90 protein-coding genes, 1 pseudogene and 2 riboswitches (1 of these 93 running past the window's edge) are annotated in these 115343 nt (G+C 43.5%); of the genes and pseudogenes, 36 read left to right on the top strand and 55 right to left on the bottom strand.

What is annotated here, in order from left to right:
• The 6 genes from ABFV72_RS11700 to ABFV72_RS11675 form a co-directional block, all read right to left on the bottom strand.
• A protein-coding gene (locus ABFV72_RS11700; RefSeq protein ID WP_347163849.1) for a hypothetical protein crosses the window boundary here: on the bottom strand, positions 1–95 show its beginning. It extends 1099 nt beyond the left edge of the window; the window shows 95 of its 1194 coding nt (coding positions 1–95); its start codon is at positions 93–95; its stop codon lies beyond the left edge, outside the window.
• 74 nt (positions 96–169) lie between these two features.
• On the bottom strand, positions 170–1510 hold the full coding sequence (locus tag ABFV72_RS11695) for a lipopolysaccharide biosynthesis protein (protein WP_347163847.1): 1341 nt from the start codon (positions 1508–1510) through the stop codon (positions 170–172).
• A 125-nt stretch (positions 1511–1635) separates the two neighbouring features.
• Positions 1636–3714, bottom strand: coding sequence for a polysaccharide biosynthesis protein (locus tag ABFV72_RS11690; protein WP_347163846.1), 2079 nt, complete (start codon positions 3712–3714; stop codon positions 1636–1638).
• Between the two features lie 103 nt (positions 3715–3817).
• Positions 3818–6121, bottom strand: coding sequence for a polysaccharide biosynthesis tyrosine autokinase (locus tag ABFV72_RS11685; RefSeq protein ID WP_347163844.1), 2304 nt, complete (start codon positions 6119–6121; stop codon positions 3818–3820).
• A gap of 77 nt (positions 6122–6198) precedes the next feature.
• Entirely contained in the window at positions 6199–6630 is a 432-nt protein-coding gene (locus ABFV72_RS11680) for a low molecular weight protein-tyrosine-phosphatase (RefSeq protein WP_347163843.1), read from the bottom strand.
• 24 nt (positions 6631–6654) lie between these two features.
• Complete coding sequence (locus tag ABFV72_RS11675) at positions 6655–7761, bottom strand: polysaccharide biosynthesis/export family protein (protein WP_347163842.1); 1107 nt, start codon at positions 7759–7761, stop codon at positions 6655–6657.
• A gap of 384 nt (positions 7762–8145) precedes the next feature.
• On the opposite strand from ABFV72_RS11675, the gene ABFV72_RS11670 reads away from it, so the two are divergent.
• Complete coding sequence (locus ABFV72_RS11670) at positions 8146–8301, top strand: alpha/beta fold hydrolase (protein ID WP_347163840.1); 156 nt, start codon at positions 8146–8148, stop codon at positions 8299–8301.
• Between the two features lie 115 nt (positions 8302–8416).
• On the opposite strand, the gene ABFV72_RS11665 is transcribed toward ABFV72_RS11670, so the two are convergent.
• The 5 genes from ABFV72_RS11665 to ABFV72_RS11645 all read right to left on the bottom strand — a co-directional run bounded on the left by ABFV72_RS11665 (position 8417) and on the right by ABFV72_RS11645 (position 15241).
• Positions 8417–9121: a hypothetical protein gene (locus tag ABFV72_RS11665; RefSeq protein ID WP_347163839.1), complete on the bottom strand. Its 705-nt coding sequence runs from the start codon at positions 9119–9121 to the stop codon at positions 8417–8419.
• A gap of 303 nt (positions 9122–9424) precedes the next feature.
• Complete coding sequence (locus ABFV72_RS11660; protein WP_347163837.1) at positions 9425–10564, bottom strand: CaiB/BaiF CoA transferase family protein; 1140 nt, start codon at positions 10562–10564, stop codon at positions 9425–9427.
• Positions 10557–12746 carry a 3-hydroxyacyl-CoA dehydrogenase NAD-binding domain-containing protein gene (locus tag ABFV72_RS11655; protein WP_347163836.1) on the bottom strand — a complete coding sequence of 730 codons (2190 nt, stop codon included), beginning with the start codon at positions 12744–12746 and terminating at the stop codon, positions 10557–10559. Before ABFV72_RS11655 ends, ABFV72_RS11660 begins: the two co-directional genes overlap by 8 nt.
• Before the next feature lie 72 nt (positions 12747–12818).
• A complete protein-coding gene (locus tag ABFV72_RS11650; protein WP_347163835.1) occupies positions 12819–14027 on the bottom strand; it encodes an acetyl-CoA C-acetyltransferase in 1209 nt (402 codons plus the stop codon).
• 62 nt (positions 14028–14089) lie between these two features.
• Positions 14090–15241, bottom strand: a complete 1152-nt coding sequence (locus tag ABFV72_RS11645; RefSeq protein ID WP_347163833.1) for an acyl-CoA dehydrogenase family protein — start codon at positions 15239–15241, stop codon at positions 14090–14092.
• Positions 15242–15514: 273 nt separating this feature from the next.
• On the opposite strand from ABFV72_RS11645, the gene ABFV72_RS11640 reads away from it, so the two are divergent.
• Positions 15515–16153: a TetR/AcrR family transcriptional regulator gene (locus ABFV72_RS11640; RefSeq protein WP_179799292.1), complete on the top strand. Its 639-nt coding sequence runs from the start codon at positions 15515–15517 to the stop codon at positions 16151–16153.
• A 172-nt stretch (positions 16154–16325) separates the two neighbouring features.
• Here ABFV72_RS11640 and ABFV72_RS11635 read toward each other — a convergent pair whose 3' ends face one another.
• The 5 genes from ABFV72_RS11635 to ABFV72_RS11615 form a co-directional block, all read right to left on the bottom strand.
• Positions 16326–16961, bottom strand: coding sequence for a hypothetical protein (locus ABFV72_RS11635; RefSeq protein WP_347163831.1), 636 nt, complete (start codon positions 16959–16961; stop codon positions 16326–16328).
• Positions 16962–17364: 403 nt separating this feature from the next.
• Complete coding sequence (locus ABFV72_RS11630) at positions 17365–18348, bottom strand: MDR family oxidoreductase (RefSeq protein WP_347163830.1); 984 nt, start codon at positions 18346–18348, stop codon at positions 17365–17367.
• 81 nt (positions 18349–18429) lie between these two features.
• Positions 18430–19062: a TetR/AcrR family transcriptional regulator gene (locus tag ABFV72_RS11625; protein ID WP_347163829.1), complete on the bottom strand. Its 633-nt coding sequence runs from the start codon at positions 19060–19062 to the stop codon at positions 18430–18432.
• A gap of 97 nt (positions 19063–19159) precedes the next feature.
• Entirely contained in the window at positions 19160–19744 is a 585-nt protein-coding gene (locus tag ABFV72_RS11620) for an alpha/beta hydrolase (protein WP_347163827.1), read from the bottom strand.
• 171 nt (positions 19745–19915) lie between these two features.
• Positions 19916–20830, bottom strand: coding sequence for a hypothetical protein (locus ABFV72_RS11615; protein WP_347163826.1), 915 nt, complete (start codon positions 20828–20830; stop codon positions 19916–19918).
• Positions 20831–21578: 748 nt separating this feature from the next.
• Here ABFV72_RS11615 and ABFV72_RS11610 point away from each other — a divergent pair.
• From ABFV72_RS11610 to ABFV72_RS11600, 3 genes are all read left to right on the top strand, one after another.
• Positions 21579–22778: a sugar transporter gene (locus ABFV72_RS11610; protein ID WP_347163824.1), complete on the top strand. Its 1200-nt coding sequence runs from the start codon at positions 21579–21581 to the stop codon at positions 22776–22778.
• Positions 22779–23131: 353 nt separating this feature from the next.
• Positions 23132–24409, top strand: a complete 1278-nt coding sequence (locus ABFV72_RS11605) for an MFS transporter (protein ID WP_347163823.1) — start codon at positions 23132–23134, stop codon at positions 24407–24409.
• A gap of 397 nt (positions 24410–24806) precedes the next feature.
• Positions 24807–26660 carry an autotransporter domain-containing protein gene (locus ABFV72_RS11600; RefSeq protein WP_347163822.1) on the top strand — a complete coding sequence of 618 codons (1854 nt, stop codon included), beginning with the start codon at positions 24807–24809 and terminating at the stop codon, positions 26658–26660.
• A 153-nt stretch (positions 26661–26813) separates the two neighbouring features.
• Here ABFV72_RS11600 and arfB read toward each other — a convergent pair whose 3' ends face one another.
• The 6 genes from arfB to ABFV72_RS11570 all read right to left on the bottom strand — a co-directional run bounded on the left by arfB (position 26814) and on the right by ABFV72_RS11570 (position 33051).
• The gene (arfB, locus tag ABFV72_RS11595) at positions 26814–27227 is read right to left on the bottom strand and encodes an alternative ribosome rescue aminoacyl-tRNA hydrolase ArfB (protein WP_347163820.1); all 414 of its coding nucleotides are present in this window, start codon (positions 27225–27227) and stop codon (positions 26814–26816) included.
• Between the two features lie 185 nt (positions 27228–27412).
• Positions 27413–28255 carry an HpcH/HpaI aldolase/citrate lyase family protein gene (locus ABFV72_RS11590; RefSeq protein ID WP_347163819.1) on the bottom strand — a complete coding sequence of 281 codons (843 nt, stop codon included), beginning with the start codon at positions 28253–28255 and terminating at the stop codon, positions 27413–27415.
• Between the two features lie 238 nt (positions 28256–28493).
• Complete coding sequence (locus ABFV72_RS11585; protein WP_101205627.1) at positions 28494–29255, bottom strand: SDR family oxidoreductase; 762 nt, start codon at positions 29253–29255, stop codon at positions 28494–28496.
• Positions 29256–29429: 174 nt separating this feature from the next.
• Positions 29430–30212 carry an SDR family NAD(P)-dependent oxidoreductase gene (locus ABFV72_RS11580; RefSeq protein WP_347163818.1) on the bottom strand — a complete coding sequence of 261 codons (783 nt, stop codon included), beginning with the start codon at positions 30210–30212 and terminating at the stop codon, positions 29430–29432.
• Between the two features lie 3 nt (positions 30213–30215).
• Complete coding sequence (locus ABFV72_RS11575) at positions 30216–31223, bottom strand: NADP-dependent oxidoreductase (RefSeq protein ID WP_102091185.1); 1008 nt, start codon at positions 31221–31223, stop codon at positions 30216–30218.
• Between the two features lie 22 nt (positions 31224–31245).
• Positions 31246–33051, bottom strand: a complete 1806-nt coding sequence (locus tag ABFV72_RS11570; protein WP_347163816.1) for an acyl-CoA dehydrogenase — start codon at positions 33049–33051, stop codon at positions 31246–31248.
• 181 nt (positions 33052–33232) lie between these two features.
• Here ABFV72_RS11570 and ABFV72_RS11565 point away from each other — a divergent pair, with 181 nt between their 5' ends.
• Positions 33233–34255, top strand: a complete 1023-nt coding sequence (locus ABFV72_RS11565; RefSeq protein ID WP_114700239.1) for a GlxA family transcriptional regulator — start codon at positions 33233–33235, stop codon at positions 34253–34255.
• Positions 34256–34274: 19 nt separating this feature from the next.
• Here the strand turns inward: ABFV72_RS11565 and ABFV72_RS11560 are convergent, their stop codons facing one another.
• Entirely contained in the window at positions 34275–35552 is a 1278-nt protein-coding gene (locus ABFV72_RS11560) for an LD-carboxypeptidase (protein ID WP_347163815.1), read from the bottom strand.
• Between the two features lie 203 nt (positions 35553–35755).
• Here ABFV72_RS11560 and ABFV72_RS11555 point away from each other — a divergent pair, with 203 nt between their 5' ends.
• Complete coding sequence (locus ABFV72_RS11555; RefSeq protein ID WP_179799277.1) at positions 35756–36235, top strand: YkvA family protein; 480 nt, start codon at positions 35756–35758, stop codon at positions 36233–36235.
• A gap of 122 nt (positions 36236–36357) precedes the next feature.
• Here the strand turns inward: ABFV72_RS11555 and ABFV72_RS11550 are convergent, their stop codons facing one another.
• Both ABFV72_RS11550 and ABFV72_RS11545 read right to left on the bottom strand, forming a co-directional pair.
• Entirely contained in the window at positions 36358–36663 is a 306-nt protein-coding gene (locus ABFV72_RS11550; RefSeq protein ID WP_347163813.1) for a hypothetical protein, read from the bottom strand.
• A 116-nt stretch (positions 36664–36779) separates the two neighbouring features.
• Entirely contained in the window at positions 36780–37325 is a 546-nt protein-coding gene (locus tag ABFV72_RS11545) for a hypothetical protein (protein ID WP_347163812.1), read from the bottom strand.
• A 350-nt stretch (positions 37326–37675) separates the two neighbouring features.
• On the opposite strand from ABFV72_RS11545, the gene dnaQ reads away from it, so the two are divergent.
• From dnaQ to ABFV72_RS11505, 8 genes are all read left to right on the top strand, one after another.
• Positions 37676–39322 (top strand): DNA polymerase III subunit epsilon, encoded by a 1647-nt coding sequence (dnaQ, locus tag ABFV72_RS11540; protein ID WP_347163810.1) that lies wholly within the window; start codon positions 37676–37678, stop codon positions 39320–39322.
• A gap of 147 nt (positions 39323–39469) precedes the next feature.
• Positions 39470–41152 (top strand): hypothetical protein, encoded by a 1683-nt coding sequence (locus ABFV72_RS11535; protein WP_347163809.1) that lies wholly within the window; start codon positions 39470–39472, stop codon positions 41150–41152.
• Between the two features lie 267 nt (positions 41153–41419).
• Positions 41420–42364 carry an NAD(+) diphosphatase gene (gene nudC / locus ABFV72_RS11530; protein ID WP_347163808.1) on the top strand — a complete coding sequence of 315 codons (945 nt, stop codon included), beginning with the start codon at positions 41420–41422 and terminating at the stop codon, positions 42362–42364.
• Between the two features lie 257 nt (positions 42365–42621).
• Positions 42622–43467, top strand: a complete 846-nt coding sequence (locus ABFV72_RS11525) for an RnfABCDGE type electron transport complex subunit B (protein WP_347163807.1) — start codon at positions 42622–42624, stop codon at positions 43465–43467.
• Between the two features lie 120 nt (positions 43468–43587).
• Positions 43588–44283: an endonuclease III gene (gene nth, locus ABFV72_RS11520; protein ID WP_347163805.1), complete on the top strand. Its 696-nt coding sequence runs from the start codon at positions 43588–43590 to the stop codon at positions 44281–44283.
• A gap of 491 nt (positions 44284–44774) precedes the next feature.
• Positions 44775–45941, top strand: a complete 1167-nt coding sequence (gene metK, locus ABFV72_RS11515) for a methionine adenosyltransferase (RefSeq protein WP_057760687.1) — start codon at positions 44775–44777, stop codon at positions 45939–45941.
• Between the two features lie 76 nt (positions 45942–46017).
• On the top strand, positions 46018–46374 hold the full coding sequence (locus tag ABFV72_RS11510; RefSeq protein ID WP_102078350.1) for a DUF3144 domain-containing protein: 357 nt from the start codon (positions 46018–46020) through the stop codon (positions 46372–46374).
• Between the two features lie 341 nt (positions 46375–46715).
• Positions 46716–46967, top strand: a complete 252-nt coding sequence (locus ABFV72_RS11505; protein WP_347163804.1) for a hypothetical protein — start codon at positions 46716–46718, stop codon at positions 46965–46967.
• 128 nt (positions 46968–47095) lie between these two features.
• Here ABFV72_RS11505 and ABFV72_RS11500 read toward each other — a convergent pair whose 3' ends face one another.
• The 13 genes from ABFV72_RS11500 to ABFV72_RS11440 all read right to left on the bottom strand — a co-directional run bounded on the left by ABFV72_RS11500 (position 47096) and on the right by ABFV72_RS11440 (position 65013).
• The gene (locus ABFV72_RS11500) at positions 47096–48748 is read right to left on the bottom strand and encodes a BCCT family transporter (protein WP_057760694.1); all 1653 of its coding nucleotides are present in this window, start codon (positions 48746–48748) and stop codon (positions 47096–47098) included.
• 243 nt (positions 48749–48991) lie between these two features.
• The gene (locus tag ABFV72_RS11495) at positions 48992–50644 is read right to left on the bottom strand and encodes a BCCT family transporter (protein ID WP_347163802.1); all 1653 of its coding nucleotides are present in this window, start codon (positions 50642–50644) and stop codon (positions 48992–48994) included.
• Between the two features lie 244 nt (positions 50645–50888).
• Entirely contained in the window at positions 50889–52532 is a 1644-nt protein-coding gene (locus tag ABFV72_RS11490; RefSeq protein ID WP_191113839.1) for a BCCT family transporter, read from the bottom strand.
• A gap of 200 nt (positions 52533–52732) precedes the next feature.
• Positions 52733–54010 carry a PQQ-dependent sugar dehydrogenase gene (locus ABFV72_RS11485; RefSeq protein ID WP_347163800.1) on the bottom strand — a complete coding sequence of 426 codons (1278 nt, stop codon included), beginning with the start codon at positions 54008–54010 and terminating at the stop codon, positions 52733–52735.
• A 207-nt stretch (positions 54011–54217) separates the two neighbouring features.
• The gene (gene clpB / locus ABFV72_RS11480; RefSeq protein WP_347163799.1) at positions 54218–56815 is read right to left on the bottom strand and encodes an ATP-dependent chaperone ClpB; all 2598 of its coding nucleotides are present in this window, start codon (positions 56813–56815) and stop codon (positions 54218–54220) included.
• A 309-nt stretch (positions 56816–57124) separates the two neighbouring features.
• Positions 57125–57706 carry a L,D-transpeptidase family protein gene (locus tag ABFV72_RS11475; RefSeq protein ID WP_347163798.1) on the bottom strand — a complete coding sequence of 194 codons (582 nt, stop codon included), beginning with the start codon at positions 57704–57706 and terminating at the stop codon, positions 57125–57127.
• A 111-nt stretch (positions 57707–57817) separates the two neighbouring features.
• Positions 57818–58609 (bottom strand): SDR family NAD(P)-dependent oxidoreductase, encoded by a 792-nt coding sequence (locus tag ABFV72_RS11470; protein WP_347163797.1) that lies wholly within the window; start codon positions 58607–58609, stop codon positions 57818–57820.
• 72 nt (positions 58610–58681) lie between these two features.
• On the bottom strand, positions 58682–60403 hold the full coding sequence (locus ABFV72_RS11465) for an AMP-binding protein (protein ID WP_347163795.1): 1722 nt from the start codon (positions 60401–60403) through the stop codon (positions 58682–58684).
• Between the two features lie 307 nt (positions 60404–60710).
• Positions 60711–61841, bottom strand: a complete 1131-nt coding sequence (locus tag ABFV72_RS11460) for a DNA topoisomerase IB (protein WP_347163794.1) — start codon at positions 61839–61841, stop codon at positions 60711–60713.
• A 210-nt stretch (positions 61842–62051) separates the two neighbouring features.
• Positions 62052–62336 (bottom strand): pyrimidine/purine nucleoside phosphorylase, encoded by a 285-nt coding sequence (locus ABFV72_RS11455; protein WP_057760713.1) that lies wholly within the window; start codon positions 62334–62336, stop codon positions 62052–62054.
• 61 nt (positions 62337–62397) lie between these two features.
• Positions 62398–63493, bottom strand: a protein-coding gene (prfB, locus tag ABFV72_RS11450; RefSeq protein WP_102078362.1) for a peptide chain release factor 2 whose coding sequence is annotated in 2 segments (ribosomal slippage) — positions 62398–63420 and positions 63422–63493 — 1095 coding nt in all. Because the reading frame shifts where the segments join, the coding sequence is not laid out codon by codon here.
• A gap of 124 nt (positions 63494–63617) precedes the next feature.
• On the bottom strand, positions 63618–64319 hold the full coding sequence (locus ABFV72_RS11445; protein ID WP_347163792.1) for an HAD family hydrolase: 702 nt from the start codon (positions 64317–64319) through the stop codon (positions 63618–63620).
• A 157-nt stretch (positions 64320–64476) separates the two neighbouring features.
• A complete protein-coding gene (locus ABFV72_RS11440; protein WP_347163790.1) occupies positions 64477–65013 on the bottom strand; it encodes a gamma carbonic anhydrase family protein in 537 nt (178 codons plus the stop codon).
• Between the two features lie 503 nt (positions 65014–65516).
• Here ABFV72_RS11440 and carA point away from each other — a divergent pair.
• From carA to ABFV72_RS11420, 4 genes are all read left to right on the top strand, one after another.
• Positions 65517–66758, top strand: a complete 1242-nt coding sequence (gene carA / locus ABFV72_RS11435) for a glutamine-hydrolyzing carbamoyl-phosphate synthase small subunit (protein ID WP_347163789.1) — start codon at positions 65517–65519, stop codon at positions 66756–66758.
• A 153-nt stretch (positions 66759–66911) separates the two neighbouring features.
• Positions 66912–70175 carry a carbamoyl-phosphate synthase large subunit gene (gene carB / locus ABFV72_RS11430; RefSeq protein WP_102091162.1) on the top strand — a complete coding sequence of 1088 codons (3264 nt, stop codon included), beginning with the start codon at positions 66912–66914 and terminating at the stop codon, positions 70173–70175.
• Positions 70176–70505: 330 nt separating this feature from the next.
• Positions 70506–70982, top strand: a complete 477-nt coding sequence (gene greA / locus ABFV72_RS11425; RefSeq protein ID WP_057760725.1) for a transcription elongation factor GreA — start codon at positions 70506–70508, stop codon at positions 70980–70982.
• Between the two features lie 471 nt (positions 70983–71453).
• A complete protein-coding gene (locus tag ABFV72_RS11420; protein ID WP_347163787.1) occupies positions 71454–72347 on the top strand; it encodes a hypothetical protein in 894 nt (297 codons plus the stop codon).
• A 191-nt stretch (positions 72348–72538) separates the two neighbouring features.
• On the opposite strand, the gene ABFV72_RS11415 is transcribed toward ABFV72_RS11420, so the two are convergent.
• A complete protein-coding gene (locus ABFV72_RS11415; RefSeq protein ID WP_347163786.1) occupies positions 72539–73090 on the bottom strand; it encodes a hypothetical protein in 552 nt (183 codons plus the stop codon).
• A gap of 245 nt (positions 73091–73335) precedes the next feature.
• Between ABFV72_RS11415 and ABFV72_RS11410 the strand changes: the two genes are divergently transcribed.
• The 5 genes and pseudogenes from ABFV72_RS11410 (at position 73336) to ABFV72_RS11390 (ending at position 78748) form a co-directional block, all read left to right on the top strand.
• Positions 73336–74604: a putative DNA modification/repair radical SAM protein gene (locus tag ABFV72_RS11410; protein WP_347163785.1), complete on the top strand. Its 1269-nt coding sequence runs from the start codon at positions 73336–73338 to the stop codon at positions 74602–74604.
• Between the two features lie 76 nt (positions 74605–74680).
• Entirely contained in the window at positions 74681–75553 is an 873-nt protein-coding gene (locus ABFV72_RS11405; protein WP_347163783.1) for a TIGR03915 family putative DNA repair protein, read from the top strand.
• A 150-nt stretch (positions 75554–75703) separates the two neighbouring features.
• Positions 75704–77035, top strand: coding sequence for a glycosyltransferase (locus ABFV72_RS11400; RefSeq protein WP_347163781.1), 1332 nt, complete (start codon positions 75704–75706; stop codon positions 77033–77035).
• Between the two features lie 20 nt (positions 77036–77055).
• A pseudogene (locus ABFV72_RS11395) lies at positions 77056–77277 on the top strand (agmatine deiminase family protein); the annotation flags it as partial.
• A 97-nt stretch (positions 77278–77374) separates the two neighbouring features.
• On the top strand, positions 77375–78748 hold the full coding sequence (locus ABFV72_RS11390; protein WP_347163779.1) for an NAD-dependent succinate-semialdehyde dehydrogenase: 1374 nt from the start codon (positions 77375–77377) through the stop codon (positions 78746–78748).
• A gap of 958 nt (positions 78749–79706) precedes the next feature.
• Here the strand turns inward: ABFV72_RS11390 and ABFV72_RS11385 are convergent.
• From ABFV72_RS11385 to ABFV72_RS11375, 3 genes are all read right to left on the bottom strand, one after another.
• Positions 79707–81149, bottom strand: a complete 1443-nt coding sequence (locus tag ABFV72_RS11385) for an APC family permease (RefSeq protein WP_347163778.1) — start codon at positions 81147–81149, stop codon at positions 79707–79709.
• Between the two features lie 302 nt (positions 81150–81451).
• Entirely contained in the window at positions 81452–82714 is a 1263-nt protein-coding gene (gene gabT, locus ABFV72_RS11380) for a 4-aminobutyrate--2-oxoglutarate transaminase (RefSeq protein WP_347163776.1), read from the bottom strand.
• A gap of 201 nt (positions 82715–82915) precedes the next feature.
• On the bottom strand, positions 82916–84379 hold the full coding sequence (locus ABFV72_RS11375; RefSeq protein WP_347163775.1) for an NAD-dependent succinate-semialdehyde dehydrogenase: 1464 nt from the start codon (positions 84377–84379) through the stop codon (positions 82916–82918).
• Positions 84380–84602: 223 nt separating this feature from the next.
• Between ABFV72_RS11375 and ABFV72_RS11370 the strand changes: the two genes are divergently transcribed.
• Positions 84603–85373: an IclR family transcriptional regulator gene (locus ABFV72_RS11370; RefSeq protein WP_347163774.1), complete on the top strand. Its 771-nt coding sequence runs from the start codon at positions 84603–84605 to the stop codon at positions 85371–85373.
• A 53-nt stretch (positions 85374–85426) separates the two neighbouring features.
• Here ABFV72_RS11370 and ABFV72_RS11365 read toward each other — a convergent pair whose 3' ends face one another.
• Complete coding sequence (locus ABFV72_RS11365; protein WP_347163897.1) at positions 85427–86635, bottom strand: CaiB/BaiF CoA transferase family protein; 1209 nt, start codon at positions 86633–86635, stop codon at positions 85427–85429.
• 205 nt (positions 86636–86840) lie between these two features.
• Positions 86841–88025, bottom strand: a complete 1185-nt coding sequence (locus tag ABFV72_RS11360; RefSeq protein WP_347163772.1) for an acyl-CoA dehydrogenase — start codon at positions 88023–88025, stop codon at positions 86841–86843.
• A 176-nt stretch (positions 88026–88201) separates the two neighbouring features.
• Here ABFV72_RS11360 and ABFV72_RS11355 point away from each other — a divergent pair, with 176 nt between their 5' ends.
• The 3 genes from ABFV72_RS11355 (at position 88202) to ABFV72_RS11345 (ending at position 91925) form a co-directional block, all read left to right on the top strand.
• The gene (locus tag ABFV72_RS11355) at positions 88202–89029 is read left to right on the top strand and encodes an IclR family transcriptional regulator (RefSeq protein WP_347163771.1); all 828 of its coding nucleotides are present in this window, start codon (positions 88202–88204) and stop codon (positions 89027–89029) included.
• 163 nt (positions 89030–89192) lie between these two features.
• On the top strand, positions 89193–91007 hold the full coding sequence (locus ABFV72_RS11350; RefSeq protein WP_347163770.1) for an FMN-binding glutamate synthase family protein: 1815 nt from the start codon (positions 89193–89195) through the stop codon (positions 91005–91007).
• A gap of 105 nt (positions 91008–91112) precedes the next feature.
• Positions 91113–91925: a phosphodiester glycosidase family protein gene (locus tag ABFV72_RS11345; RefSeq protein ID WP_347163769.1), complete on the top strand. Its 813-nt coding sequence runs from the start codon at positions 91113–91115 to the stop codon at positions 91923–91925.
• Between the two features lie 134 nt (positions 91926–92059).
• Here ABFV72_RS11345 and ABFV72_RS11340 read toward each other — a convergent pair whose 3' ends face one another.
• The 4 genes from ABFV72_RS11340 to ABFV72_RS11325 all read right to left on the bottom strand — a co-directional run bounded on the left by ABFV72_RS11340 (position 92060) and on the right by ABFV72_RS11325 (position 95780).
• The gene (locus ABFV72_RS11340; protein WP_101205694.1) at positions 92060–93283 is read right to left on the bottom strand and encodes a vWA domain-containing protein; all 1224 of its coding nucleotides are present in this window, start codon (positions 93281–93283) and stop codon (positions 92060–92062) included.
• A gap of 153 nt (positions 93284–93436) precedes the next feature.
• A complete protein-coding gene (locus ABFV72_RS11335; protein WP_101205695.1) occupies positions 93437–94300 on the bottom strand; it encodes an AAA family ATPase in 864 nt (287 codons plus the stop codon).
• 299 nt (positions 94301–94599) lie between these two features.
• Positions 94600–95196, bottom strand: coding sequence for a hypothetical protein (locus ABFV72_RS11330; protein ID WP_201579572.1), 597 nt, complete (start codon positions 95194–95196; stop codon positions 94600–94602).
• 263 nt (positions 95197–95459) lie between these two features.
• Positions 95460–95780 (bottom strand): YcgL domain-containing protein, encoded by a 321-nt coding sequence (locus tag ABFV72_RS11325; RefSeq protein WP_057760762.1) that lies wholly within the window; start codon positions 95778–95780, stop codon positions 95460–95462.
• Positions 95781–96029: 249 nt separating this feature from the next.
• Positions 96030–96169, top strand: a riboswitch (glycine riboswitch).
• 69 nt (positions 96170–96238) lie between these two features.
• Positions 96239–96387, top strand: a riboswitch (glycine riboswitch).
• Positions 96388–96555: 168 nt separating this feature from the next.
• Here ABFV72_RS11325 and gcvT point away from each other — a divergent pair.
• The 5 genes from gcvT to ABFV72_RS11300 all read left to right on the top strand — a co-directional run bounded on the left by gcvT (position 96556) and on the right by ABFV72_RS11300 (position 103219).
• Positions 96556–97737: a glycine cleavage system aminomethyltransferase GcvT gene (gcvT, locus tag ABFV72_RS11320; protein ID WP_347163767.1), complete on the top strand. Its 1182-nt coding sequence runs from the start codon at positions 96556–96558 to the stop codon at positions 97735–97737.
• Between the two features lie 117 nt (positions 97738–97854).
• A complete protein-coding gene (gcvH, locus tag ABFV72_RS11315) occupies positions 97855–98235 on the top strand; it encodes a glycine cleavage system protein GcvH (RefSeq protein WP_057760766.1) in 381 nt (126 codons plus the stop codon).
• A 366-nt stretch (positions 98236–98601) separates the two neighbouring features.
• A complete protein-coding gene (locus tag ABFV72_RS11310) occupies positions 98602–99360 on the top strand; it encodes a nitroreductase family protein (protein WP_347163765.1) in 759 nt (252 codons plus the stop codon).
• A 64-nt stretch (positions 99361–99424) separates the two neighbouring features.
• Positions 99425–102322: an aminomethyl-transferring glycine dehydrogenase gene (gcvP, locus tag ABFV72_RS11305; protein ID WP_347163764.1), complete on the top strand. Its 2898-nt coding sequence runs from the start codon at positions 99425–99427 to the stop codon at positions 102320–102322.
• 207 nt (positions 102323–102529) lie between these two features.
• The gene (locus ABFV72_RS11300; RefSeq protein WP_347163763.1) at positions 102530–103219 is read left to right on the top strand and encodes an esterase/lipase family protein; all 690 of its coding nucleotides are present in this window, start codon (positions 102530–102532) and stop codon (positions 103217–103219) included.
• Positions 103220–103314: 95 nt separating this feature from the next.
• Here ABFV72_RS11300 and ABFV72_RS11295 read toward each other — a convergent pair whose 3' ends face one another.
• From ABFV72_RS11295 to ABFV72_RS11280, 4 genes are all read right to left on the bottom strand, one after another.
• On the bottom strand, positions 103315–104655 hold the full coding sequence (locus ABFV72_RS11295; protein ID WP_347163762.1) for a ribonuclease D: 1341 nt from the start codon (positions 104653–104655) through the stop codon (positions 103315–103317).
• Positions 104656–104790: 135 nt separating this feature from the next.
• The gene (recR, locus tag ABFV72_RS11290) at positions 104791–105384 is read right to left on the bottom strand and encodes a recombination mediator RecR (RefSeq protein ID WP_347163761.1); all 594 of its coding nucleotides are present in this window, start codon (positions 105382–105384) and stop codon (positions 104791–104793) included.
• Positions 105385–105501: 117 nt separating this feature from the next.
• Positions 105502–105831, bottom strand: coding sequence for a YbaB/EbfC family nucleoid-associated protein (locus ABFV72_RS11285; RefSeq protein WP_045445429.1), 330 nt, complete (start codon positions 105829–105831; stop codon positions 105502–105504).
• Between the two features lie 111 nt (positions 105832–105942).
• Entirely contained in the window at positions 105943–107217 is a 1275-nt protein-coding gene (locus ABFV72_RS11280; protein WP_347163759.1) for an O-succinylhomoserine sulfhydrylase, read from the bottom strand.
• Between the two features lie 446 nt (positions 107218–107663).
• Here ABFV72_RS11280 and ABFV72_RS11275 point away from each other — a divergent pair, with 446 nt between their 5' ends.
• The 3 genes from ABFV72_RS11275 (at position 107664) to dusA (ending at position 111948) form a co-directional block, all read left to right on the top strand.
• The gene (locus ABFV72_RS11275; RefSeq protein ID WP_347163757.1) at positions 107664–109298 is read left to right on the top strand and encodes a phospholipase D family protein; all 1635 of its coding nucleotides are present in this window, start codon (positions 107664–107666) and stop codon (positions 109296–109298) included.
• A 230-nt stretch (positions 109299–109528) separates the two neighbouring features.
• The gene (locus ABFV72_RS11270) at positions 109529–110833 is read left to right on the top strand and encodes an MFS transporter (protein ID WP_347163756.1); all 1305 of its coding nucleotides are present in this window, start codon (positions 109529–109531) and stop codon (positions 110831–110833) included.
• A gap of 131 nt (positions 110834–110964) precedes the next feature.
• Positions 110965–111948 carry a tRNA dihydrouridine(20/20a) synthase DusA gene (gene dusA / locus ABFV72_RS11265; RefSeq protein WP_347163754.1) on the top strand — a complete coding sequence of 328 codons (984 nt, stop codon included), beginning with the start codon at positions 110965–110967 and terminating at the stop codon, positions 111946–111948.
• Between the two features lie 81 nt (positions 111949–112029).
• On the opposite strand, the gene ABFV72_RS11260 is transcribed toward dusA, so the two are convergent.
• The 3 genes from ABFV72_RS11260 to sppA form a co-directional block, all read right to left on the bottom strand.
• Positions 112030–112818: a CPBP family intramembrane glutamic endopeptidase gene (locus tag ABFV72_RS11260; protein ID WP_347163752.1), complete on the bottom strand. Its 789-nt coding sequence runs from the start codon at positions 112816–112818 to the stop codon at positions 112030–112032.
• A gap of 68 nt (positions 112819–112886) precedes the next feature.
• The gene (locus ABFV72_RS11255; RefSeq protein WP_347163751.1) at positions 112887–113777 is read right to left on the bottom strand and encodes an alpha/beta fold hydrolase; all 891 of its coding nucleotides are present in this window, start codon (positions 113775–113777) and stop codon (positions 112887–112889) included.
• 280 nt (positions 113778–114057) lie between these two features.
• Complete coding sequence (sppA, locus tag ABFV72_RS11250; RefSeq protein WP_290175450.1) at positions 114058–115110, bottom strand: signal peptide peptidase SppA; 1053 nt, start codon at positions 115108–115110, stop codon at positions 114058–114060.
• Between the last annotated feature and the right edge of the window lie 233 nt (positions 115111–115343).

The following is a 115343-nucleotide window of genomic DNA, read 5'->3' as shown; positions in this document are numbered from 1 at the left end:
CCACTTACATTAATCTCTTTGATCAAACAAGAGCGACGCTGTCCATCTACCGTTGTCTCTAATACTAGAGGAAATAACTCAAAAGAAGCTTGCATAATAATTCCCTACAACATGGTTTTTACTAAATCAAAAAAATTTAATAGAATAAATAATGAACTGAGTTAGCAGATTAAATACTTTCGTTATCGTAAATGAGCTTCCAATCTTTACTGTTTTTAAAAAGGTGTCTAAAAGCAACATATACAATGGATAAGCTCAGTAAAAATCCAACAATTGAAAATAATGCGATTGCTATAACATCGGACTCAAAAAACTTGAAACCTACATAAAGAGCAGTGGCACGTAATATTACTGAGAAAACTTCTCTAATAAGTAAAAATCTTTGTAAGCCTAATGCAGGTAAGGTAGCGACACTTGCACCAGTTACTAAGTTTGATAGAAGCCAAATAGAGAGCCACTGTGAATAGTTGCCTGCTACCACCCATTCTTGTCCAAATATTATAGAAAAAAGATATTCTCCAAAAATCATCATAGTGCCAAAAGGAATCAATCCTACTGCAAAAAGAATAGCAGAAACTTTGAATAAGAGCTTATAAGCACTAGGCGACTTTGCCGTAATTGCACGAGTAATCTTTGGATAGAAAACTTCACCAACAGAGCTTCCCAACAACATAACTGGAGCGCCAAGAACAAGGACAGCCACTGAATATTGTCCAGCCGAAGATGCACTAAATAAAGACGTTAATAATATAGTTGGTAAACCTAATGAAGCTGCATTAAGCACACTCTGTGGCATGCGATATATAGCAAAGTCACGTTGCTCTATGGCTGCATTACGAACACCATCTGTACCAAACCAGTTACTTATCTTTAAAACACCTGTTCTAGGTACTCTTAGCATCTGCATCAAAAAATTTGTAAACTGCCCTATTATCGTAAGTAAGATAAGCAATAGCTCTGAAGGAGCAATTATCCCTCCAATAAGTTTGCTAGTATCTGTAAACAGCTTGCTTTCTACATAGGCTCGAGCTTTAGCTTTAAAAAGACTTGCTCGAATAGCGGATTGATTTGTAACAGATAGAAATGCGCCTATCACTAACGTTAATGGTATTAGATATAGCATCTGAGGTGCTTTCTCCATACCTGTCCATACTGCCAACCAAGGTTTTCCTACGTGAACTAAGATTAGTGAAAGAGGTGCAATGATCAGGCCACATAATATGGATAATCTTGCTACTGCTGCTGCATCCCTATCACTCTCAGGCATGACGATAGCATTTGCATAACCCATAGTAGAGATTGGGGTAATGATATTAACGATTGCTGCAAACGCAGCGGCAATGCCAAAGGATTCAGGGCCATATAAACGTGTGAGAAACGGCATAAAGGCCAAAGCTATAGCTTGTCCAGCAGCGATACCACCACCTACCATAGCTACATTACGCACAAAATTACTGGTTTTAAGTCTCTTAGTTATACTCTGTAACGATGAAAATACTTTATAGGGCATTTATTACTATCCAAATTGATACTTCATAGAACTATGAGGACTTCATAAATCTCATTAGTAAATTATTTTTTATACTCAGTATTATTTTTTCAAAGTACTCACAAACCAAGGCATTACTATTTATTTTATTGCCGATTTAAATTTTTAACGGTATTGTTGGTAGGTTTATGATTGCTATTGGGTGACTCTGTCACAGGCGTTCCTTCCTGATAGCCTTCGACATAGACTTTAAACTGTTGTTTGAGCCATACCACATCATGTTCTTTTGCTTTATCAATGAGTTGATATAAAGTATTCTCAATATCTACCAATGGAAAACAATGCTCCATCGCCTGCATGATAAGCGGATGAGAGGTTTTTTGCACATTGTCTTCACCAATGATCAGCTCTTCATACAGTTTTTCACCTGGTCTAAGCCCTGTGAATACGACCTCTATATCTCCATCTGGATTGCTACTATCTTTAGGCTCATAGCCACTTAGGCGTATCATTCGATGGGCTAGATCCACTATTTTTACTGGTGCACCCATATTTAGGACAAACACTTCACCACCCGTTGCCATTGCTCCAGCCTGAATCACCAAGTTTGCCGCTTCTGGTATTGTCATAAAGTAGCGTGTGACGTCTGGATGAGTCACGGTAATAGCATTACCTTGCTCTATTTGTTTGGTAAATAGCGGTACAACCGAGCCAGATGAACCAAGCACGTTACCAAAGCGCACCATACTTATACACGTCTTACGACCCGTTATTTGGGCAGTTTTCTGCTCAGTATTCTGTCCTATCGATTGGCTCAGACCTTGACATACCAGCTCTGCTAAGCGTTTAGATGCACCCATCACGTTGGTTGGTCTTACCGCTTTGTCAGTAGAAATCAGTACAAAGGTCTCAACCTGCGCTTCGATAGCTGCCCGAGCGCAGTGATAAGTGCCTTTAGTATTATTGATAACACCCTCAAATGGATTGTGCTCAACGATAGGTACATGCTTATACGCCGCAGCATGATAAACCGTTTGGATACTATGATCCTTGAGTACTCGTATCAAGTTGGCTTCATTGGTTACGTTACCGATAATAGCAATGACCTTGATACCTGCATAACGCTCTTTGCTCGCCACTTTGGCAATCAGCTCTTGATGAATGCTATATAAGGCAAATTCTGATAACTCGTATAGTACTAGGCAGCTTGGTTTGTTTTTGATGATTTGGCGACACAGCTCACTACCGATAGAACCACCAGCACCAGTTACCAATACACATTTGCCAGTTATATTCTGCTGTAATAAGTGCTGGTTTGGCTCAACTGTCTGTCGGTTTAGTACATCAAGAATATCTACCGGACGCATGGTACTAACCGTCACCTTTTCATCAGCAATCTCATGCAAGCTTGGTAGCTGCTTGATTTTCACTGGCACATTGGCCAGTTTGTTAATAATCATGCGATGCTTCGTGAAACCAGCAGACGGTAGTGCCAAAAATACCTGCGCCACATCTAAGTTTTCTACTACGTCGATCAGCTCATTGGCGTGGTATATTCTTTTACCACCAAAATAAGCGCCACTAAGCTGGGCGTTATCGTCAACAAAACCTACGATGCAATACTTATGCGAATGCTGTAGTGCCTCAAATAACTCTTTACCAGCAGAACCTGCACCATAGATAATGACATTCTCATAAGTACCATAGCGCTTGTCACGACTGCGGAGCTTACCCTGCCAGCTTGCCAAAAGCTCTTTGATAGTAAGCCGGCTACTCCACAACCAAATAAACAGTAAGAATAGATAAATAATAGGCGTTGAGCGTGGTATTGCTGGCAACCAATCAGAGAAGATAATGAGCTGATAGGCCAAAATAATGAACACAAACAACTGCAATACATGGCGCATCACCGTATCAAAGAAGACTCGTGATACCCCCTTATAAAAACCTATTGCGTACAAGCCTACAACAGGAATCATTGCGTATAAGAGTAGCGCTATAGGGCTAATATGATTGGCGATATAACCGTATCGTAATGCCACTGCTAGAAATAAACACAGCATAGAGATTAGTAAATCAGCACTGATCAATATACTACGCTTGATACCGCGTGGCAGAGACAATAGCCATTGCGCATGACTACGCAACCAACGATTTCTAGCCTTAATATATTTCTTACTAGAAAAAGGATGAGTGCTATCATTCAAGTCTGATTGTATCGACATAATTTCCAACTATTTAACTATGAACATAATCAAAGATAAGCTTTGATTGAATGTTTACCATTCATTGATACCTACCTATAGATTACCTACTAGATGCTACTAGCTACTTAGTGTCGCCATACGCGTAATTGTAATGATAACTATATTTGTCCATCAGACCTCTTTGTACATCATTGAGAATAATGCCATCTACCTGCATATTGGCTTTATGCATCTGTTTGACAGCATATGTGACCTGCCCTTCTATCGATTTATCATAACGCGCCACCATCAGCACTTTGTCTGCACTCTGCGCCAATATAACTGCATCTGAGGCTGCAAGTACTGGTGGTGAATCGATAACGATATAATCATAGTGAGTTTTTAGCGTTGTCATCAGTTGAGTGAACTTGTCACTCATTAGTAGTGAGGCTGGATTGTGAGGGTGACGGCCACGCGGTATAAAATCGATGTCATCCACACCTGTTGGGTGAATGAAGTTTTTGATATTTAATTCGCTAGCAGACTGCGCTATTGAGGCAGTATCAACTTTTCCTAGGCGACCACGGCCTTCGACCAGATAGTCAGCCAACCCATTATCTTGGCTTAAATTGAACATCTTATGTAGCTCGCCCAGACGCATATCTCCATCTATCACCAGTACTTTTTTATTTAGCTGCGCAAAAACCTCTGATAAATTGGCACTGATAAACGACTTACCAACACCTGGACTTTCACCAGTAATCAAGATGACCTTGCCTGCCGGGCGAGTAGACTCACTATTACTACCACCCATTACCTCAAATACAGTTGAATTTTTCGGTTGATTTGGCATCGAAAATATCAGACTGGTTCTAAGGCTTTTGATAGCTTCATAGCTCAAACTGCTGTGATCTACGTGTGCCAACAAACGCATAGTTCCTTGCTTACTTTTACCAATTCTCGATAGCAAAGGAGAGCGCGGTATTGTGGCAATCACTGGCACACCTGTCTTCGTCTCTATACGTTCAGGGTCTTTGACCACATTGCGTAATAGATTTTTTAGCAGTACAAGCATTGTTCCCAACATAGCGCCTAATAATAAAGCCAACACGATGATTTGTAACTTTTTGGGCGCGATGGCTTTATAGGTACTAATAGGCAAATCAATAATACGTGCAAAACCAATCTGACCTGCTTTTACGATTTTAAGCTGTTCATAGTTTTTGAGGAGTGTAAGATAAATCTCTCTGTTGATGGCTGTATCTTCAGATAGCTTCAAGAAATCTCGTTGGATTTCAGGTAGGCCAGCAATTGTATTATCAATCTCTCGTTTTCGACGATTGAGCACTGCCAATTGCTCGTTGATTTGTACTACCAATGGATGCTCACTGGTATAGTACGTGGTCAGGTCTGCTTTTTTTAGCTTCAGCTCATTAAGCTGCGTATCGATTTGCGAGTTTTCTGTCAATAACAGCTCCGCTTCTTTCGCCACATCGATAGTGCCATATTCTTTACGGAACTCATTAAAAGTTGCCTCAGAGCTCTCTAAAGTAGCTTTGAGCGCTGGAATCTGAGTCTCCATAAAGTTAATCGTTCTGGTGGTCTCCTCTGAGCCCCGCGACTGATTCTGATCAATATAAGAAAGCACTATTTGATTAAGGACATTGGTGACTTGCTCTTGACTATCACCCGTCATAGACAACTGAATAATTCCTGTTTGCTGCCCTTGCTCAACGACTGATAGTGCACTATTGATACTATCTGTCGTCGCTTTTAGCGATTGCTTATGGATAGTAACTGGATAACCATCGTCAGGCAGCTCATTGACCGTAATATGAACCTGACCATTGCTACCACGAAATTTATGCGCTTGACCGAGCTGACCTTTAAAGTCATCCAAACCATCTGTTAATACAAAGCCCGTTTTGGTCTTAGTCAAAGTAAATTCATGATTTAAATAAGCGCGTGATACATTGAACTGACTGACCTGGGCACGACCTTTACCACTCTCTAAAAAAACCCCTTCTGAAGTATTGACTTGAGTATCAATACGGTCGGTTTTGATTTTGTCAAATGCACCAATATTGGGGTTAGCAAGTTTAATCCGTAGGTGTAATAGCGTCACAACTGGCTCTAAAATCATACGCGATCTAATAAGCTCAGTTTCTGTTTGCGCTTTACTTGCTTCAGAGCCCACCAATTCAGATATGCTCTCACCTAAGGCAGCAATACCTTGACTGTTTTCTTCAATCTGTATCAGTGCATCAGATTTAAAGGTAGGGTTGACATAACGGCTATACAAAACCCCGATAACTAGTCCCAGTAATGCAAAAAACAGAACGAGCTTCCAGCCGCGTAACAGCACCAAAAGCAGCGCCATGAGATCAATCTCGTCATCGTCTTTTTCAATCTTTGCTTTGGAAGTGTTCTGTGAGTCTATAGTCATAACGGTTTATTCATCATGTTAAGTTATTAGTGGTCTACTATCTAAAAGTTCGTTGTCAAACAATTAGTCGTAAACGCTTAGCTAATCTGTCCAGTCCATAAGTCAAGACTAGAAACAATACCTTGTTGAGCAGTCTCAAATGCTGCTTTTTCTTGCTTATAAGGGTCTGCAATATCTTCATCAATCCAGTGGCCAATCCTAAAAGTTTTACCTCGGCAATGCGGCCAGCGCTCGGTTATCCACTTCGTTTGATTTGCCGACATTGTCAAAATCAAATCTGCACGCATGACTAATGTTTCATCAATTTGTTTGGCGACGTGTCCAGACATATCTATACCTAGCTCCGACATGACAGTTATGGCAATGGGATCAGCTCCATTACCAACCACAGCAGACACTCCAGCAGAATCAATAGTTTTCTGTGGATATTGTTGCTTTAGTATTGCTTCGGCAATGGGGCTACGGCAAATATTGCCTACACAAACCACCAAAATATTGTCAAAGGCCATAACCTTAAATTCCTATATTGACCTTTACAGTGTGGAGATGGTTCGGATAGCAGAAGTTGAAGGTAATAGCGAACTGATAACACGATTCCAGCGTGTCAGACCTGTAGGATCGACATAAAGGATGTCATTTGGCTGCATCTCGAAACGATTAGCAATGGCTAGATTGGTAATCGTCTGCATATCAACATAGTAGATATTGGTACGTTGATAATTTGGGTTATCACGTACGATGTATACTTTTGCTGCATTGGCTGTAGCCGAGTTCAAACCTCTAGAGCTACCCAAAACTTGTGCTAAGTTAAGGCCTTCTTCTAATATAGGTACAGGTTCGATCTGACCGAATTCCCCCAATACATAGACTCTATTGCGGCTCTGACTATTAACATGAATAGAGTCGCCATCCTGAATATAAATTTGATTGCCTGATGAACCTATTTGACGAAGCATCTGTAAGCCAATCGTGTAATTACGACCATTGCGATTTAAAACAATACTATTTGAATCTCCAGCTTCTGTGGCCCCACCTGCTCTTGAAATTGCGCTATATAGCGATACAGGCGCATCATCAATAGTGAACTCACCTGGCTGCTTGACCTCACCATCAATGAAAAACTTATTGCCACGATAGTTAATAATTTTGACTTGTGGGTCTGAATATTTTAGATAGCGCTGCAGCTTGCCCTGTAGAGAGGCGGTAAACTGAGGGACACTCAAACCAGCCGCCTTTACTCTACCAACCAAAGGAAACTGTACAAACCCTTGTTGATCTACTGGATAACCTGACGCATAAGGGTTATTACCACTTTGGGCTACGGTAGGCGTCATGTCTGGGTAGCCAACCAAATTAATACTAAGTATGTCACCCTGAGAAATACGATATTCGGCCTTCTTGGAGCTAGCAATAAGATGATAAATATCGTTGTTAGGTTGAGTTACTTGTGGTGGTGGCAAAGTCGTCAGGTTAAGCGGTTGAATATTGAATTTGAGACCATTTTCAGCGGTAAAGTCTCCTACCGGCGGCAGTTCTCCAGCTTGTAAACCAGAATTTATAGTCGTTGTAGCGCATCCAGTAGACCACAAAGTAGTAAGCAATAAAGCCGATACACTCAACAACTTAAAAGATTGCCGCATAATAAAAACCTTTTAGGAAATCACAATAATGAACAGTAACTAGCAAAATCTTCTGCTTTACAAAAAGATAGGTTTAACTTCTATAGAATTACACAAAAAATGTTTATGTGTTATAGAAACATTTTATCATAATTTTACCTATCCTATACATTATTTACAATTTGTTTAATCATATTAACATTTTAATCAATAACTTACATTATTAGTTATACTAACTCCATAATTAACATTATCTAATCAGTATTTTTACATCTCGACTTTTTTGTAGAAATATATAATTATTTATTTATACTTTGACTAGCAAGAACAAGAGTTAGTAGTTCAATTTTTTTCTTACAATCAGTTGCCACTCGAGCAAGTGAGCGTGAATACTGGAGTGATCATATGCCAAAGCTGGGAGCAGATATTGCGCGCAGTGCTGATGACGTTATTCATCGTACTGGCGTATTTGTGATTCCAAAGGCCGGCCATTCGGTAGCACTTGAGCAACCAGAAATCATTAATAGATATATTATAGATTTCATTTCATCGCATTCGTAATGATATAAAATGTGCTTTACCGTAAAAGTAAAAGGGCTCTTCAGATATATAATCTGAAGAGCCCTTTTTTGTAGTGTGCCAAATTACTAATTATCTTACGAAATAGCTCTCCACACTACTCAGCATCATCCAACAGTTTATTAAGCTCATCTACCATGGCATCGTCTATGATGCTGTTTTCTACATAGCTGACCATTTCATCTATCGTTGTCAGGTCCATTGCACGAATACCTAACTCAGCCAGTTGCTTATTGATAGACTCTAAGCTGTCATTATCTTCAGCGTCATCTAATAAATCCTCTTCAAATCTACCTCTAACAAACCAGTACATTTTTTCTAGTACAGTTTCCTTTTTAGTCAGAGTAGAATAACCATCGCCATAAATGAATAGGTTGAAATGATAAGGTATTTCTACATCATTGATGAAAAATGTACGTTGGCACTCTAATGTATAGGCTTGAATCTCTTCACTCTCAGCTCTTTCATCACTTTTGTTATCTTCATCATACTCAATCGCCTCTTCTATCAACTCACCTAATATCTGATAGTTGCCGACTTTAGTTTTGTGATTATAAATGATAGCAGAGTCTGCAATTGCATCGAAAATAATGGCACTGACATCTAAGGTATGGTTGTCGATATCATAGAATGCTTTTAACGCTGGCAAAAACTCGGTCAGCTCTTCTTCAGGCACTTGAATGAGAAACTGCTGCTCGTATATTTTAATCATATCTTCAGGAGCATAGGTATTAGCAGTATTGGTCTCATTTCTACCTGTTGGTTGCAAAGGTAAAAAATTATACGGGTTATGTTTGGTCATTCAGAACTGCCTTTTTGCTTAAGTTAGATTTATTAAATGTCTGTGTTGCTCAATCTCTAAGAGCCTTTGAACGCGCTACTATTTTTCAGTACCGTAAGACTTTAGGATTTATGGGCGTATTGTCTCTTATTCAGGCAATTTTAGATAGACAGTTATAAATATACAAGTTCAATCACTCTGATTTAGACAGGCAGTCAGAATAATACAGACTAAAGAGACGATACTAGCCAGTAGCAGCTTGGTATTGCCTTCAAGTGCTAATCCAATTTTCACTTTTCTCTAAGACTACTTACATACTAGTTGTTAATTCATTTGTTGCCATCCTGATATTGCATGATGTTCATCTTGATGTGCAAATAAAGGGTGAGCTTTAGCTTCCTGCAAACTTAACACAGGGGTCACACAGACATCCGTTGCTGCAAATACACGTTGCCAATGCTCAAGCGTTTGACTGGCGAATTTTTCCGCGATTGTGTTGGTCGCGGCTTCACTCTCAGGTCTATTGGGCATGATACCAAGTTGCCAATGTATTTCTTTAAGCAACGGTAGCTCCAATACCTGACATAGCCCTTGCCAAAACTTAAGCTCCAAGGAACCAACTGCCATATAGCGCTGGTTAGCGGTTTGGTACAATCGATAGCATGGCAATGCACCGCCCAAAAAGTCATGCTGCGGCAGTAGAGCATCGTTTAAGCCATTTCCTGAAAGGCTATTAATCAGTTTGCCTGTGACCTTTGGCATGACCATATGATTGTACAAACTGTGCGTCATACTAATAGCAATGTGTCGTCCCCTGCCCGTACGTTGCGCGGCAAATACGGCAGCCAACAGGGCTATCACGGCTGTGTCACTACCACCTGCCAAATCCGCAAACTGGATATTAGGCATAGCCTGCTCACCCTGCGCTGTTTTTAGCTGATCTAGTACACCGCTCATAGCCATAAAATTGATATCATGACCGGCTTTGTTGGCCCAGTCATGATTCACTTGAGAGCTATTTTTTGACTCAGCACTTTCTAAGTAGAGACCTTCTTTTGCATAATTGCCTGCTACGCCATAACCAGTAATAGATACCATTACTAGCTTTGGGTTGATGGTATGCAAGGTCTTAGCATCTAGTCCCATTTCTGCCAAAATACCTGGGCGAAAGCTATCTAGCATCACATCAGCTTCTTTAAGATGTGCTTTTATAGCTTCAATCGCTTTAGCGTCATGAAAGTCATATTTTTCGGTCGTCTTACCGTGGTTTAGAGCTGCGAATAATTCACCAAATACCCGAGCAGGATCACCTTTTTGGGGTTCGATTTTAAGGACGTCCGCGCCCAAATCCGCAAGCAAACGCGTGGCAAAGGGCCCAGGTAGATTACGAGTCAGATCGACCACTCGTAACCCTTGTAGACAGTCTCCCATTTGATCATGATTTGATACATGCATGTCAGTCATCGGAGAACGCCTCGCCTTTGGCTGCCATATCTAACAAGATTTGAGCTGGCTCAAAATGTTCGCCATATTTCGCAGCCAGCTCACGACTCCGCTCAACAAACGCACTCACGCCCATTGCATTGATAAACTGTAGTGTACCACCGTGCTGCGGTGCAAACCCCCAACCAAAGATAGCGCCTATATTGGTATCGGCCACTGAGCGCAAGACATTTTCCTGATAGCATTTAGCAGATTCATTGGCTTGAATAAACATCAGGCGATCCACCAAATCTTGCTGCGATGGTTGCTCTGATTTCGGCGGATATAAATTTATCAGCTCAGGCCATAGATGCTTATCACCCTCTGTTGGATAGTCATAGAATCCTTTGCCATTTTTCTTACCTTCGCGCCCATGCTCATTGACCAATGTTTTTAGTATTTCATAAGAAGGACGCACTACGATTGGCTTACCTTCGGCTGCCATATCCGCTTGCTGCTGTTCGCTGACATGCAATGCTAGGCTTAACGACACTTCATCTTGCAATGCTAAGGGCGGCATTGGCATACCTGTTTTCATACCGGCAACTTCGATGCTACGCGGATGCACACCCTCTCCTAGCATCGCAATGCCCTCTGACACATAGGTACCAAATACCCGCGAGGTATAAAATCCGTGACTGTCATTGACGACGATAGGCGTTTTACCTATTTGCACAACATAGTCGAAAGCTTTGGCCAATGTCGCATCGTCGGTTTGCTCGCCCATGATAATCTCAACCAGCGGCATCTTGTCTACTGGCGAGAAAAAGTGCAGACCGATGAACTGGTTTGGGCGCGTACTGGCTTTTGCCAATCCAGTAATAGGTAGCGTTGAGGTATTAGACGCATAGACGGCCGTGCTTGGAATCACTGCCTCACTCTGCTGGGTACATTTGGCTTTGATTTCTCGGTTTTCAAACACTGCTTCGATAATAAGATCGCAATCTGCCAAATCATCGTAAGAAACTGTTGGCGTGATACGTTCTAGGAGGGCTTGCTTTTTCTCTTCGGTAGCGCGCTTTCGGCTGATGGCTTTATCCAAAATATTGACAGAATACGCTTTGCCTTTTTCAGCATTGGCAATATCCGTGTCCAATAAAACAACGTCTATCCCTGATTTGGCAGTGACATAAGCGATGCCTGCGCCCATCATGCCAGCGCCCAAAATACCGACTTTTTTGGTGGGTGTGCGTTCAAAGCCTTGAGGACGAGACTGACCTTTTTTGATGCTATTCAGCTGAGTCCATAAGGTGTTGATCATGTTTCTAGATTCAGTGGACAGTACGCAAGCGGCAAAATAACGCGACTCAATTTCAAGTCCTGTATCAATGTCTACGAGGCATCCTTCAAACACACAAGACATAATATGAGTGATCGCTGGATAATTACCATGAGACTTTTGATTAGCCATGGCTGGGGCGATAGAAAATATAGGTACTACCTTTGGATGCTTACTATCGCCGCCAGGAATTTTAAAGCCTTTCTTATCCCATGGCTGCTGCGCACTTGGATTATTTTGAATCCAGTCTTTTGCTTGCTTCAGCATATCTGCTTGATCAGTAGCTGTTGCATCAATAAGTCCGATGTCTTTTGCAGCAGCAGCGCGAAGTTCTTTGCCTTGCGTCATCAGCTCTAGTGCTGCTTGAATACCGACCAATCGCGGCAAACGCTGAGTACCACCGCCGCCAGGTAGCAAGCCCAATTTCACTTCAGGCAAACCAAGCTTGGCCTTAGGCGTGTCAATGGCAATACGATAGTGACATGCAAGTGCTAACTCTAAACCACCGCCTAATGCGGTTCCTGTCATAGCAGCGACCACAGGTTTGCCTGAGGTCTCAAGCTTACGCAAACTACCTTTTAATTCTTCAGTCAGTGCAAATGCTTGCTCGGCTGTTTTTATCTGGTTCAATTGATCGATATCTGCGCCAACCACGAAGGTTTCTTTAGCCGATGTGAGAATCAAGCCTGTGGCGGCGTCATCATTGATGAAACTATCGACTATCGTGGCAAACGACTCCGTAAAGCCATCACCGATGACATTCATTTTACGTTTGCTTTGGTCAATCGTGACGGTGACGATACCATCCTCATCACGCTGAGCTGAGAAGTTTTCTAATTCATTAATGGCTGTTACGCTATCTGCTATCTGGTTATTTGTCATCATTTTTATCCCTTAAATGATTCTTTGTATATTGCGTTTTAGTCTAATTGGTTTTCAGTCTATTTTAGAAAAAAATTAAACACGCTCGATAATAGTGGCAATTCCCATACCACCGCCTACACATAGCGTAATCATCGCGGTCTGTAAATCGCGTCGTTCTAGCTCATCAAGGACAGTCGTCATTAGCATCGCGCCAGTTGCTCCAAGCGGATGACCCATGGATATCGCACCACCGTTGACGTTGACGATATCAAGCGAGATGCCAAAATCATCGGCGGTATTCATCGGCACAGCAGCGAAGGCTTCATTAATTTCCCACAGGTCTATATCAGAAGCTTGCATACCCGCTTTATCGAGTGCTTTTTGGCAAGCTGGTGTTGGACCTGTCAGCATAATGGCAGGTTCTGAGCCAATGACTGAGGCCATCGTGATTTTGGCGCGTGGTTTTAACCCTGCTTTTTGACCAGCTACCGCGCTACCGACCAAACAGATGGCCGCACCATCGACGATACCAGATGAGTTGCCTGCATGATGCACATGATTTACCGTTTCAATCGTGGTGTATCTGTCCAAGATAACGCTATCAAAGCCCATTTTTCCCGGCATGATAAAGGAAGGTTTTAGCCCAGCTAAGGTCTCGACATTGGTATTAGGTCGGATAGTTTCATCTTTATCCAATAGCATCATGCCATTGATATCGGTGACAGGGACAACAGACTTATCGTAATAACCCTTCTCCCAAGCCTGTGCCGCGCGGCGATGCGACTCAGTGGCAAAGGCATCGACATCACTACGACTAAAGCCCTTCAGCGTTGCAATGGTATCTGCACCTACTCCTTGTGGCACAAAATGCGTGGCTTCATTGACACGTGGATCCATATACCAAGCACCGCCATCTGAGCCCATCGGTACGCGGCTCATAGACTCAACGCCGCCTGCCACCACCATGTCTTCCATACCTGACATGACTTTGGCCGCAGCTAAATTGATAGATTCTAAACCAGAGGCACAAAAACGAGATAAGGTAAGACCTGCTACACTTTGCGCCCAGCCAGCATCGATAGCAGCAATGCGGGCGATATTAGAGCCTTGCTCACCCACTGGTGTCACGCAGCCAAGTACCACATCATCGACCAAACTGGTATCCAAGTTGTGACGCTGCTCCATCTCTTTTAATAAGGTGCGTGTCAGCCAAATCGGTGATGCCTGATACAAGGAGCCGTCCTTTTTTCCTTTGCCCCGTGGCGTGCGGATAGCATCATAAATATATGCAGTCTCAGTCATAAAAAATCCTTTTTTTATTTTTTAAATAAACAATAATTATCGTAGTCTTATAATATAAGCGTCTACATAAAGCGTGAAGCCAGTTCCTTCATAATCTCATTGGTGCCGCCATAGATTTTTTGCACGCGCGCATCGGCATATAAACGTGCGATAGGATACTCTGTCATATAGCCATAGCCACCAAACAGCTGCACGCATTCGTCGATGACTTCGCACTGTTTTTCAGTGACCCAATATTTGATTAATGAGGCATGCGGTACAGAGAGTTTGCCATCTAACATCGCATCTACTGCCGCATCACACATGGTGCTAGCAGCGAGATAATCGGCATAGCATTCTGCCATCTTAAAGCGCGTATTTTGAAACTTCCAAATAGGTTTACCAAAGGCTTCACGGCCTTTTACATAATCTAGGGTTAGATTGATAGCAAGTTTCATCGAGCCAACCCCTGATAGCGCAATGATTAAGCGCTCACGCGGCAACTCCTGCATCATTTGGATAAAGCCCATACCTTCTACCGTACCCAATAGATTTTTTTGTGGTACACGGACATTGCTAAAAAACAACTCCGAGGTATCCTGCGACGTCAGACCAATCTTGTCGAGATTGCGTCCACGCTCAAACCCTTCTACTTTGTCCGTTTCTACGATGATAAGTGAGACGCCTTGTGCGCCTTTTTCACGGTCTGTTTTGCATGCTAATAAAATTAGATTGGCATGCTGACCATTGGTGATAAAAGTCTTAGAACCATTGATAATGTAGTCATCACCGTCTTTTACTGCATAGGTTTTGATGTTCTGCAGGTCGGAGCCAGTGCCAGGCTCGGTCATGGCGATAGCGCCGATATATTCACCCGTTGCCATTTTTGGTAGCCACGCTTGTTTCTGTTCCTCAGTACCGTGGTCTAAAATATAAGGCGCGACAATGCCTGAGTGCACCATACCACCAAATCCCGATTGATTGGCCTCAGTCTGTGCGTAGATAAGTGCCGCTTCGTGACCAAAATCACCGCCGCCGCCACCATACTCGCTTGGTATCGCCGCACACAAAAACCCCATCTCGCCTGCCTCTTCCCACGCATCGCGATCGATCATGCCATTTTTGCGCCACTGCTCATCTTTAGGTTCCCAAGATTGAAACATTTTCAAGGCGCTGTCATGCACCATCTGATGCTCTTCGGTCATCCAGTTTGGGGTGAATTTTTCGATACTCATGATGTCTATCCTTGACAATATTGAATGAATAACAGCTATATCCAAGCCATTTTCTAAATTATGGTAATTTCTATTACCGTTGTAAATATATTATAAATTCTTTGTATTTATTAATATACAAGTCTTATACTAGGCTACGAAAAACCACTTCGCAATCAATTAAATAAAAATGGTAATTTATATTACTTGTTGATTTAATCATGTTAAATTATCGAGCAAATCATTTCACTAGTAGGACGTATCAAATAGCCAATATTTTAAGAAGCGATAAATATGAAAACCTTTAGTCAGTCAGATAGCCTCACGCAAACTCGATCTCTAGCGCCCCTATCCGATATGCGGCCCGCAACTTTGGATAAAATTGAGCAAGCCGTTCGTAAAGTCTTTGCAGGATTTGATGCTAATGAGGTGACGATGGCGCAGATTGCAAAGTCTGCAAACGTCTCTTTGCAAACGCTCTATAAGTATTTTGGAGACAAGCAGACGCTGTTTTATACCATTATGGATATCGTGCTTGGCAGATTAGCCGCTCGAATTATGGATCATCTGCAAGGGATTGATAGCGTACAAGATCGTCTACGTAAGACGCTGTGGGTCTGCTTTGATTTTGTCGACTCGCATCCAGATGCGGTGATGGTGCTATCTTCTGTCTCAGCCTCGCGGATACGTAATATCGCAATCTATGAAAACAAAGAGCTAATTGGCGCGTTTTTAGCGGTATTAGAAGATGGACAAAATCGTGGGGTGCTCAATGACACTGTCCCACTGCACATACTCTTCGATGTGTTTATGGGCTTTATCAGCCGACTTGGTTTAATGCATACCATTCGCCAAACAGAAACACCGTTAAATGCAGAGTTTGATGCGCTATTTGTGATTTTATGGCGTGCCATCTCTAAGCCTGAAGCTTAAAATGAATTTTATAAAACTGATATTTAGCAGTGTTTGACTCTTACAAGAAAACATAACGTAAAAAACCAAAAAGCCCCACGATAAAGTGAGGCTTTTTGATATTTTTTTTAGTTAATTTGATTATTCAATCAATGTAATTAACAGCTCGTGCTGTTTATACGCTCAAAAAATTTTAGATACTGCTAGATTTTGGCAATCCATACTCTGCATGGTCAACCACATGGTTGTTTTGTTCAATAGTCAGTCGATAGCCTTTGATAATGCCGTCGTATGGCAAACTGCCCTCATACTGCTGATAATGCTCGCAGATACTGTCTTGAATCACTGATTTACGTGCAGCATCGTCTAATTTGGCAAAACTGCTAGGCAAGTGTACTTGCGCAAAACGTGAAGCTGCACCACGAGACATCCAGTTATCAGCACTCGTAAATGTAAAATCCACTTCCGCTCGTAAGCTATATCTAGGTAACGTATTAGAGTAATTCGCCAAGTCATATTTAATCTGCGCAATATCTTCTGCGAATGGCTGATACGGTATCTCAAGTACGGCAAACAGTTTTGCTAAAAATCCATCAGCGGTAAAGTGTTTGTCCATATAGCTACCATCAAGCCCAAGGAATTTGCTCGACAGTACATGGCGCAGGCGGTCATAGGCTGGAATGGTATGTTTAAGAGGATAGCCCATTTGCTTGACGATATCTTGCGGGCGCAGCTCAAGCGACTCTATTTGATTGATAATATATTGCGCTAGAGAATGGCGTGGGTGATAACGACGGGTATATTTAGATGGATTAGCAATGTGGCTCATGATATTGAACACCTTAGACTCCTGTAACTCCGACGAAAAAGTATGATATACGCCCAGATAGGCAAAAAATCAGGCACAAATGAGGTTGTCGGAGTACAGGCTCATGCGCTTTACCAGAGTTGTTTTATATCGTGCTGGAAGTTGCAAGGTTTGTCATGCCGCCATTAGACTATTGTCATGGTCGGAAACAACAAAGCTGTTAAACCCACGATAGATCGTTCAACGATGATAGCACATCAGATGACAAAAGATAAATACCGATATTTGTGACCGTTTGTGAATAATTATTTTTCACTTTGATGATTCAATCTTAGACGTTTCGATGCATCATTTGTTCATGTATTAAAAAGAGGCTCAACATCGAAACTTTAATGTTGAAGTATTAAAAATTATGCTCGATAGCCTAACGATTGACATCAACGACTATTCGACCACGAACCTTACCATCCAATAACTCGTTGGCTGTCGGAATGACTTCGCTTAGACCAACCTCTCTGGTGATCGCATCCAATTGCATCATATCCAAGGTTGTGCTCAAACGCTGCCATGCTTCTACACGCTCATCATAAGGTCGCGTCACGCTATTAATACCAAGCAAACTGACACCGCGTAAAATAAATGGCGCAACAGTAGCAGGGAAATCCATGCCTTGAGCCAATCCACAGGTAGCGACTACACCATCCTCACAGGTACTGGCACAAACGTTGGCCAGCGTATGACTGCCAACAGAATCGATTGCAGCGGCCCATCTTTCTTTACCAAGCGCGCGTCCCGGACTGCTTAATTCAGCACGGTCGATGATCGTCGTTGCACCAAGGCTCTTTAAGTATTCTGCTTCTTCTAGACGTCCCGTAGACGCGGTGACAGAGTAACCTTGGTTTGCTAGAAGTGCGATGGCAAAGCTACCAACGCCGCCATTAGCACCCGTCACCAATACTTCGCCACGCTTTGGTGTCAGTCCATGACGCTCTAATGCGATCAAGCAAAGCATTGCGGTATATCCTGCCGTACCTATTGCCATTGCTTGACGTTCAGTCATCGATTCAGGAAGCGGGATCAGCCAGTCACCGTTTAATCGCGCTTTTTGTGATAGACCACCCCAATACTTCTCGCCCACGCTCCAACCATTCAATAACACCTTGTCGCCAGCTGTATAGCGGGGATGGCTGCTTGTTTCGACGGTACCCGCTAAATCAATACCTGGAACCATAGGAAATGTACGTACCACAGGGCTACGACCCGTGATGGCTAATCCGTCCTTGTAATTAAGCGTGCTAAATGCCACACGAACCGTGACATCGCCTTCTGGCAATTGCGTGTCCTGTATCTCAGTCAGATTAGACTGATAAACATCATCATTTTTTTCAATTAATATTGCATTAAACATAACAGCTCCTATTTAGACCAATCGTCTATAAATGAATAAAAAATAATTTAGACCAGTCGTCTGAAAATATAGATAAAAAAATTACTTCTGTATCCCTGCTACAAATCCTCGGAAAAAAGTATCTAACGGACTAACATCTTGCGTCAACTTAGCACGTAAAACCGCACCTTCCCAACCAATCCAAAAGAAAGCAGCAAGCTCATCACAATCACTATTAGAATGTATTTGTCCTTGTTGTACTGCTAGGCGTAAGCAAGCTGCTAAACGCTCCTGCCAATCAAGTAGTATGTTTTCCAACTCACAACGAAAACTGTCAGGCAACACGACTATCTCTTGACCCAAGTTTCCTACTAAGCAGCCGCGTCGAAATTCATACTTAATCATTCCCGACTTAGCATCTTCAACAAAGTCACTAATACGCTGCATAGGAGATACTTGATCATTCAAAAGACAATAATCTAGCTTGCGAGCAAAATACAACGCATATTGCTGCAACACTTCCTGTCCAAATGCTTCTTTGTTCTTGAAGTAATTGTAGAAGGAACCTTTAGGCACATTGATACGTTTGAGTATGGCATCGATACCAGTGGTCGCAAAACCTTGCTCTGTCAACATCTCCATCCCAGATCTCAAAAGAGCTTCACGGGTATCCGTAAACTCGCGTTCAACATTGGGTGGACGCCCTCGACGGGCTTTTGGCTTAGTAATCGTCATGCATGAATATTATGACCGATCGTCTTTAATGTCAATTAATTATTTTAAGCAGTTTATTTATCCATCAGTCGCGACAGTTTTTTGACTGCCCTTGCTATCAGTCTTCACCATGATACGTCGCTTCATCCATCCAAACGATGGAATCTTCGCACAGATGAGTTAAGTGATACCAGATATCACTACTACGAGCGATACGGTGATGACCACCTGCAAAATAATCGACGTCCCAGCTATCAGGTAGATTCACTAAGGTTTGTCTAGCCACTGCCACATCTAAGCTTTCATCATCGACTTCTACCATAACTCGTACTATCTCGGTATTGGTCGTGGGAAAAGACAGCTTCATATCAGCCACGTCAGGGATACGGTCAACCAATACCTCACTTGGATAGATACAAGGCGCAATCAATAGCGCGCGCAAGTTATATTTATGGGCAAAATGATTGGCAAACCAACCACCAAGCGAATGCCCTGCCAACACCACTCGTGGATACTGTGTCATTTTCTCACGAATCAAAGCATTATAAATCTCAAATACTTCTACAAAACTCTCTCGATAATTGACCGTTTGACAGTATTTGGGCTCACGCGTGATACAGGTATATTTACTGGTCTCATTACTTGAATCAAGGCCGTGAAAAAATAGTAAAAACGTATCATTATTTTCGATAGGAAACATCATAAGGCACTCCTTTTTAATTATTATGCGTTAGAAACTTCACAGCAGTACGGGCATAGGTGCTGGGGTAAGTTTTTCGAAGCCTCTGTCTGCACCGGCACAGCAAGCGAGAAAAAATTATCCCAGCAATACTAGACATATAAATACACAACTGTTATTGGTAATTAGCTTAAGTCAGAGCGTACTTTGATTGGCAGTCTGCGCTTGGTACAAGCTTAAAAGCTCCTCACAAGCCTGCATTGAGATATTTTTTGCAAAACCTTCGTTAAACCAAAAGTCATAAACCGCTTGGACAATAGCTTTCACCGCTTCTGCATTTTCTGGCTTTTGTTCTGTTAGTTTCATCGCAATGTCTTGCGCTTGTATATCCGACTCGCTATAGGGCGCGCTCCAGCCCACGCCATAACGATAAAGCACATCATTGATTGCCAATATGAATATAGCATTGGACACCCCAAATGACCTGATAAGTCTCTTAAGCATTGCACAGCGCTCTTCATAAATACTGGCCTCTATCGGCATATCAGCCCGCTCAGACAGACAGTCACAACTCACCATGTGCAAGGGTTTACTAAAATCATCCCACAGCAATGGATAAATTCCGCGAATCCCGCCCTTTTCCACTACATTAAATTGCCAAATTGCATAATGCGTATCTGGCCCCTTATATGGCACATGTATAAACCACTGCACCATCGCATCACTGTCATACATCATATGAGTACTACCAATCCGCACGCCCTGCTTATGCAGTACATCCTGATATACGCTATCCATGCCATCACTATAGAGCGTCACTTTACGTAAGTTTTCATCACTGGTATCGCCTAGCTTTGCTCTGGCTTCTTTTATATTTCGACAGGGTTTAAAAGGCGCTACCCAACTGAGCGTCTCATCGGTATTATTCACGAAGTAAATATCATCTTCATAACTGTCTACAGAAACCGTTTCGAGGTAAAACAATGGCTGTTTTCGTATTCGGCCTTTCTCATCATTTGCTAGTGCCGTTATACCAGATAGCTTTGAGCCATCCGACCATTGCATATTATCTAACCGTTTTTGCTCAAACTGATACGTTAATGTCGTCATCGTTATATCCTTATTATTTTGATTTTGGTTGTTTAGCTGCAGTTTTTCGTTGTTGTCATATTCTGAGTGCCGATTTCAAGCCAGCCGAGCCTATTCGCCATTGTTTAAATGACGTCATTATCTATAAAGTTGAGTAAATTAATCGACTTGGTAAGGTAGTAGTTTTTAATTCTGATAGGCTTTTTAGCCACAGTTTTTCGCTGTTACATTGCTAATATTTTTGCAACGTTAACGAGCTTTTTTCTACTAAGTTTTTTGTTTATTAATAAATATAGTTTTTTGGGTTTGTACAGGCGTAGAAGTTTAGGATTAAACGCAAATAACACTACTAGAAAGACTTCGCTGAAATAGCGCTTTAAAAACTTAGTTAAGAAGTGAAGCGTTGCGCTCCGAGGGTTAACTGGTTTTTATCTCATGTCATTTTGCCTGACTTAATAACTATAGTATAAGCTCACATAAAAATAAAGCTGTTTAAAACCTTATACGACAACTGGTGTCGCTTCTTTTTAAATGAATTGTAGTTTAATCATTAGCAAGTATCCCAACGCATTAAGCATCATTAGCGATAGTTTCATAAGTTTCATATTACTCAAGTATCCTCAATAAACATCCAATTAACAATCCTTATCAAAAAACACCTTTTACGATTGACGTGGGCTTGCTATCTTGCCCCGCAAACCTTGTATTCTAATTAAACCTGCCCCACTTTGACCTATCACACGTAGTATTCGCATCTGTATTGGATTTTATGACACATAACCTTGAGGCTAGCTCAAACGCTCGCCGAACTCAGTATTTTCAAGTATTTTTGATGGGCGTTAGTGCCTTTATTATGAACACCACAGAATTTGTCCCTGTGGCGCTGTTGAGCGACATTGCTCAAGACTTCTCCATTACGACGGCAGAGACTGGCTGGATGTTGACACTCTATGCTTGGATTGTCGCAGCGATGTCATTGCCACTAATGCTATTGACCAGTCGATTTGAGCGCAAACGCTTACTCTTGGGGCTTTTTGCCGTCTTCATTGCCAGTCACGTACTATCTGTATTTGCGTGGAGCTTTAACGTACTGCTCATTAGTCGAGTTGGGATTGCGTTATCGCATGCGATATTTTGGTCAATTACAGCCGCAATTGCGATACGCGTCGCGCCTGAAGGCAAAAAAGCCATGGCGCTTAGTGTACTGGCGACTGGTACGTCGTTAGCAATGGTATTAGGTGTGCCGCTGGGCCGTTTAATTGGGCAATGGTTTGGTTGGCGTGCGACCTTTGGCGGTATTGGCGTCATTGCCTTAATTGTATTTATTCTACAAGCGAGGCTCTTACCAACGCTACCTAGTATGTTTGAAGGGTCTTTTAGAAAGATTCCAGAACTACTTAAAAACCCTTTATTGATTTGTCTATACCTGCTTATCTTATTGGTCTTTACAGCGCACTATACGGCTTATTCTTATATAGAACCATTCATGCGCCAAGTCGGTAATATCAGTGAAAACGCTGCTACTTTTGTACTGTTGCTATTCGGTGCAGCAGGAATTGTGGGCAGTGTGATTTTTAGTCGTTGGGGCGATCGGTTCAATACCAGATTGATGCTGATATCGACCATATTGATGCTCGTGTCTATGCTTGCGCTGTTGCTAGCAGTGACCTCTGTATGGGCGCTCAGCTTTATCGCCTTGCTTTGGGGCGCGGCACTCATGCTACTGATTATCTCAATGCAGGCCAAAGTCATCATGGTCGATGTCAATGCGCAAGACATGCTGATGTCGATGTTTTCAGGTATTATTAATTTGGGGATTGGTACGGGTGCACTATTCGGTGGTTATGCCGTCACGCACATTTCACTATCTAGCGTAGGATACACAGGTGCGGCTATCGCAGTTGTGGCGTTACTCTTAATGCTATTTATGATCAAGCGTTTTCCTGAATTAAGTAAGCGACTTGGCTAGCTAATAAACTGATATTGGATAATAGCCAAAAATAGCAGTCGGGAAGGAACCGTCAGAGAACAATAAGCAGAATGCCAGCCATCTAAATGGGCTGGCATTTTTTGTTATGGTCTATGAAAGCATTACGAGGATTGCCTATATATTCATTGAACGAACGTTCAGGTGCAGTTATACTAATTTTATTGGACATGAGTATGCTTAGGCTATAAGTATACTTAATAAAGGACTGATAAGGATTAAGCACAAAAGGATGAGTGTGAGATGGATACTATTCAAAACAAGGAAGTCATTACCTACGATCTAAATTTAGTAACGATATATATTGCGAATTTTCAACTTGTTGGAGATTCGTGATGCCTGATGGAATGACTCAACAAGACAGTCCAGAGCAAGGAAATCAAGATAACACTGCGCCCCTTAGGTTGGGTAAATTGCATTATGCTTGGATCGTTGCTGCTACAGGCTCTGTAGCAATGTTCTGCGGACTTGGGTTAGGACGATTCGCATTTGGCATGTTACTGCCATCCATGTCATCTTCTCTAGGATTAAATTATACCCAAAGCGGTATATTGGGATTCACCAACCTAATAGGATATCTCGTTGCTGTGCTTCTAAGCCCGCTTATTCTACCTCGGTTGGGTACTCGAACGACTGCGACGGCAAGTCTCCTCCTCATTGCTGTCTCTATGCTCGGTATGGCTTTTACCACCAGTTTTCCAATACTCTGCGCACTCTATGTGCTGACTGGTATCGGTAGCGGCGGCGTGGTCTTACCAATGATGAGCGTCATGTCGCATTGGTTTTTTCCTTCGCACCGCGGGCTCGCTTTAGGATTAGTCATGGCAGGACCCGGCTTTGGTATCATTTTATCAGGCTTCGTCGTACCCAAACTCTTACCCTTCTCTACTCTATTGTCTTGGCAAACAGGTTGGCTAATTTTCGCCGTGATTAATATTGCGGTAGCTTGGCTTACTTTTACTTTGATTCGCAATCATCCAGACGATGTCAGACAAAGCCCTTTTGGGCGCGCACCTACCTTACCTGTTAAAAATAAGAAAAAGCTAGAACGTAGCAATATTAAGCTACTCGTACATTTAGGTGTTATCTTTGCCATTTATGGCGCTACTTATATGGTTTACGTTACCTTCATCGTGACCAGTATGGTTGGCTCGTATCAACTGAGTGAAGCGACTGCTGGTGGTGTTTGGGCATGGATTGGACTGCTTAGCATGTCCTCAGGCATGTTGTTTGGCTGGATTTCTGACCATATTGGTAGACGCCTTGGTCTGGCGCTGGCTTTTTTCTTCCTTGCCATCGCTTATCTGTTGGTCGGACTTACTGATTGGAGTTTAGGGCTTTACTTGTCAATTATACTGTTTGGCTTAGTGGTTTGGAGTGTGCCTGTCATTATGGCAGCTTCTGCAGGCGATTATTTCGGGCCTGCGGCGGCGGCAAGTGCGCTCGCAGCGCTGACCTTTGCTTTTTCAGGTGGGCAAGCTCTTGGGCCAGTAGCCGCAGGTTATCTTGCAGAAGTCACTGGTGACTTTAGTATCAGTTATATGATATCTGGTATCGCCGCTTTTGTAGCGCTTGGACTTGCCTTATTATTGCGTCCACAGAAACAAGCTTAATTCTAGTCTCTATAGTATTGATACTCCTAACTATACTTTGCTCTTGCTGCCAGTGACATCTGTATGCGCATTTGGCCTGATTACCTTATTATGGAGTGCTGAGTTTATACTATATATAATTGGGCAGTTACTTAGGTTAAACAAGCAACATACTTTTCAATGAAAATAACTGAATAAAAATTAGGTGCTTACAGCATAATTACATAGAAGGAAACAAAATATTATGTGAGCGAGACAGTATGATTTTTTAATACTTGAATACCCCTTTTTTATGCTCTAAAAACTTATTCAAATAAGGAGATATTCTTGCAATTTTGCAATCAAAACGATTGCTAGCTTTCTAAAAAGTGGTTACACTCGGTTGACAAACTATTACATTGATGACAAGGAAGTCGCTATGCCTCGTAATACCTCACGTTCTAAAATTAGCCATACCACTCTTAAAACTTTTACTAAAAGCATGCTGGCTATCAGCCTATCTATCGCTGGTATTACTCACGCAAATGCTTATGACAGTGTCACCTTTTTTGGTGATAGCCTGACCGATGGGGGCTATTTTAGTCAAGTTGTACCAGGTCCTGCTCAGTTTACTACTAACCCTGACAACACATGGGCGACCTCATTCGCTGAGCAGCTAGGTACCACGGCTGTTCCCGTTGTATTCGGTAGTCCTCAAACTGGTAATAACTACGCTATCGGCGGTGCCAGAGCAGGCGAAGGAGCGCTTTTCCCTGGCGGTATTCCTATTGCTTCTGCCAATAGCCAAGTCGATAGCTATCTCGCTAATAACACAGTAGACCCTAAAGGACTCTATGTGGTGTGGGCAGGTGCAAATGACTTGCTTGCAGCGGCTGAAGATCCTGCTAATGCTCAAGCGACCATACTTGGAGCAGTAGCTAGCCAAACCGAAACGATTAATGCATTAAAAGATAATGGTGCCAAATATATCTTAGTACCTAATATTCCTGATGTCGGTCTAACCCCTAGAGTTATTGATCAAGGGCCTGTAGCACAGGCGCAAAGTACGGGTGCTACTAGTCTATACAATCAATTCATGCTTAGTGCCGCAGCAAATACTGGCGCTAATATTATACCGCTAGATATGTTTAGCTTAACTCAGGAGATCATTGCGTCGCCTGCTCAGTATGGTTTCACTAATGTCACCGATGAAGCTTGCGGTGACAACAATAGCTCTCTAACTTGTGGACCTGATACGCTTGTAGAAGCAAATGCCAACGAAACCTACTTCTTCGCTGATGGTATACATCCAACAGGCGCTACCCACCAACTGATCGCCGACTATGCAAATGCTGTTGTCACTGCGCCTAGCCTAATCGGTGTACTGCCTCATATTGCAACGACAACGGGACTTGCAACCAATGAGCGCTTACAGTCACACGTCAACCAAATCCAAAGCAGTGAGCAAAAACCTGCCCGTACACTATGGGCCGTTGGTGAAGTCGCTAATCAAGAAATTGCAGGGCTTGATGGTGATAATAATACCCAAGTATTGCTGGGCGTAGATTTTGCTCATCCTAACTCAGCCAACGCTGTGACAGGCTTATACGGTAACATCACTCAAAAAGACTTTGAAAACTCAGACGTCGGCACAGGTTTGAGTGATATTGATCTAGGAGAGGTCGGTTTTGGTGTCTATCACAGCAACAAGTTTGGCGGTTTACAGATCAATGGTGCTGCAGGATTTGGCAACATGGATGTCGATGTCACACGTGCTGTCACACTAGGCAGTAACCAACAACAGTTTAAGTCAAATGCTGATGGCAAGCGCTTTTATGCCAACTTGCAGGCAGGCTACCCAATGCAAGTGAGCAATATTGCCGTTACGCCTTATATCGGTGCAACAGCGAGCCGCGTAAAAATCGACGGACTCAAAGAAAAAGAGATGTCTGGCATTGCTATGCAGTTCGATGAGCAGAAATACTCTACAACATATGGCAAGCTTGGTCTCAAAGCCAATCATAGCTTGATGGAGAACCTCAACTTATTTGGTGATATTCATTACCAAAAGCAGCTGAGTGACAATCGTGAAGCGGTAACCGCACGTTTGAATACGCTACCAAATATCAGCTTTGAGACGCCTATGGTCGAAACTGATGATGATAACGTTGCCATGACACTTGGCCTATCTAGAAGCTTTGGTCTATTGAACGCCAATGCTGGTGTCACACATTCACAAGGTGATGACGACGACTCAACCAGCCTATTTATTGGACTTAATGGTGCATTCTAAATAAGTCGTTAATCTAGAAGAATGGTATAGGTGACAATTAATCGCCTATACCATTCTAAATTCAAAAAAAACCTAATAGCCTACTACAGCTTTTGCTCTATAAATTTTCTGCCGCACAACTTCTCAACGACAAAACCTACTATCACAAACTCTCTAAAAATCTACTTTACCGCGCAAAGCCTTTGTCTTACCGCGCTGTGTCTTTTTATCCACCCGTTTACGTTTGGCATTTCTACTTGGCTTGGTAGGCCTTCTGGTTTTATTAACGTAAGTGGCTTTGGTGATAAAACTTTGCAAACGCTCAAGCGCATCTATTTTATTGCGCTCTTGCGTTCGAAACTGCTGCGCCTTGATAATCAGCACGCCTTCCTTTGTTATTCGGCTATCTTTGCTACTTAGCAGTCGCTGCTTGTACTCATCGCTCAGACTTGAGTTGTTAATATCAAAACGCAGGTGAATGGCAGAAGATACTTTGTTGACATTCTGCCCCCCTGCGCCTTGCGCTCGTATGGCGCTGATCTCTACCTCATTATCATTGAGGCTGATATTATTGTTAATGAAAATCATAGTATGCTTTTATCGAATGTGAATGGATATGGTTTATGATAAAGCATTATATAGTCAATCCTCTATAAATTAGGTACGGTGTCAGTCTCGCTTAGTATACTGCTTGTAATACTTTCACTCAGCTTCCTGGTAACCAAATTGTATTGAACCGACTACTTATATTTAACTAAATATGGATTGACCTGCTACTTTGCCAACAGTTGACGACTGCGCTCAATCACTGGCGCATCTACCATCTCGCCATCTATTTTGAATACTACCTGCCCGCTACGCTCATACTCCTCGACCACACGCTGAGCAAATGACAATGATTTGTCTGTTGGTTGCAATGATTGTTGGACGACTGCCACTTGTTTAGGATGAATACACAGCATTCCTGACATCCCCATTTGTGACCATAACTGTACTCGATCGCTCAGTCCAACTTCGTCATTGAAATCAGGATAAATAGTATCGATGGGCGGCGACAATTGGTGCACCTTTGATGTCAGAATTAGTTGATAGCGGATTTGATTGGCGATGATATCTGCGGCAGGCGTTCCTACTTGTACTTGCAAATCGTTGCACAGATCTAAAAATCCATAACTAAACGCGGCTAGCCCGACTGCTTTTGCCATACTATCGATTTGATACAATCCTATCGCACTCTCAATCAATGCAATCACAGGTAAATTGGTAAGCTGATGTACGTTATTAATATCTTCTGCTTGCTCAGTTTTGGCCAATAACACGCCAGCCAAATTAGGCATCTTCTGACAGAGAACTATGTCTTTAAAAAATTCTTCGCTACCTGCCTTATTAATACGCACCCAAACTGGCTGATAACCTGCACTGTCGTGATATTGCTGCAATGCTTCGCGTGCGGACGCTTTATCTTCTGGCGCAACGGCATCCTCTAAATCAACAATAACCGCATCTGCGCCACTTGCAAATGCTTTCGCTACTCTATCAATGCGAGTCGCTGGCACAAACAGCCATGTTTTATTTTGAGAAATCATATTTATTTTATTGTTGATAACTGAATCCATGCGTGACTCCATCATATTGTCCAAGTAGCTATTAGCATATTTATTATGCCACTATACAGCTGATGCTCATTTAAAATTAGCAATTTATTCGATAGTGCAAAACCAAGATTACTTAGACATTCTATTAAAAAACCAAATCAAAAAAACCGCATGAAAATTAATCTCATGCGGTTCTTGAGTCTCATGCAGTTTTAAACAATTACTTTCTTATCTAACCTATGTCTTATAGATTGTCTAATTAAGCCAGCATGCCACCGTCGACAACGATTGTTGCGCCTGTGGTATAGCTTGAGGCATCAGATACTAGATATAACACCGTACCAGCCATTTCATCAGGCTCAGCCACACGTCCTAGCGGAATTGAGTGTAGTGCCATTTTTAAGACTTTATCATTGGTCGTCAATGCAGAGGCAAACTTAGTATCTGTCAAACCTGGCAATAGCGCGTTGACACGGATATTAAGTGGGCCACATTCTTTAGCAAAGGCTTTGGTCATACTGATGACAGCCGCTTTAGTAATTGAGTAAATACCTTGCTTATCGCCTGCTACTAAGCCATTGACCGATGCGGTATTCAAGATGACACCGCCACCCTGCTCTTTCATCATTTTGCCAGCGGCCGTCGACATAAAGAAGTAACCACGGATATTAACTTCAACCGTTTTATCAAAGGCGGCTAAATCCGTATCTAAGATATGGCCATAGTAAGGGTTGGCTGCAGCGTTATTAACTAAGATATCGATTTGACCAAATTCACTTTTGATATGCTCAAAAATTGCGTCAATTTGCTCCATGTCTCCTACATGACAAGCAAAAGCACTGGCCTTATGACCGTCAGCTTTGATGCTATCAGCGACTGCTTGGCAAGCATCGATTTTACGGCTAGAGACAATCACATGTGCGCCTCTTGATGCCAATAAACGAGCAATAGACTCACCAATACCACGGCTCGCGCCAGTTACTAAAGCAACCTTACCGGTTAAATCAAATAAATCTTTCATCGTTGTTCCTTATATTTTTATAAACTTTATATTTTCAATAATTTTTGAGCGCTGAATTCATGTATCTAAAACGTTTATCTAAAATCAGATAACTAAACGCAGATAATCGCTGTCATAACTAACAGCGATTATCGAGCACTAATGAACTGAACAAAGAGCACTCAACGATCACGGTTACGCTAGCATACCACCATCTAAGGTGAAGGCGTGACCATTCATAAAGCTGCTTTCATCGCTGGCAAGCCACGCAATCGCACTAGAGATTTCATTCACATCACCTAGGCGGCGCAGTGGACTGGCCTTAATCGTTGCTTGCTGTGTACGCTCATCCATCGTTGCCATGGTGTTGCGTACCATTGGCGTATCAATGAAGCTTGGGCATACGGCGTTAAAACGAATATTGGCACGAGCATACTCATGAGCAGCAGATTTGGTCAGACCCATAACGCCATGTTTAGCTGCACTGTAGGCTGAAATCATAGGCGCTGAACGCAGACCAGCAATAGAGGCGACATTGATCACATGACCACCGCCATTAGGTATCATGCAATTGACGGCAGCACGCATACAGTGCCAAACACCTTTTAAATTCACTGCGATATTACGATCAAAATCATCATCGCTTAGCTCATGCATTGGTGAAGGCTTGTGGTCGATACCAGCGTTATTTACCACAACATCTAGGCCACCAAGCGTTTCTACTGCGAAGTCAAATAACGCACGCACTTCATCACCACTGGTCACGTCTACTTTTTTGAAGACGATACTGTTACCAGCATCTTGACCTTGTTTGGCAACTGCTTCGCCCATTTCTTCTGCCATATCACCAATGACGACTTTTGCGCCGCGACTGGCCAGCAACAACGCACTGGCTGCCCCAATACCTGACGCACCGCCCGTGATCAAAATTCGTTTGCCAGCTACATCTGATGCAATTCCATTTGTATTCAGTGTCATGATCTATCCCTCTACCTTAAGTACTAGTTTGCCGAAATTTTCACCGTTAAAGAGCATCATCAAAGTATCAGGGAACGTCTCGATACCTTCAACGATATGGTCTTTTACTTTCATATCACCTGACTGAATCCAGCCAGCAATCTCTTTCATGGCGATTGGATATTCTTTGATATTATCGAACACCACGATGCCTTCCATGCGAGCACGATTGACCAGTAATGATAAATAGTTCGATGGGCCTTTTACTGCTGTGGTGTTGTTATATTGGCTGATAGCCCCGCAAATAACGATACGCGCATGTAGATTAATCTGAGTAAGCACGTCATTTAAGATATCACCGCCTACGTTGTCAAAGTACACATCGACACCGTCTGGGCAGGTTTTCTTTAGTGCTTTTTTCACATCTTCGTTTTTGTAATCAATCGTCGCATCAAACCCAAGCTCATCGACCAAGAACTTGCATTTCTCAGCACCGCCCGCGATACCAACGACGCGGCAGCCTTTAATTTTGGCAATCTGACCAACTAAGCTACCAACCGCACCAGCAGCTCCTGATACTACTACCGTTTCGCCTGCTTTTGGTTGACCTGTTTTTAGCAGACCGAAATACCCTGTCATACCTGGCATACCAAGTACACCCAAGTAGTAAGACAGCGGCGCTAGGCTCGGATCAACTTTATGCAGACCAGTACCATCGCTGACCGCATACGACTGTACGCCGTCGTGACCTGCGACATAGTCACCTACTGCAAATTTCTCATTTTTACTTTCAATCACTTCACCCACAGTACCGGCGCGCATCACTTCACCAATTTGTACTGGCGCGATATAAGATTTGGCATCGTTCAACCAACCACGCATCGCCGGATCGATAGAGATGTATTCAACCTTAATCAGTAGCTGACCATCGGTAATCGTCGGTATTTCTGTCTCGGTATAATCCCAAGTTTCAGCGCTTGGCTCACCTACTGGTCTTGCTTTTAGACGCCATTGTTTGTTTATCGTTGTCATGTCTCTTTCCTTAGAGTTGTCCTTAGAACCAGTCCGCTTGCATATCAGTGCAAACCGAATTGGTGTTGGTTAATAATTCGATGTCGCGTTTAACTAATGGTAGTTCCCAATCGATGAAGTATTTGGCTGCTTGTATCTTGCCTTTATAAAAGTTCTGCCGCTCGACATCTTGCGTCGTACTTAGTAGCTGCTCGGCTTTACTGGCTTGGCGAATCCAAATCCAGCTCAGTACAATTGAGGCAAAAATATTCATTAATGCTTGAGCATTACCGGTAAGCGTCAGTGCTTCTTCTGTCTGCAACACTTTGCCCAAATGCACGAGCACTTCATGCAACTGACCCATATAAGGCATCAGCTTGCCTGCAAGTTGCGCGCTCTCAGGCGTAGTGATACTTTCTAAATCTTTTGTAATTTCACGTTTTAGGATTTGAATACCCAACCCACCTTTTTGCCATAACTTGCGGAATGACAAATCTAGCGCCTGCACACCGTTTGTGCCTTCATGGATAGGATTTAGACGATTGTCACGCCAAAACTGCTCAGCCTGATATTCACGCGTATAGCCTGCGCCGCCCAATACTTGAATACCTAAGTCATTGGCTTTTGGACCATATTCAGATGGCCATGCTTTTAGCACTGGTGTTAGCAAATCTAATAGTTCAGTTAGCTCATTTTTTAGCGTTTCGTCTTCACAGGTATTGATACGGTCAATCAGGTTTGAGCCATATAGACATAATGAGATACCACCTTCAGAATAAGCTTTTTGTGCCAATAGCATGCGCTTTACGTCACCATGCTGAATAATAGCCGTTGCATCATCTTCAGGCTTATTGTTTGGCGCAATGCGACCTTGTGTACGGTCTTTGGCATAATCTAGCGAATACTGATAACCGCGATAACCAATCATAGACGCACCAAAACCAACTGCGATACGTGCCTCATTCATCATCTTGAACATATAACGCAAGCCAAAGTGCTCTTCACCGATTAAATAACCATGACAATCGCCTTCATCGCCGAAGCTCAATGCTGTAGAAGTTGCACCTCTATAACCAAGTTTATGAATCAACCCAGTCAAATGTACATCGTTACGCTCGCCTACAGACATATCATCGTTCAAGCGATACTTAGGCACCGCGAATAAAGAGATACCTTTTACGCCGCCTGGGCCACCTGGCACTTTTGCCAATACCAAATGCACGATATTATCAGACAGCTCATGATCACCTGCTGAGATATAAATCTTGCTGCCTTTGACGCGGTACGAGCCGTCTTCTTGTTTTACCGCAATGGTTTTGATATCAGCAAGTGATGAGCCTGCATGTGGCTCGGTCAGAGCCATGGTGCCGGTGAACTCACCTGTCAGCATGCGCGGCATAAAGGCTGCTTTGATATCGTCACTCGCAAAATGCGAGATGACGTTGATTGCCGCAGTGGTCAGAAATGGATAGGCAGTCGTTGATGGATTGGCTGCCATAAAGTAGCCTGCCACAGCTGTCATCACTGTCTCAGGTAACTGCATGCCGCCGTCTTCGAAGCTATAACGACCTGCGATAAAGCCAGAATCACGGAACGCATCAAAAGCGACTTTTACATCGTTTATCATGCTGACTTTTTTACCATCGAACTGCGGCTCTTTCTTATCTGCGATATGGTTGTGCGGCAGAAATAAATCTGTTGCAATCTTATTTGCCGTCTCTAGCACAGCATCAAATGTCTCGCGGCTATGTTCTGAAAACTTTGCGTGTTCAGTGAGTGATTCTGTGCCTAGCACATCATACAATTGGAAAGGTAATTCAAAATCGTTTAGGAGGGTATCTGCGGCCATAGTATTCTCGTTAACTGATTAAATGTGGTTATCAATTGATATTAGTCTAATTTGACACCTGTCCGTATTGTCATTTATGACATAATTATGGTCAAATAAGACATAAACAGAGTATCTAACTGGTTAAAATCAACCAAATAATGGCTATTTTGGTCAGCACAGCAAAGGAAACGAGTGACTTATGCCCTATTTCAAACCTTTTAAAATGATTATTCTTGGCTTCGATGGTGTGCTCGGTAGTGTACTATCTGGCGCATTGGACTTATTTTCATTCACGGGGGTCAGCTGGCAGCGCTTTTCAAATGAGTCTGTAGAGCCACGATTTAATGTTCAGATTGCAAGCTTAGGTGGTGGCGATATTAGATGCAGTAATCGATTAATCATGCAAGCCCATTGCGATATTCGAGACGTGACAGAGTGCGACTTATTGCTCGTGCCCACTATTGGCGATTCTATTGATAAGGTATTGACGCAAAACAGTGAGCTGCTGCCACATTTAGTACGGCTTGCAAATACCAAAGCCGATATAGCAAGCAACTGTAGCGGAGCATTTTTTTTGGCAAAGGCAGGATTATTGGATCATAAGATAGCCACAACTCACTGGGGCTATGCCAATAAGTTTAAGGCAGACTTTCCATTGGTGGACTTACAAGAGAATCAGTTTGTGACCCATTCAAGAAGCGAGTCAACAAACCAGTCGGGCAATATATTTTGTGCAGCTGGCGGCAGCGCCTTTTATGATTTGGGGCTATTATTAATTGAGCGCTACTGCGGACGTGAGATTTCTACACAGGTAGCAAAAACTCAAATTATCGATAGCAAAAGAGGTAGTCAAAATAGCTATACCAATGTGACCCTGCACAAGCCACATTCCGACCATTTAATTAAACAAGTACAAGAATATATCGAAGAAAACTTTCAACATTCTTTGCAGGTCAGCAGTCTGGCTGCCATGGTAAATATTACCCCGCGCACTTTAAACAGGCGCTTCCAGTCCTGCGTGGCAATGCGACCGATCGAGTATATTCAGGCCGTTAGAATTGAACAAGCCAAACGCTTACTTGAGTTGGGCGATGTATCGATAAAGTCGCTTGCCGATCAAGTAGGCTATGATGATATCTCTTCATTCACGCGTCTATTTAAACGTGCGACTGAACTGACACCAAAAGAATACCAAGATAAATTTTCACGGTTGGCTATTTAAAAAGGACAGTGATTAACGTTTAAGCAGTCTGCCACAAGCCTTCTACTTGGATAGCATCAGCCTTGATGGTTGGATAATCGGTAAATGCCAACTGATAGCCGCCATTTGCATTAGGACTCAGCTGGCAAGTCGCTCCCAGCGGAAAACTGTATTTTTTGCCGATATGACCAAAAGGCATACCACTATATATCGGCAATCCTGTTAGTTCATGCAGCTGACGAATGACTGTGGCGACATCATAACGTTTGTCATAGCTGTCCTCGCCCGTACCAGACACTGCTCCAAATACAATCGCTTGCTGACCTTTAAACATGCCTGCGAGATATAAGTCATATAACATGCGCTCAATACGATACGCCTGCTCACCGACATCTTCTAAAAACACAATACCGCCATCGATACGAGGTAAATACTCACTACCTGCCAGCGCTGACACGACACTTAGGTTACCACCCCAAATCGTACCAGTTAATGGTTTCGGCTCACCCTTTGTCAGTATGACAGGTAGCTGCTGACTGGTTAAGGTAGCATCTTGTATGCTGATAGTTAGATTAGGATTGGTTAACACTTCAACAAACTGCTGACAGCTGACTTTATCGGGCGCGGTTTTACCAAACTCACTATAGAGCATCGGTGCGGCAAGTGAGCTCATTGACCCTTTTGCCAATAGCGCACATTGGATAGCCGTCACATCGCTAAAGCCTGCGAGTATCGTGCCGCGCTCCTTCATAATCCGTCCTAGTGTCGACCAGTCCACCATAGGCAATATCCGCATGGCACCGTAACCACCGCGCACACCTAGCAGCAGCTTTGGTGCAGCTATTGCCCCAGTAGCAAGGTTTTGAAAATCGCTAGCACGCTGTGAGTCCGTTCCTGCAAAGCGTAAGTACTGACGATTGGTAATAGCAGGATTTTCCACTTTAAACCCAGCACAAGCCACGCGATCTAATGCCAACTGATTACGCTCATCACTACCGCCGACGTTAGAGCTAGCAAAAAGTCGCGTCTCAATCGTAGGCGTGATACAACCTGCCTGCGTCAGTGATTCCTGTGACGTTTGTGATGATGAGCTATCATTCAACAGCGAAGTTGGTAGATCATCCTTGGTCAGCTGCGTACTATGACCAGACTCGATAGGGCTGGCTGCAAGCGCTTGAGAAATACCTTGGCTCGCTAATACTGCTGTGCCTGCGCTCACACCGATTTGACGTAGAAACTGCCGACGGTTTAGCCCAGAGTTTGTTTCAGTTGCATGACTATTTTTATTATCTGTCCATGCCTGACGCTTAATCCCCATATCTTACTGCTACCTTATTGCTTTTATTTTTATGACTTGTGTTTTTAGACCTTGTGTCAGCATATTGTAGACGCTTTTCTGACACTGATGGTTGCCTAATCTTTACCGATATTTACTTTTTCGCTACTGAGACACACAATATAGGTCGATTAGATTTGTTACTGTAAATACAAATTCATCGCAAAAAACAAAAGGTAGTAATTATGTTTAATAAAAAAACGGATAAAAACAAGTCACTTGATTCTAATTTGGAATACCTTCTGGGCAAAGAAGATAAGCTGAAAGAAAAGTTAGAGGACAGCGGCTACCTTGAGCCATTTAGTGATGATTTAATGCTATTTATGAGTCTTGTCAAAGATTATTACAAAGGTGACTACCGTAAAATTCCTTTTAAGACAATCTCAGCTGGCGTTATTGGTGCGCTCTATGTGCTAAATCCAATTGACCTCATTCCTGATTCTATTCCGTTTATCGGCCATATCGATGATGCGCTAGTACTTAAGTTCTGTCTAAAGCAAGCTAGAAAAGATCTGCAAAAATACAAAGAATGGAAGCAGGAACAATCAGCTACTAAGGATAAATTAGAAGCTAACAACGACACTAGTAAGACTGATAACGATAAAACTAGTAGTGATGAGAAAGATAGCGACGAGACTGGTACTAACCTGAAGAAAGCCTCATAAATATTAATACTTTCAGCGATTAAAAAAAGTGATTCATAATCACAGTATTAAAAAAGCCACGACCGCGAATTAACTTTTCGGTCGTGGCTTTTTAGTTTTCATGATTCATCTGTCGTTAAATTTTAATCAGGCACTTCATAATTAGCCTTTTCTGGATTAAGACCAAACGAGTAGACGAAGGTCGCAACGAGGCTGTTGACAATAATGAAAGGTAAATCAATCGCAGCATGACCAAGTGCATAGCGACCAAGCAGCCAAGAGACGATCAACATGATAATAAAAAATGCACCCAAATATGCCAAAATCGCAGGGTGTTTTAGATTATAAGGCTGCTCAGGCGTCGGTTGTTTGTCTAATGCATATGTCCTTACCGCCCAACCAGCTGCATAAGAGAATCCGCCTAACACCACGTAACTGAAAAAATTCATATCGCTTAACTCTAATGGTATGACTGTTTATAACAAAATACTGTCTATGCAAATATCATCGACCAACAATGATATTTATAGTCGATACTTATCTAAATAATATCATCAATGCCTATTTAAATACTGTCATCAACATTATCGATAACAAGATTGGCATGTGGATTGGCTAAAATATCAGTATTCACCTCATCGCACTCCACGCGATAGATCGTGTTGGCACCTCGGTAGATATACGACAAGTACTCACTGTCTAAGAGCGGATCAATATTTGCGTAAGCTGGTTTGACATGAGCCAGTACAAGCACTCGATCAGGACGACCAATAACCGCATCGACATTATCTGGATCGATAGAGAAAAACTGCGGTATGTCGCTATTCTCGATCACTTCTAACGGCTCTGGAGTATCCCAAACGCGCTTAGCAGTGACGGGTTCTTTCATCTGCATCACCCAAGTGTCATCTTGCTGACTGATCTTTATCTGAGCAGGCTCATCTTGACTCACCGTATAACAACCCTCAAAGACAGACAGATCTGCTGCAACTTCGGTATCTGCTTGAGGGCTAGTATCATCACAAGCGCTCAGAAAAATCGCGCTGCTGGCAGTCACACTGAGCATCAAATACGTCAGTCTCTTATTAAATAAATTCGAGCGTAAGGACATAATGGGGTTATCCTGCAATCATGCATTAAAAACTTTTATTAAGTGTACTATTGTCAAAAAACCATCAAATAGCAGATACAAAAAATGCGCTTGGGCATCTTTGTAGCAAAGGCAGCTCTGTCATTAAAAAACCAGAGACTTTCAGCGAGCTTCGCTATTTTAACAGAAAACCAAGACGTTACTATTATGTTATAAGTTACCGTAACGGTTTTCTAACTTTGTGCGTCACGACTGCCCATATTTATGATAGATTTGCTATACTCACAACGTCATCATCGTCGTTCGAATAACGTAAACGAGATGCTCTAGTACTACCCTATGCTTACCAATTATCAGGTCCATACTCTTTTATGTCAGACACCCGTAATTCAATGCCAAACACTTATAAAGACAACGCGATTGATCCATTGGCTGCTAAAAAAAATACCACTGTGGCCTATACTGATGGTGCTTGCAAAGGCAATCCTGGCGCTGGCGGCTGGGGTGCACATCTTATATTTAGTGATGGCAGCACGCAAGATTTATACGGCGGCGACAAAGAAACCACCAATAACCGTATGGAACTAATGGGTGCGATACAAGCCCTGACCCATAGCCCGCATGAGCATACTCTTGAGATTTGGACTGACTCCAGTTATGTCAAAAAAGGCATCACTGAATGGATTGAAGGTTGGAAGAAAAAGGGCTGGAAAACTGCCAGTAAAAAGCCCGTCGCCAATCAAGACCTATGGCAACAATTGGATAAGCTCTGCCAACAGCGTGATGTTAGCTGGCATTGGGTCAAGGGTCACGCTGGACATGCTGGTAACGAAAAAGCAGATGAGCTGGCAAACTTAGGTGTTACATCAAACAGCGGGCATTCAGCTATAGTCAGTGAAGCAGATACGACTAAAAAAAAAGACCAAATAGTGAATGACATTAATCCTAATGCTGACATCAACACTGATACCTTGCAAAAATCGTCTAGCGCTGACTGGCTAAGTTTTGATCCATTGGGTCTAGATATGATGGACGATGAGTTTGATGAAGAGCTCTTAGAAAATGAGCCGCTAAGAGAAGATGGTCAGAGTACAGCTAACACCCTTAAGATGAACGAAGACATTGCTGTAGAATCTAACAGCCATCAAGACAATACATACAATCCGACGAGTACCAAAGCTATGCCAGATATTCAAACGCACCTAGATGATACCGTCGACAATGATATGTTGCCAAGTGTAGAATCTGACGCCCCTAAGTTCGATGGTGATACTAGCCGTGCTAACCCACATTTTAAGCCGCTACTACCAAAGCCGATACACCGCCATGAAGCAGATCGTCAGCTTATCATGGATACAGAAACCACAGGGCTTGATGCACTAAAAGGCGACCGTATTATCGAGGTCGGTATTGTGGAGCTGGTCGGACGTAAGTTTACTGGTGAAAAGCTGCACGTTTATATCAATCCGCAGCGTGGCATGGATGACGAAGTCATTCGTATTCATGGTATCTCTGAAGCATTTTTGACCGATAAGCCAACCTTTGATCAAGTGGCTCAGTCTTTGTATGACTTTATGGACGGCGCTGAGATTATCGCTCATAACGCTACTTTTGATATGAACTTCTTAAATATGGAGTTTGCAAAAGTTGGTCTGAATAACTTTGCTAATCGAGTGCAAGTAACCGATTCACTGGCGATGGCCAAGCAGCAATACCCTGGGCAAAAAAACACGCTAGATGCCCTCGTTCGTCGCCTAGATGTTGGTAAGCAAGACCGTACTTTTCACGGGGCATTACTTGACTCAGAGATTTTAGCCGAAGTTTATTTGGCGATGACTGGTGGACAGGTCACGCTTGCCATCGAAGAGGATACAGATACCGATGGCGGACAAACCGCTCATGCAAGTTTCGCCAATTTAGCGAATTTATTGCTGGCATCAACGGCGGATGAAACTGCTGACCAAAGCTGGTATGCCGCTTTGGCAGAAGATTATCCTGCCCTAAAAGCTAGCATATAATTGTCGTTCGAATTTTTATTGAACCGACATTTGTATAATTTAGTCTTGATTATTATGATAGAAAGCGTTAAAACATCACTAGCCAATACTTTCTAAATCAAATTTATAATATTGCTATTCTCATCAGTACATTATGGAAAAATACTTATGGACCAGTCTGCGCAAATGAAGCTAACCGCCCCAACGCTTAGTGTTACTGATTTTAACTTACCATCACTCCATTTACTGCATGATGAGGTTATAGCAACGCTTAAAGATACTGAAATTCATTTAGGTGAGTTCAATGATGATAGTAGTCAGGCACCTTTGTTGTCAGACTCTATCGAAGTATTAAAGCAGCTGTCTTGTATTTTTAAACTGATTTCTTTGGTCGGTGCAGAAGCATTGAATGACGCCATTGTTGGCGGTCTACAGAGACTTTATGACAATGGTGATAACAACGATACTGATTTGATCATGGATCTATCAGAAGCCATCATGACCTTGGATCGTTATGTCGAGTTTGTCCTCTTGACTGAATCGGTAGAGCCTACTCTACTGATACCTGTCATTAACAAGCTTAATGCACATAGTCAAAAAGCCCCTATTACAGCAGACTATTTTTCTGCATTTGGCAGCAGTAGCGTCATCATCGCCAATCCTGAACAAAACTTTGAATCTCTAAGCACGCTTAACCTAGATACAGAGCTGCTGACCAACGCGTATCGTAGTGGCCTTGGCATTGCATTACTCAATCAAGATGGCAACATTGACTCTGCGGATCAGCAAAAGCTGGATGCTATGAGTGCAGCCTGCGCATTAATCGCGTCAAATACTGATAGCTTATTTTGGCAAGCGGCGACTGCCGCCGTGACTGATATCGCAGCAGTATTACCATTAAACCTGAGTCAAAAACACACACTTATCTATTTAGAGCAGCAATTTCAAAGCTATTTACCAGTCATGGATACCCGCTTTGCAGATTTAGTGAGCTTTGCCTGTCAACGTAATAACGAGCAAGCGCAGCAATTACGTGAACAATATGCAAATAACCATTTAGAAGGTGCTCAGCTAGAACAGATGAAGCGCTTTTTATTCGGTCCTAACCGCGAACTTACCGATACGTTAAACACAATTATTCAACATCAGATCAATAACATTAAAGAACACGTCGATAGTTATGCACGTGGCGATTCAATTAATCCTATTGATATGCAGACAGCGCAGATTATTAAAGAGCTGGCCGAACTGAGTTCGGCATTACGTTTATTAGGTCTGTCCAACGCAGCCAATAGTCTTAGCGAAGCAGCAGAAGCTGTGAGCCATTGGCAAGCGCCTTCTCCTGAAGATTTCGATCATTTGCTACTAGCGCTAATGCATGCAGAGAACGCAACCATTGCTATGGCAGAGATGCATACACCAGGGGCAATCTATCTGCCACTGAATAATCCGCATATCTCATTGCATCAGCTTAATACAGCCAATGATACCTTGATACAAGAGAGCCGAACTGCGATTGCTAGTGCTGAGCAAGCCATCAATGATTATTTGGCGGAGCCTGAGCGCGATATGCTCAATATCCAAAATATCCCTGGGATGATGCGTCAAGTAGCAGGCGCAGTACGTTTCCTACAACTGCCCACACCTGCCAGCATGCTGAGTCAGCTAGCCAACTACATTGAAAAGCGTATCGAAGGCGGACGACGTATCGAAGACAGTACGTTAGCCTACATCGCTGATGTTATTATGGCGGTCGATCATCACTTAGATGGTTTTGAGAATAATCGCCCTGTTAGCAAGCAAGCACTTGATGTTGGTCAACAAAGCTTAAGCCACCTACTTGCTGCTTAACTTTTCTTATTGTCATGTCATGGTCATTATCTCTGAGCCATGACATCTCATTTGAATACAGATAACTCAAGATAATGTAGGTACAAGTCAGGCACGTGAAAGCACTATATTCATTAGGTTAAACTAGCCTAGTCATTAGGCTGAACCAACCTGACAATATATATGGATATCTGGGTATCTGGTTTACATAGAATTGATGATATTTTACTCTAAAATAGTCTGTGTCTACCTCGATGCGGACTTACTTTATAATGTTTGGAATTTTATATGACTCATGCTTTTGTATTAAGTGATGACAGTATCCTATGCCGTCAAATGCCAGATGGTTGGTGGCCTTTACAAGTTCAGCTATCGCCCGAGAGTAATGACTTAAGCGAGCAAGCTTATCAGGTTGGTCATGTCACGCTGCACGAGAGCCTAGCACCACATCATTGGTTATCAGATGACAACAATAGCGCTGGCAACCATGCAGAGGGTACGGTTGATGCCAATATGGATCATAGCTTTACCGCTCAAGCGACGAGCGCCATGACTTATGACTATGCAGTTGCTCATAACGTGACGCTACCAATTATTGTTGAAAGTAGTGGTAACACTTTTGTTCCTTATCGAAAACTGATGACTCATTTGCCAGTCGCCTTGTCAGATCAGATTAGCCAGGCAATACAACTATTAAGCTGGCAAACAGATACGCAGTTTTGTAGTCGCTGTGCTAGCCCTACCGTACATGCTGACCAAGGCGAGCGTGCCATGGTTTGTCCAGCATGTCGATTGCGCCAGTATCCTCGCGTACAACCGTGCGTTATTACTGCTATTACTCGGCCAAATCCAGTGACGGATGAGATGCAAATCTTATTGGCTCACCATCATCGTCATGGACAGCAGAACCTGCCGCCAATGTATGGTTTGATCGCAGGGTTTGTAGAAGTTGGAGAGAGTCTGGAGCATGCCGTAGTACGTGAAGTCGCAGAAGAGGTCAATATCAGCGTATCAGATATCCGCTATGTCAGTAGTCAGCCATGGCCATTCCCCTCTAACTTGATGCTTGGTTTTCGCGCCTCGTATGCCAGTGGCGATATTATCTTGCAAGAAGATGAGTTAGCACATGCTGATTTCTTCGATCTCTCAAACCTACCTAGAATTCCACCAAAGGGTAGTATCGCTCGCGATTTGATTGACCAAGTGGCTAAAGAACAAAATGTAGATTTATAATCAGCACTTATCTATAAACACCACATTTCGCTATAGTATTGTATTTTCAATCTCATCTCTTTAAAATCGCTGCTCCTGTTATAAGCGTTTTACTTCGAACTTCATTTTTAGTAAGTAACACGCCAAAATGAGCAGTAACACGCTAACATGAGCAAATGCTCTTATAAATACTGTTTTACAAAGACCGCTTTCTCAACCTTTTATCTCTATTTATACTAATACCAATTCTAACGACTGGTATTAAGGTCCTTAATTAAATGCAAAGTAGCACCAATATACGCTTAGTTAATCTACCTATCTTATTCGATGCATTACACATTGATACCTTGCCCGCTGACATACAAGCAAAAATTGCACGTGTGGATGCTTGTTTGCCACAGACGCAATGCGGACTATGTGAGCATCCAGATGGTTGCCTGCCATATGCCGCTGCGATTGTATTAGATGGCGAGCCGTATAACAAATGTGTGCCTGGTGGTCAGCCTGTCACCAATGCGATTGCTCAGACTCTCGATATAGATACTCTTGACACTACGCTAACGGCAGTGCCTTCACAGTGGCCAATAGATGCCACCTCTGAACGTCCGACCGAGGTTCGTGCGGTTATCCGTGAAGATGACTGTATCGGCTGCACCAAATGCATCCCTGCTTGCCCAGTCGATGCTATCGTTGGTACTGGTAAGCATATGCATACGATTTTTACAGATTTGTGCACGGGCTGCGAGCTCTGTATCGCGCCCTGCCCTGTTGATTGCATTGACTTAGTTGCGATTGAGCGAGAAATATTTGAGCCTGAGCGAATAGCAGAGCAAGAGGATTTGAGACAACGCTACCATACCCATTTGAAACGTGTCACAGAACAGCTTGCCGATACGAGCAATAGTAGACCTGTCGTTAGTATGGTAGAGGCTAAGCTCAATAATGCAGCAAGCCAGTCTCTAAACATCAGTGAATCGCAAGCGAAAAACACCATTGCAGCTGCCAAGCTCCGTACCAAAATCAAAAAACTGGAAAAGCAACTGAGTGTTCGTGCAAACGATAAGAAACAAGCAGAACTCGAATCCTTACAAGCCGAGCTTGAGTCATTGCAAGTAGCGCTATAACAGTAATAGCAGCTTACGCAATTAATGCGTTAATAAATTAACATTTTAATCATTAACATGAATGCTAGCGCTAGCATATAATTTGGCACCACCATTCATCAAAATAATAGTCAAAATGCCATGAGTAAAACGGTCAAACATAAAACAGCTGACACGCCGCCCTCTAGACGAATGCCCAATCGTGACGTGCGTCCCTTCTTTGAAAAGCTGGCAGCGACTATTGATGAACCTGTCACCGAACTCAATTATGACAGTAATTTTGAGTTACTTATCGCGGTAATTTTGTCCGCACAAGCGACTGATGTCAGTGTCAATATTGCTACCAAGCAATTGTACCCAATAGCTAACACGCCTGAAGCAATACTGGCACTAGGCGAAGACGGTCTAAAATCCTATATCAAAAACATTGGTTTATATAATACCAAAGCAAAAAACGTCATCAAAACCTGCCGTGATTTGATTGAGAAATTTGATAGCACCGTTCCTGATAACCGCAAAGACTTAGAATCACTGGCAGGTGTCGGCCGTAAAACTGCCAACGTTGTATTAAATACTGCTTTTGGCCAGCCGACCATGGCCGTTGACACGCATATCTTTCGTGTGGGTAATCGTACCGGGCTTGCCACTGGTAAAACCGTACTTATCGTCGAAAAAAAGCTGGTCGAGCGAATTCCAGAAGATTTCATCGTAGACGCCCATCATTATCTTATCTTACACGGCCGCTATACCTGTCAGGCTCGTACACCCAAATGCGGCGCTTGTCCCGTCTATGAAGAATGTATGTTCAAAGATAAAGCTACATTTTTAGAGTTGTAACGTATTGTTCATTTAAAGCAGACGCTACTGCTTGCTAATCGCTCAGCTAGCTAAACTGCTATCCAGTAACCACCTTTGATTGCAGTGAACTGCTTGTTGAGCATTTCTTATAGTAGAGCAAGTGTTGCTCACTAGAGTTTTATAACGTTTCAAGGTAGAATAACCCTATTTTGCGTTAAGAGATTTTGGCTATTACCCTGCTTCTGATAAGGCAATCTGCACATTAGCGTTGTCTATTAGGGCAAGTACTGACTCAACTCATTACCGCCAAGACCATATTAGAGCGAGGCAGTATCATTTTATATATATTGATTGAATGATAGTCCGCTCACCCTTTGGTCATATTTATTAGCAAAGATTTTAGTCAAAACCGATTTTAAATTAAGAAATACCGATTATCTGCCGCGTAAATGCGTGGTCAAAATTAATTAGAGCAGCACCTAGATGTGCTGCTTTTCCTACCCTTATTGATTCAATTAAGCGATCCCATTATGCGTGAATACAACTTATTTACCTCAGAATCTGTGAGCGAAGGCCATCCTGACAAAATGGCTGACCAAATATCAGACGCTATCCTTGACGCTATCTTACGTGAAGATCTGCACGCACGTGTGGCATGCGAAACCTTAGTAAAAACAGGCGCAGTCATACTTGCAGGTGAAATCACTACAACGGCAAATATCGATTTAGAGCGTCTGGTTCGTGACACCGTAAATGGCATCGGCTATCACCATTCAGACCTAGGCTTTGATGGCGAGACTTGTGCAGTCATCAACATGCTAGGTAAGCAATCTCCTGAAATTGCGCAAGGCGTCGATCGTAGCGACCCTGAAGAGCAAGGTGCAGGCGACCAAGGCTTAATGTTTGGTTATGCCAGTAATGAGACCGAAGTACTTATGCCAGCGCCTATCGAATATGCTCATCGTTTGATGGAGCGTCAGTCGGAGCTGCGCCGTGCTGGCGAGCTACCATGGTTGCGTCCAGATGCCAAAGCGCAGGTGACCTTGAAGTATGACGGCAATCGCCCTGTCGCCATCGATGCTGTTGTATTATCAACACAGCATGATCCAAGCATCTCGCAGTCAGACCTACAAGAAGCCGTGATGGAATCTATCATCAAGCAAGTGCTCCCAGCTGACTTATTGCACGCTGGCACACGCTATCATATCAACCCAACTGGCAAATTTGTGATTGGCGGTCCTGTCGGTGATGCTGGTTTGACTGGTCGTAAAATTATTGTTGATACTTACGGCGGCATGGCACGTCATGGTGGCGGTGCGTTCAGTGGTAAAGATCCTTCAAAAGTCGATCGCAGTGCTGCTTATGCGGTACGTTATGTGGCCAAAAACATCGTAGCAGCAGGATTAGCTGAGCGCTGTGAAGTACAGGTCAGCTATGCGATTGGTGTCGCTGAACCTACTTCTATTTCTGTCAATACCTTTGGTACTAGCAAAATCAGTAACGATGAGATCATTCGCTTGATTCGTACTCACTTTGACCTACGTCCTTACGGCATTACCCGTATGTTGAATTTACTACAACCAATGTATCAGCAGACTGCTACCTTTGGACACTTTGGTCGTCCAGGTTCAGAGACTGCCTTTACGTGGGAAAAAACAGACAAAGCTGATATCTTAAAAGCAGACGCTGGTTTATAAGAGTCACTACTTTAAAACGTTTACAAACCATTTTTATATACTAAAAACTACTGACACTTATTATTAGGAGTTGCTTATGTCTCAAGACAATATTCAAGACCAAAATGCTGATGCTAACATCGAAATCACCCCTGAAATGCAGGCATTCTATCAACGTGCTGATGCTATCATCGGTATCGCCAACAGCCAGCTAGGCCCTGAAGCACATTCAGGTCAAGTAGGTGCTTCTTTATTGTATGCGGCAGCACGCTATAGCGCGTCAGTTGCCTCTATCGGTTTCGTCAAAGGCGATGATTTCGCCAAAGAAAAAGACGATATCGTCGAGTTTTATGTCAAACAGTATCGCCAAATGCTGAGCGATAACTTAACGGATTATGCTCAAAACTTTGACAAGTACGTGCAGCTAAATCAAGATGACAAACCAGCTGAATAAGCGAATGTCGTCAGTCTAAATGTCTCTCATTTAGACATACTGTCGTAGTATCAATATTTGATGGCAGAAAACAAAACCCCAAGCTTAATTGAGCTTGGGGTTTTTTGTATGATGCTTAAGTGGATAGCTACTGACAAATGAGCTACCATAAATGCTTAAGCGTTTGTCATCAGTAGGCAAATCCATCAGCGATAACAGGATGCTATCGAATATTATGAATAAGGACATTTCTTATGAAACAAACTATATCTACTCGTCGATTTTCCACAATTAATCAATCTTCGTTCAAACCATCGTCACTTATATTGATATTAGTTCTAGCTTTAACGGGCTGTAGCTCTATGTCTGATGTAGGCATGTCTGGTCAAACACCTACCCCATCCAGTCCTGATATCAGCCAGCAATTTGAAGGTGCTGCTCTTACTCAATGTCCACCCGCTAACCCTGCCAACAATATCTGTACGGCACAATATGAACCCGTCTGTGTAAAAACGAAAGTTGGATCAGTTGTTAGCTACCGAACGGCTAGTAATGCCTGTTCGGCCTGTAATATTCCTGAAGCTATCGGTTATACAAAAGGCGAATGCAGCTAATCTATAAAGCTGTTATATCGAAAGCTGCTGTATTAAAAGAATTCCTATTAAAAATATTGAACATACATAAAAATACCCAGCTTATGACAAGCTGGGTATTTTTGTAGCTAGAAAATACACTTTAAAGCTTAAGCATCTTTCTCAAGTGCTGGTGGGCCTTTTAGCAACTCTTCATCACGGAATTCATTAGCTGAGTTATGCTCTGCTGACTCTTCTGTGGTGAACCATTGCTGATTACGATACAGTATCAAGCGATCTCGACTGAGACCGCGCAGTAGAGAATACATCATCACGACGATCACAATAGCAAAAGGAAATCCTGAGACAATCGATGCCGCTTGTAACGCACTCAAACCACCTGCTGCCAATAATACAGCGGCGATAACGCCTTCAGAACCAGCCCAAAATAAGCGCTGAATCTTTGGTGGATTGGTATCACCACCTGATGTCAGCATATCGATGACAAAACTGGCTGAATCTGATGAGGTAACAAACCATAGGACAATCATCACCACGATGAGCAAGTTGACCGCACCCGTTAATGGATAAGACTCCATCAATTTAAAGATAGCACTACCTGTATCGGCTTTGACCGCCTCGATCAGACCTGGACTAACTATGTTAGGGTCTGCTGCTGCCACCAGCTCCATATTTACCGCAGAACCACCAAAAGCAGTAAACCATAAGAACAATATCGTGATAGGAATTAATAGCACCCCTAAGATGAACTCACGGATAGTACGACCACGAGAGATACGGGCAACGAATACCCCAACGAATGGTGACCAACTAATCCACCATGCCCAATAGAAAATCGTCCAAGAGGCTTGCCAATTTTCTTCGCCTCTATAAGACTCTGTCCACAAACCTAATGGCACGATTTGATGCAAATAGTTGCCGATGTTTTCTACAAAGCTGTTAAAAATAAACTGCGTAGGCCCAAAGATAATCACAAAACTTAGCAATATCACAGTGAACAATATATTGGTATCACTTAGACGCTTGATGCCTTTATCCAATCCCATAAACAGAGATAGCCCTGCTAGCATGGTGATAAGGCCAATCAAAATAATCTGCACCGTAATATTATTGGGTATACCAAATAACGTCTCAAGGCCCGAGTTAATCTGCAAGACGCCAAGACCTAACGTGGTCACTACCCCAAACATCGTACCAAATACGGCGAGCGTATCTACCGTATGTCCCCAACCACCGTAGATCTTTTTACCCAATATTGGATAAAGGGTCGAACGGATAGCCAGTGGTAAACCTACTCGATAATGAAAATATGCGAGCGATAGCGCAACCATGCCATATAGCGCCCATACATGTAGACCATAATGTAGGAACGAGATATTCATCGCTTGTTTGGCAGCGGCGACTGTCTCCGCCTCGCCTAATGGTGGTGCCATGAAATGATACAGCGGCTCAGCGGTGCCCCAATAAAGCAGCCCGATACCGATACCTGCTGAAAACAGCATACCAATCCAAGAAACCATATTGTACTCTGGCCTTTCATTCTGATGACCGAGTCTGATATCGCCGTAGCGGCTAAATATCATATAAATACTCATGACCAATGTTAAATTGACCACGACAATAAAAAACCAGCCGAAACGTAAAGAGACAAATGCTTTTGCTTGGTTAAATACTACTTCTGCTTGTTCGTTAAATAAAGCGCCAAAAATAATGAACGCCAGTATCAAGATTGCTGAAGTCAAAAATACAGGTTTACTTACCCGCGGAAAAGGGCCTAATCGGCCAACTTTTACATGATCCATAGGTATATCCCCAAAAAAGTGCGTAACCATACCAAGGTATGAACGAATTATCAAATATAACACCTTGTAAATACTACCGAATGTATAGAAATAGTAGTAACATTTCGGTAATAATTTTCAACAATACGAATTTGTCCTGAATAAATTTAAGTATTTTCACCCAATAAAGAAGCCCCAATTTAAAAATAAATCAGGGCTTCTTCTATCAAAAGCTTAAATAGCAGTCTTACTTTTACCTACTTTTTAGTCACCTTTTACAATCTTAGGTGGCCCTTTTAGTAGATGCTCATCAGCAAATTCATCTGCCGAGTTGTGATCTGCTGACTCTTCAGTAATATAGTGCTGCTGCGCTCTATATAGTATTAGTCGATCGCGACTCAAACCACGCAGTAGCGCATACATCATGGCAAATATAACCACGGCAAATGGCAATCCTGCTACGATAGCGGCTGCTTGTAACGCGCTCAATCCACCAGCAGCCAACAAAACAGCAGCAATGACGCCTTCGGTGCTTGCCCAAAATAAACGTTGGATCTTTGGCGGATTGGTATCACCACCTGCGGTCAGCATATCAATGACAAAACTTGCTGAATCTGATGAGGTCACAAACCACAATACAATCATAATCACAATCATAAATGTGATGGGTTGCGCCAACGGATAGTACTCAACCAATTTAAAAATCGCACTACCAAAATCTGTTTGTACCGCCTCGACCAGTCCAGGACTAACCAACGCCGGATCAATAGCAGCGAGCAACTCCATATGAATAGCAACGCCGCCGAAAGTTGAAAACCAAAAGAACAATATGGTCATAGGGATAAGCAATACACCAAGTACAAACTCTCTAATCGTACGACCACGGCTGATACGAGCAATAAACACGCCGACAAATGGTGCCCAACTTACCCACCATGCCCAATAAAATATCGTCCATGCTGACTGCCAGTTTGCCTCACCTTCATAAGACTCACCCCACAGACCTAATGGCACAACCACTGAAAGATAGTTGCCGATATTTTCTAGGAAGCTATCAAAAATGAAAAGCGTCGGCCCTAAGACGACCATAAAACCAAGCAAAATAGCCGTTAGACCAATGTTCACATCGCTTAGACGCTTGATACCCTTATCCAAGCCCATCATGACAGAACAGGCGGCTAAAGCAGTAACAAAGGCAATCAGAGCGATTTGTATTGTGAGGTTATTAGGAATACCAAATAATTTCTCAAGCCCTGAGTTAATTTGCATAACGCCAAGACCGAGTGACGTCACCACACCAAACATCGTACCGAATACAGCTAAGATATCAACGGCATGACCCCACGAGCCATATATCTTTTTACCCAATATAGGATAAAGGGTTGAGCGAATCGATAGTGGTAAGCCACGGCGAAAATGGAAATAGGCTAAAGATAGCGCTACAATCGCGTACAATGCCCAAGCATGTAAGCCCCAATGTAAAAAGGTAATATTCATCGCCTGCTTGGCGGCTTCTATCGTTTCCTTTTCACCGAGTGGCGGTGCCATAAAGTGATATAAGGGCTCTGCTGTACCCCAGTAGACAAGTCCAATACCAATACCAGCAGAGAACAGCATACCAATCCACGAGAATAGACTGTACTGTGGTGTCTCAGTTTGAGCACCAAGGCGAATATCGCCATAACGGCTCATAGACAAATAAACACAAAGTCCTAAGGCCACATTAACGAGAATAATGAAAAACCAACCAAATTTATCGGTAATAAAGCCTTGTAAAAAACTGAACAACGTACCGGCAGATTCAGTAAAAAAAACACCAAGAACAATAAATGTAATAATCAGTAATGCTGAAGTTAAAAAAACAGGTTTACTTACCCGCGGGAAAGGGCCTAACCTGCCAACTTTTACATGATCCATAGGTATATCCCCAAAAAAGTGCGTAATCATACTAAGGTATGAACGAATCACTAAATATAACATCATGTAAATACTGCCGAATGTATAGAAATCGTAGTAACATTGCAGCAATAATATTTCGACAAACTGAATTTGTTCTGAATAAATTTAAATATCTTCACCCAATAAAGAAGCCCCAATTTAAAAATAAATTGGGGCTTCTCTTATCAAAAGCTTAAGTAGCTGTCTTGATGCTATCTACTTCTTAGTCACCTTTAACAATCTTAGGTGGCCCTTTTAACAGATGCTCGTCAACGAACTCATTCGCTGAGTTATGGTCTGCTGATTCATCTGTAATAAAGCCTTGCTGCGCTCTGTATAGAATCAGACGATCGCGACTCAAACCACGCAGTAGCGCATACATCATGACAAAGACAACCAAAGCAAACGGTAGTCCTGCTACGATAGCGGCTGCTTGTAACGCGCTCAATCCACCAGCCGCTAGCAAGATAGCAGCGATAACACCTTCTGTCGTTGCCCAAAATAAGCGCTGGATTTTAGGTGGGTTGGTATCGCCACCAGCAGTCAACATATCGATGACAAAGCTAGCAGAATCTGACGAGGTCACAAACCATAGCATAATCATGACGACAATCAGTAGCGTAATCGGTTTTGCCAATGGATAGTACTCAACCAACTTAAAGATGGCACTACCAGAATCCGCTTGTACTGCTTCAACCAATCCTGGGCTAACACCTGACACAGCAGAAGCAAGCTCCATATGAACAGCAACGCCGCCAAAGGTGGTAAACCAGAAGAACAAAATCAGCATTGGAATCAGTAGTACACCAAGCGTAAACTCACGAATCGTACGGCCACGAGAGATACGAGCGATAAAGATACCAACGAATGGTGCCCAACTAACCCACCATGCCCAATAAAATATCGTCCAACTACTTTGCCAATCTGTCCCGCTATAAGACTCACCCCATGTACCTAGAGGTACAATCACAGTCAGATAGTTGCCGATGTTTTCGATAAAACTATCAAAGATAAACAGCGTTGGTCCTAAGATGACCATAAACGCTAATAAGACGATAGTGAAACCAATATTGATATCACTTAAACGCTTAATACCTTTATCCAAACCCATCAAGACTGAAGCTGCCGCTAGCGCTGTGATGAAAGCGATCAAGCCAAACTGTACGGTAAGACTGTTAGGCGTACCAAACAGCTTTTCGAGTCCAGAGTTGATCTGCATAACCCCAAGTCCAAGCGAGGTAACCACACCAAACATCGTACCAAACACAGCCAAAATATCGACCGTGTGCCCCCAACGACCATAGATCTTTTTACCAAGTAAAGGATACAAAGTAGATCGAATCGATAATGGCAGGCCGCGACGGAAATGAAAATACGCTAAAGATAGCGCTACAATCGTATAAATCGCCCAAGCATGTAGACCCCAATGCATAAATGAGATATTCATTGCTTGCTTGGCGGCTTCTACTGTCTCGGCATCGCCCATTGGTGGTGCCATAAAGTGATACAGCGGCTCTGCTGTACCCCAATAAACCAGACCAATACCAATACCTGCAGAAAATAGCATGCCAATCCAAGAAAACAGATTGTACTGCGGTCGCTCTGTTTGGTTACCTAGTCGAATGTCACCATAGCGACTCATTGCCAAGTATATACAAAGCGCAAGCGCGGTATTGACCAGAATAATGAATAGCCAACCAAACTTATCGGTAATAAAATTTTGTAAAAAACTAAAAACAGCCCCTGCTGTTTCGGTGAAAAACGCACCGAAAATAATAAAGCCAACAATCAGCAGTGACGATGTAATAAACACAGGTTTACTTACCCGCGGAAAAGGTCCTAATCTGCCTACTTTTACTTCTTCCATGTGCAAGTCTCAAATTTCAAGGAACGTTACCTTAACAAAATAGGTCTTAACTATCAATCTATTACAAAATAAAACTTGATAAAACTATTAATTTACTCTAAAAGACTTTGATAGTTTTATTAAAATAATTAAATATACAGGCAGGTAAATACGTCCTTAATTCGATGCTGTTTCGATGTTTTTTTAATATTGTTTCGATGTTATTTGGGCAATAATCTAAGTAATTGTGCATCATTACCGTCTTCAAGTGTCCACACTTGCCCGTCTACTGCTAGCACACTGCGGACACGCTCTCCCATGTCATAGCGATAACGCTCAGCGGCGGTATTGTCGTCGTTTATGCCCACTACGATAAGCGCTTTAGACGATAGGCCACTGATAAGCGCATTGCCTTGCCAGCTAGGAAAGTCATTATGAGTACCAGCCACATAGATGCTCATAGCAGATGGTGATATGACAGGTGTCCAAGTAATTTTTGGTGCCGTAAACTCTGGCTTTGTGTCATGGTCAGGAATATCTAAACCTGAATAATTACGGCCATTGGATACCACTGGCCAGCCATAATTGTTACCCTTCTCAATAATATTAAATTCATCGCCACCTTTTGGTCCCATCTCATGCGCCCACAGCTGTCCGCTATCGTCAAATGCCATACCAAGCACATTGCGATGTCCGATGGTCCAAAACTGTTTGGCCAACTCATTGTCAGTAAACGGATTGTCTGTCGGGGTGTTACCATCAGGACTCAACCGTATTATCTTACCCAGATTGCCATTCATGTCTTGTGCTGGGTCTTTGTCTTGACGCTCGCCTGAGCTGATATATAGATAGCGTCCATCAGGCGAAAACAGCAAACGATGACTATAATGTCCCTGCCCTGTAACTTTCGGAGACTGTTGCCAGATAGGCGTGATATCTTGCAACGTAGGTGTGGCTGTCTCTAGTCCTGAAAGTGTCGCTTTGATAACTTTAGCGCCAAATTTATTACTATCACTTCCTGTTCCTGCTTCCGCGTAGCTGAGATAGACGGTATTGGACGTCGCAAAATCTGGAGCCACAATGATATCCCCCAAGCCACCTTGACCACCGTAAGCGACTGTAGGAATGCCTTCGACTTTAGTCTTATTACCCGTCGCGGTATCTACGATAAATAGCTCACCTGTTTTTTGTGTTACTAACAATTTTGGCGCTTCGTTATCTGCAATGGGTAACGCTGTCATAGCCCAAGGCTCATCAAAGGTAGCGATTACTTTGGTGGTAAAGTCAGGCTTGCTAGTCTCTGTTTGTGTGGTAGTTTGTGTGGCGGTTTGAGCATCGCTATCTGAAGTGGAAACTTTTTTAGACTCTGTTGCGGTACTTTTATTATTACTAGTACTTACTGCTGAAGGATTGGAGCACGCGGCGGTGCTAAACAGCAATGCTGCAATGATTAGTGGCGAAGTTAAAGGTATATTTATACGTTCAATATGAGCTGTCATCGTTCTGTTTCTCCATTCAATTGATACTTATACTATTAGTCTTTGATTTAGTTATAGCATAGTCCTGAGACTTAAGAGATATTGAAATGGTAAAAGAACAGTAACGTAAAACGCGCCTTATAAATAAAAACCCCTTACCTACGATTGTAGATAAGGGGTTTGTTTTAAGCGTAGAGTTGGGTCATAAAGATGTCAAGGATAAACTGATTAGCTCATTCTAAGCTTATCAAAAGTTAGCTTGTCGTCGGCACCCACATCGACTTTGATAATATCACCAGCGACAAAATCACCTGCTAATAGTTTCAATGACAATGGGTTTTCGATCTCTTGTTGAATGGCACGCTTTAAAGGACGAGCACCATAAACAGGGTCATAACCCACGGCAACCAATTTATTCATCGCGTCGGCTGACAGCTCAATATCCATCTCACGCTCTTGGATACGCTGACGTAATCGATCCAGTTGAATATCCGCAATACCTGCCATCTGCGACATACCAAGCGGGTGGAAAACTACGATTTCGTCAATACGGTTGACGAACTCTGGACGGAAATGCTGCCCAACAGAATCCATTACTTCCGCTTTGATATCCTCGTAACTTTCACCAACCATCTCTTGAATCTTATGCGAACCCAAGTTACTGGTCATGATAATCACAGTGTTTTTAAAATCTACCACCCGACCTTGCGAATCTGTTAAGCGGCCATCGTCCAATACTTGCAATAAGATATTGAACACATCAGGGTGCGCCTTTTCTACTTCATCGAACAATATGACGCTATATGGCTTACGGCGTACCGCTTCAGTCAATGTACCGCCTTCTTCATAACCGACATAACCTGGAGGTGCCCCGACGAGACGGCTGACACTGTGTTTTTCCATATATTCACTCATGTCGATACGTACAATCGCATCTTCAGAGTCAAACAAGAAGTTTGCTAGTGACTTAGTCAGCTCGGTTTTACCAACACCCGTAGGTCCTAAGAATAAAAACGAACCAGAAGGACGGTTGGGGTCAGATAAGCCTGCACGGCTACGACGTACCGCATTGGCCACCGATTCGACCGCTTCGTTTTGACCAATGACACGCTCATGGAGCTTTTCTTCCATTGCTATCATCTTGTCACGCTCACCTTGCATCATTTTGCTGACTGGAATACCAGTCGCGGCTGCCACCACTTCGGCGATTTCATTGTCGGTGACTTTATTACGTAGCAATTTCACACCGCTACCTTCACCTGTCTGCTCTTTTTGCTCAGCCAAATCAGACTCATGAATACGACGTTCTAACTGCGGAATGGTTTCGTACTGCAGCTTACTCATGGTCTCATAGTCGCCTTCGCGGCTAGCCTTATCATACGCAATACGGGCTTTATCTAGCTCATCTTTTAGCTGTTGACTGCCTTTGACCAGTGCTTTCTCTGCCTGCCAGACCTCGTTGAGATCAGCATACTCTTTTTCCAATTCTGCTATTTGTGCATCGAGCACTTTACGCTCTGCTTGCGCGCCAGCATCCTCTTCATTTTTGAGCACTTCACGCTGCATTTTTAGCTGAATCAAACGGCTATCGAGCTTACCTAATGATTCAGGCTTGCTATCCATCTCCATGCGCAAACGACTGGCTGCTTCATCAATTAAGTCAATTGCTTTATCTGGTAGCTTACGATCGGTGATATAGCGGTGACTCATGCGCGCAGCAGCGATAATGGCACTGTCTTGAATATCGACGCCGTGATGCAGCTCGTAACGTTCTTTTAGACCCCGTAATATCGCAATAGTATCTTCGACCGTTGGCTCATCGACCAGTACCTTTTGGAAACGACGCTCAAGTGCGGCATCTTTTTCGATGTACTTACGGTACTCATCCAGCGTCGTCGCTCCGACACAATGCAGCTCACCACGTGCCAATGCAGGTTTTAGCATATTGCCCGCATCCATCGCGCCTTCAGATTTACCTGCCCCGACCATCGTATGCAGCTCATCTATGAACAAGATGACGTTGCCTTCTTGCTTAGCCAAGTCGCTCAATACGCTTTTGAGACGCTCTTCAAACTCACCACGGAATTTTGCCCCTGCAATGAGCGCGCCCAAGTCTAATGACAGCACTTCTTTACGGCGTAGACCTTCTGGTACTTCGCCATTGATAATTTTTTGTGCCAAGCCTTCGACGATAGCCGTTTTACCAACGCCTGGCTCACCAATCAGCACAGGGTTGTTTTTGGTACGGCGCGACAGTACTTGAATGGTACGACGAATCTCTTCGTCACGGCCAATGACTGGATCTAGCTTGCCAAGTTCTGCTTGTTCAGTTAGATTTATCGTGTACTTGTTGAGTGCGTCACGCTGATCTTCTGCGTTTTGATTATTCACCGTATCATCGCCGCGTAATTGCTCAATCACCACTTTTAACTTGCTTGCCGTCACGCCGGCGCTTTCAAATATCTTTTTGGTTTCGCCTTGCTCAGCGAGTGCCAACATCACCCATTCCGTCGCGATAAAATCATCGCCTTCTTTTTGTGCCTGACGATCGGCCAAGTTCAAGATTTTGACCGAGTTTGGGTTTAGGTTGACGTCACCTGTCGGTTCCGAAATGGTCGCTTGGTTATCTAGTGCTTTAGCAACGCCATTTTTTAGCGCTGGGATAGAAGCACCTGCTTGTTGGCAGATAGATAAATTAGACTCATCTTGTAGCAATACGGCAAGCAAATGCACAGGATCGATACCTGTATGATCGCGACCTAACGCTAGACTTTGTGCTTCTTGAATGGCGGACTGCAGTTTTTGAGTAAACTTCTCAAATCTCATGTCTATATCCTTTTATAATTGGTATTTTCAGTAGCACCTCCAAGGATTATCTTAGTTTAGTGCCTACTGTTATCTGTCACTTATATAAGGTATATATACACCTATTTCAAGACGATTACTAAATAAAACCTTACTTAAAATAATGATATTTATTATTAATAATATTTAAATGAGCTATTAATATCAGTTAAAGGTAGTTAGTAGATAAGTTATGCCATTTTATTAGTGCAAATGAAAGATAAATCTTCATTAAATACGCTAATAAATAATGCACCTACTTAGTATAAATTAGATAACAATCCGACTATTCTACTCCACGATTTCGATAGGAGTACCAAGTATCACCGTTGCCATAATTTCATCCATCTCGTCATTGGTAACCGCGATACAACCATCTGTCCAATCACGTCGTTGATTCAACCAGCCCAAATATCCAAAGCCATTCATCTGCCCATGAATCATGATATTGCCGCCTGCATTGACTCCTAGTTTTTTAGCATATGCTCTATCAGCAGCATTGGGATAGCTAATATGAATAGAGCGATGCGCAATAGAGTTCTCATTTTTATATTCTAATGTATAAACCCCGACTGGCGTGCGCTGGTCGCCTTCTTGTTGCTTATGACCTGTTGGATTGCCCCCTAGCGCAATACGATACGACCTAATGGCTTTACCATCGCTCATCAGTTTTAAGACACGATCTGATTTATCGACGAAGACTCGGTCAATGATTATGGAAGGAGGAATAGGGCTTTTGGCTTTTGAGGTGCTTTTAACATAAGCAATAGCGCTGGTGCTAACAATAGCAGCAAGACTAAGACCAATGATAATGGGCAACCAAGGCGTACGCTGCTCATTTGATAAGTAAGATTTTTTATAAAAAAATGGCATAGACTTTGATTTCCATAATTAATTTTTTGTCATTAATCATATGTATCAAAGCACTATGCCAGATTCTGTAGATACGTTTTGTGCAAAAGTGATGAATCACTCACTAGACTGCTACACCATACGAATAGCACCATCTAAGCGAATGACTTCACCATTTAGATAAGCATTATCGATGATGTGAGTGACCAATTTGGCAAATTCATTGGGAGCGCCTAAACGTTTAGGATATGGCACACCTGCTTCTAGCTGCTCGCGTGCCTTTTCAGGAATACTGTCCATCATCGGTGTAGCAAAGACACCTGGTGCGATGGTCATCACACGAATACCATGCCGTGCCAGCTCGCGAGCAAGTGGCAAAGTCAGACCAACCACGCCTGCCTTAGACGAAGAATAGCTGGCTTGACCTACTTGTCCGTCAAAGGCGGCGATAGAGGCTGTATTAATAATAATGCCTTGATCTACATTCTTCTCTACATGGTCGCCCGCACTACTGTCATTCGCTATGCGCTTGGCAATGCTAGCAGCAACCAAACGAGCAACGTTAAATGAGCCGACCAGATTGATATTGACCCCACGGCTAAATGCCTCAAGGTCTGCCGGATTATTATCACGATCCAGTAGCTTTTGTACCACTACGATACCAGCACAGTTGATTGATCCTTGCAGGCCACCGAAAGCTGACTCTGCCATGTCGACCGCTGATTGCACTTCATCACCGTTAGTGATATCACAGCGTACAAATCGCACACTATCACCCAACTCAGCGACCAATGCTTGCCCAGCAGATTCATTTAAATCAGCGATAACGACGTTGCCACCTTGACCCACAATCGCCCGAGCCACTGACTCTCCCAAACCTGATGCACCGCCTGTGACCAAAAAGCTGTTTTCTTTAACTTGCATGATTATTCCTTTAAATTTTTGCTTCTTATTAGATATTTTTCTATTAAATTTATAAATGCTTTACCAACTCACTCATGCAGCAGACAGACTACGCAGCAAAAAGCGTTGAATCTTACCACTTGGCGTTTTCGGTAACTCGGTCACAAACTCGACCTCACGCGGATAAGCATGAGTGGATAGACGTTTGCGTACTAGCTCTTGGATTTCTTTGGCTATTTGCTCACTGCCTTCGATGCCATCTTTTAGCACCACATAAGACTTAATAGTGTGACCACGCACTTCATCTGGCACGCCTACTGCCGCAGATTCTGCCACTGCTTCATGCTCTAACACAGTGTTTTCGACATCAGTAGGCCCTACGCGGTAACCTGCGGTAATAATGATGTCATCATCACGGCCTGAGAACCAGTAACTGCCGTCACTATGACGCTCAACCACATCACCTGTCAGATAGTAATCATCTACAAAGGCCTGTTTTTCATTCCAGCTATAGCCACGGAAATAAAACGCAGGTGACTGACTGACCACGACTGCTAGCTGCCCTTGCTCACCATCCGGTAGCACATTCATGTCATCATCTAGTACGACTAGCGTATGACCTGGGAGCGCCATACCCATCGAGCCAACAGGACAGTCATGTGCCAGTGCATGATGTGCACAGCAAGTCATACCGGTTTCTGTTTGCCCGTATTGGTCTTTGACTTGGCACGCCAGATAGGTTTCAACCCAGTTAACGACTTCAGTATTCAGTGTCTCTCCTGCCGAGTTGGCACAGCGTAAAGACAGCTTAGCACTAGTATCGTTATGAGCGCCTTCATTAACACTATCAAACACACCGCTAGACTTCATCATTCGAAATGCAGTTGGTGAAGAGGCCAAATTGGTAATCTTGTGACGCACCATAAAGTCACGCGTATTAGTCGCGTCAAATCCTGCTTCATTAAAATAAGTGGTGATGCCCAATAGCAGCGGCCCTGTGATTGCATAGTACAAGCCATATGCCCAGCCTGGATCGGCCATGTTCCAATATTGATCATCTTCGCGTAGATCGATGGCATAACGCATATATAGGTAAAAAGCAGGTAATGCGGCTAACGGAACGCTGACGCCTTTTGATTTACCGACTGTACCAGAGGTAAACATTTGCAAGAATGGCGCATCCGTATCGAGAATCACTGGTTCAATCGTTTGCGATTGTGCTGCCATAGACTGGGTGTAGTGATCGTCACCCCATGTCTGAGCATCCTCAGCACTGCCGACCAATACCATTTTGGTTTGCTCAGCCAAATCTTCAAACTTGCTGCGATTCTCTAGGTTAGTAAAAACGACTTTGGTATCGGCTTTGTCCATCCGATACTTGATGGAGTCATAACCAAAAGCAGTAAATAGCGGCTGATATACGGCTCCGATACGCCATGTCGCCAATACAACGGTTAGCAGCTCTGGCGTGCGCGGTAGCATCGTCGCTACTTTGTCTCCCGCTTTTACCCCATACGACTGTAGCAAGTTAGCGATTTGAGCACTCGCTTTGTCAAGCTCACCAAAGCTCATGCGCGTTATATTGCCTGCGGTGTCTTCGTGTACTAGCGCGGCATTGTCAGCGCGGCCATCGCGTACATGGCGACCACAGCAAGCCATATAAGCATTTAAACGATCATCCACCTGCTCGCCAAATATTTCTGACAGCAGTGTATTCATATCAAAATTATTATAGTAATCGGTATAGTTTTTTGGCGTGATGGTAATATCTGTATCTGTATCAATATTCGTCGGAGTTTGAGAGGCGGTGTTCATAAGCTAATCCTTTAGCAATAGCAGGTCACTGGTAAAATGGTATTTATGATTGCAAAACGGCCATATCCTATAGACCGTTTCATAGGTTCGTATTTATCATGCTCTATTAGTAACGCATTTCCACGTTTATTTCAATACATAACGTATCATTTTTATTTTATAGAAATAAAGATAATCTATAACTAATTATCATTAATTCGCTATAAGTCCGCGAAGACACCTACAATCAATAGCCAAAGTACTGCCACATATTTTCAATTTCCTATTAAGGAGTTAACACCTCAATATTACTATCTACAACCTCAACTTAAACATCAGTTCTTAAAAACCCTAACAATGCTTTTTCTTCACAGCTTTGGTATTTTTTGGTTCGACCACGGCGCGCTTGTTTGTAAGCCTCAAAAAATTGCCCTGCCAAAAAATGCTCAATGACAATGGGATGAATATAAGAGGCACGGCATACGGTCGGCGTGTTGCCTAGCTCTGCTGCCACACTTTTTACCATATCAGTGACTAATTGCTGTCGCTCAGCGCTTTCTGGCGCACTGGCTAGTATGTTAGCGCCTGCAGTCGTTTGTAGTTCGTCATAAAGGTAGCTTGCTGCGAGTACACTGGCCATCCATGTGCGAAAATCTTTTGCGCTGTACAGCTTGCTTTCGCAGTCCATGCCGCACGTATGCATCCGTAAGTAGTCATTGATATCGCTACTGTCAACGACTTGCTTATGTCCGTTGTCATCTAGATATTTGAATATTTGATAACCTGGCAGCTCAGAACAGGCTTGCACGATATCTATTAAACGTTCATCTTGTAGTTCAATATGATGCTCTTTCGCGCTTTTTCCGACAAAATCAAATGCCAGTCCATTGTCGGTTTCACTGACATGCTTGCTGCGTAGCGTACTCAGACCATAGCTTTTGTTTTGTTTGGCGTAGCGGCTGTTGCCAATACGAATTAAAGTGGTCTCTAGCAATTTAACAACGGCAGCGAGTACATTGGTGCGTGACAGCGACTCTGCTTCCAAATCTATCTCCACCTGCGCGCGTAGATTGGGCAGCGCCTCTGCAAATCCTATCATCGCATCAAACTTTGCTTGGTCACGGATATTATTCCATGACGGATGATACAAGTACTGTTTGCGCGATTTTTCGTCTCGCCCTGTTGATTGCAAATGACCTCTTTCATCTTGGCATATCCATACCTCTGACCACATAGGTGGTATCACCAATGCATCAAAACGCTGGCGCAATGCTTTGTCTTTGATCGTGTTGCCCGTTGCATCACGATAAGTAAAGCCGCGACCCCAACGTCTACGCTCGTAGCCTGGTTCATCGTCACTCACATAACGCAAATTAGCACGGCGTGCGAGATGCTCGTAATCATGACGCACGTCTTTGGTCATTGTTTGCTGGCTTGCCTTTACTGTTGCCTTTGTCATAAACCTGTATACCTTTAATAATTCATGGCTTTAGCATAATTAATGACGGTAGTTTTTGCTGTTTATTTGGCACAGACAAAGTGTAATGCTGTGTAAAACATGGTTTTCAGGATAGTAGCTTAAAATTTATTTGAAATATGACACAAAAAAAACGCCAAGCATAAAATACTTGGCGTTTTTCGTTTTGATACTGCTATAACTTAGAAGTCGTTATTTACCATATACACATAGATAAGCGGTTTCGACGTCTACTTTTACTTGGAACTTTTGATTGGCTTCAACCGTGAATTGCTCGCCAGCGTTAAACGTTTGCCACTCATCACTCTCTGGCAGCTTAACCGTCAATGCACCGCTCACCACGCTCATGGTTTCGAATTCACTGGTGCCAAATTCATATTCACCAATTTCCATGACGCCAACAGTCGCAGGCTTGGTCGCCGTTTGAAAAGCAATAGAAGTCACTTTATCATCAAAATAATTATTAACGCTTGGCATAATTTTCCTTAATTAAATATTGGTTACTATTTTAAAACGGCTGCTTATTTAAAACGGCCTTTTACAGTCCTGCTTTTAGACTCGCTTCGATAAACTGATCGAGGTCACCATCTAGCACCGCTCCGGTGTTAAAGGTTTCAACACCCGTACGCAAGTCCTTGATACGTGAGTCATCGAGCACGTACGAGCGAATTTGACTGCCCCAACCGACGTCAGACTTGCCATCTTCGACTGCTTGCTGTGATTCCATACGTTTTTGCATTTCAAGCTCATACAGCTTAGCACGCAGCATTTTCATCGCGGTGGCTTTGTTACCATGTTGACTACGCTCATTCTGACAGGTCACTACCACGCCCGACGGCTCATGGGTAATACGTACCGCAGAATCTGTCGTGTTTACGTGCTGACCACCCGCCCCAGATGAGCGATAGGTATCGATACGCAAATCCGCAGGATTGATATCAATCTCGACGTTGTCGTCAATCTCAGGCGAGACAAACACCGCAGCAAACGACGTATGACGACCATTATTACTATCAAATGGTGATTTACGTACTAGACGATGGACACCAATTTCGGTACGCAACCAACCAAAGGCATAATCACCTTTAATCTCAATGGTTGCCGACTTGATACCAGCCACGCTACCTGAGGACACTTCAATCACATCTACTTTGAAGCCATGAGCTTCTGCCCAGCGTGTATACATGCGCAGCAGCATTTCAGCCCAATCTTGCGCTTCAGTACCGCCACTGCCTGACTGAATATCCAAGTAGCAGTTGTTTGGATCCATCTCACCGCTAAACATTCGGCGGAATTCTAAATCAGCGACACGTTTCTCGGCGCTATCTAGCTCGCTCTGCACATCAGCTAGCAAGGACTCATCTTCTGCTTCGACTGCCAACTCTAGCATAGCAGACGCGTCCTCTAGTGTGGTTTCAAGAGAAACCACCACATCGATGACACCGTCAAGGTGACTTTTTTCTTTATTAATTTTGGTCGCGCGCTCTGGATCGTTCCATAGCTCAGGGTTTTCTAACTCTAAATTGACTTCTTCTAAGCGTTCTTGCTTACCATCGAAGTCAAAGATACCTCCGCAAGTCCTGCCCACGCTCTGATAAATCTTTAATCTGCTCTTGATACGGATTGATTTCCATAAATATTCCTGTTTTTCTAATAAAATAAATAACGCATGTGGCGCTATTTTAAATGAGATTGATACTAAATGGTTCGCTAATTATCGCTGATGCCAATGTTGCTACTATTACTAGCTTAAATAATCTAGATCGACCAATCTTCTACTGCCCATCGATGGGCCAAAGCATGCGCATGTAACGCATCATCAGGTGATACGCAAACGGCCACATCAGCCCATTCGAGTAACGGAATATCATTTTTGGAATCTGAATACGCATACGTTTTTTCAAACGTGATACCAGAGGCTTGCTGTTTATTTAGCCATTTATCCAAATGGTATATTTTGCCCGCTTGAAAGTTTGGTCTGTCAGTTAGCTTACCTGTATAGCGATTATCTTTGATCTCTAATGGCGTTGCCAATACATTGGCTTCTTCTACACCAAAACGCTTGGCAATGGCCGACACTACAAAATCATTGGTCGCAGAAATAATCACGACTTCGTGCCCTTGCTCAATATGCTGACACAATGCTTCCATTGCTTTTGGGCGAATATGTGGCTCGATTTCGCTTTTGATATAGTCTTCTCTTAGCTCATCCAGTCTATCAAGCGGCAGACTACTCAAAAACTGCGCAACGAATTCATTGTACTCTGTCGCGTCTAGTGTGCCTTCAATATAATCATTATAAAATTTCTGGTTGGCAGTGCGGTACTGCGCCTCATCGACAAGGTCATGCTTTACGATATACTCACCCCAGAGATAATCGCTATCAACATCAAGTAATGTATGATCTAAATCAAATAGTGCCAGTTGTTTTTGTTTTGTTTGTGCTTGATTTGCCTGCATGGTGAGACCTTATCGTTGGTTACGAAAAAATATGAATCGTTTAATAAAATTGGGTACGTTATGCATTAAGGCTGACCGTATTAATTGAACAGTCTATCAATGAAATAAGTATGCGCCCTATCGTCTATCTATTTAAACTTAGCTCGTTTACTTACCCTTAGTCAGGCATCGCTATTTCTGTCAAGCTTGTTTTAAATTTCTGGCAACGCTCAGCATAATGTAGCGCTGACATTTTTAGCATCGCTGCTTGCTCATCTGTTAGCGTCTTGACCACTTTTGCAGGCGCGCCCATCACTAGCGAGTTATCAGGAATAACCTGACCTTCAGTAATCAAGGCTTTCGCCCCTATCAGACAGTTTTTACCAATTTTGACATTATTAAGTACCACAGCGCCAATACCAATCAAGCTATTATCACCGACTTCACAGCCATGCAACATAGCCAAATGGCCAATAGTCACATAATTACCAATAGTAACTTTGATACCTGCATCAGTATGAATCACACTGTTTTCCTGCACATTACTATAGTCACCGATATGGATACGATCGTTGTCACCGCGTATCACTGCACCGAACCAAATATTGGCTTGATGGCCTAAATACACATCGCCCATCACTTGCGCCGAGTCTGCTACCCAGCCATTGAACGGTGCGGCAAACTCAGGGGTTTTGTCTAAATACTGATAAATCATAACGACTCCTTGTCATCTTCATTATTGTTATAACAAATGATCATAAAAACTGGGACTAGCGCTTCGCTGTCCATTGTGGCAAAGCCAACTGCGAAAATCCAGCGCTATTAATACACGCTTGATGTCGAGTTTGATAAAAGAAAAGGTAGCTTGTATTTGCTTAGGCTATTTTTATAGAGTCAATATCTCTATAAAGTCCTCATTATTAGCCATGAAATGACTATTAATCCAGTAAATCGGCTAGCTATAACCGTCTATTTTGTATATAATACGCAAAATCTGTGCCTAAGCGAGCGGACATGATGCAAGTTACCTATTCACTATCTAGTGGGTTTTGTAGTTTTCATCAATAATGTCTTCTCGCTTTTTTGTGGAAAATTTTTGTGTATCGCCCTTTTTTTACTTTTATATGACAACAGTCAAATGCCGTAAATAAAAGGATACGGAGCAATTTTATACCAACAAAACACGATGGCACTCACCAATAACAGCGGAGGCAATCCTTGAATTCATCGGCAGAAATACAAGCAATTTTGGCACTAGCAGACGGTACAATCTTTCGCGGTGTCAGTATCGGCAGCCTAGGTCATCGTATTGGTGAAGTGGTGTTTAACACAGCCATGACAGGGTATCAAGAAATCCTAACCGATCCAAGTTATGCCCGCCAGCTGGTGACTTTGACTTACCCTCATATCGGTAATACAGGCACCAATAGCGAGGACACAGAATCTGGCAATGGCCACAAAGTATGGGCAGACGGTCTTATCATCCGTGATGCCACCATGGCAACTTCGAACTTCCGTAACTCAGAGTCACTCAGCGACTATTTGCAGCGTAATGAGACAGTGGCTATCGCTGAAATTGATACGCGTCAGCTAACACGTCTATTACGTGATAAAGGTGCACAGAACGGCTGTATCATGACTGCCTCAAACGGCGAGACTATCAGCAGCGACGATGAGCAAAAAGCGATTGAGTTAGCAAAAGGCTTTGCAGGTCTAAAAGGCATGGACTTGGCAAAAGAATGCTGTACTACAGAGAACTTCGAGTGGACAGCAGGTACCTGGGATTTATCAGACACCCTACTCAACCGTGATATTCCTGGTAGTCATGATAGCGGTACTGGCGGCTTCTTTAAGCAACTCGGCACTCATATTGATTCTAAATACAACGTCGTCGCTTATGACTTCGGTAGCAAAACCAACATCTTACGCATGCTCGTTGACCGCGGTTGTCACGTAACGGTTGTACCAGCACAGACCCCTATCGCAGACGTGCTAGCAATGAACCCAGATGGCATCTTCTTATCAAACGGCCCTGGTGACCCTGCAGCTTGTGATTACGCAATCGATGCGGTACGTCACATCATTGAACAAACTGACGTGCCAACGTTTGGCATTTGCTTAGGCCATCAGCTGATTGGTCTGGCTAGCGGTGCAAATACTATCAAAATGAAAACAGGCCATCATGGTGCCAACCATCCAGTACAAGATTTGGCAACTGGCACGGTTATGATTACCAGTCAGAACCATGGCTTTGCGGTTGATGAAGACACGTTACCTGACAAAGTTAAATCTACTCATCGCTCATTATTCGATGGTACTAACCAAGGTATCGAGTTGACCAATAAGCCTGTATTTAGCTTCCAAGGTCACCCAGAAGCCAGCCCTGGTCCACATGACTGCGCGCCATTGTTTGATAAGTTTGCTGAGATGATGGAAGCGTCTAAAACTGCCCAAGCGTAAAAGGTTGATTATAACTACATAATAAGTAAACGCTTGAATTGTCCATAGCAGTTCAAGCGGCACTAAATAAAGCACTGCAAGTATAAAACGCCTTGAGCGTTATCAAAAATAAAGATTACTCAAATTATCATCCAAACGAAGGTAGCTCTAACTATGCCAAAACGTACCGACATAAAAAGCATTCTTATCATTGGCGCAGGCCCTATCGTCATCGGCCAAGCATGTGAGTTTGACTATTCAGGCGCACAGGCGTGTAAAGCACTAAAAGAAGAAGGCTACCGCGTCATCTTGGTCAACTCAAACCCTGCGACCATCATGACCGACCCTGTCATGGCTGACGCGACCTATATCGAGCCGATTACTTGGCAAACGGTTGAGCAAATTATTGCCAAAGAACGTCCAGATGCAATCTTGCCAACGATGGGCGGACAGACAGCACTAAACTGTGCGCTAGAGCTAGACAAGCACGGCGTATTGACCAAGTATAACTGCGAGTTGATTGGCGCGACCAAAGACTCAATCGAGATGGCAGAAGACCGCAACTTGTTTGATAAAGCCATGAAGCGTATCGGCCTTGAGTGCCCTCGCGCTGAAACGGCTGAAACCATGGAAGAAGCCTTTGCGACTCAAGAAAAAATGGGCTATCCGTGTATCATTCGTCCATCATTCACGATGGGTGGCTCAGGTGGCGGTATCGCTTATAACCGCGATGAGTTCATCGAAATCTGTGAGCGCGGTTTTGACTTATCTCCAAACCATCAGTTACTTATCGATGAGTCATTGATTGGTTGGAAAGAATACGAGATGGAAGTGGTTCGTGACAAAAACGACAACTGCATCATTATTTGTGCCATCGAAAACTTTGACCCAATGGGCGTGCATACCGGCGACTCAATCACCGTCGCACCAGCACAAACCCTGACCGACAAAGAATACCAAATCATGCGTAATGCGTCATTAGCAGTATTGCGTGAGATCGGTGTAGAAACGGGCGGCTCAAACGTCCAGTTCGGTATCAACCCTGATACTGGTCGCATGGTCGTCATTGAGATGAACCCACGCGTATCACGCTCGTCTGCCCTAGCCTCAAAAGCCACTGGCTTCCCGATTGCCAAAATCGCAGCAAAACTGGCGATTGGTTATACCCTAGATGAGTTGCAAAACGACATCACTGGTGGCAAAACGCCAGCCAGCTTTGAGCCTGCGCTTGATTATGTCGTGACTAAGATACCTCGTTTCAACTTCGAAAAATTCCCACAAGCGGACAATATCCTGTCGACTCAGATGAAATCGGTCGGTGAAGTGATGGCAATCGGTCGTAACTTCCAAGAGTCGATGCAAAAAGCATTGCGCGGCATGGAAACAGGTGCGGATGGCTTTGATGAGCAAATTGACTTATCAAAAGTCAGTGCTGAGAAGGCTCGTAGCGAAATCATCAACCGCCTAACCATTCCAACACCTGAGCGTATTTACTACGTTGCAGATGCATTCCGCGTCGGTATGAGTGTCGATGAAGTGTTTAACTTTACCAAGATTGACCCATGGTTTTTGGTACAGATCGAAGACATCGTTAAAACAGAAGCTACCGTAAAATCACTTGGTTTTGGCGGATTGAACGAGAAAAATCTACGTAGCTTTAAACGTAAAGGTTTATCAGATTTGCGTTTGGCTAAATTGCTTGGTATCTCACAAAAGCAACTACGCAAAAAGCGTTGGGATCTAAACGTCTATCCAGTCTATAAACGTGTCGATACCTGTGCAGCAGAGTTTGCTACTAGCACGGCCTATATGTACTCGACGTACGATAGCGAATGTGAAGCAAACCCAACAGACAAAAAGAAAATCATGGTTATCGGTGGCGGTCCTAACCGTATCGGCCAAGGTATTGAGTTTGATTACTGCTGTGTGCATGCAGCACTTGCCATGCGTGAAGATGGTTACGAGACCATCATGGTCAACTGTAACCCAGAAACGGTTTCAACCGATTATGACACCTCAGACCGTCTATACTTTGAGCCAATCACGTTAGAGGACGTGCTAGAGATCGTTCGTATCGAAAACCCTGATGGCGTGATTGTACAATTCGGTGGTCAAACACCATTGAAACTTGCTCGTGCACTAGAGTCAGCAGGCGTTAAAATCATCGGTACTAGCCCAGATGCAATTGACCGTGCTGAAGACCGTGAGCGCTTCCAGCATATGATTCAGCAGCTAAACCTAGTACAGCCGTCAAACGCACTAGCAACCAGCTTAGAAGACGGCTTGGTTAAAGCAAAAGACGTAGGCTATCCATTGGTTGTACGTCCATCTTATGTATTAGGTGGCCGCGCGATGGAAATCGTCTACAACGAAGACGAGCTAAGACATTACCTACGTACTGCGGTACAAGCATCGAACGAGGCACCTGTCCTGCTAGATCGCTTCTTAGATGATGCTATCGAAGTTGACGTAGACTGTGTCTGTGATGGTACTGATGTCGTCATCGGCGGTATCATGCAACATATTGAACAGGCTGGCGTCCACTCAGGTGACTCAGCATGCTCACTGCCGCCATACTCACTGTCTAAAGAGCTATGTGACGTGATGCGAGCACAGACGGTCGCTATGGCAAAAGAGCTAGGCGTTATCGGTCTGATGAACGTACAGTTCGCAGTAAAAGGCGAAACCGTATATATCCTAGAAGTGAACCCACGTGCTGCACGTACAGTACCGTTCGTCTCTAAGTGTATCGGTACTTCGTTAGCACAGGTTGCTGCTCGCTGTATGGCTGGTACTTCGCTTAAAGACCAAGGCTTTACCACTGAGATTGTCCCAGCATTCTATGCGGTCAAAGAAGCGGTATTCCCATTTGCTAAGTTCCCAGGTGTTGACCCAATCTTGAGTCCTGAGATGAAATCAACGGGCGAAGTTATGGGCGTAGGCAAAACCTTTGGCGAAGCATTCTACAAGGCCATTATCGGTAGTAATGAGCGTCTGCCAGGCTTGCCAACTGAAGGCGAGACAAAAACCGTCTTTATCTCAGTTCGTGACAGTGACAAAGCCCAAATCGCTCCGATTGCTCGTCAGCTTGCAGACTTTGGCTTTAAAATTGTCTCGACCACTGGTACGCAAAAAGTATTGAGCGACGCTGGTATCGAAAGTCAACAAATCAACAAGGTCACTGAAGGTCGCCCGCATATCGTTGATGCCTTGAAAAACGGCAAAATCGACCTTATCATCAATACCACTGAAGGTAAGCAAGCTCAAGAGGATTCGTTCTCTATTCGCCGCAGTGCGCTACAGGGCAAAGTATTCTACGTCACCACGTTAGGTGCCGCTGATGCCGTCTGCAAATCTTACGCGATTGACTTACCGTTTGATGTCTATAAGTTACAAGATTTGCATGAGCAAGCAAAGTCTATTGACGTGGCTGAATAATTTCAGTAGATTAAGCATAACCGTTAGGCTTGCCTAAAAGCTCACTCAAGTATCGTTGTTTGCTTTAAATATAGCCAACCATGCTTGAGGAACGATACCTTTACCGTGATAGACCTAAAAAGCATAGTGGCTAAATTGCGACTATGCTTTTTATTACGTAAGCTTAAGTACGCCTATGCTTGAATTGAGGTGAGATACACTCATAAATGATGGCCAACTTATTCATTACATCGTCTTAATTATCACTCTTTCATATTTTATATCCATTGCAACAACACTGACACCATCTCATTATGAGGTGGTGTGGTGTTATTGGTTTAAGGAAAAAACATGCAACGTTACCCAATGACTCCGCAAGGACACGCGGCTTTAGAAGCCGAATTAAAACAGCTAAAAAGTGTCGACCGTCCACGCATCACAGCATCGATTGCTGAAGCACGCGAACACGGCGATTTGAAAGAAAATGCTGAATACCATGCTGCCCGCGAGCAACAAGGTTTTTGTGAAGCACGTATTCGTGATATCGAAGCCAAACTTGGTGGCGCTCAAGTCATCGATCCTTCGACACTGCCAAAAGAAGGCCGTATCGTGTTTGGTGTTAGCGTCGTGATCGAAAACATGGACACCGAAGAAGAAAAACAATACAAAATCGTTGGTGATGATGAAGCCGACTTTAAAGCTGGCAAAATCTCAGTCAACTCACCAATCGCTCGTGGTTTAATTGGTAAATTCGAAGGCGACGAAGTGCGCATCGAAACGCCAAAGGGCGTGGTGGAATACGAAGTGATGAAAGTTATCTACGACTAATAGCTACACTACGTTCTAATCTATAAACTTGATACTCTCAATTGTAGACAGTTCGAGAAAAGACTTTTAGATAGCAGCTTCGATGACAATGATTGCGCCTGATTACTTTGCTATTCAATTCCATAGGTGAAAGCTGTACTACACATAGATAGCATTTATACCATTTCGGTTACACAATGCTGCTTTTATCCATGTTTTGTTTTGGCGCATAATTATTTGAGTTTGAGTGCACCACAGCTTCAAAATTCAGTTTATTCAATAAGAAATAGTTAAGGTTGAATAACTTTTATACAAGTTAGTATTGCGGCGCTTCTACTAAAAATAATGATGGTCTGATCGCAAACATAGGCTAATATCAGCACTACTACCCTCGTTATTTGGCATATTTTTCGGTGTCATTTAGCGGGGGTTTTGTTTATCTAGGCATTATCTATTGTTGTATTACTTACTATTATTTTTGAGGAGTCTTTTATGATTATGAACGATGGTTTTCAAGCATCAACTGCTACAACGACTATGGCAAAAAATGCAGCTATGTCTGCAATGCTAGCAGGTATCATGTTGGCCGCATCATCGGCCAATGCTGCCCCTGAGATTGCTATTAGCTCCTCTGCGAGCGGTAGCACCACGGTGGTCGAGCAATACTCTGATGGTAAAACTGCTACTATTACGGCGACGCCAAACGGTATCACTATGCAAGATGGTATGCCGTACTCGGTAACTCAGGTGACCACTGTGCCACGCTATGTCGTGCGTCAGTCTCCTGTTGTCCAAGGTATGACGACCGTTACTAGCGTACCGGTGACTAACTCTATTACCAATAAAGTCACTAAAGTAGATGTGATTACCACGCCTGCCAGCAGCGTGACGCAAGTGCTACCTGTCACAACCAACGTCATCCCGCCAGTGATTATGCAGCAGCCAGTGACCAATCAAGTAACGACAACGACGACAACTTTAGATACGTTGCAACTGACCCCGACTTTTAGCACGCCTGGCGTGGTCAATGCCAATACTAAAGTGATGAAAATTTTAAAAAATGCTGATGGACGTGAAGTTGCCGTTCCTGCCAATCATATTGCTCCTGGCGATGTAATCGAGTATCACACCACGTACACCAATACCACGGCACAGCCAGTCAATGACATCAACGCCATGATCTCATTACCAAGTGGCGTCCAGTTAGTCTCGTTGAATAGTCCTCTACCGACGCTTGCTACCACTGGCGGAGACAGCTATCAAACCATTAAGCAAGTTGGCAATACGGTGGTTGTCCAAGAAAACTACTCTGGTCTAAAATGGAACTTGGTGAACTTTGATGCCAATGCGGCCAAAACTGTCGTCATACGTGCCAAGGTTCAGTAAACATTAAACTGTCGCATATTATTATTTGACAGCTATCTAAATATGTAAAAGGTCTTGTGGACTAGTCATCTAGTCCATAAAATCTTTTTTTTGTGTCGGCGGCTTGGTTTTGCGTGAGGTAAAGCACTGCTTTAAGCTTAGGATATAAATGCTTGATGCAGTGGCAGAAATAGCTGAGCTTTTAGAGAAGATCATTTTTCTTTATACAGAATAGGTCGATTAATTAGATTATTAAGTTTTGTCATAAAAAAGATAAAACCAAAACCAAAGATTAACGTAGTGAGCACTCCTATCATGTTTTGATTGAACATTAGGTTTTTGGTATCTTCGTAAGTTATTTGCAGATCCTCCTCTGATTCTCTAATGTCTAAGCTGACTAATTGCGGTAAATTATTCGATACGCCTAAAAAATTGGGCTGATAGTACCAACCAACTCTTGCGTACTTGCCAAGCCTAGGTTCAAGGTATGTAGGACCCATACATGACCCAGTATTAATAAAGCCAAATACATTATAGCTACAGCCGTAAAGCGTTATTTGTTTAGGATTTTCGATAGATTGCAAGGCTATACTAAATCCCGTATCAGTGATAATGCCTTCACTGTATTGTAGCTCCGACTCCTGCGGAAAATCTCTACCCTGCCATTCCAAAAAATTGAGTGCAATGAAAAAAGATATAAACGAAACATTTAGAAACGTATCGAACTTTTGAGATGCTGATTTTTCTTTAAATTTTTTGAGCATAAAATTTCTCTAAAAGACCCTTTTATGGAATGTTTGAAAAAATCTATATTTACCCTTAAAAAGTGAATATATTAAGCCACAGAGTTTAGCCTTTAAATAAACCTCAAACTACTGTTTACTATATTAGACATGCACCATACGACACTATTTGTCGTGTTATTTTTTAAATTTTCTTATAGATACAATGACTTAGCGATAATTTTGGTAAAATAGTCTTTCATCAATTAATTGGTAAAACGCGACTTATGGCAAACATCAATTATGAAAGATTACAGGGCAAACTCAATATTTTGGCTGATGCTGCCAAGTATGATGTCTCTTGCTCATCTTCCGCTGGTACTCGCAAAAACCAAGGCGGCGGACTAGGCGATGCCTCAGCAACGGGTATCTGTCACAGCTATACCGAAGATGGTCGCTGCGTCAGCTTGTTAAAGATTCTTTTAACCAATCACTGCATTTACGACTGTGCTTATTGCACCTCGCGCAAGAGCAATGACACGCCGCGTGCTGCGTTCAGTGTCGAAGAAGTCGTCGACTTGACCATGCAGTTTTACCGCCGTAACTATATAGAAGGGTTATTTCTTAGCTCTGGTATCTTTAAAAGTGGTGACTATACGATGGAGCGACTGGTCGAAGTCGCCAAACTCTTGCGTACGCGTGAGCGCTTTAATGGTTACATCCATCTAAAGACCATCCCAGGTGCGTCAAAGGAACTGCTATTAGAAGCAGGGTTATATGCGGATCGTTTGAGCGTCAATATCGAGATTCCGACCAAATCAGGGTTGGCTTTGCTCGCGCCAGAAAAATCACATGACCAATTAAAAGCACCGATGGAGACTGTAAAAGAAGAAATTATCACCATTCGTGAAAGCCGAAAGACTCATAAAAAAGCGCCTAGGTTCACGCCAGCAGGTCAGACCAGTCAAATGATCGTTGGTGCGAGTAACGAGACTGACTTGCAGGTGATTCAGCTGTCGAGTCACTTTTACAAAACGTATGATCTCAAGCGGGTCTATTACTCAGGTTATGTACCTATGCTCTCTGATAATCGTTTGCCTGCGATTGGAACGCCTGTGCCGATGGTGCGGGAGAATCGTCTGTATCAAGCAGATTGGTTAATGCGCTTTTATGGTTTTGGTGCGCATGAGATTGTGGAGCCAGAATCGCCGTTCTTAGATTTGGACTGCGACCCAAAGCTTGCTTGGGCAATACGCCATCGCGAGCATTTCCCAGTCAATATCCAGACAGCGACTTATGAGATGATTGTACGCATCCCAGGTATCGGTACAAAGACTGCTAAGAAAATCGTCAAAGCACGTAAGTTCAATCAATTAACGCTATACCATCTAAAAAAGATGGGCGCTGCGGTTAACCGTGCTAAATACTTCATCGCGACCACTGGCAAAAACGAACACCTTGCACATCTAACGCGCGATAATTTCCGTCAGTATGTATTGGCTCAAACACAGACCAAGTTTAACGACCAACGTACTGGGCAGTTGGCTTTATTTTAGAATGGCTTTAGATAGTATGTGCTAAAGAAGGTTGCCATCTCGCTACTGTATTTATGATAGAAATGTAGGATAAAACATGTCAGCACTTATGCAAAATGACTCTTATGCTGTCGGTCAATTGACACCTAGCATTGTACTGTATGAGCCTAGCTTTGAAGGTTGGCTGAGTGCGGTGTTTTATGTCTATGCCAATCGTCTACAAAACGATGTGGCGCTAAAGCTAACGGCGCAAGATTGCTATGTACCCTCACTTATCGCTCAGGCGACTAGCGTGGCAACTGATGAGGATAAAGCCGAGCGCGTGTTGGTTAAATTAAATACCCTAATGGGACGCTCAGGCATGCGAAATATCTTGTGGGGATTTTTATCAGAGAAGGACGATATCGGTACGACATTGTTCCGCGTGGTCAAATATGCCATCGACTACCCTAGCCGTCAGATCATGCAGGATTTGGGTAATTTGGACGTGCTTGAACTAGTGCAGACGGTCAAATCAGTTGGCCGTGAGAAACATCGCATGGAGGCTTTTGTACGTTTTGAGCATACGACTGATGATATTTATTTTGCACGTGTAGAGCCTGATTTTAACGTATTACCACTGATCGGAGAGCATTTTCGACAGCGCTATCAGGATCAACACTGGGCGATCTATGATCTAACGCGAGGCTATGGCATCTATTATGATAAAAGTAGTAGCACGCCATCACGTCCAGCGAAGCTGCAAACCATCACTGATCTTGATGATGCGGTACTACGCAATCCTGCCAGCATCCATAGTCCTGATGAGCAGCGTTATCAGAAATTTTGGCAAGGCTACTTTAGCAACGTCAATATCAAAGAGCGCAAAAACCCTAAGCTGCATAAGCAATATCTCCCTCAGCGCTACTGGAAATACTTGAGTGAAAAACAAGTACTGCCCAATGCTGAGCATTTACAGAAACGACGCTAATGTCTTTTGGTATTTATTAATCCACGTCTTACGCTTATATATTCTAAAAACCACCTATCTGATCTCATCTTTTTATCTTGATGGTTGAGTTTTAATCACTTTTAACTGACAATAGCAAATTGATATTACTAACCGGTGACCAACGCTATTATGAAAGTTATGCGCTTACTGTCGTCTCTAAAGCATGATGAATCCGAGCGCGGCATTTTTCATCTTGGGCGAGCATTGGTCAAAAATGAGCATACCTCTATTATTGTCTCGAGTGCCGATGAAAACAATGACTTGGTTAGACGTCTCAAGCGCGATGGCAATATTTACCATCAGCTACATGTGAATAAAAAGTCTTGGCTATCGCTATTGCAAGTCTCTGCACTACGGCATTTGATAGAAAAGTACGAACCTGATGTCATTCACGTACATTCGCGTACCCCTGCATGGATATTGCATTTGGCACTGCGCCGCGCGCGCGTCAGACGTTTTCCCAAACTGGTCTCGACCATGTATGGTTTCTATCCTATTAATAAATACTCTCAAGCCCTACTCAATGTTGATACGATAATTACCGTATCTGATAGTGTCACTCAATACTTAAAAAAAGGACTGCGCATCGAAGACGTAGATCCTAAAGTCATCACGCGTATCTATCGTGGTATCGACACTCGGCGCTACCCTTATCGTCATAATCCTTCGGTCTATTGGTTACGTCATACCTTTGCTGAATACCCTGAGCTTGAGCACAAAAAATGGCTCGTATTCCCAACCGTCATCGGCAATGAGTACGGGCAAGAGTGGCTGATAGATATCTTGGGTAACCTGCAAGAGCAATTCCCAAATATTCATGTCATTATTATGGATGAAGACTATAAAGACGGCGATGTCGCTCATGAGGATTTTCGCCAACGTACCAACAGCTTAGGCTTAGCTGAACGCATTACCTATGTGGGTAGCAAGCGTAATGATATGCGGGAATGGCTATCGGCGGCCAATATTGTCATGGCACTTGCCAATGAGCCCGAGTCAATCGGTATTAACGCTCTACAAGCTATACATCTAGGTACGCCAGTCATTGGTTGGGATCAAGCAGCCTTTAGCGAGATTTTACAACCGCTCTACCCGCAAGGATTGGTAAAGAAGTACAATGCCAATGCGCTTTGTAAAGCAGTTAGAAACCAGCTAGAAAGTGTGACGCGTCCTGAAATGACCAACAAGTTCACCATGCGTGAGATGATTGAAAAGACGCTTGAAGTGTATCAAAGCTTACATGATGCGGCGCTTGCAGAAGAACAAGCCGAAGCAGATGCTATCGCAGTTCGACGCATCAAACGCAGTCTCAAAAAAGCGGCGAAGCCTGCCTTAAATGTCGCCGTAAAAAATATCGAACCTGTTGCTAAGAATCCAAAAATAAAGCTGACTAAAGAAAAATCGAAGGCAACGGATAATGTCGATACGATAGAAACAGCAGAAGACAATCAACAGCTGTAAATACTTTCCAGTCGGGCGATGTCTGTATCGCCTCATATGCCAACTTTTTGATTTGTAATGACGCGGTCATCGTACCGCAATATGATGATATAAATGATGCACTCGCCATCGAGCAGCTTGAAAAAGTCTTTCCTCAGCATCAGGTAGTGGGAGTACGAACAAGAGAGATTGTTTTTGGTGGCGGTAATATTCACTGTATTACGCAGCAGCAACCAAAATTATCGGTTAAAGGCAATAATTAAAAGCATTAATCAAAAGCTTTAATTAAAAGCACCCGCATAAAAATATAGACCCAAATGGATTTTGAACCCAATAATATTTTAAAATAAAGGACATAATATGAGCGATTATCAAGTTAATAACCCAGCCACTGGCGAAATAGAAGCCACTTACCCTACCGCCACTGAACAAGATATCCAACACGTCATTAAGCAAGCCGACACTGCTTATCAAGATTGGCGTAAAGTGCCATTAAATGAGCGCAGTGCACTACTGCATAAAATCGCTGATATCTATCTTGAGCGCCAAGACGAGCTATCACGTATCGTTGCAAATGAGATGGGCAAACCTGTTGCCCAAGCAAAAGGCGAGATCGGTCTGGTTGCTGATATCTACCGCTACTATGCAGACAACGCTGAGCAGCTACTAGCGCCAAGCACTATTGATGTAGACTCAGGGTCAGCGTCGGTAGAAAAGCACCCTGTAGGCGCGCTACTAGGTATCATGCCGTGGAACTATCCACATTACCAAGTAGCCCGTTTTGTCGCGCCAAACTTTATGGCGGGTAATACAATTATTCTAAAACACGCACCGCAGTGTCCAAACACCGCAGAAGTTATCGTCGATATCTTCAAAGATGCAGGCGTACCTGAGGGCGTTTATAACAATATTTTTGCGACCAATGAGCAATCAGCGACCATTATCAATGACACACGCGTACAAGGTGTCTCGCTAACGGGTTCTGAACGCGCTGGACAAGCGGTGGCAAAAGAAGCTGGCGGCGCACTCAAAAAAGTCGTTTTAGAATTGGGCGGTTCAGATGCCTTTATCGTCGCAGCCGATGCCGATATCGAGCAAGCGATACAAGGCGCTATCTCTGGTCGTTTTGGTAATACTGGACAAGCCTGTAATGCAGCCAAGCGTTTGATCGTCATTGAATCAATCTATGATAAATTCGTCGAAGGCTTTACCAATGCGGTCAGTAACATGACTTTGGCCGACCCGCTTAAAGAAGATACGTTTATTGGCCCAATGTCATCAAAAGCTGCTGCGGTCAACTTGCAAGCGCAGTTAGATAGCGCTATCCAAGCAGGTGCAACGGTATTGGTAGAAGGCGGCATGGACAAAGACAAGCCTGGCGCTTGGTTTAAGCCTGCGGTACTGACAGATGTGACTGAATCCATGGATGTATATCGTGAAGAGCTGTTTGGTCCTGTAGCAGTCGTCTATAAAGCAAACGATATCGACCATGCTATCAAGATTGCCAACGACGTGCCTTTCGGTCTGGGTGCGTCTATTCAAACGCAAGATGCGGCACTGGCTGCTGAAATCGCTGACAAATTAGAAGTGGGTATGGTCACTATCAATGCGCCTTCTGGCTCTGAGGCCAATACACCATTTGGCGGTGTTAAACGTTCAGGCTTTGGCCGTGAGCTTGGCACCCTTGGCATCACCGAGTTCTTAAATTATAAGCTGATCCGTGATAAGTCTTAATAGATTAAAACCTTAGTGAAATAAAAAAAGCCTAACGTTTGACGTTAGGCTTTTTTATTAACGATAAGTAAGTCTACTTTTTATATGGATTTTCTTATTTTTAGTTGACGATATCGAACATCAAAGTCTTGGTTAATCTCATTGATCATACTCATTTCACGAAATCTAGAGTTTAGACGTAGTTATTTTTCTATGCATGTTTAAGAGTATTATGATTGCACGTATTTCAGAACGTCAAAAAAGGCCTCATATCAAGTATTAGGTCTTTTCGTTGGAATATTTTTATTCATTATTTTTACGTTAAATTGTCTCTACATAGTTAGATGATGCGATGTCGAGTACACTGCCAAAAACTAGAAAAATGTCGTTCTGTTTATTGAGCATACTATCGGGCAGTAGCAGCACCTCAATCCATTGCCTGACACTCGAAACCCACAGCTTTCTCAATGAGACGCTAATACTATTATTTTTCTAAAGCAAAAAAGGCGTCATTGACTAAGTGGTCCTCGTGATTAAAACGAACATATATCCCTTCACTGTCCCTTGTTGCATACCAATACTCATCATTTGCACTAATATTTATTTGGAAAAACTTATTGCTTATAATATTACCGACAGTGTAGACCGAGCCTTCTACAAAAAAATCGTTGCCACAGATACATTTTAGTTTATCTCCACTTCTGATCATATAGCTAACCTTCACGACAACGATAATAGTAAACAAGAGTGAGCTATTTTACTTTTTTATTGTTAAATGTCAATATGCGAATATTATGCTAGTTGATTATTTAACAAAAATAATTAAGACTCTCATCTAATCAAGAAAGGATAGAAAACGACTTTAAGTAAATTATTACTGTCCTAAATGTGTAAACTCATTTTTGAACAGAACAAAAACAACAAAAAAAGCCTAACGTTTGACGTTAGGCTTTTTTATGCAAAGGTAATTAAAGTAAGTCTACTTTTTATATGGATTTTCTTTTAACCATTGTTGATTAACAATTTTGAGCTCATGCAGCTCATGATCCATAATCTCTTTACTCTTACCAGGATTCTTCATCGATGCATAGCCATACATTGCGCCGCCAAGAACCGTCCAACCAAGGAATATCCACCACTCGATAGGAACAAGAGCTGATGGCATACCCGGTAGATAAAGCGCCAACATACCGAGACTTAAGATAATAGTGATGATGCCAACCAACTTACCTGCTGGTATTCTAAATGGTCGTACCATATCAGGCTCACGGTAGCGTAACACTAGGAATGACAGAGCCACACAAGTATAAGCAATAACGATACCGAACCCACCTGCATCTACAATCCATACCAACATTTTACGGCCAAACAATGGCGCAAGTGTTGCGAGACCGCCGATCAATAAGATCGCATTAACGGGCGTATTGTATTTCGGATGCAGTTTGCATAGAAACTGCGGCAACATGTGCGTTTTGCCCATAGCATATAGCAGACGACTACCACCGATAAGAAACGCGTTCCAGCTCGATAAAATACCTAGCACGCCGCCAATAACCAGTAACGTACCTGCCCATTTACCATTCCAAGCATTGGTCATCGCATCAGCGGTCGCCAATGTTGAGTCTTGCGCTTGTAATAGTGGTAATGTTTTACCCACACTCCAAGCGACTGCTACATACCAAAGTACCGCAATAATAATAGAGACAATCAAAAATTTGCCGATATTTGGACGGGTAAGATTGATCTCTTCTGCAGCTTGCGGAATAACATCGAACCCAACGAATAAGAACGGTACCATCACCATCACAGTCATGATGCCACCCATACCACCGATAAAGTTAGGCGCTTGTACGGTATTAGAGGTCTCAGGACTAAACATCAACGCCCCAACGAACAGTAATATACCTACACAGAAAATACCCACGACTGCCAGCTTTTGAAACCAAGCACTCACTTCCATACCGCGTATATTTAGCCATGTGACAATGATTGAACCAAGCATCCCCACAGCGACCCACGTGGCATATACATCCCAGCCAGCGATGTTCCAAAGATACCCTTGGCTGTAATTAGGAATGACATATTCAACAACGGTCGGTAATGCCACCGCTTCAAAAGCAACGACGGAAAAATAACCAAACAAAATACTCCATGAGCAAATAAAGGAGACATTGACTCCTAACGCTCGATGGGTATAAGTATGCTCACCGCCAGTAATTGGCATGGAGGCTGCAAGTTCAGCATACGTCACACCAATCAATACGACTACTAGACCGCCTATCAAAAAGGCGCTAATTGCGCCCCATATACCTGCTGAGATGATCCAACTACCTGCCAGTACAACCCAGCCCCAACCAACCATTGCACCGAATGCCAGCGCAATAATATCAAAAACACCTAATGTTTTCTTTAATTCAGACATAACCTACTCCTTGTCTGTGTGTCATCCGTGTAGACCTTTCACAGTTACACTAATTTTGTTTAGTGGGATAGCACCCATTATATTTACTGTGTATGCCGTTTGGTCTTTTGTACTATTTGTCTATTATCCAAATAATATAAATAAAAAAACGGCGTCTTGACTTGCAAGGCGCCGTTCAAAAGCTCACTCAAAATGAGTGCCATGATGGCAGCCTTGCCGTTATCTTAAATACAACCTTTTAACCAAAATCATTGCTTGATTAAAAGTGGTCCATCGCTACAGTAAATGACACTCAATATTGATTAAACAGTTAGAATACCTTTGATAATATCAAGACCTTCTTGTAATACTTCATCTTCGACCGTCAATGGCACCATCACACGAATGGCATTGCCATACATACCACAAGACGCTAATAGCAATCCTTGCTCAAATGATTTTGCTTTTAGATTGGCGGCGGCGGCGGCATCAGGTTTGCCTTCGCTATCGATTAGCTCAAACGCTAGCATCGCGCCTTTATGACGGATATGACCAATGCTGCTTAGGTTCAAGCCTTTTAAGAATGAAGCAATGGTATCGCCAATCTCGATACTACGCTCAAGTAAGTTTTCTTCTTCGATCACTTCCATAACAGCAAGCGCCGCCACACAAGCAAGTGGGTTACCAGAGTAAGTACCGCCTAGGCCACCGACTTGCGGCGCATCCATAATGTCAGCACGCCCAATGACCGCAGAGATAGGATAGCCACCAGCCAAACTCTTCGCAGCAGTCATTAGATCAGGCTCAACGCCTAGTTGCTCAGTGGCAAACAACGTACCGGTTCTCGCGAAACCACACTGTACTTCATCAAAAATGAGCACGATGCCATGCTCATCACAGATCTCGCGCAACGCTTTAGCAAATGAAGGCGTCACCTGATGGAAACCACCCTCACCTTGGACTGGCTCAATAATCATTGCAGCGACTTCACTAGGATCGATGTCTGCTTGGAAAATCATGTCAAGGCTATGTAGTGCTTGCGCTTCTGTTACGTTCAACTCTTCTGCAGGGAACAACGCATGGAATACAGGTCCTGGCATCGGGCCAAAGTTCTTTTTGTATGGCAGTACTTTACCTGTCAGGCTCATACACATCATCGTGCGACCATGCCAGCCACCAACAAAAGAAATCACGCCTGGACGACGGGTTTTAGCACGAGCAATCTTGATGCAGTTTTCAACCGCTTCTGCACCAGTGGTCAAAAAGAATGCTTTAGTATCGCCGCTGATTGGCGCTTTTTCACACAGCTTTTCAGCCAAGTCTACATAGCATTCATAGTTGATCATTTGCGCCGCAGTGTGTGTAAATTTGTCTAGCTGCTCATGGACACGTTGAGTGATTTTTGGATGGCTATGACCCGTGTTCAATACTGAGATACCACCGACAAAGTCGATATAACGCTTGCCTTCGATGTCCCAGATTTCTGAGTTCTTTGCTTTTTCTGCAAAGATAGGAAAGGCAACCCCAAGTCCTGTTGGTAAAACAGCTTTGCGGCGCTCAAGTAATGATTGATTGGTAGTCGTCATGGGAATGTCCTTTTCTGTGTTCGTAACATAAGTGCCATCTAAAGATTGGCGGTTTATTTGATGTCTGTTTTTGTACTCAGTAGATATCAAATGGTGTTTGTTTGACCCAAAACACCACAGATATCCAAAAATTTGCGCTAGTTGATGCTTTGCTAATTGTTACTTTGCTAACCATTAAGCCAACTCATTAGGTTATGGCTATTAGGTAATATCAGAGCACCAGTATTTGGTCGTGATATAGTCTTCGATACCGTATTTTGAACCTTCACGGCCAAAGCCAGACTGCTTCACACCACCAAATGGGGCAACTTCTGTAGAAATTAAACCCGTGTTATGACCGATGATTCCGTACTCAAGACCTTCGGTAACGCGCCATGAGCGGGCATAGTCGCTACTATAGAAGTAAGCGGCCAAGCCATAGATCGTATCGTTAGCAGCACGGATAACTTCTGCTTCGTCTTTGAAAGTAAATATGGTCGCAATCGGTCCGAAGATTTCTTCAGAAGCGATGTCCATATCACTGCTAATATCTGTGATAACCGTTGGATTATAAGTCAGTTCTGAAGCGTCATTGACACTACCACCAGTGACCAGTTTTGCGCCCTTGTCTAGCGCATCTTTTAGCAAGGCTTGGACTTTATCTAAGGCTTTTTTGTTGACTAGAGGGCCAATATCTACGCCTTCTTCCAAACCGTTACCAACTTTTAGCTCAGCGACTTTTTTGACAAAGATATCTAAGAATTTATCTTTGATGCTGTCTTGAACGTATACTCGGTTGGCGCAGACACAAGTCTGACCAGCGTTACGATATTTAGAAGCGATTAAGCCGGTAGCGGCTTTTTCTAAGTCTGCATCATCAAAGACGATAAATGGTGCGTTGCCGCCTAACTCTAACGATAGCTTCTTAACAGTCGGTGCACACTGTGCCATCAACATACGACCTACTTCTGTAGATCCAGTGAATGACAGCTTATGAATACGGGCATCGCCAGTCAGGATTTTACCAATAACAGAGGACTCACCCGTTACCACTTGAATAACGCCTGCAGGAATACCTGCTTGCTCTGCCAAAGCGCCAAGTGCCAATGCTGAGAACGGTGTCTCGGTAGCAGGTTTGACGATAATCGTACAGCCTGCCGCTAGTGCAGGAGCAACTTTGCGCGTGATCATCGCAGCTGGGAAGTTCCAAGGCGTGATAGCGGCACAAACACCGACTGGCTGCTTGAGAACGACATGACGTAGCTGTGTGCTATTGGCAGGAATCACATCACCATAGACGCGTTTGCCTTCTTCGGCAAACCAACGGATAAAGCTGTTGGCATAGCCTACTTCACCACGTGATTCCGTCAGCGGCTTACCTTGCTCAGCGGTCATGATAATAGCCAAATCTTCTTTATTAGCATCAATGAGATCTGCCCATTTCTGTAATAGGTCTGCACGCTCTTTGGCTGTCTTGGCTGCCCAAGTAACTTGAGCTTCATGAGCGAAGGTGACGGCTTCATTGACATCTTCCGTCGTAAGGCTTGGTACAGTACCAATGAGCTCGCCGTTAAAAGGATTGTCCACATCGAGGGCTTCATTATCACTGGAGACATGCCAGCCGTCTGTGATAAGACAAGATTGTTTGAGTAGATCTGGATTTGATAACTGTAGCGTATGTGACATGTAAACGCTCCTTGTCATTTAGAGTGTATGTTTATAAGAGTGGATATAATGGTAACTATTAAATAATTATTGATAATTCATTATTTGTTCAATATACTGAACACTAATTCTATATACGAGACATTATTATAAGAACGATATGATGGGATTTGCAACCCTTAATCTCATTATTTTAAAAATTATCTTGTATTTTCTCATTTTCTTTTACTTTTATAGGTTACTTATGAGCTCGACTGCCGTGCCTGCGCTAGACAAAACATTTCAGATTTTGGACTTGATTACTGATAGTTCACAGCCTCTGACCGCAGCTCATATCGCTAAGGAACTGGGGCTACCTCGCAGCTCTACTCACAACATATTGCAAAGTCTATTGACCAAACATGTCATTTACAAAGACCCTGAAAGTCGCTTTCATTTGGGTTCATATTTGATGTATTGGGCAGGAAAATACGAGCAGCAGCAAGGCGTCACCCAGTTGTTTAAAGATTTGATTGTGCAGTATCCGGTGCTCCTTCAGCACACGGTTACCTTATCCAAACTGGATTTAGGAGAGGTGGTATTTTTGGCATGTCATGAGTCGCCTGCTCCGCTTGGCTTTACCTTTCGTGCAGGTGTTCGTGTGCCTGCGGTATTTTCTGCAACTGGCAAGGCTATGCTATCTACGTTATCTATGGACAACATCAAATCGTTATATAAAGATGAGTTTCCGACACCTATGACCCAGCATGGGGTCAAGAACTTTACGGATTTATCCGCTGAGCTTGCAGCGACTCAGAAAAGTAGATTGTCACTCGATGATGGACAGTTGCGCGATGGAATGTATTGCTTGGGCACTTATATTCGTAATGCATCAGGCAATGCAGTTGCTGGTATGGCAGTGAGTTTTTTGCAAGGAGAGTATGAGTCTAAACGAGCTGAGGTCAGTGCAGTATTGATTGAATTGGCGGAGCAAATTGAGCAGCATTTAGGCTTTAATCCTAACGCTGAAAGGTAGCGTTAAGATGGAATATCGGTGCAGGTCTAAAAAATATAATTCAAAAAATTCTGTTAAACAATCCCATCGGCTTTTAGCTTGGCTATCGTAGCCTTATCATAGCCCAGTTCAGCAAGTGTACTATCAGTATGTTCGCTTAACTGCGGTGGCGGCGTACGATAGCTGACTGGTGATGCGGATAACTTGATAGGGTTACCAAGTGCGCGTACTGGACTGCCTTGCTCGGTGAAATTAACGATCATATTCCTTGCTTGCGCTTGCGGCATGGCCAAGGCTTCAGCCACATTATGAATCGCGCCGCATGGAATACCTGCTTGATCTAAAACCTCTAGCCAATAGGTACGTGGCTGCTTGGCAAATTGCTTAGTCAGCTCACCGCACAGCAGTTCGCGATTGGCAACGCGTTGTGGATTGGTCGTAAAACGCTCGTCGGTATGCCAATCAACTGCTAGTACGTCACACAGTTTGGCAAACTGACTGTCGTTACCACAGGCTAAAATAAAGTGCTGCTCACCCTCGCCCGCAAATACTTGATACGGCACGATATTAGGATGCTGATTGCCCAACCTTGGCGGTATCTTATCGGATGCCAAATGATTCATACCGACATTGGCCAGCATAGCGAGCGCACTATCGAGCAATGCCACATCGACGTGTTGTCCAACACCTGTATTTTGACGCGCCAATAGTGCCGCCTGAATACCAATGGTCAGCTGCAACCCTGCAAACAAATCGACGACTGCCACGCCAATTTTGTGAGGTTCACCATCACTAGGGCCCGTGATACTCATCAGACCTGACAATCCTTGGATAATATAATCGTAACCGGGGCGCTTAGCATCGGGACCTGTCTGACCAAAACCTGTCAATGACGCGTAAATCAGCCGCGGATTGGACTGTTTTAGACTGTCATAATCCAAGCCGTATTTTTTTAGACCACCGACTTTAAAATTTTCGACCAAGATATCACTGTCAGCGATTAGCTGCTTAATAATGGTTTGCCCTGTCGGCGTAGTGATATCTACCGTCAGCGATTTTTTATTGCGGTTAATGGTAGCGTAATAAGCGGAGGTGTCATCGCTGAATGTTGGCGGTGCCCAATGACGCGTCTCATCACCGATATGCGGGCGCTCAACCTTGATGACTTCAGCACCAAGGTCAGCAAGTACTTGAGTACAAGAAGGGCCAGCCAGCACTCTCGACAAATCGAGCACCTTGATACCATACAATGCGCCCTTTGGTATATTAGCCATATCAATCATATCTGTCATGAGATTCCCTTACTCTGTCGCATATTTTTTGACTTTTGATCATAAAATTGTTCTTCATGATTTAGCTATTTAACCGCTAAATCATGAAGAACAACTGAAAAACGTACGCTACTGTTAATGCTCTTTTCGATAAAAAGCTAAGCAGTAACGTACGTTAGGGCGTGTCCTAAATCTGAATATTTAACTTAAATTCAGTTTAAAAGAACGCTTGTATGCCTGTCTGTGCGCGGCCTAGGATAAGCGCATGAATATCATGTGTACCCTCGTAAGTGTTGACGGCTTCCAAGTTCATCACGTGACGGATGATATGGAACTCATCAGAGATACCGTTACCGCCATGCATATCACGAGCGATGCGAGCGATATCGAGTGCCTTGCCGCAGTTATTACGCTTAATAAGTGAAATCATTTCAGGTGCTGCATTGTCTTCATCCATCAAACGACCGACACGTAGCGCTGCTTGTAGACCTAAGGTGATTTCTGTCTGCATATTAGCCAGCTTCAACTGCACGAGCTGCGTTGCCGCTAGCGGACGACCAAACTGCTTACGATCGAGCGTGTATTGACGGGCGGCTTTCCAGCAGAATTCAGCCGCACCCATCGAACCCCAAGCAATACCATAACGGGCTTTGTTTAAGCAGCCAAATGGTCCTTTTAGACCACGGATATCTGGGAAAGCATTGGCTTCAGGAACGAATACTTTGTCCATCACAATCTCACCCGTGACTGACGCACGTAATGAGAACTTACCTTCAATTTTCGGTGCAGATAAGCCTTTCATGCCTTTGTCTAAAACAAAACCGCGAATCTCGCCAGCATCATCTTTTGCCCACACAACAAACACGTCAGCGATAGGACTGTTGGTAATCCACATCTTATTACCAGTCAACTCATAACCGCCATCCACGGCGCGCGCACGAGTCGACATCGATGAAGGATCAGACCCCGAGTCTGGCTCCGTCAGACCGAAGCAGCCGACGTACTCACCTGTGGCAAGCTTAGGCAAATAACGCTCTCTTTGCTCTTCTGTGCCATACGCCCAAATAGGATGCATAACCAAGCTCGACTGTACGCTCATCGCTGAACGGTAGCCCGAATCAACCGCTTCCACTTCCTTGGCAATCAGACCATAAGCAACACTTGATAGGCCTGCACAACCATAACCTTCAATCGTGACACCTAGCAGGCCCATTTCACCCATTTGACGCATGATATTACGGTCAAAATTCTCGTTACGATTGGCCTCGATAATGCCAGGAATCAACTCTTTTTGAAAAAACTGACGCGCGCTGTCGGTGACCATGCGCTCTTCTTCAGTGAGCTGGTCACGTAGTAAAAAAGGATCTTCCCAATCAAAGCGTGGGCTGGTAGATGTTGCCATGTGGATCTCCTTGGTATCAGTCATCCTGACTGACGAATAGTGATTGATACATCATTTAGTCTAACAAGTCATTGACTTCATTATTCCGCTGTGCGAAACTTAGTTTCATAATTTAAATCCATTTAACCAAACTTTCGCTGCGCTGTAAACCTTTATCAAAAAAAGATGAGTATAAAATGACAAAACCCTTATCAACAGCTACTCCGCTACTCGAACGCATGCATGCAACAATGAGTCAAAACAAGGAAGAGAATGACCGACAGTTTGTGACGGCATTGGGACGGGGACTGATCATACTGGCGGCTTTTGAGCACCATGAGCGACTCACCCATCAACAGCTATGTCAAATGACCAAACTGCCAAAAGCAACCATTACTCGCCTGATCCATACGTTGACCACGCTTGGTTTTTTACGAACGAATGATTATGGTCAGTATCAATTGGGCGGTAGTGCTGTACGTCTCAGTGCGACCGCATGGAGTCGTCACGATATGGTGGCAGCAGCTGAGCCACTATTACGTCAGTTCGCTAGTGAAAATGAAGTATCGGTGAATTTGGCAACCGAAGTCGAAGGAGAAATGCGCTATCACGCCTGCTGCCGTAGTCCTGCTCGCCTATCAGTCAACTTACAGGTTGGCTCCGCCGTACCTGTGGCACGCACTGCCATTGGACGTGCTTTTTATGCGGCAAGCTCGCAAGCGAGACAAGCGGTCATCATTAGCAATCTCCAAGAGAATTTATCCATTGAAGAATATAACGATACACAAACTGCCCTAGCCAATGCGGCAGAGCATTATGAAAAATACGGCTATACCGTGTCTGATGGGGAATTTTCTACTGATATTTTGGCAGTCGCGGTTGGGGTATATGATGTCGCAACAGGACAATATGCTTATTCGCTTAATGCCAGTGTGCCAAGCGCTAACTGGAAAGCGGATGACTATGCGGAAATGATAGTGCCTAAGTTGCAGGCATTGGCGGAGCGGATTGGTGGTGGTACATAGAGCATATTAAAACGAATAAAATCAAAGTTTAGGTTAGATCAACGAAGACACGGTCTGCAACCCTGTTACCCATTGATACCGACGTAATGACGTCATGCGTGTATGATGTACGCGACAAATGTAAGCATCTTATCTATATCAATCATTACTATTGAGCCTCGTTATGCCTGAATCTCGTACCAATCTGAACCCTGAACCCAAAACCAGCTCGCCGTACTTTATCGGATTATTACTTCGCTATAGCACGTTTGGCGCGGCGATTTTAATTCTGTTGGCGGGTTTATTATTGGTAAGTTGGTGGCTGATTGTTATCGGTGGTTTGGCTGTGGCACTTGGTATCTATGATTTGATTCAGTCCAAGCACGCGATATTGAGCAACTACCCTGTCGCTGGACATATTCGCTATGTATTAGAGGATTTTCGCCCTGAGATTCGCCAGTACTTGCTTGAGGACGATAAAGAACAAGTGCCGTTTTCACGCCAGCAGCGCGCACTAGTCTATCAACGTGCTAAGAACGTCAGTGACACCAATGCCTTTGGTACGTTGGACAATCTATATACTCATGGTAAAGAGTGGTTTTTGCAATCTACCATCAGCGCCCCACTAGAAAACAAAGATTTTCGTATTATGGTCGGCGGTGAGCGTTGTCAGCAGCCACATGATATGTCGGTATTCAATATCTCTGCGATGAGTTTTGGCAGCCTGTCAGCCAACGCCATCATGGCACTCAATCAAGGCGCAAAACTCGGCGGTTTTACCCATGATACGGGCGAAGGCGCTATTAGCCCTTATCATCGTAAGTTCGGTGGTGATTTAATTTGGGAGTTGGGTACAGGCTATTTTGGTTGCCGTAATAATGATGGTAACTTCGATCCACAGTCTTTCGCTGAAAAGGCCGTCGATCCGCAAGTTAAAATGATTGAAATCAAGCTTTCACAGGGTGCCAAGCCTGGTAAAGGTGGCGTCCTTCCCTCTAGCAAAATCACCCAAGAGATTGCAGACACACGTCAAGTACCTACGGGTCAAGACTGTATCTCGCCCTCCTCGCACACTGCATTTAGCACCCCGCGCGAGCTGGTCGCCTTTTGGCAACAGCTACGCGACCTATCGGGCGGCAAGCCAGTTGGCTTTAAGCTATGTATTGGTCAGCCATGGCAGTTTATGGCGATTGTCAAAGCGATGATAGAGACGGATAACTATCCTGATTTTATCGTTATTGATGGTGCAGAAGGCGGCACAGGTGCAGCGCCCGTCGAGTTTATGGACAATGTCGGCATGCCGATGGTTGAAGGATTTTTGCTAGTGCATAACACTTTAGTCGGTGCAGGTATTCGTGACAAAATTAAGCTTGGCGTCAGTGGCAAGATCGTATCAGGCTTTGATATCGCGCGCATGATTGCGCTAGGTGCCGATTGGTGCAACTCAGCACGTGGCTTCATGTTTGCGGTCGGCTGCATTCAGTCGCGCTCTTGTCATACCAACACTTGCCCGACAGGTGTGGCAACCCAAGATCCATATCGTCAAAAGGCGCTTGACGTCCCTAGTAAGGCTGAGCGTGTTGCAAGTTTCCACAAAAACACGCTAAAATCGCTTGCCAGTATCGTAGGCGCGGTCGGTTTACAGCATCCTAGCCAATTACAGCCGTATCATATCGCACGCCGTCTAGATGATGGGCAAATTAAGCTGCTATCCAAATTCTTCTATTTTGCTGACAAAGGCGCACTACTCGATCATAGCGCCCGTGCTGATATATTCAACCAGATGTGGGTCATGGCAAACCCTGATAGCTTCTTAGCCAATAATGATGCACTCATTGCTTATAACAAGGACTCACGCGATAAGGGCAAAGAGACTGGCGCGCCAACAGAACACAGCGCTGGATATAATTCTGAGCACTTGACCAATCTCACCGATGGTGGACGATTAATTGGTAATGTGAATAATACAATCCGCGACTTCCCGCCTGCTAGCGACTGAATCAGCGCCTAAATCGTTGTACTTAAAAGGTAGTGATGTAAGTGTAATTAAGCAGTAGATAGCAACCAAACTTAAATAATTTATACATTAAAAGACGCGTGATTGATGCCAAGTTCTATTTTTACCTTATTCCTATCAACGATAGTGCTTGCGCTGGGTCTGAGCGCTTGCCAGCAGACAAATACCAATGCGGCTAGTAGCGATACCGATAGCTGGTCATGTCAGACTGAAGACACACCCTTTATTTATAGCGTTTGCCGAGTGGATGCTACCGCGTTAGCGAGCGAGCGTTATTCATTACAACTATTCTGGCAATCCTCTGATAACAATGAGCCTCTGCTGACCTTTGATGCGTTATTGGCCACATTACCGAACAATGAGACCCTTAACTTTGCGATGAATGCAGGCATGTATAATGCACACTATGCGCCGATTGGCTATACAGTTATCGAAGGCAAAGAACTCAAATCGCTAAATACAAAAGAAGGTGGCGGTAATTTTCATCTATTACCTAATGGGGTTATGTGGTGGGACAAAGCTGGCAACGTGCAAATCACCGAAAGTAATGCGTTAAATGAGCAGCTAAACAATGGTGATGTGCAGCCTTGGTATGCAACGCAATCGGGTCCTATGCTTGTCATCAATGACGAGATACACCCACAGTTTAACTCTGATAGCAGCTCAATCAAACTGCGTAATGGTGCAGGCGTTTGCCGTGATGGCAGTATACAGCTCGTTAATAGCGATGAGCCTGTGACCTTTTATCAGTTTGCAGAGCTATTTAAGAATGAGCTAGGTTGTTCAAACGCGCTGTTTTTAGACGGTGGTATTGCCTCAGCGTTGTATGCGCCTAGTATCGATAAGCAAGATAAAAAAGAGATGGGCGTGATGATTGGATTGGTTGAAAATAAACAATAACATCCCTCTTTACCATAGCATTTGTCGCTAATATACCTCCTCAAAATTGGAATTACACTCAATAAAAAAGCACTTAAAACGATAACGTCGCTTTAAGTGCTTTTTTATATTACTCGTCCAAATGTAGACTAATATTACCGTGCCATATACTGAGTCATTTCTTCAACACCATGTAGCGTCATCGGATACATTTTATTTTCGAACAGCTTTTTAATCTCAACGATGGTTTGCGTATATTGCCAATACGACGGGTTTTCAGGATTGAGCCAAGTTACTTTATCAAAATGCTCAAGTACTCGCTTCAGCCATACGATGCCCGCTTCATTATTCATATACTCTACGCTACCACCGACTGTCATTAGCTCATAAGGTGACATCGATGCATCACCGACGAAGATAACACGATACTCTCGGCCATATTTATTGAGTAGCTCAAATGTTGGCATCGGTGCACTATGGCGACGATTGTTGTCCTTCCACACATAGTCATACAAGCAGTTATGGAAATAAAAGAACTCTAAGGTTTTAAATTCATTTTTTGCCGCAGAAAACAGTTTTTCGAGCGCTTCGACATGGATATCCATACTGCCGCCCACATCAAACAACATTAGCACTTTGACACGGTTACGGCGCTCTGCCTGCATATGTATATCGAGCACACCCTTTTTTGCCGTGCGTTTAATCGTCTCATGAATATCTAGCTCGTCAGCACTGCCAGTCCGCGCAAACTGACGCAGATTGCGTAGCGCCATCTGAATTTGGCGAGTACCGAGCTGATTGTCGTCATCGAGATTGCGATATTTACGCTGCTCCCAAACTTTTGCTGCGCTGCGTTTGCGAGACTCACCGCCGACACGCACGCCTTCTGGATGGTCGCCATAGGCACCAAATGGCGAAGTACCGCCCGTCCCTACCCATTTACTACCACCTTGATGACGTTCTTTTTGCTCTTTTAACCGTTCTTCTAACGCCTTCATCAGCTCTTCAAGCGAGCCGTACTTTTTCAGTAATCGTCTTTGCTCTTCAGTCAGATTCTTTGGGTCGAGCTTTAGATCCAGCCATTCTTTGGGCACGTCCGTTAGCTTGGCTAATAGCTCATCCATATCGAGACTATCGACACCTTCAAAATAATCCGCCATAGCCCGATCGAACTTATCAAAATGGCGCTCGTCTTTGACCATGCACAGTCGAATCAGCCGATACATATCTTCGCGGCTGGCAAAAGTAGTCAGTGCTGGATCTTCAGGATGCGACTGCATCATCAGCCCTTTGTCTAATGCGGCATTGAGATCGAGCAGCTCACGCGTACTGACTGGCACGCCATAAGTACGCAAGGTATAGAATAGTTTGATAAACATAAGAGTCGTATCACTTATTGGCTGATATTATTATCTGGTGATATTGCTGATATCATTAATTGGTACAGTCACAGGTTGAGCGCTTGCGTTGACCTTCATAATAGACATCCGATATCGGACACAAGATATTAAAGCCAACGCAAGCGGCAAACATTAACGACGCATCATATTGGCAAAACGTTGTAATAAACTCACGTCTGCTTCGTTTTTGAGCAATGCGCCATATAGAGGTGGAATAGATTTCTCGCCGCGCAGATTTTCTTCTAGCTCGTCCTGAGCCATATCATCAGCAAGTAACAAGGTTAACCAATCGACCAACTCAGACGTTGATGGTGGCTTTTTAAGACCTTGAATACCGCGCAGCTTATAGAAGATATCCAATGCATCATTGACCAGTTTTTCTTGAATATCTGGAAAATGCACTTCGATGATTTGGCGCATGGTTTCTTCTTCTGGAAAGTCAATATAATGGAAGAAGCAACGACGTAAAAACGCATCTGGTAGCTCTTTTTCATTGTTTGAAGTAATAATAACCACTGGACGCTGCGCCGCTGTTATAGTCTCGCCCGTCTCATAAACATAAAAAGACATCTTATCAAGCTCATGTAGCAAGTCATTTGGGAACTCGATATCGGCTTTATCAATCTCATCAATCAGCAGTACGCTACGCTCTGTACTGGTAAAAGCGTCCCACAGCTTGCCCGGCTTGATATAGTTGGCAATGTCATAGACCTTATCATCACCCAACTGCGAATCGCGCAGGCGTGATACTGCATCATACTCGTACAGTCCTTGCTCAGCCTTAGTCGTCGATTTGACGTGCCAAGTAATCAGTGGCATACCCAAACTCTCAGCAACTTCTTCGGCAAGCAACGTCTTACCTGTGCCAGGCTCGCCTTTTATCAGCAATGGCTTTTGTAAAGTCATGGCGGCATTTACGGCCAGTTGCAAATCATCGGTAGCAATATAACTACTGGTACCAGTAAAGTTTTTCTTAGTATTGTCGGCTGTGGTCATAATCAGATCTCGATTGTTGTTATAGATGAGTTGTTATAAATGGATAGGTCTAAAACATAAATGACTAATAACGAATAAATTGGTAAAGAATAAATTAGATTAGCACAGCCTGATGCATTGCCAAAATACTCATGCGTTCGCATTTATTAACAATTGTTATGTGCAATGTATAGTGAGCAATTATTTATATGCCTAATAAACAATCTGGCATAAAAAAAGACACCCAGCGGTGTCTTTTTTTTCGGGTATCAAATAACTTTTAAGACAGTAATTTTGTCTCAACGCCTAGCTTATTTTTATCACTTATCAGACGTATCGCTATCTGTTTTTTTAGCCAACGTACTGTCTTTTTTTAAGCTTACGTTAGTATCAGGCTGTTCAGTTACGGTAGCGCCTTCTGGCAAATAACTGCCTGTGGTCATTTGTAACGTTGCCTGTGTATCTTCTGCGCTGCGGCTACGGGCTTTGTCCAAGCTTGATGCAAATGCGCTGCGTATCAACTGCCATACAAAACCAACAAACAACCCTGCGACCAGTATCACCAATATCGGCAACATATTAGCAACCGCGCCTGCGTAATCTTTCATCATCACAGCATAGACGACGCTAATGCTGGCTGGTGCAAGCTCGCTCGGATCGCCAAGTGCAGTACCTGGTGCTAATAATACTGCAAACAGAACCATCCAGCTCATACCGCCCAATGGTTTTGGCAGTACACGAGCAACGAGTATCCATAGCACTAGTACCAAAACAGCACCGCCCAGATAAGCATACATCGGCAAATCAGCGGGCGGGACATCCTTTACCATTTGGCCCCACCAAATGGCAATCTCACCGAGAATGTCACTGATAGACTCTAGCGGTAAGCTATGTAAGATATTTTTTAACCAGTCCATGCGTGTTTATTTACCTGCGTTTATCGCCGGTGACACAATCTGTGTCTAGCGGTATATGTGCGTTCTGTAGAACCAGAATGAGGCCAACTACATAATGAACTTATGCATTATGTAAGCTTATATATGCATTGCGTAGAGTGTCAGTTTATCACGACTCTCTACCCAAATGCATGTGGGCAAGTGTGCCGTAGGTTTCTATCGACGCTGTTTTTAAGGTAGCGTACTGATATATGTCCTACCACACTTACTTGCTGACAAATCTATTAATTGTAGATGCTGTCCTGCGATTCACGAGCACGCAGCTCTGCTTGGCGGCGCATCACGTCTTGCGGCGGCAACTGCACAAAGTAGCCTTGAGACTGCAGTTTTGCCAGCACTTCTTCTTTATCGACACGAGCGAGCTTATCTTTAGTTGATAAGTCCAGATGCATGACGAACTTACTACGACCTAAACCTGCACGGAAATCTTTTGGTAATACGCCAAGCCAGTCTTTGATCTCATCAGTATCATCAGGATAATCAGGACGCGCAATGTAGATATACATGTCGTCGTGTTTGGGAAATTTATAAATATCGCAATGCATAAAAACCACCTATCAGAAACTATGGGCGTAGGTTAGCATATTTCAGGCAAATACCAGTAGTCGCTTTGCGTTTTGCTATCGTAATTTTTGTCAAAACACACAGATAAAACGCTGATATGAGCGATAAAAATATCGTTGTAAAACATAACCTATTTGACAGACTGCCCTATCAAAACATTATTTTTGCCAAATTTATTTATTTTAATGGCTTTGATGACTTGTAAAAGCGCTTTGAACCTTTCATAATAAAAGCGTTTTTCAGGAGAGAGTTTATCAGCATCGTTTTTGTATTGAACCCTATTGGTTATACAATTATCGCAATTGCTGGATAACCACCGAAGGCGCATCCACCCTGCCAATCGCTCAGGTAAAAGGACTGAAAAACGCATGTCACTGTTGTTTGGTAATGTTTAGTAGTATGACACTCATAGCCCACTACTTTTTTATCAAACATAAGGCATAACAAATCTGGAGAGTGGTAAGCACGGACGACGTCTTACCCACCGAAGGGGAGAAAATACGCTATCATCGACGATAGGGCTCATATAACCGCCCAAAAATGATGGTTCGTGTTGAAAATCTCAGGTCACAGGACAGATAGGGCTTTAGCTCAAACCGACGTACAGCGTCCGTTTGGCTTACGTCTTCATCTTTGCTTTCTGTGTCACCCTTTGATGTGATATTTGCACCTTGCAATATTGCTTCTCGTTACTTTTACGTTGCGCATCACTCCCTACTCTGCTGAGTACGACTGATGTACACATAAGGATTTGTTATGACTGATACCCATTCTCAAGACTCTAGCAGCAACCAAGCTCCTCAGCGCACCCCTTTTTACCAGTCTCATATTGATAGTGAGGGCAAACTGGTCGATTTTTCTGGTTGGGAATTGCCCATTCATTACGGTTCACAAATCGAAGAGCACGAAGCAGTACGCACAGATGCAGGTATGTTTGATGTCTCACATATGGTTGTGACTGACATCAAAGGCGCTGATACTAAAGCATGGCTACAAAAGCTGCTCGCAAACGATGTCAACAAACTCACTACCGCTGGTAAAGCGCTGTACTCTGGTATGCTCAATGAGCAAGGCGGCGTCATCGATGATTTGATCGTCTACCTGATGAATGCAGAAGAAACTGAGTACCGTATCGTTTCTAACGCAGCCACTCGTGACAAAGACTTAGCACAGTTTAATAAAGTCGCCGAAGGTTTCAATATTATGATTACCGAGCGTCCTGAGCTGGCGATGCTCGCCGTGCAAGGTCCAAATGCGATTGCAAAACTGGCTCAGGCCAAACCAAGCTGGGCGGATACTTTAGCAACACTAAAACCTTTCGTTGGTGCTGACTTGACCGATATCGAAGGCACCGATTGGTTTGTGGCTCGTACTGGCTATACTGGTGAAGATGGCGTCGAAGTCATTATGCATGCTGATGATGCCCCTGCTTTCTTTGAGCAATTAAAAGCAAATGGCATCAAACCTGCCGGTCTTGGCGCACGTGATACCTTGCGTATGGAGGCGGGCATGAACCTTTATGGTCATGACATGGACGAGACCATCAGCCCTTACGAGTGCAATATGGGCTGGACGCTAGCGCTCAAAGACGATCGTGCCTTTGTCGGCCGCGAAGCATTGGTCAGCAAACGTAAGCAGTCAAAAGAATACAACACTGCTATGAAGCAAGTGGGTCTGCTATTGACCACGCGTGGCGTATTGCGTGAAGGGATGACAGTGACTATCAATCAAGGCACTGATAACGAGCAAACTGGCATTATCACCAGTGGCACATTCTCCCCTAGCCTAAAAAATTCAATCGCGATTGCTCGTGTACCTGCCAGCTTATCAGAAGACGACAGCGTACAAGTCGATCTACGCGGTAAAGGTAAGTTCGTCGATGTACGCGTATTGAAGCTACCTTTTGTCCGTAACGGCAAGCAACAGTTTGACTCTTAGGTCTTATAAATTCTATCATTAGAGCGCGTTGTCATTTTACATACGATTATAAAAATGGCGACACGCCTAGCCTCCATTATTTTTGTTAATTAACCTCTATCACTTAGGAGAGAGACCATGAGCAACATCCCAGCAGAGCTAAAATATATTGCGAGTCACGAATGGCTACGCCTAGAAGACGACGGTACAATCACTGTTGGTATCACTGACCATGCTCAAGATCTATTGGGTGATGTGGTATTCGTTGAGCTACCAGATGTGGGCGATATCATCGCTGTCGATGACGAAATCTCAGTTGTTGAATCAGTAAAAGCGGCTTCTGATGTTTATGCCCCTATTTCAGGTGAAGTGATCGCTATCAACGAAGCACTAGAAGATGATCCTGAAATCATCAACTCTGACCCATACGGCGAAGGTTGGTTCTTCAGAATGAAGCCTGACAACATCGCTGACTACGAAGCACTAATGACTGCTGACGAGTACGAAAGCGACTTATAAGCTAAGCACGTAAGATAAGCACGTAAGCTAAGCATGCTCTCACAAGACATTAGCATTTGTAAGACTTTAACTCATACAAAGCACTAGCCCCGACTAAACATCATAGATACTGGCAGCAGCTGGTATCTATACTCTCTATTTAAACAGTTTGAACAACCTTTCTCATTAAAAGTATTGGCTCATTGACCATGCTTATTATTTGAAAGCAGCTTTATATGTAGATCTCCAACAATCATTATCGTCCGATGTTATTGCTACCAAGCGTTATCTCATTGACTCGTATTGATCACCTATTCGAATCCCAATGAATACGTGCTATCAATAATGACTCAAACTGATAACCCAATTCTCAGCATGGATCCTAATATGAATGCCAACACCGATAATAAAGACCCCATCGCCACGCCAAGCCATATGCCGCAGCTACAAGCATTTCGCGATATCGTAGAGTCACGCCGTTCCGTGCGCCGTTTTACTGACACACCTATCCCTGATGACGTATTGGCAGACTGTCTGCGTTTGGCCATGCTAGCGCCAAACTCTAGCAACCTACAGCCGTGGGAATTTTATGTTATCGATGATGCTGACAATCGCAAGCGCGCCGTCAAAAACTGCATGAATCAAAACGCAGCAAAAACATCAGCCCGTTTGATTGCCATCGTTGCTCGTACTGACGTTTGGCATGATCACGCTAAGCAAGTATTGCGCGAATACCCTGATCAGCCAGTGCCAAAGAAAGTGAAAGACTACTACAACAAAGTTGTCACGATGGACTTTCTGCGCGGCCCAGCCAACGTGGTTTCGGCTGCGAAATGGGGCGCGACGCAAGTGGTCAGACGCGTAAAGGGCCCAATCAAATCGCCTTACTATACGTTTGAAGATACCAAAAACTGGGCAACCAATAACACCGCGCTTGCCGCCGAAAACCTCATGCTAGCACTACGTGCTCATGGATTTGATAGCTGTGCTATGGGCGGCTTTGATGAGCCTGCTATGAAGCGATTACTAGGCCTAGGCGACGATCAGCATATCATTATGATGATTGGCGCAGGTGAACGTGCTGACAATGGCGTTTACAACACCCAGTTCCGTTTTGATCAAAAACAGTTTGTGCATTACGTATAACGTACCGCTCACATTATTCCCTTAATTGCTATTTTGTTTATTACTCCCTTAACCAAGGATTGTCATGACTATCTCTCAAAACCCATCGTTTGATACCTTTCAAGGATTGTTCAACGAAGCTGAATTTGTCTATCGCCACTTAGGTTCGAACGAGACCAAGCAAGCTGACCTACTTAGCGCTGCTGGTTATAAAGATATGCAAAGCTTTATCAATGACACTGTGCCTGAGCCAGTACGTTTGCACAAAGAGTTGGATTTGCCAGTAGCGATGAGTGAGCACGCTGCACTTGCCAAACTACGCACGATGGCAGACGACATCACTGTTAACAAAAGCTATATCGGTCAAGGCTACTCTCCGGTTCGTATGCCTGCGGTCATTCAGCGCAACGTTCTTGAAAATCCAGGCTGGTATACCGCTTATACACCTTATCAAGCGGAAATCGCTCAAGGTCGTCTAGAAGCATTGCTGAACTTCCAACAAGTTTGTATCGATTTGACTGGTCTTGAATTAGCTGGTGCGTCATTGCTTGATGAAGCAACAGCAGCGGCAGAAGCAATGGCGATGTCAAAGCGTGTGAGCAAAAGTAAATCAACGCAGTATTTCGTCGACGAGCGTGTCTATCCACAAACGCTAGATGTTATCAATACTCGTGCTAAGTACTTCGGTTGGGAAGTGGTCGTTGGTGATTTTGAAACGGCTAAATCTGGCGATTATTTCGGTGCGCTATTCCAGTATGTCGGTGCTGAAGGCGATGTGAAAGACTTAACAGACGTCATCGCGGCCGTAAAAGAAAACAAGACTTACGTCAGCGTCGTCAGTGACATCATGAGCTTGGTACTATTGAAATCACCAGCTGACATGGGTGCTGACGTAGCGCTAGGTAGCACGCAGCGTTTCGGTATTCCAATGGGCTTCGGTGGTCCACATGCCGCTTATTTTGCGTTCTCTGATAAAGCCAAGCGTTCAGCGCCTGGTCGTATCATTGGTGTCTCAAAAGACGCTCAAGGCAATACAGCACTGCGTATGGCTCTACAAACGCGTGAGCAGCATATCCGCCGCGAAAAAGCCAACTCAAACATCTGTACCTCACAAGTATTGCTAGCCAACCTCGCTGGCATGTACGCGGTATATCATGGTCCAGGCGGCGTTAAGCGTATTGCCACTCGTATTCATGCTTTTGCCACTGCGTTTGCTGATGCTATCACAGAATCTAACGACAGCAGCTTGAGCGTGGTACATGATCAATTCTTCGATACAGTCGTGGTTGATTGTGGTTCAGAGAAATTGGCTACTCAAATTTTCAAAAATGCAGATAACGTTGGCTATAACTTATGGCGTTTAAGCGACACCAGATTAAGCGTTGCCTTTAGTGAAACCAGCGATCAGCAAGACTTCAACACGTTGACTCAGCTATTCGTCAACAAGTCACACGATCTACCTGAAACAGCTCGCGTCTCTCTAGATAGCGCACACTTGCGTACGGATGACATTTTGACTCATCCAGTATTCAATTCGCATCATACCGAGCATGAAATGCTACGCTACCTAAAGTCGCTTGAAGACAAAGATTTGGCGATGAACCGCAGCATGATTTCACTGGGTAGCTGTACTATGAAGCTAAACGCCACCAGTGAGATGCTACCGATTACTTGGCCTGAATTTGCCAACGTGCATCCTTTTGCACCGCGTGATCAAGTTACTGGCTATATCGCGATGATCGATAGCTTACAAGATCAATTAAAAGCCATTACTGGTTTTGATGATGTCTCTATGCAGCCAAACTCTGGCGCTTCTGGTGAATATGCTGGTCTGTTAGCGATTCGCCGTTATCATGAGTCATTGGGCGAAACCAATCGCGATGTTTGCCTAATTCCTATGTCGGCGCACGGTACCAACCCTGCTACCGCTATGATGATGGGTATGCAAGTGGTCGTGGTCAAAACTGATGAAAACGGCAACGTTGATATCGATGATCTAACCGCCAAATGTGAAGAATACAGCGATCGCCTAGGTGCTTTAATGATCACTTATCCATCGACGCATGGTGTGTTCGAAGAAGGCATCCGTCATATCTGTGATTTGACTCACAAACATGGTGGTCAGGTCTATATGGACGGCGCGAACATGAATGCTCAGGTAGGCATGATGCAGCCTGCAGACGTTGGTGCTGATGTATTGCACATGAACTTGCACAAAACTTTCTGTATCCCGCATGGCGGCGGTGGTCCAGGCATGGGCCCTATCGGTATGAAGGCGCATTTGGCAACGTTTATGGCCAACCATACCTTGAGCCCTGTACACAATGCACAAAAAGACTGCTCAGCCGTATCAGCAGCACCTTATGGTTCAGCAAGCATCTTACCTATTTCGTGGATGTATATTGCTATGATGGGCCGTGATGGCTTATTAAAAGCAACGGAGTTGGCATTACTGAACGCAAACTACGTGGCAGCCGAACTAAAAGGTCACTACCCTGTTTTGTATGCAGGTAAAAACGGCCGTGTGGCTCACGAATGTATCATCGATATTCGTCCGTTAAAAGAAGAGACTGGCATCACAGAAAGCGATATTGCGAAGCGCTTGATGGATTATGGTTTCCATTCACCAACAATGAGCTTCCCAGTCGCTGGCACGCTTATGATTGAGCCAACTGAGTCTGAGTCAAAAGAAGAGTTGGATCGCTTTATCAGTGCGTTAAAATCTATCAAAGCTGAAGCCATGAAAGCCAAAGCTGGTGAAGATAACTGGACGCTAGAAGACAACCCATTAGTCAATGCACCGCATACCGCAGCTATGATTACTGGCGAAGAGTGGACGCATCCATACAGCCGTGAGACTGCTGCATTCCCACTGCCGTACATTCGTGCAAACAAGTTCTGGCCAAGTGTCGCGCGTGTCGATGATGCTTATGGTGATAAGAACCTAATGTGCTCTTGCCCAAGTATCGAAAACTATATGTAATTATCATTTTCGATAGTTATTCTCTGTAGTAAAAAACCTCCAAGTCAGCAGCTGACTTGGAGGTTTTTATTTTGCTGACTTTTTATCTATTACATTAGTAGGTAATATTATCAATAAAATAAACGATAAGAACTCAGTGCAATAAAAGCTTATATTTATAATAAGCAATTTATCTTGAATTTCTGAAGCAATCATTTGGACAATACTATGCAACATAAAGCGCCTAAACAAAAAACTCGCGTCATTCTAATCCATGGGTTGCATCAAACCCCATGGATTATGCGACCATTAGCCAAGCGCCTGCAAGCAGCAGGATTTGATACCCATCAGTATGGCTACCGTAGTATGCGTGATGGTATTAAGACCAATAGCGCCCGCCTAAATAGCTGGCTAGAAACAAATCATCACCTAGATCATCCTATAGACTTGGTTGGGCATAGCTTGGGTGGTTTAATCATTCGTGATTTTGTTGCTCAGTATCCAAAATGGAAAATTGGACGTTGCGTGACTCTAGGGACACCGCATATAGGCAGTATTTGTGCAGATTATATTTGGCGATTGACTCCTGTTGTCGTAGGTCGCTCATATGTCGACGCACTCGACGGCACAGTCGCACTATTGCCCAAACATGTGACGCTAGGCGTCATCGCTGGCAACCGACCTTATGGTCTAGGTCAGCTGTTTTTGCAATATCATAATCGCAAACTGCGCAAATCTGATAAGCCACCCCTTAACGAGCAGCTTGTACATGACGGGACAGTATATATAGAGGAGACGAAAATAGAGTCTGCAGCTGATCATATCGTCATGCCAGTCTCACATACTGGCATGCTAGTGAATCCAGAGGTCGCCGAGCAGACTCGATACTTTTTAGAGCATGGACGATTTAAACGCTAAGAGCTGTATGAATACTTGAGTGTCAGTTTTCAGTCTTATCAAACGATTTCTTGTTAAACGGTGCCTTATCGAACGCTGCTTGGTTGAGCGACTCCTTATTGAACACGAATACCCATGCCCTGCTGCAGTTCGGTTTTATGCTTTTTGATGACTGGAATTAAGGTTTTAATGATCCAATCGTTACGCCAACCTTTTAGCCCTTGTGGCAGTTCGCTCACATCTTTATCAAGAGCAACCACTTCATATAATTGTCCTAGCCATTTTTTACGCATCAATACACTGGCAGGTATACCGATTTCGCGCGCATGCTCATCAATCGTTTGCTGCACTGCTTTTGATAATACTTTATTTTTTGAGCGGTATGGCGGCACTAGACAGTCTGGATGCTCTGTAGACGGTAGACTTTTGGCATCTCTGATTACTTTCAGCAGCTCTTCGCCATATAGTCGCAGCATACTACGGTGCATGGTCGTTTTATGTGCCAGCTCGCGCATGCTGTTTGGCTTTTCAGTGACAATCTCTCGTACTGCTTGTTTTTTTATCACAAAGGTACGCGGTTGATTGGTCGCGCGTGCCAGCTCTTCTCGCCATGTAGCCACTCCTTTGAGTATCGCCATTTGCTGCGAGTTATAGCGATAATCTGCCATTGTTAGATACATCGCTTCATCTTCGACGTGCTGCGAGTCATACAAATCACTGGCATAAAGCTGACAGTCGGCCCAAACATAATCGTATAACCCTTGCGCCTTAAGTGCATGCTCGATACTGAGATATAGCGCTGGCAAATAACGCACATCGTCGATGGCATATTGCTCTTGCTCATCTGTCAACGGACGCTGGAGCCAATCAGACTGACTATGTTCTTTATCAATATGCATATCTAGCTGATCAGCCAGTGCCTGCTGATACCCCATTTGTAATTGACCCGTCAGATAAGACAACGCAATTTGCGTATCGAAGATATTGGTCAACGGTGGGCAGCCAGACAACAGATAAAAAATGCCCAAATCTTCGCCGCAGGCATGCCAAATAGCAACATCTACTTTGCGTAGCGCTTCCCACAGCTCAGCCAGTTGCAACTGCGGTGCATCCAGTAGATAAACATGATTACCAGTATTTAATTGCACCAGTGCCAAGCGCGGATAATAAGTGTCACGCTTGATAAACTCAGTATCTAAGGCCACGCGTCCGCAAGTCGCTAAGGCATCAATAACCTCATCTAACTCGCTTTGCTTACGTACCCAAGTAATAGCAACATCATCAGCAATATCCAATAGTGCATCAATATCTAGCACCTCAGCATCTGGAGTATTAGACACTGACTCAGATGAAGTGGCTGCTGACATTGGCTCAGTATTAGCGGCTTCTGGTAATGAGCCATCATTGATATCAGAAGCATTTGATTGAGCTAAGGCGTTTGAAACGTTATTGGACACGGGCAGATACCTGCATTAATAGGAGAAAATAAAACGCTAAACCGCGCCTTAATAAAATTAAAAGATAAACAATAATAAAGTAATTATAACAATTCCAAGAAATGAATTGGGTAAGACTTTGAAGCAATCAAAACATTATAAAAAAGAACGATTTTGCATGGCTTGACCGAGCGTCATACTATCCAGATACTCAAGCTCGCCACCCATCGGTACACCTTGGGCTAATCGCGTTACTCTATTAACATGACGACTGACAGCTTCACTGATAAAGTGCGCCGTAGTCTGCCCTTCGACAGTCGTACCCGTTGCCAGTATTAGCTCTTCGACAGGTTCTTGCTTCACTCGCCATACGAGCTGATCAATATTTAAGTCGTCGGCGCTGACACCATCAATTGGCGATAGATGCCCGCCCAACACAAAATAACGTCCACGATAACCAGCTGTCTGTTCAATCGCCATCACATCTGCTGCTGTCTCGACCACGCATAGCAGACTGTCATCACGTCTAACGTCTTGGCATAGCGGACATACAGCCTCATCACTAAAGCTATGGCAACGCTGACATTCAACAATATCACGCATCGCTTCATCTAGTGCTTGGGCGAGTGCCATGCCTTGTGGGCGTTTTTTACTGAGCAGATGTAACGCCATTCGTTGGGCACTTTTTTGACCAACGCCTGGCAATATACGCAGCTGTTTGACCAGCTGATCAAATTTGGCTGTAAGCAAAGTAGCTTCCTTTAGTTGACTTTATCTAACTGAATTTATAAATCGTAGCTATAAAAATGGGGTCGTATCGTATCGATAACAACCCCATTTTTGTCTTTAGTATGAAGTATTTAATGCTTAAAACATGCCTTGCATACCTGGTGGCAGACCCATGCCCGAGGTCGCGCCAGCCATCGTTTCTTCATATAGTGCATCTGCTTGACGAACCGCATCATTGATAGCAGCAGCGATAAGATCTTCGATCATATCTGGCTCATCTTCTAACAGACTTGGATCAATAGTCAAACGCTTAACCACATGACGACCAGTCATCGTTACTTTAACTAGTCCACTGCCCGCTTCTGCTTGCACTTCTTTGTTAGCAAGTTCTTTCTTAGCGTTTTCAACGTTCGCTTCTACTTTCTTTTGCATCGTTTGTGCTTGTTGCATCAATGCTTGAATGTTCATAGTTGCCTCTTTTGTTATTTATGGTTTGTATTTTATGCTAGTGCGTATAGTAATGAATAATTAATAACGTAAAGTTAATGCAATGCGTTAGTGCAGATTATACCGTTATCTTTACAAACTGTCTAAACCACGTGCCAAGTCTTTGATAATATCTTCCACATCTTCTAGACCTACCGATAGACGAATCAGACCATCTTTAACGCCAGCTTCGGCACGAGCCTCAGCAGTTAAGCGGAAATGCGTCGTGGTTGCAGGATGAGTAATCGTGGTTTTGGCATCGCCCAAGTTATTGGTGATAGAGACCATTTGGGTTGAATCAATCACATGCCACGCCGCTTCTTTGGTATCACGGCTATCAGATGCCTTGACTTCAAAACCCATAATAGCACCGTAACCATTCTTCATATGATGCTGACGTGTAGCAAGCTCGTGCGCAGAATGGTCACTCAAGCCTGAGAAATGCACAGTACTGACATTAGGATGATTGACCAAAAACTCTGCCACTTGATTGGCATTTTGGCAATGCGCTTGCATACGCAATTTAAGCGTTTCAAGCCCCTTAGTAAATACCCAAGCATTGAACGGACTCATGCTAATACCACCTGAGCGCACCACGGTAAATGCTTCTTGCATCAGTTCATCACTACCGACCAACGCACCGCCTAATACTCGACCCTGACCATCCAAATATTTGGTCGCAGAGTGAATGACCACATCCGCACCCAAATCTAATGGGCGCTGCAATGCTGGTGTCGCAAAGCAGTTATCAACGACGAGTAATATATCATTGGCTTTACATAGCTGACTCAAATAACCGATATCGCAAATCTGTGCCAATGGATTACTTGGGCTTTCGCAATAGATCACCTTGGTATTTGGTTGAACCGCATTGGCCCATGCCTCATTGTCGAAGCAATCAACGTAGCTGACTTCAACACCAAACTTGGCCATATAGTTGTTAAACAGACCGATAGATGAGCCGAATAACTGGTTGGCCGCTAGCAAATGGTCACCCGCTTTTAGGTATGCCAAACACATGGTCAAAATAGCGCCCATACCAGAAGCTGTCGCAACCGCGCGTTCACCATTTTCTAACGCAGCCAAGCGACGCTCAAAAGTACGTACGCTTGGATTGGTATGACGCGAGTAGACATTGCCTGTTTTTGTACCGTCAAAATGAGCAGCGGCATCAGCAGCTGAACGATAAACGTAAGAGCTGGTGGTAAAAATAGGCTCTGAATGCTCGCCTTCGTCTGTACGGTGTTGACCTGCCCGCACTGCGATGGTCTGCATGCCATAATCAAGACCTAAATCTAAGGCATCGTTGCGCCAGTTTGGATCTAACTTGTTCAAACTGCTCTCATCATGGTTTTGCGACTGATTCATAAACGTTCCGTTACTTTGGTTGGTATTTTATTGATTAGTATTTTATTGGTTGGTCTTTTAATTGAAACAAAATGACTGCTTATTCTTCTGATTATCGACCGAATTTATCAGCGTTATCATATCATGTCGACTTATTCCGCACAGCTAGTTTCAAATGGCCACTAAATATTATTTTCGAATACCAAAGATGTATCAATTCTACTGCTTAAAATATGCCACATATATAATTAAACACTACTTAAAAAACAATGATTTCGTGCGCTAAATCTAACAAAAATAACGTATTTATAATAGGCAGATATCGCAACAGCTGCTAAGCTTAGCGACGATTTAGATTTTGCCATGCATAATACAACAACAGTCTGGTAATACATCTAACAAGAGTGTTGCAAACACTCAGAATCATTATTTATCAGTACATTTAGGCTCATTAAGGTAAATTCGTTATGTCGATGTTCAGTATAGAACCAAGCAGCTTATCGTTGAGTCTAACCCTAGGACTGACTTTAGGTCTTAGTGCTTGCCAGAGTTTGCCCAAGCAGCCACATTTACCGGAAAGCCAAGCACTATCAGCACGCGTAGAAGCGCTATATTCAGACGAGCAAACGACGCAAGGTGAGACGATTAAGACCAGCAGCACTGATTTGGTTTCTGCTATTAGTGCGCAAAACGATATTCATCCTGACTTGTCTGGTTATCACCCAATCGTGACCGGAGCGAATGCTTTTGCGGCACGTAGCATCCTGACAGATATGGCCACGCGTAATATTGATGCGCAGTATTATATTTGGCATAACGATCAGGCTGGTCAGCTTCTACTAAAAGACTTATGGGACGCGGCTGAGCGCGGTGTGATTGTGCGCTTATTGTTAGATGATTTTAATAATAGTGCCAAGTTCGATCAGCATTTATTACGTTTTGCCAGTCATCCCAATATCGCGGTGCGTATCATCAACCCTTTGATGCATCGTAAGTTTCCGACGTTGAACTATGTGACTGGTCTGCCGCGTATCAATCGCCGCATGCACAATAAGAGCATGACCTTTGATAAGCAGATTACCATCATCGGTGGGCGTAATATCGGCAACGAATACCTTAGTAATGATCAAAGTAGCCAATTTGCAGATTTGGATGTCTTACTTATCGGTAAAGTCGTCGCAGATATTGATAACAGTTTTTATGACTATTGGTCATCGCCTTTATCATTTGATATCGAGACCCTAGCGAAATTTGATAATGACGTCACACCGGATTTTTTAAAGGCCTTAGATAAACTCGGTCTGGATGAAGAAAACAACGAAGGCAGCAGCTTGACGGTTTATAAGGCTGCGATCAAAGACTCTACGATTGATAGTGACTTGATTAATAAGCGTGTGCCTTTCCGTTGGACCGACATGCAATTCTTAAGTGATAATGTTGGCAAACTAAGCAAAACGGTTCCTGCCGATACCAACTTGGTTCATCAGTTGCGTAACTTGCTTGGTAGCCCAACCAAGAAATTGACGATTATTTCTTCTTATTTTGTACCGACCAAAGATGGCGTTGATACATTGGTTAAGTTGGCTGAAGCTGGTGTCGATATTAAGATATTAACCAACTCATTTGATGCGACCGATGTGACTGCAGTGCATTCTGGTTATAGCCAGTGGCGACCTCGCCTGCTTCGTTCAGGCGTCAAAATATATGAGCTAAAATCAACCGCTGCTGAAGAAAAACGTGATAACAAACTGTGGCGGGCACGTAGCCAATCATCGACCAGTTTGCACGCAAAAACGTTTGCAGTAGATGATTATCAAGTCTTTATCGGTTCATACAACGTTGACCCACGCTCTGCCAATATCAATACCGAAATGGGCGTAATCATTAATGATGATGAGCTAGCAAGGCAGCTGCATGGTGCCTTGAGCGACGATCTATTAAATCAAGCGTATGAAGTCAAGCTGCTAGAAAATGGCAATCTGCAGTGGCACACCACGGAAAAAGGCGAAAAGGTAGTCTATGACTCCGAGCCCCGAGTGGACATGGGTGACCATGTTTGGCTAACCATTATGTCTTGGTTGCCCATTGACTGGCTGTTGTAAATATATAGCTTATTAATTTCGACAGCTCTAGACCATTAGAACATTTAGTTTTGCGACTCAGTTGTATTAAGTAAACAAAGTACCATTCAAAAACTTTTATTTTAAACTCCCAACTTATTGTTTCGGCAAATCATCTTTTATATATCTTGATTTGCCGTTTTTACCATGGCCGGTTATCCAAACGATGATCGTCTTAATGACCACTTTACTCTGTGGATATGTGATCTATTATGCCGTCTCGTTCTCAATACGCCCTAATGTCTACTAAAGACAAAAACATAGTGATGTTCATTAGCTTCATCAGCGCTGTGATATTTTTTGATTTTTTGATTTACTTGTATATCTCAGATATTGTTTCAGCAGCGATTTTTCCTGCTAATGCTGATCCTAGAGTTGCTAAGCTGCAAGGAATGGGGCTTTTTGTTATCGGTTATTTAGCACGTCCAATCGGAGGTGTTCTCATCGGTCGTTATGGTGATATAAAAGGTAGAAAGCCCGTTTTATTGCTAAGTATCATAGTCACCGCATGTAGTCTCCTCGCAATGGCATTTTTGCCAACTTATGCACAATGGGGCATCTTTGCGCCTGCTTTATTCATTTTGTTAAGAATCATACAGGGTATGGCATACGGACTTTATGTTCCCTTATCTTGGGTATTTGTGGCAGAGCATGTGCCCAGACAGTATTTATCAGTAGCCTGTAGCTATGTGACTGCCAGCTTCTTTGTGGGTGTGCTATTTTCAAATGCATTTTTTATGTGGCTCTCTAGCTTTATGACTACCGCTGAGTTAACTGAATATGGATGGCGCTTGCCATTTTTAGTGGCCGCTGTACTAAGTGCTTTGCCGTTATTGGTGTGGCGAATGGTTGGAGAGACGCCTTTCTTCTTGGCACTCGTAAAGCCGAAGGCAAGTAAAAATGCAGGCAAGCCACTGACGTTACTTTTTAAACACTGCAAGCATTCTATTTTTATCGGTATGGTGCTGACGTTAGTAATCTCTAGCATTTCTACTGTTATCGTTTTGCTATTACCAGACTTGATAGAGATAAACTTTTCGTTGGACAGTGATTTATTCGGGTTCTCCCATAGCCTGGGCATCATATTTATCATTTTTGGCTGTATATTCTATGGGATGATTTCTAATCATGAGAATTTTGGTAAAGTGTTGGCAATCGGTTCAATTTTACTGATTGCCCAAATGCTGGCGTTCTTTTACCATTTGCAGGCGGGCGGTGATTATATATTAATCATGTATGCGATTTTGGGCTTCTGTGCTGGCGTGATTGGTATGGTCCCTGCTATCCTTGTAGAGCTGTTTCCGACCAATGTACGTCTGACTGGCGTTGCTTTTTGCAACAATGTCACACAGGGCATTACTGGTGTGCTAATACCTTTTGGTCTTGGATACGCCACGACTCTAGTAAGCTTTTCACCAGCACTGTACATTGCCTTTATTGGCTTTATCGGTATTATCATGGGGCTTTATTTTTATAATTTGCCCGAGTTGAAAAAGATTGACCACGTTATTGTATAAGTAAACAGTTAATCGCCGCCTCGCATAACGCTTGAAGCTCTAAAAAATCTTGAAAATAAGGTGCAATGGGTTGTCTCATCCATTGCACCTTCTCCATTTATTTAAGACACAAATATTAAGGCTTGATGACCATGGTTGATATGACCAACAAACGCCTCTCAGTTGCGCCAATGATCGACTGGACTACGACAGATTATCGTTATTTTGCGCGACTGTTTAATCCGCATACCTATCTTTATACCGAGATGATCAGTACTGGTGCATTGATTTATGGCAATCGAGCACGGCATTTGCGCTTCGATACACTTGAGCACCCTCTTGTATTGCAGCTCGGCGGTGCAGACATCAATGAGATGACGCAATGCGCAGAGTTTGCTCAGCAATATGGCTATGATGAAGTCAATATCAATGTTGGCTGCCCCTCAGATCGCGTACAGCACAATAAGATAGGTGCCTGTCTGATGGCAGAACCTCAGACCGTCGCTGATTTGGTCAAGCACATGCAAGCTGCAGTCGATATCCCAGTGACGGTCAAACATCGTATTGGTATCGATGACTTTGATAGTTATGAGTTTATGGTGGACTTTGTACAGACAGTAGCAGCGGCAGGTTGTACCCGCTTTATCGTACATGCGCGTACGGCATGGTTGCAGGGGCTCAGCCCTAAGCAAAATCGCGAGATACCACCGCTGCGTTACGATGATGTGTACCGTCTAAAGCAGGATTTTCCTAAGCTAGATATCGAAATCAATGGCGGTATCGATACAATTGAGGACATCCGAACGCACCTACAGCATATCGATGGCGTGATGATTGGTCGGGCGTTTTATCACAACCCATATCTATTAGCAGAGGCCAATAGCTTATGGAACGAGGCAACTCCTGAGACAATACCTAAGCGCTCAGAGATTTTAGCGCAGCTTTATCCATATCTCGAAGAACAACTCGCAAAAGGCGAGGCGTTGCCAACAATGACACGGCATTATTTAGGACTCTTCCAAGGTCTGATGGGCGCGCGTAAATGGCGTCAAGCATTGAGCGGCAAACCTCAGCTGACGATTGATGATATCAAGCGAGCTGCCGATGAAGTGCTACTATTAAATCCTGATGCATAATCCTAACGCGTAGCCAAATTTTTATATCTAACTATTTCGATATAATTTATATAGTAGCAATCATTGAGGCTAGTATTTCATCTACGCCGCTTGCGCAATATACTGCCACATCGCTGCACCATTATTGACAATGTGTAGTACGATTGGCAGTAATAGCGAGCCTGACTTAATCCGTGCATAGCAAAATATCAATGCCAACACTACGATGGTACTAATCTCATAGATACCATACTGTACATGGATCACAGCGAATATCAAACTTGTCACAATGCTGGCGACAATCGCCCCATGATTCGCTGAATATGAAGGTGCTGTGAACTGTTCTACGATGGCAGACCACAATATACCGCGAAAGATAACCTCTTCATAAATTGGTGCGACGACCACCATAGCAAAGACCAATAGCCAAACCGAACTGACTGAATGATAAAGAGGATCAACAAACACCAGCGGCGCCATATCGAGTACATACGTCAGTGTCTGACTGGCAATCATAAATATCAGTAGTAGCCCAAGCATGCCTATACCCACCGACAGTGAGAACGGCTTTAGCACTAGATATTGACGCAGACTGCCACCTTTTAAACGAATGATAAGCACGCTAATTGCCACTAGCAATATACAGCCGATAAGTATAGACAGGCTCACGACCGTTCCATCATTACTACCAAAATAGAATATACGCCCTACCGATGTCCTTTCATCGGCAGGTAATACCAGCTTGCCAGCGATATAGACACCTACCAACTGACTGATAAAAAAAGCAAGCACCATTCCTACTGTCAGGACGAATGTACCCACGCGCGAAAATAGCGGCAGAGACTTAGGTGAGACAGTCGTACTAGATGGCGCAATTAGGTTCTTCTGCATAAAGGTATCACTTAAAAATACTCTGGCAGCTCATATCCATTACAAGCATGACTGATAATATGTTGCGTTTATTTTGACAGTTGCTGCTTGATCAATCCTAGCACTAGCTTTGAGACAGACTCTGGATGCTCAAGTGGGAACATATGCCCTCCTTCGTGAATCTCATAAGGAATGCCTAAGCGCGATTTTATCTGCTGCGGAAAGCGACGTTTCAAAAAAATACTGTCTTGACCAATGATTAAAGTCACAGGCACTTTAGGGCCACGATTCGGTGCCAGCCAATACCAAGAAGGATTGGTACGGAACACAGCGACTTCGCTGGCTTTAGGGATAGCCAATGTTACTTTGCCATCAGCACGCTCATGCAAGCCGTGATCGATATATCCTTGAAAGCTGCGCTCATCAAAATTCTTAAAAAACCCTTTATGTCGCATTTTCTCATATGCTTCATCCCGGCTATCCCACACATCACGGCGATGCTTGGAAACGCCAGCTGGTGATAGCTTGTCCATCAGACGATTATTCATAAGCGGTAATCTGTCTGCTGTCTTTGCCAAATGCCACAACAAGCTGACTTTGCCATAAATCCAAGGCGGGTCCATAAGTACCGCTTGTGCAAACAGTTCAGGCTGACGATACGTGGCCTGCAACGTACACATAGCCCCAAGCGAATGCCCCACTCCTACTACCTGTGCAACGCCATGCTTTTCGCAGGCTCTGTTTACGCTATCAATAATTTGCTGCGTCAAACTGCGCCAATGATCGTCCACTGGATAATCAGGCGTATCACCCAACATCGCAATATATTCAACCGTAAAAAATTCTGATAAACCTTCAAAAAATGGCTCATATACCGCGCTTGGCATTCCATTAGCATGGGCAAAATGCAGCACAGGTTTATTGGTTATTTTAGAGACAGGCAGTTTAGCAAAGGACTGCAAATTTATTTCATCACTCATGACAGACTCTCGTGGGATCGTTTATGTTATATATTATTTTAATGATTGAACCTTGTACCATTATTAAAACCAACAGCATCAAAACTAACCCCTTCAAAACCAACCATGTTTATATGGCAAGTTTGACGACTATGTTTGATGGTTATAGTTGTATAGCTAATTCAATCAGGCTATCACTTGGGCTAAGGTTTTTTATTTGGTATTGCATACAATTAAGGCTGAGCACAATTATATGCTCAGCCTTAACAATCATACACATTATATCTAAAACATAAAACGCTTAACGCATCTGCCCAGTGTTACTTTCTTGTGGCAATACGTCGAGACTAACGCTAGAGCCAATACCTGCACCTAACTTCACTGCAAAACGATCCATAAACATTTGGAACGGATCAGTTGGGCTATAGCTAATGATAGTATCTAGATCTAGTTGCTTACTTAGACTTGTGATACTACCTGTTTTATCTGCTAAGCCTAGCTCAATAGACTGCTCACCTGTCCAGAATAACCCTGAGAACAGTTTGTTTTGCTCAGGATTTTTCAGACGGTCGCCGCGCCCTTCTTTGACAGCATTGATAAAATGCTTGTGCGTGTTTGCTAGTACTTTTTCAACATGATTTTCTTCATAGTCAGTCAACGGACGAGATAAGCTTAAGATATCTTTATACTCACCAGCCGTAATCGTACGATCTTCTACGCCAACTTTGTCCATCAAACCTTTGACGTTATAGCTTGGCATAATGACACCGATAGAGCCGACCAAACTTGATGGATTGACATAAATCTCATCTGCAGCAGATGCAATATAATAAGCACCTGACGCACCGATATCACCAATCACCGCATATAGCTTTTTGTCTGGGTACTCTTGGCGTAAATCCATCATGGTCTGCCAAATCTCATCAGACTGTACCGGTGAACCGCCAGGTGAGTTAATATCTAAGGCCACTGCTTTTGAGTTACTGTTTGCAAAAGCGTCTCTCAAGGCTTCATTAACATCATACGCATTGGCCACATCGTCATTACTGATGACGCCTTGCAGCTCAACCACTGCTAAATGTGGATCGCTAGTATCGACTGCGTCCATACCTGTTGGCGCACTGCTGCAACCACGACCAAGGGTCAAAAATATCAATAGGATATAACCAAAGGTCAGTAGTTTAAAAAAGATACTCCAACGACGAGCGCGGCGCTGCTCAACCACACTCGCTAATAACGTGTTTTCCAGCACCTTCCATTCTTGTCCACTTGGCGGGCTTGGTTGCTGCGGTTGCGTTGGCTGATTTGCCGAATTATCAGGACGTTTGTTAGGGTCTGGTGGCCAGTTGGGCATATAACTTCCTAAGTTAGAAACAATCTAAAACAATAAAATGAGGTTGTCGAGAAATACAGTTAAAGCGGTAGTGTATACCTGACTGATACTGTCTCACAGTATCTGTGACCTGTATTAATAGTCAGCGACCTGTATTAATAGTCAGCGACCTGTATTAATAGTCAGCGACCTGTATTAATAGTCAGCGACCTGTATTAATAGTCAGCGACCTGTATTAATAGTCAGCGACCTGT

Source organism: Psychrobacter proteolyticus (assembly GCF_039762275.1).
GTDB classification, from domain to species: domain Bacteria; phylum Pseudomonadota; class Gammaproteobacteria; order Pseudomonadales; family Moraxellaceae; genus Psychrobacter; species Psychrobacter proteolyticus_C.
Note: the sequence above shows the minus strand (reverse complement) of the source record. Positions and strands in the feature narration are given on the sequence as shown.

Excerpts from the sequence above, each read along its gene's own strand:
- ABFV72_RS11365 (WP_347163897.1), bottom strand. The coding sequence starts at position 86,635 with ATGATTGATATGGCTAATATACCAAAGGGCGCATTGTATGGTATCAAG.
- nth (WP_347163805.1), top strand. The coding sequence starts at position 43,588 with ATGAGTAAAACGGTCAAACATAAAACAGCTGACACGCCGCCCTCTAGA.
- clpB (WP_347163799.1), bottom strand. The coding sequence starts at position 56,815 with ATGAGATTTGAGAAGTTTACTCAAAAACTGCAGTCCGCCATTCAAGAA.
- gcvP (WP_347163764.1), top strand. The coding sequence starts at position 99,425 with ATGACTATCTCTCAAAACCCATCGTTTGATACCTTTCAAGGATTGTTC.
- ABFV72_RS11575 (WP_102091185.1), bottom strand. The coding sequence starts at position 31,223 with ATGACAACGATAAACAAACAATGGCGTCTAAAAGCAAGACCAGTAGGT.
- dnaQ (WP_347163810.1), top strand. The coding sequence starts at position 37,676 with ATGTCAGACACCCGTAATTCAATGCCAAACACTTATAAAGACAACGCG.
- ABFV72_RS11690 (WP_347163846.1), bottom strand. The coding sequence starts at position 3,714 with ATGTCGATACAATCAGACTTGAATGATAGCACTCATCCTTTTTCTAGT.
- ABFV72_RS11400 (WP_347163781.1), top strand. The coding sequence starts at position 75,704 with ATGAAAGTTATGCGCTTACTGTCGTCTCTAAAGCATGATGAATCCGAG.
- ABFV72_RS11545 (WP_347163812.1), bottom strand. The coding sequence starts at position 37,325 with ATGTCCTTACGCTCGAATTTATTTAATAAGAGACTGACGTATTTGATG.
- ABFV72_RS11505 (WP_347163804.1), top strand. The coding sequence starts at position 46,716 with ATGTCTGATGTAGGCATGTCTGGTCAAACACCTACCCCATCCAGTCCT.
- ABFV72_RS11330 (WP_201579572.1), bottom strand. The coding sequence starts at position 95,196 with ATGGACTGGTTAAAAAATATCTTACATAGCTTACCGCTAGAGTCTATC.
- ABFV72_RS11525 (WP_347163807.1), top strand. The coding sequence starts at position 42,622 with ATGCAAAGTAGCACCAATATACGCTTAGTTAATCTACCTATCTTATTC.
- ABFV72_RS11280 (WP_347163759.1), bottom strand. The coding sequence starts at position 107,217 with ATGAATCAGTCGCAAAACCATGATGAGAGCAGTTTGAACAAGTTAGAT.
- ABFV72_RS11660 (WP_347163837.1), bottom strand. The coding sequence starts at position 10,564 with ATGACTGACATGCATGTATCAAATCATGATCAAATGGGAGACTGTCTA.
- ABFV72_RS11665 (WP_347163839.1), bottom strand. The coding sequence starts at position 9,121 with ATGACCAAACATAACCCGTATAATTTTTTACCTTTGCAACCAACAGGT.
- ABFV72_RS11510 (WP_102078350.1), top strand. The coding sequence starts at position 46,018 with ATGTCTCAAGACAATATTCAAGACCAAAATGCTGATGCTAACATCGAA.
- ABFV72_RS11620 (WP_347163827.1), bottom strand. The coding sequence starts at position 19,744 with ATGATGTTTCCTATCGAAAATAATGATACGTTTTTACTATTTTTTCAC.
- ABFV72_RS11585 (WP_101205627.1), bottom strand. The coding sequence starts at position 29,255 with ATGAAAGATTTATTTGATTTAACCGGTAAGGTTGCTTTAGTAACTGGC.
- ABFV72_RS11635 (WP_347163831.1), bottom strand. The coding sequence starts at position 16,961 with ATGAGCCACATTGCTAATCCATCTAAATATACCCGTCGTTATCACCCA.
- ABFV72_RS11345 (WP_347163769.1), top strand. The coding sequence starts at position 91,113 with ATGCCAAGTTCTATTTTTACCTTATTCCTATCAACGATAGTGCTTGCG.
- ABFV72_RS11390 (WP_347163779.1), top strand. The coding sequence starts at position 77,375 with ATGAGCGATTATCAAGTTAATAACCCAGCCACTGGCGAAATAGAAGCC.
- ABFV72_RS11655 (WP_347163836.1), bottom strand. The coding sequence starts at position 12,746 with ATGATGACAAATAACCAGATAGCAGATAGCGTAACAGCCATTAATGAA.
- ABFV72_RS11560 (WP_347163815.1), bottom strand. The coding sequence starts at position 35,552 with ATGGGGATTAAGCGTCAGGCATGGACAGATAATAAAAATAGTCATGCA.
- ABFV72_RS11350 (WP_347163770.1), top strand. The coding sequence starts at position 89,193 with ATGCCTGAATCTCGTACCAATCTGAACCCTGAACCCAAAACCAGCTCG.
- ABFV72_RS11385 (WP_347163778.1), bottom strand. The coding sequence starts at position 81,149 with ATGTCTGAATTAAAGAAAACATTAGGTGTTTTTGATATTATTGCGCTG.
- ABFV72_RS11375 (WP_347163775.1), bottom strand. The coding sequence starts at position 84,379 with ATGTCACATACGCTACAGTTATCAAATCCAGATCTACTCAAACAATCT.
- ABFV72_RS11275 (WP_347163757.1), top strand. The coding sequence starts at position 107,664 with ATGTCGATGTTCAGTATAGAACCAAGCAGCTTATCGTTGAGTCTAACC.
- ABFV72_RS11640 (WP_179799292.1), top strand. The coding sequence starts at position 15,515 with ATGAAAACCTTTAGTCAGTCAGATAGCCTCACGCAAACTCGATCTCTA.
- ABFV72_RS11260 (WP_347163752.1), bottom strand. The coding sequence starts at position 112,818 with ATGCAGAAGAACCTAATTGCGCCATCTAGTACGACTGTCTCACCTAAG.
- nudC (WP_347163808.1), top strand. The coding sequence starts at position 41,420 with ATGACTCATGCTTTTGTATTAAGTGATGACAGTATCCTATGCCGTCAA.
- ABFV72_RS11445 (WP_347163792.1), bottom strand. The coding sequence starts at position 64,319 with ATGCAGGCAAATCAAGCACAAACAAAACAAAAACAACTGGCACTATTT.
- ABFV72_RS11645 (WP_347163833.1), bottom strand. The coding sequence starts at position 15,241 with ATGAGTATCGAAAAATTCACCCCAAACTGGATGACCGAAGAGCATCAG.
- ABFV72_RS11675 (WP_347163842.1), bottom strand. The coding sequence starts at position 7,761 with ATGCGGCAATCTTTTAAGTTGTTGAGTGTATCGGCTTTATTGCTTACT.
- ABFV72_RS11355 (WP_347163771.1), top strand. The coding sequence starts at position 88,202 with ATGACAAAACCCTTATCAACAGCTACTCCGCTACTCGAACGCATGCAT.
- ABFV72_RS11300 (WP_347163763.1), top strand. The coding sequence starts at position 102,530 with ATGCAACATAAAGCGCCTAAACAAAAAACTCGCGTCATTCTAATCCAT.
- ABFV72_RS11590 (WP_347163819.1), bottom strand. The coding sequence starts at position 28,255 with ATGGATTCAGTTATCAACAATAAAATAAATATGATTTCTCAAAATAAA.
- ABFV72_RS11495 (WP_347163802.1), bottom strand. The coding sequence starts at position 50,644 with ATGGATCATGTAAAAGTTGGCAGGTTAGGCCCTTTCCCGCGGGTAAGT.
- ABFV72_RS11605 (WP_347163823.1), top strand. The coding sequence starts at position 23,132 with ATGCCTGATGGAATGACTCAACAAGACAGTCCAGAGCAAGGAAATCAA.
- ABFV72_RS11255 (WP_347163751.1), bottom strand. The coding sequence starts at position 113,777 with ATGAGTGATGAAATAAATTTGCAGTCCTTTGCTAAACTGCCTGTCTCT.
- ABFV72_RS11615 (WP_347163826.1), bottom strand. The coding sequence starts at position 20,830 with ATGACGACATTAACGTATCAGTTTGAGCAAAAACGGTTAGATAATATG.
- ABFV72_RS11415 (WP_347163786.1), bottom strand. The coding sequence starts at position 73,090 with ATGCTCAAAAAATTTAAAGAAAAATCAGCATCTCAAAAGTTCGATACG.
- ABFV72_RS11340 (WP_101205694.1), bottom strand. The coding sequence starts at position 93,283 with ATGTTTATCAAACTATTCTATACCTTGCGTACTTATGGCGTGCCAGTC.
- ABFV72_RS11335 (WP_101205695.1), bottom strand. The coding sequence starts at position 94,300 with ATGACCACAGCCGACAATACTAAGAAAAACTTTACTGGTACCAGTAGT.
- ABFV72_RS11485 (WP_347163800.1), bottom strand. The coding sequence starts at position 54,010 with ATGACAGCTCATATTGAACGTATAAATATACCTTTAACTTCGCCACTA.
- ABFV72_RS11455 (WP_057760713.1), bottom strand. The coding sequence starts at position 62,336 with ATGCCAAGCGTTAATAATTATTTTGATGATAAAGTGACTTCTATTGCT.
- ABFV72_RS11410 (WP_347163785.1), top strand. The coding sequence starts at position 73,336 with ATGGCAAACATCAATTATGAAAGATTACAGGGCAAACTCAATATTTTG.
- ABFV72_RS11555 (WP_179799277.1), top strand. The coding sequence starts at position 35,756 with ATGTTTAATAAAAAAACGGATAAAAACAAGTCACTTGATTCTAATTTG.
- ABFV72_RS11325 (WP_057760762.1), bottom strand. The coding sequence starts at position 95,780 with ATGCATTGCGATATTTATAAATTTCCCAAACACGACGACATGTATATC.
- ABFV72_RS11685 (WP_347163844.1), bottom strand. The coding sequence starts at position 6,121 with ATGACTATAGACTCACAGAACACTTCCAAAGCAAAGATTGAAAAAGAC.
- ABFV72_RS11650 (WP_347163835.1), bottom strand. The coding sequence starts at position 14,027 with ATGACTGAGACTGCATATATTTATGATGCTATCCGCACGCCACGGGGC.
- ABFV72_RS11610 (WP_347163824.1), top strand. The coding sequence starts at position 21,579 with ATGACACATAACCTTGAGGCTAGCTCAAACGCTCGCCGAACTCAGTAT.
- gcvH (WP_057760766.1), top strand. The coding sequence starts at position 97,855 with ATGAGCAACATCCCAGCAGAGCTAAAATATATTGCGAGTCACGAATGG.
- ABFV72_RS11695 (WP_347163847.1), bottom strand. The coding sequence starts at position 1,510 with ATGCCCTATAAAGTATTTTCATCGTTACAGAGTATAACTAAGAGACTT.
- ABFV72_RS11570 (WP_347163816.1), bottom strand. The coding sequence starts at position 33,051 with ATGGCCGCAGATACCCTCCTAAACGATTTTGAATTACCTTTCCAATTG.
- ABFV72_RS11270 (WP_347163756.1), top strand. The coding sequence starts at position 109,529 with ATGCCGTCTCGTTCTCAATACGCCCTAATGTCTACTAAAGACAAAAAC.
- ABFV72_RS11475 (WP_347163798.1), bottom strand. The coding sequence starts at position 57,706 with ATGCCATTTTTTTATAAAAAATCTTACTTATCAAATGAGCAGCGTACG.
- ABFV72_RS11535 (WP_347163809.1), top strand. The coding sequence starts at position 39,470 with ATGGACCAGTCTGCGCAAATGAAGCTAACCGCCCCAACGCTTAGTGTT.
- ABFV72_RS11600 (WP_347163822.1), top strand. The coding sequence starts at position 24,807 with ATGCCTCGTAATACCTCACGTTCTAAAATTAGCCATACCACTCTTAAA.
- ABFV72_RS11310 (WP_347163765.1), top strand. The coding sequence starts at position 98,602 with ATGAATGCCAACACCGATAATAAAGACCCCATCGCCACGCCAAGCCAT.
- ABFV72_RS11490 (WP_191113839.1), bottom strand. The coding sequence starts at position 52,532 with ATGGAAGAAGTAAAAGTAGGCAGATTAGGACCTTTTCCGCGGGTAAGT.
- ABFV72_RS11565 (WP_114700239.1), top strand. The coding sequence starts at position 33,233 with ATGCCCTATTTCAAACCTTTTAAAATGATTATTCTTGGCTTCGATGGT.
- greA (WP_057760725.1), top strand. The coding sequence starts at position 70,506 with ATGCAACGTTACCCAATGACTCCGCAAGGACACGCGGCTTTAGAAGCC.
- arfB (WP_347163820.1), bottom strand. The coding sequence starts at position 27,227 with ATGATTTTCATTAACAATAATATCAGCCTCAATGATAATGAGGTAGAG.
- ABFV72_RS11680 (WP_347163843.1), bottom strand. The coding sequence starts at position 6,630 with ATGGCCTTTGACAATATTTTGGTGGTTTGTGTAGGCAATATTTGCCGT.
- ABFV72_RS11285 (WP_045445429.1), bottom strand. The coding sequence starts at position 105,831 with ATGAACATTCAAGCATTGATGCAACAAGCACAAACGATGCAAAAGAAA.
- gabT (WP_347163776.1), bottom strand. The coding sequence starts at position 82,714 with ATGACGACTACCAATCAATCATTACTTGAGCGCCGCAAAGCTGTTTTA.
- ABFV72_RS11420 (WP_347163787.1), top strand. The coding sequence starts at position 71,454 with ATGATTATGAACGATGGTTTTCAAGCATCAACTGCTACAACGACTATG.
- ABFV72_RS11500 (WP_057760694.1), bottom strand. The coding sequence starts at position 48,748 with ATGGATCATGTAAAAGTTGGCCGATTAGGCCCTTTTCCGCGGGTAAGT.
- sppA (WP_290175450.1), bottom strand. The coding sequence starts at position 115,110 with ATGCCCAACTGGCCACCAGACCCTAACAAACGTCCTGATAATTCGGCA.
- ABFV72_RS11370 (WP_347163774.1), top strand. The coding sequence starts at position 84,603 with ATGAGCTCGACTGCCGTGCCTGCGCTAGACAAAACATTTCAGATTTTG.
- ABFV72_RS11550 (WP_347163813.1), bottom strand. The coding sequence starts at position 36,663 with ATGAATTTTTTCAGTTACGTGGTGTTAGGCGGATTCTCTTATGCAGCT.
- ABFV72_RS11360 (WP_347163772.1), bottom strand. The coding sequence starts at position 88,025 with ATGGCAACATCTACCAGCCCACGCTTTGATTGGGAAGATCCTTTTTTA.
- ABFV72_RS11405 (WP_347163783.1), top strand. The coding sequence starts at position 74,681 with ATGTCAGCACTTATGCAAAATGACTCTTATGCTGTCGGTCAATTGACA.
- ABFV72_RS11625 (WP_347163829.1), bottom strand. The coding sequence starts at position 19,062 with ATGACGATTACTAAGCCAAAAGCCCGTCGAGGGCGTCCACCCAATGTT.
- dusA (WP_347163754.1), top strand. The coding sequence starts at position 110,965 with ATGGTTGATATGACCAACAAACGCCTCTCAGTTGCGCCAATGATCGAC.
- ABFV72_RS11630 (WP_347163830.1), bottom strand. The coding sequence starts at position 18,348 with ATGTTTAATGCAATATTAATTGAAAAAAATGATGATGTTTATCAGTCT.
- ABFV72_RS11470 (WP_347163797.1), bottom strand. The coding sequence starts at position 58,609 with ATGCAAGTTAAAGAAAACAGCTTTTTGGTCACAGGCGGTGCATCAGGT.
- ABFV72_RS11670 (WP_347163840.1), top strand. The coding sequence starts at position 8,146 with ATGCCAAAGCTGGGAGCAGATATTGCGCGCAGTGCTGATGACGTTATT.
- ABFV72_RS11465 (WP_347163795.1), bottom strand. The coding sequence starts at position 60,403 with ATGAACACCGCCTCTCAAACTCCGACGAATATTGATACAGATACAGAT.
- ABFV72_RS11580 (WP_347163818.1), bottom strand. The coding sequence starts at position 30,212 with ATGACACTGAATACAAATGGAATTGCATCAGATGTAGCTGGCAAACGA.
- gcvT (WP_347163767.1), top strand. The coding sequence starts at position 96,556 with ATGACTGATACCCATTCTCAAGACTCTAGCAGCAACCAAGCTCCTCAG.
- ABFV72_RS11460 (WP_347163794.1), bottom strand. The coding sequence starts at position 61,841 with ATGACAAAGGCAACAGTAAAGGCAAGCCAGCAAACAATGACCAAAGAC.
- ABFV72_RS11440 (WP_347163790.1), bottom strand. The coding sequence starts at position 65,013 with ATGATTTATCAGTATTTAGACAAAACCCCTGAGTTTGCCGCACCGTTC.
- carB (WP_102091162.1), top strand. The coding sequence starts at position 66,912 with ATGCCAAAACGTACCGACATAAAAAGCATTCTTATCATTGGCGCAGGC.
- metK (WP_057760687.1), top strand. The coding sequence starts at position 44,775 with ATGCGTGAATACAACTTATTTACCTCAGAATCTGTGAGCGAAGGCCAT.